76 protein-coding genes and 1 pseudogene are annotated in these 84,200 nt (G+C 70.1%); 40 read left to right on the top strand and 37 right to left on the bottom strand.

The annotated features are described in order from the left end of the window. Positions 1 to 631: 631 nt before the first annotated feature. Positions 632 to 13,234 (top strand): autotransporter outer membrane beta-barrel domain-containing protein, encoded by a 12,603-nt coding sequence (locus tag VEA62_RS10410; protein ID WP_324821343.1) that lies wholly within the window; start codon positions 632 to 634, stop codon positions 13,232 to 13,234. A 334-nt stretch (positions 13,235 to 13,568) separates the two neighbouring features. Continuing rightward, positions 13,569 to 14,714 carry a DNA (cytosine-5-)-methyltransferase gene (locus VEA62_RS10405; protein WP_324821341.1) on the top strand — a complete coding sequence of 382 codons (1,146 nt, stop codon included), beginning with the start codon at positions 13,569 to 13,571 and terminating at the stop codon, positions 14,712 to 14,714. Positions 14,715 to 14,716: 2 nt separating this feature from the next. Here the strand turns inward: VEA62_RS10405 and VEA62_RS10400 are convergent, their stop codons facing one another. Both VEA62_RS10400 and VEA62_RS10395 read right to left on the bottom strand, forming a co-directional pair. After that, complete coding sequence (locus VEA62_RS10400; RefSeq protein ID WP_324821339.1) at positions 14,717 to 14,959, bottom strand: DUF6894 family protein; 243 nt, start codon at positions 14,957 to 14,959, stop codon at positions 14,717 to 14,719. 2 nt (positions 14,960 to 14,961) lie between these two features. After that, positions 14,962 to 15,246 (bottom strand): DUF6894 family protein, encoded by a 285-nt coding sequence (locus VEA62_RS10395; RefSeq protein ID WP_324821337.1) that lies wholly within the window; start codon positions 15,244 to 15,246, stop codon positions 14,962 to 14,964. 155 nt (positions 15,247 to 15,401) lie between these two features. Here VEA62_RS10395 and VEA62_RS10390 point away from each other — a divergent pair, with 155 nt between their 5' ends. Next, the gene (locus VEA62_RS10390) at positions 15,402 to 16,124 is read left to right on the top strand and encodes a Crp/Fnr family transcriptional regulator (RefSeq protein WP_324821335.1); all 723 of its coding nucleotides are present in this window, start codon (positions 15,402 to 15,404) and stop codon (positions 16,122 to 16,124) included. Positions 16,125 to 16,426: 302 nt separating this feature from the next. Continuing rightward, on the top strand, positions 16,427 to 17,179 hold the full coding sequence (locus tag VEA62_RS10385; RefSeq protein WP_324821332.1) for a Crp/Fnr family transcriptional regulator: 753 nt from the start codon (positions 16,427 to 16,429) through the stop codon (positions 17,177 to 17,179). 6 nt (positions 17,180 to 17,185) lie between these two features. Here VEA62_RS10385 and VEA62_RS10380 read toward each other — a convergent pair whose 3' ends face one another. Genes VEA62_RS10380 through VEA62_RS10340 form a run of 9 tightly spaced genes read right to left on the bottom strand, consistent with a single transcriptional unit; the run spans position 17,186 to position 27,311 of the window. Then, positions 17,186 to 18,211 (bottom strand): Gfo/Idh/MocA family oxidoreductase, encoded by a 1,026-nt coding sequence (locus VEA62_RS10380; protein ID WP_324821330.1) that lies wholly within the window; start codon positions 18,209 to 18,211, stop codon positions 17,186 to 17,188. Then, positions 18,208 to 19,194, bottom strand: coding sequence for an MDR/zinc-dependent alcohol dehydrogenase-like family protein (locus VEA62_RS10375; protein WP_324821328.1), 987 nt, complete (start codon positions 19,192 to 19,194; stop codon positions 18,208 to 18,210). The genes VEA62_RS10380 and VEA62_RS10375 overlap by 4 nt, the downstream gene beginning before the upstream one ends. Further along, a complete protein-coding gene (locus VEA62_RS10370) occupies positions 19,187 to 19,729 on the bottom strand; it encodes a DUF1003 domain-containing protein (RefSeq protein WP_324821326.1) in 543 nt (180 codons plus the stop codon). Before VEA62_RS10370 ends, VEA62_RS10375 begins: the two co-directional genes overlap by 8 nt. A 6-nt stretch (positions 19,730 to 19,735) precedes the next feature. Next, the gene (locus VEA62_RS10365) at positions 19,736 to 21,847 is read right to left on the bottom strand and encodes a bifunctional glycosyltransferase/UDP-glucuronate decarboxylase (RefSeq protein ID WP_324821324.1); all 2,112 of its coding nucleotides are present in this window, start codon (positions 21,845 to 21,847) and stop codon (positions 19,736 to 19,738) included. Beyond that, the gene (locus VEA62_RS10360) at positions 21,844 to 22,935 is read right to left on the bottom strand and encodes a CgeB family protein (protein WP_324821322.1); all 1,092 of its coding nucleotides are present in this window, start codon (positions 22,933 to 22,935) and stop codon (positions 21,844 to 21,846) included. The genes VEA62_RS10365 and VEA62_RS10360 overlap by 4 nt, the downstream gene beginning before the upstream one ends. Beyond that, positions 22,935 to 24,050, bottom strand: a complete 1,116-nt coding sequence (locus tag VEA62_RS10355) for a CgeB family protein (RefSeq protein ID WP_324821320.1) — start codon at positions 24,048 to 24,050, stop codon at positions 22,935 to 22,937. Before VEA62_RS10355 ends, VEA62_RS10360 begins: the two co-directional genes overlap by 1 nt. Next, positions 24,047 to 25,138: a glycosyltransferase family 4 protein gene (locus VEA62_RS10350; protein ID WP_324821318.1), complete on the bottom strand. Its 1,092-nt coding sequence runs from the start codon at positions 25,136 to 25,138 to the stop codon at positions 24,047 to 24,049. The genes VEA62_RS10355 and VEA62_RS10350 overlap by 4 nt, the downstream gene beginning before the upstream one ends. A 20-nt stretch (positions 25,139 to 25,158) precedes the next feature. After that, positions 25,159 to 26,202: an SDR family NAD(P)-dependent oxidoreductase gene (locus tag VEA62_RS10345; RefSeq protein WP_324821315.1), complete on the bottom strand. Its 1,044-nt coding sequence runs from the start codon at positions 26,200 to 26,202 to the stop codon at positions 25,159 to 25,161. Continuing rightward, the gene (locus tag VEA62_RS10340) at positions 26,199 to 27,311 is read right to left on the bottom strand and encodes an NAD-dependent epimerase/dehydratase family protein (RefSeq protein WP_324821313.1); all 1,113 of its coding nucleotides are present in this window, start codon (positions 27,309 to 27,311) and stop codon (positions 26,199 to 26,201) included. The genes VEA62_RS10345 and VEA62_RS10340 overlap by 4 nt, the downstream gene beginning before the upstream one ends. A gap of 339 nt (positions 27,312 to 27,650) precedes the next feature. On the opposite strand from VEA62_RS10340, the gene VEA62_RS10335 reads away from it, so the two are divergent. The 4 genes from VEA62_RS10335 to VEA62_RS10320 are packed head-to-tail and all read left to right on the top strand — an operon-like array spanning position 27,651 to position 31,893. Next, entirely contained in the window at positions 27,651 to 28,754 is a 1,104-nt protein-coding gene (locus VEA62_RS10335; protein ID WP_324821311.1) for an inositol-3-phosphate synthase, read from the top strand. A gap of 57 nt (positions 28,755 to 28,811) precedes the next feature. Further along, a complete protein-coding gene (locus VEA62_RS10330) occupies positions 28,812 to 29,597 on the top strand; it encodes a TIGR04290 family methyltransferase (RefSeq protein WP_324821309.1) in 786 nt (261 codons plus the stop codon). Beyond that, positions 29,594 to 30,529 (top strand): beta-xylosidase, encoded by a 936-nt coding sequence (locus VEA62_RS10325; protein WP_324821307.1) that lies wholly within the window; start codon positions 29,594 to 29,596, stop codon positions 30,527 to 30,529. Before VEA62_RS10330 ends, VEA62_RS10325 begins: the two co-directional genes overlap by 4 nt. Then, a complete protein-coding gene (locus VEA62_RS10320) occupies positions 30,526 to 31,893 on the top strand; it encodes a UDP-glucose/GDP-mannose dehydrogenase family protein (RefSeq protein WP_324821305.1) in 1,368 nt (455 codons plus the stop codon). The genes VEA62_RS10325 and VEA62_RS10320 overlap by 4 nt, the downstream gene beginning before the upstream one ends. Here VEA62_RS10320 and VEA62_RS10315 read toward each other — a convergent pair. From VEA62_RS10315 to VEA62_RS10290, 6 genes are all read right to left on the bottom strand, one after another. Further along, positions 31,858 to 33,306, bottom strand: a complete 1,449-nt coding sequence (locus VEA62_RS10315; RefSeq protein WP_324821303.1) for a Coenzyme F420 hydrogenase/dehydrogenase, beta subunit C-terminal domain — start codon at positions 33,304 to 33,306, stop codon at positions 31,858 to 31,860. The genes VEA62_RS10320 and VEA62_RS10315 overlap by 36 nt on opposite strands. Beyond that, the gene (locus VEA62_RS10310) at positions 33,287 to 34,357 is read right to left on the bottom strand and encodes a polysaccharide pyruvyl transferase family protein (protein ID WP_324821301.1); all 1,071 of its coding nucleotides are present in this window, start codon (positions 34,355 to 34,357) and stop codon (positions 33,287 to 33,289) included. Before VEA62_RS10310 ends, VEA62_RS10315 begins: the two co-directional genes overlap by 20 nt. Positions 34,358 to 34,364: 7 nt before the next feature. Beyond that, positions 34,365 to 34,697, bottom strand: coding sequence for a hypothetical protein (locus VEA62_RS10305; protein WP_324821300.1), 333 nt, complete (start codon positions 34,695 to 34,697; stop codon positions 34,365 to 34,367). Positions 34,698 to 34,700: 3 nt separating this feature from the next. Then, positions 34,701 to 34,976, bottom strand: a complete 276-nt coding sequence (locus VEA62_RS10300; protein ID WP_324821298.1) for an SWIB/MDM2 domain-containing protein — start codon at positions 34,974 to 34,976, stop codon at positions 34,701 to 34,703. 30 nt (positions 34,977 to 35,006) lie between these two features. Further along, a complete protein-coding gene (locus VEA62_RS10295) occupies positions 35,007 to 35,429 on the bottom strand; it encodes a four-helix bundle copper-binding protein (RefSeq protein WP_324821296.1) in 423 nt (140 codons plus the stop codon). Positions 35,430 to 35,516: 87 nt separating this feature from the next. After that, complete coding sequence (locus VEA62_RS10290; RefSeq protein WP_324821295.1) at positions 35,517 to 35,723, bottom strand: hypothetical protein; 207 nt, start codon at positions 35,721 to 35,723, stop codon at positions 35,517 to 35,519. Between the two features lie 126 nt (positions 35,724 to 35,849). Between VEA62_RS10290 and VEA62_RS10285 the strand changes: the two genes are divergently transcribed. The 4 genes from VEA62_RS10285 to VEA62_RS10270 all read left to right on the top strand — a co-directional run bounded on the left by VEA62_RS10285 (position 35,850) and on the right by VEA62_RS10270 (position 40,303). Further along, the gene (locus VEA62_RS10285; RefSeq protein ID WP_324821293.1) at positions 35,850 to 36,059 is read left to right on the top strand and encodes a DUF3606 domain-containing protein; all 210 of its coding nucleotides are present in this window, start codon (positions 35,850 to 35,852) and stop codon (positions 36,057 to 36,059) included. Positions 36,060 to 36,333: 274 nt separating this feature from the next. After that, on the top strand, positions 36,334 to 38,841 hold the full coding sequence (locus tag VEA62_RS10280) for a membrane-bound PQQ-dependent dehydrogenase, glucose/quinate/shikimate family (protein ID WP_324821291.1): 2,508 nt from the start codon (positions 36,334 to 36,336) through the stop codon (positions 38,839 to 38,841). Next, positions 38,838 to 39,572 (top strand): cytochrome c oxidase assembly protein, encoded by a 735-nt coding sequence (locus VEA62_RS10275; protein WP_324821289.1) that lies wholly within the window; start codon positions 38,838 to 38,840, stop codon positions 39,570 to 39,572. The genes VEA62_RS10280 and VEA62_RS10275 overlap by 4 nt, the downstream gene beginning before the upstream one ends. Continuing rightward, positions 39,569 to 40,303, top strand: coding sequence for a cytochrome b (locus tag VEA62_RS10270; RefSeq protein WP_324821287.1), 735 nt, complete (start codon positions 39,569 to 39,571; stop codon positions 40,301 to 40,303). Before VEA62_RS10275 ends, VEA62_RS10270 begins: the two co-directional genes overlap by 4 nt. On the opposite strand, the pseudogene VEA62_RS10265 reads toward VEA62_RS10270, so the two are convergent. Continuing rightward, positions 40,299 to 40,751: pseudogene (locus tag VEA62_RS10265) on the bottom strand (c-type cytochrome); the annotation flags it as partial. The gene VEA62_RS10270 and the pseudogene VEA62_RS10265 overlap by 5 nt on opposite strands. A gap of 212 nt (positions 40,752 to 40,963) precedes the next feature. On the opposite strand from VEA62_RS10265, the gene VEA62_RS10260 reads away from it, so the two are divergent. Genes VEA62_RS10260 through VEA62_RS10245 form a run of 4 tightly spaced genes read left to right on the top strand, consistent with a single transcriptional unit; the run spans position 40,964 to position 45,133 of the window. Continuing rightward, positions 40,964 to 41,338: a c-type cytochrome gene (locus VEA62_RS10260; protein WP_324821285.1), complete on the top strand. Its 375-nt coding sequence runs from the start codon at positions 40,964 to 40,966 to the stop codon at positions 41,336 to 41,338. Beyond that, on the top strand, positions 41,328 to 42,287 hold the full coding sequence (locus tag VEA62_RS10255; RefSeq protein ID WP_324821283.1) for a cytochrome c oxidase subunit II: 960 nt from the start codon (positions 41,328 to 41,330) through the stop codon (positions 42,285 to 42,287). The genes VEA62_RS10260 and VEA62_RS10255 overlap by 11 nt, the downstream gene beginning before the upstream one ends. Beyond that, positions 42,284 to 44,821 (top strand): cbb3-type cytochrome c oxidase subunit I, encoded by a 2,538-nt coding sequence (locus VEA62_RS10250; protein ID WP_324821281.1) that lies wholly within the window; start codon positions 42,284 to 42,286, stop codon positions 44,819 to 44,821. Before VEA62_RS10255 ends, VEA62_RS10250 begins: the two co-directional genes overlap by 4 nt. 3 nt (positions 44,822 to 44,824) lie before the next feature. Beyond that, positions 44,825 to 45,133, top strand: a complete 309-nt coding sequence (locus VEA62_RS10245; protein ID WP_324821279.1) for a hypothetical protein — start codon at positions 44,825 to 44,827, stop codon at positions 45,131 to 45,133. Here the strand turns inward: VEA62_RS10245 and VEA62_RS10240 are convergent. Beyond that, entirely contained in the window at positions 45,127 to 45,837 is a 711-nt protein-coding gene (locus tag VEA62_RS10240; protein WP_324821277.1) for a glutathione S-transferase N-terminal domain-containing protein, read from the bottom strand. The genes VEA62_RS10245 and VEA62_RS10240 overlap by 7 nt on opposite strands. A 145-nt stretch (positions 45,838 to 45,982) precedes the next feature. Here VEA62_RS10240 and VEA62_RS10235 point away from each other — a divergent pair, with 145 nt between their 5' ends. Both VEA62_RS10235 and scpA read left to right on the top strand, forming a co-directional pair. Next, positions 45,983 to 47,371: a methylmalonyl-CoA mutase family protein gene (locus tag VEA62_RS10235; RefSeq protein WP_324821275.1), complete on the top strand. Its 1,389-nt coding sequence runs from the start codon at positions 45,983 to 45,985 to the stop codon at positions 47,369 to 47,371. After that, positions 47,368 to 49,509, top strand: a complete 2,142-nt coding sequence (gene scpA, locus VEA62_RS10230) for a methylmalonyl-CoA mutase (RefSeq protein WP_324821273.1) — start codon at positions 47,368 to 47,370, stop codon at positions 49,507 to 49,509. The genes VEA62_RS10235 and scpA overlap by 4 nt, the downstream gene beginning before the upstream one ends. On the opposite strand, the gene VEA62_RS10225 is transcribed toward scpA, so the two are convergent. The 7 genes from VEA62_RS10225 to VEA62_RS10195 form a co-directional block, all read right to left on the bottom strand. After that, positions 49,510 to 49,932, bottom strand: a complete 423-nt coding sequence (locus VEA62_RS10225; RefSeq protein WP_324821270.1) for a DUF6491 family protein — start codon at positions 49,930 to 49,932, stop codon at positions 49,510 to 49,512. A gap of 41 nt (positions 49,933 to 49,973) precedes the next feature. Then, positions 49,974 to 51,782: a tRNA (5-methylaminomethyl-2-thiouridine)(34)-methyltransferase MnmD gene (mnmD, locus tag VEA62_RS10220; protein WP_324821268.1), complete on the bottom strand. Its 1,809-nt coding sequence runs from the start codon at positions 51,780 to 51,782 to the stop codon at positions 49,974 to 49,976. Positions 51,783 to 51,870: 88 nt separating this feature from the next. Beyond that, positions 51,871 to 52,128, bottom strand: a complete 258-nt coding sequence (locus VEA62_RS10215; RefSeq protein WP_324821266.1) for a hypothetical protein — start codon at positions 52,126 to 52,128, stop codon at positions 51,871 to 51,873. A 181-nt stretch (positions 52,129 to 52,309) separates the two neighbouring features. Further along, positions 52,310 to 52,540, bottom strand: a complete 231-nt coding sequence (locus tag VEA62_RS10210; protein WP_324821264.1) for a hypothetical protein — start codon at positions 52,538 to 52,540, stop codon at positions 52,310 to 52,312. Between the two features lie 175 nt (positions 52,541 to 52,715). Continuing rightward, positions 52,716 to 53,018: a hypothetical protein gene (locus VEA62_RS10205; RefSeq protein WP_324821262.1), complete on the bottom strand. Its 303-nt coding sequence runs from the start codon at positions 53,016 to 53,018 to the stop codon at positions 52,716 to 52,718. Positions 53,019 to 53,179: 161 nt separating this feature from the next. Next, positions 53,180 to 54,049, bottom strand: coding sequence for a flagellar motor stator protein MotA (gene motA, locus VEA62_RS10200; RefSeq protein WP_324821260.1), 870 nt, complete (start codon positions 54,047 to 54,049; stop codon positions 53,180 to 53,182). Between the two features lie 72 nt (positions 54,050 to 54,121). Further along, positions 54,122 to 55,921 carry a long-chain-acyl-CoA synthetase gene (locus VEA62_RS10195; protein ID WP_324821258.1) on the bottom strand — a complete coding sequence of 600 codons (1,800 nt, stop codon included), beginning with the start codon at positions 55,919 to 55,921 and terminating at the stop codon, positions 54,122 to 54,124. Positions 55,922 to 56,275: 354 nt separating this feature from the next. Between VEA62_RS10195 and VEA62_RS10190 the strand changes: the two genes are divergently transcribed. After that, positions 56,276 to 56,830, top strand: a complete 555-nt coding sequence (locus VEA62_RS10190) for a hypothetical protein (protein ID WP_324821256.1) — start codon at positions 56,276 to 56,278, stop codon at positions 56,828 to 56,830. A 59-nt stretch (positions 56,831 to 56,889) separates the two neighbouring features. On the opposite strand, the gene VEA62_RS10185 is transcribed toward VEA62_RS10190, so the two are convergent. From VEA62_RS10185 to VEA62_RS10175, 3 genes are read right to left on the bottom strand one after another with little or no spacing between them, the layout of a single operon-like run. Beyond that, entirely contained in the window at positions 56,890 to 58,200 is a 1,311-nt protein-coding gene (locus VEA62_RS10185) for a sorbosone dehydrogenase family protein (RefSeq protein WP_324821254.1), read from the bottom strand. Between the two features lie 29 nt (positions 58,201 to 58,229). Then, positions 58,230 to 58,769 carry a lipocalin family protein gene (locus VEA62_RS10180; protein WP_324821252.1) on the bottom strand — a complete coding sequence of 180 codons (540 nt, stop codon included), beginning with the start codon at positions 58,767 to 58,769 and terminating at the stop codon, positions 58,230 to 58,232. A 56-nt stretch (positions 58,770 to 58,825) separates the two neighbouring features. Next, positions 58,826 to 59,836 carry a DUF1206 domain-containing protein gene (locus VEA62_RS10175; RefSeq protein WP_324821250.1) on the bottom strand — a complete coding sequence of 337 codons (1,011 nt, stop codon included), beginning with the start codon at positions 59,834 to 59,836 and terminating at the stop codon, positions 58,826 to 58,828. On the opposite strand from VEA62_RS10175, the gene VEA62_RS10170 reads away from it, so the two are divergent. The 3 genes from VEA62_RS10170 to VEA62_RS10160 all read left to right on the top strand — a co-directional run bounded on the left by VEA62_RS10170 (position 59,835) and on the right by VEA62_RS10160 (position 62,611). Further along, a complete protein-coding gene (locus tag VEA62_RS10170; RefSeq protein WP_324821248.1) occupies positions 59,835 to 60,773 on the top strand; it encodes an ABC transporter ATP-binding protein in 939 nt (312 codons plus the stop codon). The two genes, VEA62_RS10175 and VEA62_RS10170, sit on opposite strands and share 2 nt — an antisense overlap. Beyond that, positions 60,770 to 61,561 carry an ABC transporter permease gene (locus tag VEA62_RS10165; RefSeq protein WP_324821246.1) on the top strand — a complete coding sequence of 264 codons (792 nt, stop codon included), beginning with the start codon at positions 60,770 to 60,772 and terminating at the stop codon, positions 61,559 to 61,561. The genes VEA62_RS10170 and VEA62_RS10165 overlap by 4 nt, the downstream gene beginning before the upstream one ends. Positions 61,562 to 61,654: 93 nt before the next feature. Continuing rightward, complete coding sequence (locus VEA62_RS10160; RefSeq protein ID WP_324821244.1) at positions 61,655 to 62,611, top strand: hypothetical protein; 957 nt, start codon at positions 61,655 to 61,657, stop codon at positions 62,609 to 62,611. A 7-nt stretch (positions 62,612 to 62,618) separates the two neighbouring features. Here the strand turns inward: VEA62_RS10160 and VEA62_RS10155 are convergent, their stop codons facing one another. Further along, positions 62,619 to 63,008 (bottom strand): hypothetical protein, encoded by a 390-nt coding sequence (locus VEA62_RS10155; protein ID WP_324821242.1) that lies wholly within the window; start codon positions 63,006 to 63,008, stop codon positions 62,619 to 62,621. A gap of 105 nt (positions 63,009 to 63,113) precedes the next feature. Here VEA62_RS10155 and VEA62_RS10150 point away from each other — a divergent pair, with 105 nt between their 5' ends. The 5 genes from VEA62_RS10150 to VEA62_RS10130 are packed head-to-tail and all read left to right on the top strand — an operon-like array spanning position 63,114 to position 65,746. Then, on the top strand, positions 63,114 to 63,461 hold the full coding sequence (locus tag VEA62_RS10150) for a metalloregulator ArsR/SmtB family transcription factor (protein WP_324821240.1): 348 nt from the start codon (positions 63,114 to 63,116) through the stop codon (positions 63,459 to 63,461). Further along, positions 63,458 to 63,952 (top strand): SRPBCC domain-containing protein, encoded by a 495-nt coding sequence (locus tag VEA62_RS10145; RefSeq protein ID WP_324821237.1) that lies wholly within the window; start codon positions 63,458 to 63,460, stop codon positions 63,950 to 63,952. Before VEA62_RS10150 ends, VEA62_RS10145 begins: the two co-directional genes overlap by 4 nt. Beyond that, positions 63,952 to 64,617, top strand: coding sequence for a dihydrofolate reductase family protein (locus VEA62_RS10140; protein WP_324821234.1), 666 nt, complete (start codon positions 63,952 to 63,954; stop codon positions 64,615 to 64,617). The genes VEA62_RS10145 and VEA62_RS10140 overlap by 1 nt, the downstream gene beginning before the upstream one ends. Then, positions 64,614 to 65,084: an SRPBCC family protein gene (locus tag VEA62_RS10135; protein WP_324821232.1), complete on the top strand. Its 471-nt coding sequence runs from the start codon at positions 64,614 to 64,616 to the stop codon at positions 65,082 to 65,084. The genes VEA62_RS10140 and VEA62_RS10135 overlap by 4 nt, the downstream gene beginning before the upstream one ends. Next, positions 65,084 to 65,746 carry a glutathione S-transferase family protein gene (locus tag VEA62_RS10130; RefSeq protein ID WP_324821230.1) on the top strand — a complete coding sequence of 221 codons (663 nt, stop codon included), beginning with the start codon at positions 65,084 to 65,086 and terminating at the stop codon, positions 65,744 to 65,746. The genes VEA62_RS10135 and VEA62_RS10130 overlap by 1 nt, the downstream gene beginning before the upstream one ends. Positions 65,747 to 65,755: 9 nt before the next feature. Here the strand turns inward: VEA62_RS10130 and VEA62_RS10125 are convergent, their stop codons facing one another. Beyond that, on the bottom strand, positions 65,756 to 66,304 hold the full coding sequence (locus VEA62_RS10125) for an FKBP-type peptidyl-prolyl cis-trans isomerase (protein ID WP_324821228.1): 549 nt from the start codon (positions 66,302 to 66,304) through the stop codon (positions 65,756 to 65,758). Continuing rightward, positions 66,285 to 67,487 (bottom strand): threonine ammonia-lyase, encoded by a 1,203-nt coding sequence (locus VEA62_RS10120; RefSeq protein WP_324821226.1) that lies wholly within the window; start codon positions 67,485 to 67,487, stop codon positions 66,285 to 66,287. Before VEA62_RS10120 ends, VEA62_RS10125 begins: the two co-directional genes overlap by 20 nt. A gap of 137 nt (positions 67,488 to 67,624) precedes the next feature. Here VEA62_RS10120 and VEA62_RS10115 point away from each other — a divergent pair, with 137 nt between their 5' ends. The 3 genes from VEA62_RS10115 (at position 67,625) to VEA62_RS10105 (ending at position 69,174) form a co-directional block, all read left to right on the top strand. After that, a complete protein-coding gene (locus tag VEA62_RS10115; RefSeq protein WP_324821224.1) occupies positions 67,625 to 68,158 on the top strand; it encodes a hypothetical protein in 534 nt (177 codons plus the stop codon). Between the two features lie 55 nt (positions 68,159 to 68,213). Then, positions 68,214 to 68,810, top strand: coding sequence for a BA14K family protein (locus VEA62_RS10110; RefSeq protein ID WP_324821222.1), 597 nt, complete (start codon positions 68,214 to 68,216; stop codon positions 68,808 to 68,810). A 166-nt stretch (positions 68,811 to 68,976) separates the two neighbouring features. Beyond that, the gene (locus VEA62_RS10105) at positions 68,977 to 69,174 is read left to right on the top strand and encodes a hypothetical protein (RefSeq protein WP_324821220.1); all 198 of its coding nucleotides are present in this window, start codon (positions 68,977 to 68,979) and stop codon (positions 69,172 to 69,174) included. Between the two features lie 51 nt (positions 69,175 to 69,225). On the opposite strand, the gene VEA62_RS10100 is transcribed toward VEA62_RS10105, so the two are convergent. The 3 genes from VEA62_RS10100 to rplU form a co-directional block, all read right to left on the bottom strand. Continuing rightward, positions 69,226 to 69,759: a GNAT family N-acetyltransferase gene (locus VEA62_RS10100; RefSeq protein WP_414641882.1), complete on the bottom strand. Its 534-nt coding sequence runs from the start codon at positions 69,757 to 69,759 to the stop codon at positions 69,226 to 69,228. Between the two features lie 165 nt (positions 69,760 to 69,924). After that, on the bottom strand, positions 69,925 to 70,203 hold the full coding sequence (gene rpmA / locus VEA62_RS10095; RefSeq protein ID WP_324821216.1) for a 50S ribosomal protein L27: 279 nt from the start codon (positions 70,201 to 70,203) through the stop codon (positions 69,925 to 69,927). 28 nt (positions 70,204 to 70,231) lie between these two features. Continuing rightward, positions 70,232 to 70,795 (bottom strand): 50S ribosomal protein L21, encoded by a 564-nt coding sequence (gene rplU, locus VEA62_RS10090; protein WP_324821214.1) that lies wholly within the window; start codon positions 70,793 to 70,795, stop codon positions 70,232 to 70,234. 290 nt (positions 70,796 to 71,085) lie between these two features. Here rplU and VEA62_RS10085 point away from each other — a divergent pair, with 290 nt between their 5' ends. The 9 genes from VEA62_RS10085 to VEA62_RS10045 all read left to right on the top strand — a co-directional run bounded on the left by VEA62_RS10085 (position 71,086) and on the right by VEA62_RS10045 (position 80,826). Further along, on the top strand, positions 71,086 to 71,745 hold the full coding sequence (locus VEA62_RS10085) for a hypothetical protein (protein WP_324821212.1): 660 nt from the start codon (positions 71,086 to 71,088) through the stop codon (positions 71,743 to 71,745). 10 nt (positions 71,746 to 71,755) lie between these two features. Further along, positions 71,756 to 72,727, top strand: coding sequence for a cation diffusion facilitator family transporter (locus VEA62_RS10080; RefSeq protein ID WP_324821210.1), 972 nt, complete (start codon positions 71,756 to 71,758; stop codon positions 72,725 to 72,727). Positions 72,728 to 72,765: 38 nt separating this feature from the next. Next, positions 72,766 to 73,872 carry a GTP-binding protein gene (locus tag VEA62_RS10075; RefSeq protein WP_324821207.1) on the top strand — a complete coding sequence of 369 codons (1,107 nt, stop codon included), beginning with the start codon at positions 72,766 to 72,768 and terminating at the stop codon, positions 73,870 to 73,872. After that, positions 73,869 to 74,312: a DUF1330 domain-containing protein gene (locus VEA62_RS10070; RefSeq protein ID WP_324821205.1), complete on the top strand. Its 444-nt coding sequence runs from the start codon at positions 73,869 to 73,871 to the stop codon at positions 74,310 to 74,312. The genes VEA62_RS10075 and VEA62_RS10070 overlap by 4 nt, the downstream gene beginning before the upstream one ends. Next, on the top strand, positions 74,309 to 74,536 hold the full coding sequence (locus tag VEA62_RS10065; RefSeq protein WP_324821203.1) for a DUF2093 domain-containing protein: 228 nt from the start codon (positions 74,309 to 74,311) through the stop codon (positions 74,534 to 74,536). The genes VEA62_RS10070 and VEA62_RS10065 overlap by 4 nt, the downstream gene beginning before the upstream one ends. A gap of 48 nt (positions 74,537 to 74,584) precedes the next feature. Next, positions 74,585 to 75,556 (top strand): WD40 repeat domain-containing protein, encoded by a 972-nt coding sequence (locus VEA62_RS10060; RefSeq protein WP_324821201.1) that lies wholly within the window; start codon positions 74,585 to 74,587, stop codon positions 75,554 to 75,556. A gap of 575 nt (positions 75,557 to 76,131) precedes the next feature. Next, positions 76,132 to 76,842, top strand: a complete 711-nt coding sequence (gene mtgA / locus VEA62_RS10055; RefSeq protein ID WP_324821199.1) for a monofunctional biosynthetic peptidoglycan transglycosylase — start codon at positions 76,132 to 76,134, stop codon at positions 76,840 to 76,842. 86 nt (positions 76,843 to 76,928) lie between these two features. Further along, on the top strand, positions 76,929 to 78,809 hold the full coding sequence (locus VEA62_RS10050) for a M2 family metallopeptidase (RefSeq protein ID WP_324821197.1): 1,881 nt from the start codon (positions 76,929 to 76,931) through the stop codon (positions 78,807 to 78,809). 139 nt (positions 78,810 to 78,948) lie between these two features. Continuing rightward, positions 78,949 to 80,826, top strand: coding sequence for a ubiquitin-activating E1 FCCH domain-containing protein (locus tag VEA62_RS10045; protein ID WP_324821195.1), 1,878 nt, complete (start codon positions 78,949 to 78,951; stop codon positions 80,824 to 80,826). Between the two features lie 82 nt (positions 80,827 to 80,908). Here the strand turns inward: VEA62_RS10045 and VEA62_RS10040 are convergent, their stop codons facing one another. After that, complete coding sequence (locus tag VEA62_RS10040; protein ID WP_324821193.1) at positions 80,909 to 81,874, bottom strand: isopenicillin N synthase family dioxygenase; 966 nt, start codon at positions 81,872 to 81,874, stop codon at positions 80,909 to 80,911. Between the two features lie 189 nt (positions 81,875 to 82,063). Here VEA62_RS10040 and VEA62_RS10035 point away from each other — a divergent pair, with 189 nt between their 5' ends. Beyond that, positions 82,064 to 82,732 carry an OmpA family protein gene (locus VEA62_RS10035; protein WP_324821191.1) on the top strand — a complete coding sequence of 223 codons (669 nt, stop codon included), beginning with the start codon at positions 82,064 to 82,066 and terminating at the stop codon, positions 82,730 to 82,732. Between the two features lie 324 nt (positions 82,733 to 83,056). Here VEA62_RS10035 and VEA62_RS10030 read toward each other — a convergent pair. Next, positions 83,057 to 84,200 (bottom strand): UDP-glucose/GDP-mannose dehydrogenase family protein (locus VEA62_RS10030; RefSeq protein ID WP_324821189.1); only part of this gene is annotated, 1,144 nt, incomplete at its 5' end.

Raw genomic sequence — 84,200 nt, 5'->3', positions numbered from 1 at the left:
TCCTTGCCGTCGGCATCTTCCGCCGGTGGTCAAGACTAACGCTGTTCGTTCAGCTTGCTTTGTGCTGGTTGCTTGTAGCCGCGCTTGCTCTGGGGTTGGCCCCCTACGTCCCCGATTGCCCGATCATCGACTGAGGTCCGCTTCCCACCCATAGCGGACGTTGAGCACCACTGCGGGCCAGACCACAGCACCGCGCCAGTAGCGGAAATCGGTTGCCCGCCGAGGAGCCGCCATGGCGAACCAGCTCCGGGGGCGAAGCCAGCCTCCGAAACACCGACCGGGCATCCACGCGAACCTATCGATGCTCGCGGCCGTCGATCGAATTACTGGCGCGCCTCTTCTTCTGACAGGGTCACCTGTCCCGAAGATGGTCAGGGCCCTCGCATTATCGATGGCGTCAGGCCTCCATCGACTGATTGACCGCACCAGCGACGGAGCCAGTCTGGCGCCGCACGTGCGCCAAGTGAACCCTGACTGACGCGGGTGGCTCCCCGACAATTAACCCCGTTCAGGTTCGGATAACAGTGCGCTACAAGGCAATGTGGCGTGGCGTTCTACCGGGGAGGGAAATCTCTTGCCGATCGGGCGTCTTGTCGCTTGCTGTACACCTGTGCCTTGGGGGACTGGACAGATGTCGGATTATTCGCGTGGAACGTCGAGGCTCGTCCGTGTCGCGGGCCTCGTCGGGCAACTGGCCGCGACCCTGGAGGCCAGCCGGCTGCCGCGGGCGCAGGCTGACGCCGTCTGCCGACAGCTGGACGAACTGACCGCGCTGCTTGATTCCCGTCGTGATCCCGAGTCCCGCGTGCTCGCCGAAGCCCTGTCGGGGTTGCGCCGCACGGTGAGCGGCGTCGAAAAGCGCGCCCGCGAGCGCCGCGCAGACGCCGTCGTCAACCGTCGCCTGCAACGCACCCTTCGCCGGATCGCCCTGATCGTCACCGCCGGCGCCGCGATGGCCGCCCCGATGGCCGCGGCGGCGCGCCCCGTAATGGCGCCTGCTCCGGTCGCCGCGGTGGGTGAACCCGATGGTCCTCTTGCCGTCATCACGCCGATTCCGGTCGGAGGGTCAGTGCTCAATCCGCTGACCAACACGAACGAAACCGTGGTGGAGGTCCTCGGCTTCGGCGTGGTCCGGACCAATCTCAACAATGTGATCCTGCTGGCCCAGGCGGTTGGCGACGTGTTCCCCAATCCAGCCGGCGGAAACTACACGGTGACCGGCGTCACGCTGGACGGCGACGGCCATGTGGTCAGCCTCGCCGTCAAGGACGCGGCGAATGTCGCCTCGACGCTGGCGACCGTCTCGTCGATCACCACGGCCCCCGGCGGACCGGCTGGGGGCAATTTCACGCTCCCGGCGGGCGCGGGCGACATCAACGCCTTCTCCGACATCCGGCGCGGCGACGGAGGCGACGGCGGACGCGACGGCGCCCTGTTCGTGTCGGCGAACTCGGGAGAAGCCGGCGACGCCGGCCCCGACTTCACCCTCGACGTGGGCGACGCCTCGACCAGCATCACGACCGTCAGCGCCGGCCTGCCGGGGGTCATCGCCGCCAGCATCGGCGGCAACGGCGGCAACGGCGGCGACGGCTATCTGGGAGCCAGCGGCGCCTCGGGCGGGTCAGGCGGCGCGGGGGGAAATGTCACCCTGACCTCGCACTACGCGAGCATTTCCACGACCGGGGCGGGCGCGCATGGAATCGTCGTCCAGAGCCGGGCCGGGATCGGCGGCGAGGGCGGCTCCGGCTTCGTCTTTTCCAGCGGCGGCTCCGGCGGCTCGGGCAGCACCGGCGGCACGGCGACGGCCATCAACTACAGCACCATCACCACGCGCGGCCTGGCGGCCCATGGCGTGTTCGCCCAGAGCCTCGGCGGCGGCGCCGGCAGCGGCGGCGGCAGCTATGGTCTGTTCGGGGACGGCGGCTCGGGCAACCGGGGCGGTCATGGCGGCCATGCGGAGGCCATCAACTACGGTCTGGTCACCACGCTCGGCGACGGCTCGTTCGGCGTCACCGCCCAGAGCATCGGCGGCATCGGCGGGGACGCCGGAGGCGCGGTCGGCCTGATCACCTTCTCGGACGACGGGGCGCCCGGCGGCAACGGCGGAACGGCCATCGTGCGAGCCCAGACGGGCTCGGAAGTGCGCACCGAGGGTTCGGCGGCCCACGGCCTGTTCTCCCAGTCGATCGGCGGCGGCGGCGGCAACGGCGGCCTGAGCCTCGGCCTGGGGTCGCTCGGATCTGGCGGCGGCACCGGCGGCAATGGCGGAACCGCGCAGGTCTTCGCCCAGTCCGGGTCGTTCGTGACCACGCTGGGCGTGTCCTCTCACGGCGTGTTCGCACAGTCGATCGGCGGGGGCGGCGGCAACGGCGGCATCAGCGGGGGCCTGGTGGCCATCGGGTCGCGGGGCAACAGCGGCGGGCTGGGCGGGAACGTCACCGTCGAGTCGGGGGCGACGATTTCGACGGCCGGGCTCGGCTCGCGCGGCATCTTCGCCCAGTCGATCGGCGGCGGCGGCGGCAATGCGCTGGGGTCCGGCGGGCTGGTGAGCCTCGGCGGCTCCGGAGCCGGAGCCGGCGGCGCGGGCGTGGTCTCGGTCACGACCACCGCCGACAGCTGGATCACGACGCTTGGCCTCGGCGCCGACGGCGTCTTCGCCCAGTCGGTGGGCGGTGGCGGCGGGTCCGGATCGGCCAGCGGCGGCGCGGTGGCGCTGGGCGGAGGCGGCGGCGCCGGCGGCAACGGCAATACGGTCACCGTGGACAACGCCGGCCGCATCACCACGGCGGGCGACTTCGCGCGCGGCATCTTCGCCCAGTCGGTCGGCGGCGGCGGCGGCACGGGCGGCGACAGCGGCGGTCTCGTCACCCTTGGCGGAAACGGATCCGGCCTCAGCACCGGCGGGGCGGTCACGATCACCAATCGGGGCGCGGTGACCACGGCCGGCGACGTCGCCAGCGCCCTGCAGGTCCAGTCGATCGGCGGCGGCGGCGGTGACGGCGGCTCCAGCGGCGGCGTCTTCCTGACCATCGGCGGCGCCGGCGGCGGCGGCGGAAACTCGGGCGTCGTGACGGTCAACAACTATGGGGACCTGACGACCGGGGGCGACGACTCCCACGGCATCTTCGCCCAGTCGGTCGGCGGGGGCGGCGGCAACGGAGGCTCGTCGGGCTCGATCAGCGCCTTCGCGGGCGCGGCGGTCGGCGGCGACGGCGGCGACGGCGGCGACGGCGGCGTGGTCGATGTCAACTTCTTCGACCGGACGATCACTGTCGGCGGCGTCGACCAGATTGTTTCGCCTCTGATCTTCACCTCGGGAGACCGGTCGCGCGGCGTCTTCGCGCAGAGCGTGGGCGGCGGCGGCGGCAACGGCGGCTTCGCCGCGCAGGTTTCCGCCGGCTACGGGGTCGGCGCCAGTATCGCGGTTGGCGGCTCGGGCGGTGGCGGGGGCCTTGGCGGCGCTGTCAGCGTGGATGGCGATGCGACCATCGTCACCGAGGGCGACTATTCCGAAGGTCTGTTCGCGCAGAGCGTGGGCGGCGGCGGCGGCAACGGCGGCTTCGCCGTATCCTTCTCGTTCGCGGCCGGCGAAACGGCGGCGGCGGCCTTCTCGGTCGGCGTCGGCGGCAGCGCCGGCGATGGCGGCGCCGGCGGACTCGTCGAGATCGATTCGGGTGGCGCTATCCTCACCAGCGGCCAGTTCTCGACCGGTCTGCTGGCGCAGTCGGTGGGCGGCGGCGGCGGCAACGGCGGCTTTGCCGTATCGGTCGCCGGATCGGGCGCGGGCGCGGCCTCGGCCTCGGTCAGCGTGGGCGTGGGCGGCAGCGGCGGCAATGGCGGCGTGGGAGGCGTGGTCGACGTCGAGTTCGATGGTGACATCGCCACGACTGGCGATGATTCCCGCGCGGCCCTGATCCAGTCGGTCGGCGGCGGCGGCGGCAATGGCGGTTTCGCGGTGTCGGGCGCGGTTTCAATCTCGGGCGGCGGCGCCATAGGCGCCGCGGCGGGAGTCGGCGGCCAGGGTGGTCTGGGCGGCGCCGGCGGCTCGGCCACCGGCGTGATCGGCGGCGACGTGTCAACCAGTGGCGACCGCTCGACCGCGGTGACGGTGCAGAGCGTCGGCGGCGGCGGCGGCTCGGGCGGCTTCAGCGTGGCGGGCTCGATCGGCGGCGCGGCGGCGGGCGGCGGCGGCGTCTCTATCGGCATCGGCGGCTCGGGCGGCGGCGGCGGCGACGGCGGCGCGGCCGACGGCACTGTGGGCGGCGCGATCCAGACGACCGGCGACCAGTCGGGCGGCCTGCTGGTCCAGTCGGTGGGCGGCGGCGGCGGCAACGGAGGCTTCAACGTCTCCGGCAGCGTGGGCGTCGGCGGCAATGTGGGCGGAGCGATCTCCGTCGGCGTCGGCGGCGCCGGCGGCGGCGGCGGACGCGGCGGAAACGTACGCGGCGCGGCCCAGGGGCTGGTGGTCACCACCGGAGACCAGTCCACCGGCGTGACGGTGCAGAGCATCGGCGGCGGCGGCGGCAATGGCGGCTTCAACATCGCCGGCGGCATCGGCGGCGGCGGCGACGCCGGCGGGGCGATCTCCGTCGGCGTGGGCGGCTCGGGCGGCGGCGGCGGCGACGCCGGGGAGGTCGACGCCTCGGCGGTCGGCATCACCACCTGGGGCGATCAGTCGGGAGGCTTCCTGGCGCAGAGTGTCGGCGGAGGCGGCGGCAACGGCGGCTTCAATGTCGCCGGCTCGATCGGCGGCGGCGGTCAGGCGGCCGCGGGCGTGGCGATCGGGGTCGGGGGCGCCGGCGGCGGGGGCGGCGCGGGCGCGCGCGTCGGCGCTTCGATCGTCGGCGACGTCACCACCCTGGGCGCGGAGTCCGACGCCATCGTGGCCCAGAGCGTCGGCGGCGGCGGCGGTTCGGGCGGCTTCAACATCGCGGGCAGCATCGCCGGCAGTGGTACTGGCGCCGGATCGATCAGCGTCGGCGTCGGAGGCTCGGGCGGCGCGGGCGGCGACGCCGGAACCGTCAACCTGGCGGTCACCGGCACCACCCAGACGGCGGGCGGCGGCAGCGACGCCATCGTGGCCCAGAGCGTCGGCGGCGGCGGCGGCAACGGCGGCTTCAACGTCACCGGCAATATCGCCATCGCTCAGACGGGCGCAGGCACCCTCGGGGTCAGCGTCGGCGGCGCCGGCGGCGGCGGCGGCGATTCCGGCGGCGTGACTCTCAACGTCAACCAGGGCGTGCTGGACCCGACCGATACGCTGGTCGCGGCCCTGACCATGGGCGACGGCGCACGCGCCATCCTGGCCCAGTCGGTCGGCGGCGGCGGCGGCAATGGCGGCTTTTCGGTCGTCGGCGGCATCTCCGCGGCCCAGACCGCGGCCGGCAACATCGGCGTGGGCGTGGGCGGCGGCGGCGGCGACGGCGGAAACGCAGGCGCTGTGGCGGCGACAATCGTCGGCGACGTCCTGACCGCCGGCGACGACGCCTCGGCGGTGCTGGCCCAGTCGGTCGGCGGCGGCGGCGGCAACGGCGGCTTCAACGTCTCGGGCGGCATCTCCGGCTCGCAGGACGTGGCGGGCAATCTGATGGTCGGCGTGGGCGGCTTCGGCGGCTCGGGCGGCGATGCGGGCGCGGTCAGCGGCGGCGTCACCGGCGACGTGACGACCGAGGGAGATCGCTCGTTCGGGGTGGCATATCAAAGCCTCGGTGGCGGCGGCGGCAACGGCGCCTTCAACATCACGGGCGGCGTGGCCCTGTCGATTTCAGGCGGCGCGGGCGCCGGCAATATCGGCGTGGGCGTCGGTGGCTTCGGCGGCGATGGCGGCGACGCCTCGACCGTCAACGCCACCGTGACCGGGGACGTCTCGACCCTCGGGGCTGACGCATACGGCATCCTGATGCAGAGCGTCGGCGGCGGCGGCGGCAACGGCGGCTTCAACATCACCGGCGGGCTGACGGCGTCCAGCGGCGTCAGCGGCACGCTTGGGTTCGGACTCGGCGGCTTCGGCGGCGGCGGCGGCGACGCGGATGCGGTCACCGGGGTGCTCAACGGCAATGTGACCACCGCCGGCGACGGCTCGTTCGGCGCCATGCTGCAGAGCCTCGGCGGCGCAGGCGGAAACGGCGGCCTCAATGTGACTGGCGCGGTGTCGCTGACCACCAGCAACAACGCCTCGGTCGCCATAGGCCTGGGCGTCGGCGGCTTCGGGGGCGGCGGCGGCGACGCGGGCGCGGTCGACGCCACTGTCAACGGCCTGTACCTGACCAGCGGCGCCAACGCGGACGGCGTCGTGGCCCAGAGTCTGGGCGGCGGAGGCGGCAACGGCGGCCTCAACGTCTCGGGCGCCATCGCTCTCGGAACGGGCGCCTCAGGAACCGGCTCGATCGGCATCGGCGGCTTCGGGGGGCTGGGCGGCTCGTCGGGGAATGTCAGCCTGGTCCGCGTCGGCGACACGCAAACGGACGGGGCAAATTCCGACGGCATCATCGTCCAGAGCCTCGCCGGCGGCGGCGGCAATGGCGCGATCAACGTCTCCGGCGGCATTTCGGCCACCACCAGCGGCAACGCCGGGAGCCTTGGCATCGGCGTCGGCGGCTTTGGCGGCGGCGGCGGCGACGCGGGCAATGTGACGGCCACGATCACCGGCAACGTCTATGCCCGCGGCCTGGAGTCCGACATCACCACGGACGAGTTGACGGTGACCTTCCCCATCATCGGCGACATCGTCTTGCCGGCTCACCGCGAGCGGCTGAACGGGTCGCACGGGGTGGTCGCCCAGTCGATCGGCGGCGGCGGCGGCAACGGCGGCCTGAATGTCACCGGCCAGCTGTCGATCACCGCGCCCGGGGCCTCCAGCTCCAGCCGCGTGGTGTCGCTGGGCGTGGGCGGTTTCGGCGGCGCGGGCGGCGACGCCGGCACGGTCGACCTGACCATCCAGGCGCCGGGCACGGACCGGGTGCAGGTCAGCGCGGTCGGCGACGACCGTTCGGCCGTCATCGCCCAGTCCGTTGGCGGCGGCGGAGGCGCCGGCGGCATCAACGTCTCGGGCGGCATAGCGCTCGACGGGCAGCTGACGGCGGGCGTTGGAGGTTTCGGCGGCGCCGGGGGTCTCGGCCGCGACGTGACGGCCAACGTTGACGCCGACCTGTTCGCTTCGGGACACCGTTCGCGGGGCCTGATGGCACAGTCGATCGGCGGCGGCGGCGGTGCGGGCGGCATCAACATCTCGGGCGGCGTCACTGCTGATCCGGCGGCCGAGGAACCCTCGCTCGCCTTCGGCCTTGGCGGGTTCGGCGGCGCCGGCAACAGCAGCGGCGACGTGACGGTCAACCAGAACGGCCAGATCATGGTCGACGGCATCGACTCGATCGGCGTACTGGCCCAAAGCGTGGCCGGCGGCGGCGGATCGGGCGGCCTGAACGTCACGGCCGACGTGACCTTGGGAACCACCTCGTCCGGCCAGCGCACGCGCGGCATAGGTGTGGCCGTCGGGGTCGGGGGCACCGGCGGCGACGGCGCGGACGCCGGCGACGTCCGGCTGACCAGCAACGGCAACATCTTCGTCAATGCCCGGCCGGCGACGGGCGGCGGATTCGAGTCCGTGCAGTTCACCGGCAATTCGAACGGCATCCTCGCCCAGTCGATCGGCGGCGGTGGCGGGGTGGGCGGCATCAGCGGCACCGGCGCGATCGCGCCCATGGGACAGCCGGTGGCGCTGGGCGTCGGCGGTTCGGGCGGTTCCGGCGGTAACGCGGGCACGGTCGAGGTGACCCGCGGCTACACCATGGTCGGGGGCGTCGAGACGAGCACGGCCGGGGTGATCCGCACCTATGGCGACGATTCCGACGGCCTCGTGGCTCAATCGATCGGCGGCGGCGGCGGCCGCGCCGGGATGAATTTCACCTTCGCGGCTACCGTGCGCGCGGGCGGGGACAACCCCCTGGCGGCGATCATCAGCGTCGGTGGAAGCGGAGCCGGCGCGGGAAGCGGCGACGATGTCACGGTCCGGCACAATGGCGACATCGTCACCACCGGCGACAACAGCGACGGCCTGTTCGCCCAGTCCCTGGGCGGCGGCGGCGGCGACGCTGACTTCAACATCGGCTTCGGCGTGCTGCGGAACTCAACCGCTCTCAACCTCGCCGTCGGCGGGGCGGTCGGTGCGGGTGGCACGGGCGCGGACGTCTCGGTCGATCACACCGGAACGATCGTAACCGGCGGCCTCGCATCGGTCGGCATCCGGGCCCAAAGCATCGGCGGCGGCGGCGGCAATACCTCGCTGGACCTGGCATTGGGCATCCTGGCCAACAATTCGCTGAACATCACCATCGGCCGCCAGGGCGGAGCCGGCGGCTCCAGCGGCGACGTCTCGGTCGTGTCAGACGGAACCATCGACACGAGCGGCGACGAGGCCTCGGGCATCCTGGCCCAGAGCGTCGGCGGCGGGGGCGGCGCGAGCAGCGCGACCTCGGTCGGCGCGTCCTACACCTCGGGCGCCAACACGCCCGACGCGGCGTCCTACTCGGCCAACGTCGCCGTGGGGATCGAGGGCGGCGTCGGAGCGACCTCCGGCGACGTGACGGTGGACGCCGCCGGTGCGATCACGACGCGTGGCGACGATGCGCGCGGCATCTTCGCGCAGTCGGTCGGCGGCGGGGGCGGCGTCGGCGGCGCGGCCGGCTCATTCGTGCTGAGGGCCGCAGGCGCGGCGACCGTCAACGTGGGCGGAAACGGGGGAGTCGGCGCCGCGTCGGGCGATGTGACCGTCGACAATGCTTCCACGATCATCACCACCGGCGACCGCTCGGATGGCGTACTGGCGCAATCGATCGGCGGCGGGGGCGGCCTGGCGGGTCACGCCCGCAACATCGCCATTCAGATCGGCGGTCCGCCGGCGGGAACGACGACCCGGACAGCCTCGGTCAGCATCGGCGGCACGGGCGGCACAGGCGCCGTCGCCGGCGACGTTGACGTGGCCAATACAGGGGTGATCGCCACCGCGGGCGACCTGTCGTACGGCATTCGCGCGCAGAGCATCGGCGGCGGCGGCGGCGTCGGCGGCATGGTTCTGAACCTGCGAGCCCAGGGCAATCGCGCCAACGACTCCATCGAGGTCAACGTCGGCGGCTCCGGCGGGGACGGCGGCGCCGGCGGCGCGGTCTCGGTCGCCAACAGCGGCCTGATCTTCACCGAGGGCCGTGACGCGGCCGGCATCAGCGCCAACAGCATCGGCGGCGGCGGCGGCGACGCGGGGATTCTGCTCGACGTGGTCGGCGGCGGAACCGGCTCGTCGATGCAGTCGCACCGGTTCGTGGCCAACTTCGGCGGCTCGGGCGGAACAGGCGGCACGGGCGGCGACGTCACCGTCACCAACCTGGACACCGGCGCGGATCACTCCGGCGAGATCGTCACCCGAGGCGCAGGCGCCTACGGCATCTTCGCCCAGAGTCTGGGCGGCGGCGGCGGCAACGGCACTTCGATCATCTCGGTCACCGGGCTGGTTAGCGGCTCTGACAGCGTGTCGGCCGGGCTCCACGTCGGCGGGGCCGGCGGGGCTGGCAATACCGGCGGCGCTGTGTCCGTGACCAACGGCGGCCTGATCGACACCACCGGCGAGGGGGCGCACGGCATCCTGGCCCAGTCGATCGGCGGCGGCGGCGGCAATGGCGGCATGGTCATCGCGGCGAACGCCGTGATCGGGGCCACCACCAACACACCCCTGATCTCGATCGGCGGGTTGGGCGGCGACGGCGGCGACGGCGGATCGGTGACGGTGACCAACACCGGCGCGATCGTCACCCGTGGGGCCAACGCACACGGCATCGTGGCCCAGAGCATCGGCGGCGGCGGCGGCAACGCGGCCATGGGCTTCAGCCTGACCGGCGAGGCAAACAGCCTGGTCCTGTCCAATGCTGTGGCGGCGGTCGTCGGTGCGGTCGGCGGCGGAACTGGCGGAACCGGCGGAACCGTCACGGTCAACCATTCCGGCGACATCACGGTGCTGGGCGAGGGCTCGGTCGCCATCAAGGCCGAGAGCATCAACGGCGGCGGCGGCACGCTGAGCCTGGACTTCGACGGTATCGTCGGTCTGCCCGGGGCGCCGTTCATCGACATCCATGGCGACACTGTGGTCCCTGACCCGCTGGTCGTCGCCCGCGCCGGGGCCGAAGGCGCCTCTGGCATGAACGCTGGCTCAGTGACCGTGAACTCGACCGGAACCCTGGGCGTCGGCGGCGACAATGGCGTCGGCAGCTTCAGCCAGGCGGTCGGCGGCGGCGGCGGCACCGTGGTGGTGCGCGCGGTCGTGGCCACCCAGCTGGACCCGGCCATTCCCGCGCCGCTGACGGTTCCGTTCCAACCCGGCTCCGACAAGAACCAGGACGCGCCGGAGATCCTCGTCGCCGAACCCGTGGCGGCGCCCGGCGATCCGATCGTCGCGATCGGCTTTGATCTCACGCTTGGCGGCTCGAACGGGGTCGACAACAACGGCGGCGACATCGACAGCAGCCATTCGGGCAACATCCTGACCACGGGCCACAACACGCCCGGAACGCTGATTCAGTCGATCGGCGGCGGCGGCGGCCGTGGCATCATGGACATCACCGCGCCTGCCGGAGCCCTGGTCGGCCCGCTCGAGGTCGCACTGGGCGGCGTGAACGGCCTCAACGAAACCGGCGGCGATGTCCTGAGAACCCAGGCGGGCGTGATCCTGACGACCGGCGACCTCGCCCCTGCCGCGATCCTCCAGAGCATCGGCGGCGGCGGCGGTTCCGCCAGCGTGACCCTGCACGGGGCGGGCGCCGTTGGCGTGGTGCTGAACACCACGCTCGGCTCCGACGCCGGCTCCGGACTGGGCGGCGGCGATGTGGCGGGCGTGTTCAGCGGCGGCTTGCAGACGATGGGCGACAACGCCGTTGGCTTGCTGGCCCAATCAATCGGCGGGGGGGGCGGCGAGATCCGCGCCTCGGGTGTCGATCTGCTGAACGTGGCGCTGGGCGGCACGGGCGGCGCGGCCGGCGACGGCGGCGATATCGACCTGAGCAACGATGGCGGGGTCTTCACCTCGGGCGACCGGTCGCACGGCGTGTTCCTGCAATCGATCGGTGGCGGCGGCGGCGCCGTGTTCAGCGGCGTGGCGGCTCCGGTCGTGACCCTGAACAGCGACAACAGCGGCGACGGCGGCTCCATCCACTTTGACCAGACCGGCGACATCGTCGTGACGGGGGCGGGCGCCTATGGCCTGATCGCCCAGAGCCTCGGCGGCGGTGGCGGCTGGGTCGATGGAGTCTTCGCCGGCACGGCTGGCGGCGCTGGCGCTGGCGGGACCATCGATCTGTCGATCGCCGGAGCCGTTTTCGCGCCCGGCGTCGGTTCCACCGCCATCTTCGCCCAAAGCCTGGGCGCGGGCGGGGGTGGCGACATCACCCTGTCGTCCGATGGCCTGATCCGCGGCGGCTCCGGCTCCGGCGCAGGCGTGCGGTTCGACGGCGGCGCGACCAATCTGATCCAGAGCTCGGGTTCGATCTCGGCGGTCTCGGGCCTGGCGATCGACACCACCAGCGGCGACGATACCGTGCTGAACGATGGCTGGGTGATCGGGAACATCGATCTCGGGTCAGGCGGCAACGCCTTCTTCAACAATGACGACGCGACCTTCTTCGCCTTCAACACCATCGACCTGCGGGACGGCGCCGGAAGCACCGGGACCTTCACCAACGCGGGTCACTTCCTGATGGGGCTAAGCGCTTCGCGCACGCCGATCGATCTGGCGGGCGGCGAGACCTTCGGCGACCTGGACGCCATGGGCGATCCGGCCACGAACCTCATGTACGGGGCGCGGGTCATCAATACGGTTGAACTGGACGGCGACTATGTCCAGACGGCCGACGGCCGGCTGGCCTTCGACGTGGCCTTCGGGCCCTACGCCTCGGACCGCGTCAATGTCAGCGGGGACGCTTTCGTCAACGGCACGGGCGATATCGTGCTGACGTGGCTGGAGAACGCCGAGGAGGTGACGCTGTTCGCCACGGGCGGCGTCGGCGTCGACAACGGACTCGACATCACCGACACCCTGGCGCTCGACTACAGCGTCCGGGGCGACGAGGCGGGTATTCACCTGTCCTTCGTCAGCGATTTCGGCCAGCCCTTCCTGAACCGGAACGGGCGTCACCTGGGCCGGCACATGGACTTCGCCATTCAGGCGGGCGGCTCGGCCGGCATCGGCCAGCTGATGGCCCTGATCGGCAATCTCCAGGTGGGCGAGGAAGATGTCTACGCCCAGATTTTCGAGGAGCTGAACCCCGAACCGCTGATGGCGCCTCTGGCCACGCAGTTGGCCAATGCGGACAACTTTGCCGGCCAGTTGTTCAGCTGCGTATCCCCGGCCTTCCGGACGCGCGAACAGTGCGTCTGGGCGCGTATCGAAGGCGGTTCTTTCGACCGCGAAGGCGACTTCGAACACTTCCGGTTCGCCAGCAACGAGACCCGCTTGAGGGCCGGGTTCGAACGTCCGCTGGACGACAACTGGTCGTTCGCGGGGGCGGTCGGCTTCGACAGGATAAACCGGTTCGACGTGGCGGAGCGGTCGCGCAGCGATGGCAAGGCCATGCACGGGAGTTTCGGTCTTCAGCGGACCAGCCCCGGCGGCTTGCAGTTCGGCACTTCGTTGTCCGGCGGCTGGCAGTGGATGGAGACCCAGCGCTCGGTCAACGTCTTCCAGCCGCTGGTGGGCGCCTCGGAGCCCGAGAGCGGTTACGTCCAGGCCAATGCGCATCTCGCCTATATCGGTCGGGCCGGCGCCCTGTTCGTGCGACCTGCCGTGAATTTCTCGGCCACAGCGCTGCACCAGACGGGTTTCTCGGAGGAGGGGCTGGACGGTCTCGGCGTTGAAGGGCTGGAGGAGACGCAGGTGTTCGGGACCGCCAATCCCGAATTGGGCGTCGGCTTCGTGCTCAGCGACACAGACACGACCCAGGCCACCTTCCAGGTCACGGCTGGGGGCGTCTTCCGCTCCAGCGACGAGATCCGGATGCCTTACCGCCTGCTCGGCTCCAACCCGGAGGCCGTTCCTGCCAACATCACCACGGCGATCGATCAGGACGCATGGCGCATCGGGACCGATCTGAGGATCGCCAGGGCGAACGGCCTGGAGTTCCGGTTCACCTATGAGGCGGAGTTCGGCGACAAGACCGACAACCGCACCGCGGGCCTGAACCTGCGGATGAAGTTCTGATCCTGATCCGCTCCGGCCCACCTGGTGTCCGGAGCGGATCGGGTCTGGCGGTCCAGATCACCGACGTTCCCAAAGACCACTATGAGGCAGCAACGGACCAGGCGTTCTGTCCTCGCTGACCAGAAACTGACCATACACGAACGGACAAGGTGTGCATCAACACGCACCAAACGACAGGCTATGATCGGCGAAACCCATAACATGGGCATTGGGCAACGAGCACTTCGTTGACATCGAAGGGGTCACAGGTTCAATCCCTGTCGCGTCCACCATTTCCTCCCCACGGCGACACACTGTAGGCTCCGGGTCCGCTTCGGTCCGGGGATGACGACGCTTGCCCAGCTTCTATGAGTTCTTCGCCGGCGGCGGGATGGCGCGGGCCGGACTGGGCGAGGGCTGGACCTGCCTGTTCGCCAACGATTTCGACGCCCGCAAGGGTCTCGCCTACCAAGCCAACTGGGGCACGGGCGGAGAGCTGACTGTCGGGGACATCCGCGGGCTCGAGGTCGGCGACATGCCCGGCGAGCCGGATCTGGTCTGGGGCAGTTTCCCCTGTCAGGACCTGTCGCTGGCTGGGAACGGGGCCGGGCTGGGCGGCGAGCGCTCGGGGACCTTCCACGCCTTCATGGGGATCGTGAGCCAGTTGGCCGATCAGGGCCGGGCGCCGGCGCTGGTGGCGGTCGAGAACGTCTGCGGGACCCTGACCTCGCGCGGCGGCAAGGATTTCGAGGCGATCTGCCGGAGCTTCGCGGAGGCGGGCTACCGGTACGGGGCGCTGGTCGTCAACGCCGGGCTGTTCGTGCCGCAGAGCCGGCCGCGCCTGTTCGTGATCGGGGTGCGCGACGGGGTGGGGATCGCGCCGGAGCTGCTGTCGCCGGGGCCGATCGAGCCGTTCCATACGCGCGCCGTCCGCAGGGCTGTTGCGGCGCTTCCCGCCGGCATCGGCGACCGGCTGGTGTGGTTGAACCTGCCGACGCCGGCGCGGCGGCTGACCACCTTCGCCGACCTGATCGAGGACGCGCCCGACAGCGTGGCCTGGCATGATCAGGCCGAGACGAAGCGGCTGCTGGACCTGATGTCGCCGGTCAACGCGGCCAAGGTGGAGGCGGCGCGGCGCGCGGGCCGGCGCATGGTCGGGGGGGTCTATCGCCGCACGCGTGTCGACGCGGCCGGCGACAAGGCCCAGCGCGCCGAGGTGCGGTTCGACGATGTGGCGGGCTGTCTGCGAACACCCGCTGGAGGGTCGAGCCGCCAGATCATCCTTGTCGTCGACGGTCCCCGGGTCCGGTCGCGGCTGATCTCGGCGCGGGAGACGGCGCGGTTGATGGGCCTGCCCGACAGCTACGTGCTGCCGCGGAATTACAGCGACGCCTACCACCTGACGGGCGACGGGGTGGCCGCCCCGGTGGTTCGCCATCTGGCCCGGCATCTGTTCGAGCCGCTGGTCGATGCATCCGGTGCGGCGCGCCGGGCCGCCTGAACTCAGCGGGCGGCCGGCGACCGGCTGGTCAGGCGGCATTCCAATTCATGGACGATGACGCCGCGCTCGTCGCGGACACTGACGGCGACCCGGCCGGTCTGGACCAACTGACGAGAATGGACCGGCAGCACTTCGGCGGCGATGCGGATGGCGACATCGCGGGCGCTTTCGCTGCTGGCGAGTTCCTCGCCGTCCTCGTCCTGCACGGCGTGCTCCGAGGTAATGTCGAAGAAATAGCGCGGCATGGTCAGCGGCCTCTGCCGGTGATCTCGACCGCCTCATCAAACGAGAGGCGGTGCACCACGCGCCCCCCGGAGTCCTCGACCTCGATGCGCTGATCGAGACGGATGCGGCCCAAGCGGGCTTCTTCGCTGATCAGGGCGCGCGCCTCAGCCAGTGCGGCCTGCGCGATCGCATCGGGTCCGGTCAGATCGCGCCCGTCCGGATCGAGAAGGGTGTCGTGGCCGTCGCGGAGGTGGAAATAATAAAGCGGCATGAAGACCTTCGCACTGGGCGAAAGCCTGCTCAGCAAAATGAAACATAACACAAGTTAAGTCGTCGGACACGATTTATGTTATTGTAGAGTATCACCGAACGGTTATCCGGGCTTCGGCGACAGAGAGTTTCCATGTGCTCCCGCCCCGCAATGCTGGAGCCATGATGCCTCTCGACGACACTCCCCTTCAGATGTTTTTGCGAAGGCTGGAGCTCATCATTGACCTGCCGGAGGAGGATCGGCACGCCGTGCTGGCCCTGCCGCACCGCACCCGGGTCGTGGAGGCGTCGACCTATCTGACGCGTGAAGGCGATGTGCCTACCGTTTGCGGCGTGCTGGGCTCGGGGTTCGCATACCGGCAGAAGCTGACAGGCGACGGTGTCCGCCAGATCGTCGCCCTGCATATCCCGGGCGACGCGCTGGATCTGCAGCATCTGTTCCTCGACATGGCTGATCACAGCGTCCAGATGCTGACCCGGGGCGAAGTCGCCTTCATTCCGCGCAAGGATCTGCAGGACCTCGTCAACGCACGCCCGCTGATCCGGCAGGCCGTGCTGAGCAGCATCCTGGTCGAGGGCTCGATCTTCCGGGAGTGGGTGCTGAATGTCGGCCGCCGGGATGCGCGGACGCGACTGGCGCATCTGCTGTGCGAGTTCGCCAGCCGGATGGAGGCCCAGGGGCTGGTCGACGGCGAGGGCTTCGAGCTGCCGATCACCCAGGAACAGCTCGCCGACGCCGTCGGTCTGACGCCCGTCCATGTGAACCGGACGCTGAAGTCGCTGGAAGCCGATGGGCTGATCACGCGCAACAAGCGCAACATCATCTTCCCCTCGTGGGAACGGATGCGCGACGTCGGCGACTTCAACCCCCGCTACCTCCACCTCGACCGGCAGCTGTCCGCCCAGGTCGCCTGAGGTCCTGGCGACTCTCCAATCGAGCGGCCAACCTGATCCAGGTTAGGGCCGGGCTCACGAACATCCGTATTCTTCAGACCATCCAGGGCGCACCGGTGTCGGCTCTCGTCCCGTGTGGTCGCGGCGGATACCCGGATCGAACGACCTCAGGTTGCGGGATGTCTTCCACTCTCAAAAAAGTTGGTGAAGTTGATGCAGGTTAGAAACCGGGCGCTGCACTAATGATATGCAGCACGGATACTACACTAGAGCGTCGCTGGAACCTCTAGTGAGGCTCCCGCTTATTATATCATTGGCTCGATATGATTCTTGAGACACTTCCGTCTGCTGAAAACGCGCCGGTTATGGCGTCGCAGAACCAGCTCCTGCTGGCGTTGCTTCGCGCGCAGCCCGGTGCGATCTCGACCTACATCCGGGATGTGCGACTTACGGCCGGCCATACGGTCGGCGAGGAAGGTGTCGTTTCCCGCACGGTAATCTTCCCCGAAGGAGCGCTGCTGTCGAGCGTGGTCACGATGTCCGATGGCCGGACGGTCGAGGTCGCGACGCTGGGGCAGGGTGACGCGGTCGGCGTTCTGTCGTGCCTGACATCCGAGCCTGAGGTCTGCAGGACCGTTGTCAGGATCGGGGGTCCCGCCAAGGCCATTGCTGCGCCGGTGCTGAAGGCCGCGGCGGATCAGGACGAGGGCATCAGGCGTGCGTTGCTGCGGACCATCCGGGTCGCGGCCATCCGGGCCGAGCACGAACATGCCTGTAGCGTCCTGCACGATGTGACCGCGCGACTGGCGAAATGGCTGTTGCTGAGTTGCGTCCGCACCGGCGATAGCCGCCTGCCGTTGACCCAGGAGGACATGGCGATGGTCCTCGGCGTGCAGCGGACCACGCTCAACGCCAGCGCCCTGCACCTGAAGGCGGAGGGGTGTATCCGTTACAGCCGGGGCGTCCTGCAGGTGCTGGACATGGCGCGGCTCGAGAGGCATGCCTGCGAATGCTACGCCCATGGTGTCCGCGGCCTTGAGCCGGATGACCTGACCGGGCCGCGACGTGTCGCCTGAGGCCGCTTATCGGCGATAGATGCGATCCAGAGTCCGGGCGACGGGGACGAGGCTTTCCACGTCCGGACTGAATCCCTCGCCGGCGGCGAGCCGGCGGGCCCAGTCGGCCGCCGCGCGTCCGCCCCAGGCGTCCGGCGGGGAGGTCAGAAGCCGACGGGCGGTGCCCTCGAAATGCTCGGCCGTGAAGTCGTAGAATGAGCCGCCGACGTTGCGCAGCTCGGCTCCGCCGCTCTCGCCATACAGGCTGGCGGAAATCACCGCGTCCTGGCCGGCCGGAAGTCGCCACGAGCAGGCGAGGCGGACGACGGCGCCGGTGTCCAGGGTCAGGGTGGCGACGGCGTAGTCCTCGGCCTGGCCGGCGTCCTCGAGCAGACGGCCGCCGGCGAACAGGTGCGACGAGACATCGGCCACCTCCGCATCCCCGAGCAGCCACAGGGCGAGATCGACCAGATGCACGCCGAGATCCATGACGCAGCCGCCGCCCGACAGGGCCGTGTCGTAGAACCACGGCTTGTCCGGTCCGTAGGCGTTGTGGAAGGTCAGTTCGACGGCATGGATCCGGCCGAGTTCGCCGCCGCGGACCAGGTCGCGGATGCGGACGGCGGCCTCGGTGAAGCGGTAGCTGAGATCCACAGCCAGCAGCCGGTCGGCGCGGCGGGCGGCGTCGATGACCTCGCGCACCTCGGCGGCGGTGCGGCCGAGCGGCTTCTGGCAGAAGACGGCCATGCCCCGCCAGAGCGCGAGTCGCGCCTGTTCGGCGTGCAGGGCGCTGGGGGTGGCGATGACGACGCCGTCGAGATCGTGCTCCAGCAGGGCGTCGAAGCCGCCGACCCGGGCCGCCTCCGGAGCCAGTCCCGCCGCATCGGCGCGCATCGCGTCCGAGGGGTCGGCGATGACGGCGGCCTCGATCGCGCCGGTCGCCAGCATGGCCTCCATCCTGTGACGGCCGATCCAGCCGACGCCGAGAAAGCCGATCCGGGGCCTGCGCATCGAAGCGGAGACGGGGTGGCGGTCCAGAAGAGCGTCGGTCATCGCATCATCACCAGGGCCTTGAGGAAGCCGTCGGGACGGTCGCGCGTGGCGTCGAGCGCCTCGTCCAGCCGGTCCAGAGGAAAGGCGTGGCTGTAGAGCGGCGTGGGGTCGAGGCGGCCGGAGACCACGGCCTCGACCGCCTCCCTGACGCCGCGGACATAGACGGCGGGGTCGCGCTCGTGGGCGTTGATCACGTCGAGGCCGCGCCAGTTCCACAACTGCATGTTGACCTGCCGGGGGCCGTCCTGGTGGTAGCCGGCGATGACCAGCCGGCCCCGCTCCCGGGTCAGTTCGGCGGCGAGGTCGAGCGGCCACTGCTTGCCGACCGCCTCGATGACGACGTCGCAGAAGGCGCCGCCGGTCAGCTCGCCGACGCGCGAGATGATGGCGTAGTGGTCCTCCATCGGCAGGGTCTCGGCCGCGCCCATGCGGACGGCGAGATCGAGCGAGAAGGGGCGGCGGGAGATGGCGATCACCCGGGCGCCTGCGTCGGTCGCCAGCCGCGTCAGTATGGCGCCGAGGAAGCCCACCCCCACGACGGCCACCGTGTCCCCCGCCTTGACGCCGCTGCGCCGGAAGATGTTGAAGGCGCAGCCCAGCGGCTCGCCGGGGAAGGGCTGTCCGTCGAGCGCGGGCGGCAGGGCCACCACCGCCGCCTCGTCGGCAATGTCGTATTCGGCGTAGCTGTGGTGCGACAGGGCCGCGACGCGATCGCCTGCCCTGACCGAGGTCACGCCCTCGCCGACCGCGTCGACCACGCCCCAGCCCTCGTGGCCCATGCCGCCCGGTTCGGTCGGGAAGGTCATCCACTCCGGCCCGGCCCAGGGGGTCAGGTTCGAGGCGCAGACGCCGCAGCCCTCCAGCCTGATCCGCACCTGGCCGGGGCCGGGCTCAGGCAGCGGCGCGTCGCGCACCTCCATGCGGCCGGGGCCGGTCACGACGGCGGCGCGCATGGTGCGGGTCTGGTCCAGAACGTCAGTCATCCTTCTCCCCGGGTTCATCGTCTTCCTGAAGGCTGTCGAGCACGGCTCCGGGCGCGACATCCCGGCGCAGCTCGTCCAGATCGGCGTCGCGGGCCGGCACCTCGAGCCGGTCGGCGATACGGGTGACCAGGTCGATCAGCCGCGTCACCTCGTGTTCCGCCAGCAGGTTGATCTGCAGATCGAGTTCCGCGCGGCGGCGTTCGGCGGCCGAAATCCGGTTCTGGCTGATCAGGATGAAGGTCGACAGGAAGATGGCCTCGACCGACGCCGCCATGGCCAGGACCACCAGGCTCGGATCGAACCGCCACGCCGACGGCCCGAGCGAGTTGATCAGGATCCAGCCGCCGAACAGGATGAGGTGCAGGAGGACGAACCGCATGCTGCCCGCGAAGTCGGTGATCCGCTGGGCGATCCGTTCGCTGGCCGGCGCCGCCCGCTCGACGCCTGCGCGCCGTTCGCGCATTTCGGCGATGTTGCGCCTGAGGACCGACGCCAGGCCCCCGGCGGACTCCGTGGTCGGGCCCGGGATGACCATCCGTCCTCACGCGCCGATCGCCGCGGCGGCCTCCCGCGCCATCCGCAGGCGCTCGCCGTCGAACCAGTCGATGGTGCGGCGCAGCCCCTCCTCGAGCGGGGTCGTCGGGCGCCAGTCGAGCACCTCGGCGGCGCGGGCGATGTCGGGACGCCGGCGGCGCGGGTCGTCGGCCGGCAAGGGCTGGTAGGTGACCTCCGACGACGAGCCGGTCAGATCGAGCACCACCTCCACGAGGTTCGAAACGGTCATCTCCACCGGATTGCCGAGATTGATCGGGCCGGGCTGGGGGCCATCGTGCTCCATCAGGGCGATGAGGCCCCCGATCATGTCGTCGACGTAGCAGAACGAGCGGGTCTGGCTGCCGTCGCCGAAGACGGTGATCGGCTGGTCAGTCAGGGCCTGGCTGACGACGTTGGAGACGACCCGCCCGTCGGCGGCAGACAGGCGCGGGCCGTAGGTGTTGAAGATGCGGGCGACCCGCACCTCGCCGCGGCCGGAGCGGTCGTAGTCGAAGGTCAGGGTCTCGGCGGCGCGCTTGCCTTCGTCGTAGCAGGCGCGGGGGCCGATCGGATTGACGTTGCCGCGGTAGGTCTCGGGCTGGGGGTGCACCTCCGGGTCGCCGTAGATTTCGCTCGTCGAGGTCAGGAGGAAGCGGGCCCCGGACCTCTGGGCCAGCTGAAGCAGGTGGGTGACGCCGAGGACGCAGGTCAGCATCGTGTGCTCGGGATCGGCCTGGTACTGCGGCGGCGAGGCGGCGCAGGCGAGGTCGTAGACGCGGTCGAAGCGGCGCTCGGCCAGCCGCGCGGGCAGGGGCTCGACCACGTCGTGGCGGACGAACTCGAAATTGCGCCTCTTCATCGCCTGGTCGAGGTTCGACAGGTCGCCGGTCTGGAGATTGTCGAGGCAGACGACGTGATGGCCCTCGGCCAGCAGGCGGTCGCAGAGGTGGGAGCCGAGGAAGCCGGCGCCGCCGGCGACGAGAACCGACTTGCGATCCGCGATGGTCTTCATGGGAGTCTCCGTTGATCGGGAGGGGAGGACGCCGCCGCGGCGCGATCGGGCGGCGAGCAGTTCGTGCTCGACCGTTTCGGCGCGGTGCGCGGGGGTGTGGGCGGCGAGAATGCGCTCGCGGGCGGCCAGGCCCATGCGCCGGCCGTCCCGGGCGGGCGACTGGAGGGCGGCGACGACGTCGTCGGCCGACCGGGCGAGTACGATCTCGTCGCCGGGGGTGAACAACTGGTCCAGCCCGGGCCAGACATCGGAGATCACCGGTGCGGCGCAGGCGGCGGCCTCGAACAGGCGGATCGACGGGCTGAACCCGGCCTCGACCATGTCGGCCCGGGTGGCGTTCAGGGTGAAGCGGCTGGCGGCGTAGAAGGCCGGGTGGTCAGCCGGCGGCACATGGTCGATGCGGTGGACATTGGCGGGCCAGTCGATGTCGTCTGGATACTGGGGGCCGGCGACGACGAAGCTCATCCGCGGCAGGCGGCGAGCCGGCTCGATCAGCAGACGGTCGATCACCGGCTGGCGGTCGGCGCTCCAGGTGCCGAGGTACGACAGGTCCCAGCGGCGCGGCGCGTCGATCGGCCGGTACACCTCCGGGTCGGCGGAGCAGTACAGGGCGCGGGCGGCGGGCGAGCCGTACTCCCGCTCGATCCGCTCCAGCGTCGGGCCGCCGGTGAAGGAGAAGTAGATGTCGTAGGCGGGGATCTGCCGGGGGGCGAGATAGTCGCAGTCGTCGCGCTCCAGCCGCGCCAGGGTCACCGGGGTGTCGATGTCGTAGAAGGCGACGACGCCCCGGGCCGTGCGACGCACCCAGTCGCCGACGGCGATCCCTTCTGGCACGTAGGAGCCCACCACCACAGCATCGGCGCCGGCGACCTCGGCGGCGAACGCTTCGAGCCCGCCCGGTCCGTCGTAGAATCTGAGGTCGCACCAGTCGGGCGTCTCGAGATCGCGGTGCGCGGCGTACCAGGGCGTCTCCCGTTCGAGGAACAGGATGTGGTGACCGCGAGCCGCCAGGGCCCCGAGCAGGGCGCGGAAAGTGACGGCATGGCCATTGCCCCAGGATGACGACAGGCTGAGACCCAGCACCACGATGTTCAGCGGCCGGCTCATGCGGCGCTCCTTTCGCGGCGGGCGGCGAGCGCCTGCCGGAACAGGCCGTCGGCCTCCCCGGCGCGGCGGGCGTAGGTGTGTTCGGCCAGCACCCGTCGGCGGGCCGCCTCGCCGATGGCGCGGGCGCGGTCGGGGGTGAGGGCCGCGAGCTGATCGGCGACCTCCCGGCCGTCGCGGGCGACCAGCACCTCCTCGTCCGGCTCGAGAAACTGGTCGATGCCCTCCCAATGGTCGGTGATCAGGCAGGCGCCGGCTCCGGCCGCCTCGAACACCCGGGTGGCCGGCGAGAAGCCGTTCCCGGCCATGCTGTCGCGCGACACGTTGAGCACGGCCAGCGACGAGCAGTTGAAGGCGTTGTGATCCGCGGTGCCGACATGGCCGAGGGCGCGCACATTGTCCGGCAGCGGCTTGTCATGCCAGCCGTTGCCGCCGAGCAGGAAGTGGCGATCCGGCAGGGAGGCGGCCGGCTCGATGAAGAAGCGCTCGATGCGCGTCTCGCGGTCGGGCAGGCGGTTGGCGAGCAGCGACAGGTCGGCGGCGAACCGGGCCTGCGGTGCGACGGGGTGATGCGTCGTCGGATCGAGCGCATTGTAGATCGGTCGGCACAGCCGGGCGCCGAGCGCCTCGAACGCCGCCACGACCGGCGGGCCGCCGCCGTAGGTCAGGACCATGTCGATGCCCGGCAGGACGCGGCGCAGCGGATGCTCCGGCTGATCGCATATCTCCGCCAGCGTCGCGGGCGCGTCGACGTCCCAGTAGACGGTCAGGGCGTCGGGCCTGGCGTGGTCGAAGACCGCCAGCAGCGCTTCGTCGAAAACGCCCACGCCCGAGGCCTTGACCACCACATCCGCGTCGGCGGCGCGGGCGATCACCTCGCGGCAGGCCTCAGGCGAGTTCTCCCAGACGACCACCTCGGCCCAGTCGGGCGGATCGATGTCGCGATGCGACTGGCGGTCGAAGGCGTCGGGTTCGTAGAAGGTCACCCGCCAGCCGCGCGCCGCCAGTTCGCGCAGCATGCCGCGGTAGTAGGTGGCGGCGCCGTTCCAGTAGGCCGACAGCAGGCTGGACCCGTAGAAGGCGATCTTCATCAGGCGGTCTCCATTTCGGGGGCGGCGGGCGTGGCCTGCAGGCGGGCGGCGATGGCGAGCAGTTCGTCGACGCGGTGCGTACAGGTGTGGCGGGCGCGGATGGCGGCGAGGCCTCGCTCGGCCAGCCCGCGGCGCAGGTCGGGGTCGGCCCGGAGCGAGCGCAGGGCCCGGGCCATCTCGTCGCCCGAGCGGACCATCAGAAAGTCCTCGCCGACGCTGAACAGCCCTTCGCTGTCCTGCCATGGCGCACTGACCAGCGGGATGCCGCAGGCCAGCGCCTCGAACACACGGATGGTCGGGATGCCCGGCAACTGGCGGACGTAGAAGCGGCGCGGCACGTGCACCGTCGCCATGTGGCGCGCGAAGGCGGCGGGTGCGGCGGCGTTGGCCAGCCAGCCGTGGTAGCGGACGCCGTACCGCCTCAGCATCGCCTGCGCTTCCGGCGGATAGCGGACGCCGTGGATGTCGAGAGTCAGGCCGGCGTCGCGGGCGGGGGTGAAGAGGAAGCTCTCGAGCTCCTTCGTTCGCTCGCCGTCGCCCCAGTTGCCAATCCAGATCAGGCCCTCGCGGGGGCCCTCCTGCGCCGGCGGATGAAACAGCCGGATGTCAGCGGCCTCGTGCCAGACGAAGACGCGGTCGCCCCAGCCCCACCGGCGATAGACCTCGGCCAGGGTCTCGCCAAAGGCCAGCACGCCGTCATAGCCGGACAGGTCGAAGGTCCTGATGCCCTCGGGCTCGCTGACCGCCCGGTGATGGGTATCGTGGAACAGCAGGGTGAACCGTCCGCCGCGCTTGCGGGCGCGGCCGACGGCGGCGACCAGGGCCGGCTCGCTCCACTCATGGACGATGACCAGATCGGCGCCGTCCAGCGCCTGCTCCAGATCCGGCTCGTCGAAGCGCCGGCTGGTCAGTTCCGGATAGGCGCGGCGATACGGCTCCAGCCCGGCCTCGCCATGATCGGCGACGAGGTTGGCGCGGCTCCACGCGTCTCGCGGCTCGTAGGCCGCCACCTGGTGGCCACGGGCGATCAGGTCGCGCAGCACGCCCCTCAGGAAGTGGGCGTTGCCGTGGTTCCAGCACGACTCCAGCGAGTGGGTGAAATACACGATCTTCACGCCGCCACCTCCGGGAAGGGAGCGCGGGCGGCGAGCGTTTCGGCGTAGACGGCCAGAGTTCCCTCGACCATGGCGTCGACCGTGAACCGGGTGCTGCGCTCCGCCGCGCAACGGCCCAGTTCGGCGGCGCGTCCGGGGTCGTCCAGCAGACTGTCGAGCGCCTCTGCCACGGCGAGATCGTCCTCGGCGGGGACGAACACCGCGGCGCCCTGCCACAACTCGCGGAAGGTCGGGATGTCGGACAGGACGAGGGCGCAGCCGGCCTGGGCCGCCTCCAGCACGCCCAGGCCGAAGGGCTCGTAGAGCGACAGGGAGGCGAACACCGCCGAGCGCTCCAGATGCCCGGCGAGCACCGGCGCATCCAGCTGGTTCAGGCAGAGAATATGCTCGAAGGCGACGGCTTGTCCGTCGGGGCCCTTCAACGGACCGGCGGCGTGCACCTGTCCCCGCATGCGCCCGGCCGCCCGGTCGAGAGCGCGGACATTCTTTCCGTCGTCCCACAGCCGGCCGGAGGTCATGACCACCGGGTTGCGGCGCGTGGCCGGAGCGGCGCGCGCGGGCGTGCGGCCGTTACGAACCGCCTGCGGCAGTACGCCGTAGAGGGCGGCCGTCTCCTGCATGAAGGAATAGCTGGGGGCGATCAGCCGGTCGCAGGCGGCGTACCCGCGCGCCAGCAGGTCGGTGCGCCAGCGGAAGGCCTCCGGCATCGGCTGCTCGCCCTTCACCGTGCTCCACCAGCTGGCGAGGCAGGAATGGCAGGCGCCCACGACCGGCATGGCGAAGCGTCCGTCCGCTGCCAGCGCCGGGGTGTTCAGATGCACCAGATCGGCGTCGCATGCGGCCGCGAGCCGGGCGATCTCCTGCGCCGCCGAGGCGATCCCTCCGGCGTCGGCGGCGGTCCAGTCGAGCGGCAGGCCGGTTTCGACCAGCCCGAGTCCTTCGATCCGCTCGGCGGCCCGGCGCTGGCCCGGCCCCGGTGGGGGACCGAGGACGGCGAGCGTCACCCCGATGCCGCGCGCCAGCAGACCGGCGGAGAGATCGAGCGCATAGGCCCAGACGCCGCCGACCGCGTCCGTGGTCATGAGCATGCGTCGCGGCTGCAGCGACGTCATGCCGCGACCGTCTGCGGCGGATTGAGGAGACCGCCCTCGGAGCGCAGCCAGCGGGCCAGATCGGCCACGCCCTCCCGCCAGGCGATCGGGGCCGGCAGGTCCAGCGCCGTGCGCGCGGCCGAGGTATCGGCGACGAAGTAGCGCTGGTCCCCCGCCCGCCAGTCCTCGAACACCACATCGGCGCGGCGACCGATCAGGCCTTCGATGTGGGCGATCAGCTGGCGCAGGCTGACGGCGTTGGCAGGACCGCCCCCGAGGTTGAAGGCGCGGCCGCTGACCCCTTCGATCCGCTCCAGCGCCGCGACATAGGCGCGGACGGCGTCGCTGACATGCAGGATGTCGCGCACCTGCCGGCCATCTCCGAACAGGGTGATCCGCTCGTCGTTGAGGGCCCGGATCAGGAAGTGGGCGACCCAGCCCTGATCCTCGGTGCCCATCTGGCGGGGGCCGTAGATGCAGCTCATGCGCACGACGCAGGCCGGCACACCGAAGCTGCGGGCGTAGTCGAGGACGTACTGGTCCGCCCCACCCTTGGAGCAGCCGTAAGGGGTGTGGAAGTCGAGTGGCCGGCGCTCGTCCACGCCGGCCCGGCGCAGGCCGGAATCGACCGGCGCCCAGGCGTCGTCGACCAGTTCAAGGCCAACGTCGGCGAGGTCGCCATAGACCTTGTTGGTGCTGGCGAAGATGACCGGCGTGCGCCGTTCGCGCGCCGCCTCCAGCACGTTCAGCGTGCCGCCCAGATTGATGTCGAAATCCTCGCGGGGGTCGGACAGGCTGGTGGTGACGGCGACCTGGGCGGCGAGGTGGAAGACGGCGTCGACGTCGGCCACGGCGGTCGCCACGCCGGCTGCGTCGCGCACATCGGTCTGCAGATTGCGGATGCGGTTGCGGTGGCGCAGCAGCAGCCACTTCAGGTTCCGCTCGACCCCTGGCCGGGCGAGCGTGTCCATCAGCACGACGTCGTGTCCGGTCCCGGCCAGCCGGTCCGCCAGGTTGCTGCCGATGAAGCCGGCCCCGCCGGTGATCAGGATGCGGCTCATGCGACCAGGCCCCGCATTTCCAGTTCGCGGCGGGCCTCGACGACGCGGTCCTCGGCTTCCTGCCGCGCGACCCATTCAGCCAGTTCTTCCAGTCCTTCGGAGAAGTCCGCCTGCGCTTGGTAGCCGAGCACCTCACGCGCCCTCGTCAGGTCGGGGATGTTGTGGCGGATGTCGCCGGCGCGGGCCTGCTGGGTGATCTGCGGTTCGAGGTCGGCGCGGCCCATGGAGGCGGCCTGGAGCCGCGCCACCTCCTCCACCGTCCGGTCTTCGCCCGAGCCGATGTTGAAGACCTCGCCGTCCGCCTCGGGCTTCTCGAGCGCCAGCAGGAAGGCGCGCGCGACATCGGAGACGTGCACGAAATCCCGGCGCTGCTGGCCGTCTTCGAACACCATCGGCGCCTGGCCGTTGGCGATCCGCGAGGCGAAGATGGCCAGCACGCCGGTGTAGGGATTGGAGAGCGCCTGGCCCGGGCCGTAGATGTTCCAGAGCCGCAGGGCGCAGCTCTCCATGCCATACTGGGCGGTGAGGGTGAGGGTCAGCCGCTCCTGGACATACTTGTTGATGGCGTAGACGCTCTTCAGCGCCGGCTGTTTGGTTTCGGGCGTGGGAACCGGGATCAGCGGGCGGCCGCCGGGGTCGAGGGGGTCCCAGCCGCCGTCCGGATTGCGCGGCCCGCGCACGACCTCCTGCATCAGCTCGCCGCCGGCGGTGCGGTAGAGGCCCTCGCCGTAGATGCTCATTGACGAGGCGACGACGACCCGCTGCACGGGCTTGTCGATCAGCTGCTGGAACAGCACCGCGGTGCCGTAGTCATTGACCGAGGTGTAGCGGTCGATGGCGTACATGCTCTGGCCGACGCCCACCTCCGCCGCCAGGTGGATGACCTTGTCGACGCCGGACAGGGCCGCGAGCACCGCCGTCTCGTCGCGGATGTCCCCGACCATCAGTTCGACGTCGGGATCGAGTTCGTCAGGCCGCGTGCAGGTCGGGTGAACCTGTTCGATCAGGGCGTCGAGCGCCCGCACCCGGTGGCCCTGTTCGAGCAGGGCCCGCGCCACATGCCGTCCGACGAAACCGGCCCCGCCGGTGATCAGGATGGTGTCTCCCATGAGCTGCTCCCGATCAGCCCGCGACCGCGCCGGGGGCGCTGAAAATTCTCGGGCGGCGGGTGAGGGGGCGGGGCTTCGGCATCGCGGCTCTCCGGTTCAGGTTCGGTCGAGCAACATCTTCTTCTACTGGTTAGTTCCCCGAACCTCTATGTCGGACACACGACATATCTCGATATGTGCTTGGTTGAGTTCCTGAAAATTGCCGTCAGCAAGTAGCGTAACAATAACCTTGGCTTATTGTTGCTGTTGTGAAGCTTCGGGTTTAGCGGAACCATAAGCTTTATAGATGCTTTCCAAACTGTTCGGCTTGCATGGAGCAGCCGGAGCCTGGAGGCGCCCATGGGCCGGAAAAAAGTTCGCATAGCAGTGGCCGGCGTGGGCAACTGCGCCTCGTCCTTCGTGCAGGGACTGACCCATTACGCCGAGGCGGCGGGCAACGAGCCGCCGCCGGGACTGATGAACGTCGAACTGGGCGGCTATCATATCGGCGACATGGAGATCGCCTCGGCGTTCGACGTCCACGCCGGCAAGGTCGGCCGCGACGTCGCCCACGCGATCTTCAGCGACCCCAACAACACCATCCGCTTTGCGACGCCAGCGCCTACGGGCGTGCCGGTCATGCGCGGGCCGACCCTCGACGGCATCGGCCAGTATATGACCGGCGACATCGAGGAGTCCGGCGAGCCTCCCGTCGACGTGGCCCGGGTGCTGCGCGACAGCGGGGCCGACGTGCTGGTCTCCTACCTGCCGGTCGGGTCGCAGCGGGCGACGGAATACTACGCCGAGGCCGCGTTGAAGGCGGGGTGCGCCTTCGTGAACTGCATTCCGGTCTTTATCGCCTCGGACCCGGCGTGGGCCGCCCGCTTCCGGCAGCGGGGCCTGCCCATTGTCGGCGACGACATCAAGAGTCAGGTCGGGGCGACCATCGTGCACCGCGTGCTGGCCAATCTGATGCGCGAGCGCGGCGTCCGCATCGACCGCATGTACCAGCTCAATTTCGGCGGCAACTCCGACTTCAAGAACATGCTGGAGCGCGAGCGGCTGACGTCGAAGAAGATCTCCAAGACCCAGGCGGTGACCAGCCAGCTGGACGTGCCGCTGGGCGCCGACGACGTCCATGTCGGGCCGAGCGACTTCGTGCCCTGGCTGACCGACCGCAAGTGGGCGCACATCCGGCTGGAGGGCACGACCTTCGGCGACGTGCCCCTTAACATCGAACTGAAGCTGGAGGTCTGGGACAGCCCCAACAGCGCCGGCGTCGTCATCGACGCGGTGCGCTGCGCCAAGCTGGCCCTGGACCGGGGCGTGTCGGGGCCGCTGATCGGCCCCTCAAGCTGGTTCATGAAGTCGCCGCCCGAACAGTTCACGGACGAGGAGGCGCGGTTGCGCACGCTCGATTTCATCGAGGGCCGGGACCAGTCCGCGGCGCGCCTCGCCTCGTGATCACCGTCGCCGCCGTTTTCGAACGGCCGAACCCGCACGCGCTGAACGAGGTCTCTCATGGCTGACCTGACACCTGACCAGATCCGCGACCGCGTGGCCGCGCTGGGCGACTGGTTTCACAACATGGATCTGAAGGGGGTGCGGACCGCGCCCGACCACTTCCTGCACGATTATCCGGCCAACAAATTCGCCCGTTTCCAACAGGCCATACCGGCCGACATGACCGGCAGGAGCGTTCTGGATATCGGCTGCAACGCCGGCTTCTACAGCCTGGAAATGAAGCGCCGCGGGGCGGATCGCGTGCTCGGGATCGACTTCGACGACCGCTATCTGGAACAGGCTCGCTTCGCCGCCGAGGTCGAGGACGCCGACATCGAGTTCCGCAAGCTGTCGGTCTACGACCTGGCGGCCCTGAACGAGCGGTTCGACCTCGTGATCTTCATGGGGGTGCTCTATCACCTGCGTCACCCGCTGCTCGCGCTGGATCTGATCCACGAGCACGTCGCCGACGACCTGCTGCTGTTCCAGTCCATGCAGCGCGGCTCCGACGAGGTGTTTCCCGTCGCGGCCGACTACGACTTCAACGAGCAGGGCCATTTCGACGAGCCGGGCTATCCGAAGCTGCACTTCATCGAGCACCGCTACGCCCACGATCCGACCAACTGGTGGGCGCCGAACGCGGCGTGCAGCGCGGCCATGCTGCGCAGCGCCGGATTCGAGATCGTCGACCATCCCGAGAGCGAGGTGTTCCTGTGCCGGCGCGGCCCGCCCCCGGCGCTGGGCGCCGCCTATCCGGCGCGGGCGACCACCAATGGCCATGACAGGAGCGGAGACAGGGCGTGATCGAAGCCGTCAAGATCTGGAACGAACCCAACAACAAGTCGCACTGGGACCCGCTGCTGGACCCCGAATGGGATCTGTTCGCGGAGATGACCAAACTGGCCGGGCAGGCGATCCGGGCGGAGAACCCGGAGCTGACCCGCGTGCTCGGCGGGATGTCGCCGATCGATCCGTTCTTCTTGCAGAGGCTTGAGGCCAAGGGCGTGCTCGAGCATGTCGATGCGGTCGCCGTGCACGGCTTTCCGCTCGACTGGAACCTGTGGCCGATCGACGCCTGGCCGGACAAGGTCGCCGAGATTCGCGCCGTCACCGACAAGCCTGTCTGGGTCACCGAGGTCGGCGTGTCCTCGTTCGGCTCGGAGGAGGTGCAGGCCTGGGGGGTGAAGAAGACCGCCGACCTGCTGATCGGGCAGGCGCCGCGCATCCACTGGTACAGCCTGTACGACCTGCCGCGCACATGGGAGGCGACGACCCGGCACAAGGAGGCCGAGGGCTCGTCCTACTACCGGCATTTCCACATGGGTCTGCTGCGCGAGGACGGCTCGCCCAAGCCGGCGGTGGAGGCCTATGCGCCCTACGCCGGCCGGATGGGGCTCTGTCAGTGGTTCCATTTCCAGGACCATCGGCTCGAGGAGGCCGTGGCCTGGTTCCGTCGGCTTGGCGTGCGCCACGTACGCACCGGCCTGTCGTGGGCGGACCGATATCGCGAGGGGGCGCTGGACTGGTTCGACCGCCAGATGGAGGCGCTGGCTGAATTCGAGACGACCGTCACCTTCTGTTTCACACCCGAGCACCGGGGCGTCGAACCGCACCACACCAGCCCGCCGCAGGCCGCGGAGGAATTCGCGGACTTCTGCGCCGAGATGACGGCCCGCTACGCGCCGCGCCGTGCGCCGGCCGCGCAGGACCGGATCGTCTCGAAGGAGCTGGCATGAAGATCGGCGTCATCGGCACCGGCTATGTCGGCCTGGTCACGGGAACCTGTCTGGCGGCGCTGGGCCACGAGGTGGTCTGCGTCGACGCCCTGCCGCAGAAGATCGGCCTGCTCAACGACGGCGGCTGCCCGATCTATGAGCCGGGGCTGGTCGAACTCATCCGGACACAGCGGCAGGCGGGGCGGCTCACCTTCTCGACGGAGATCGCTGAGTCGGTCTCCGACCGCGACGCTCTGTTCATCGCCGTCGGCACGCCGCCGGGCCCCGATGGCGAGGCCGACCTGAGCTACATTCGCGCGGCGGCGGCCGATCTCGCGCCGCACCTCGCCGGCTTCACCGCCGTGATCACCAAATCGACGGTGCCGGTCGGGACCGGGGACCAGATCGAGGCCTTGCTGGCCGACCTGCGGCCGGACGCCGACCTCGCCGTGGTGTCGAATCCGGAGTTCCTGCGAGAGGGATCCGCGATCGGCGACTTCATGAAGCCGGACCGGATCGTGGTCGGAACCGACGACCTTCGCGCCCGCGAGCTGATGCGGGCGATCTATGCGCCGCTGACGGACGCTGGCGCGCCGCTGGTGCTGACCGACCGGCGCACGTCCGAGCTGATCAAATACGCCGCCAACGCTTTCCTCGCGGTCAAGATCAGCTACATCAACGAGATCGCCGACCTGTGCGAGGAGCTCGGCGCCGACGCCGTGCGCGTGGCCGAGGGCATGGGCCTGGACGCCCGCATCGGGGCGCGCTTCCTCGATCCGGGCCCGGGCTTCGGCGGATCGTGCTTCCCCAAGGACACCGACGCCCTGCTCAGCACGGGCCGCGCCGCCGCCGTGCCTCTGCGCGTGGTGACCGCGGCATCCGAGGCCAATCGCGAACGCAAGCGGCTGCTGGCGGCGCGGGTGGCTGCCGTGGCGGGCGACCTGAAAGGCCGGACGGTCGCCGTGCTGGGCCTCACCTTCAAGGCCGGCACCGACGACATGCGTGAGGCGGCCTCTCTCGAACTGATCCCCGAACTGCAGCGCCGCGGCGCCCACGTGCGGACCTTCGACCCCAAGGGCATGGAGGCCGCGCGGGGCCTCCTGCCTGGCGTGCGCTTCTGCCGCGACGCCTATGACGCGGCCCGGGGCGCTTCGGCGGTGGTCATCCTGACGGAGTGGGGCGCCTTCCGCAGCCTCGACCTGAAGCGCCTGGCGAAGGTGGCCGAGACGCCGCTGCTGATCGACCTGCGCAACCTGTTCGATCCGGACGAGGTGACGCGGGCGGGTCTCGACTATGTCTCGATCGGCCGCCCCGCGGCCGCTGCCAGGGACGTGGGCGAGGAGCGGACTCTAGGCGCCGCGCGCTCGGCCCGCGCCGCGGCATGAGACCGCCTCCAGCCGGTCGAGCCACGTCCCCAGGCGTCCGCGCGACCACGCCAGCGCCTGGTACAGGGCGAGCACGGTCCGCGCCCAGCGCAGATAGAGGCCGGGCCGACGTGCCCGGCGCGCGAGGCGGAACACGGGGCGGCTCCAACGGCTGATCTGGCGGCGCATCCAGTAGACGGCGCGGCGGCGCGGCGGGAGGCCTGTCCGGCGTGGCGCCACCCGTTTGCGGGGGCGCAGGTGTCCGAAACGCCGCCGGGCGAGTCGCCACGCCAGCCCCTCGCGTCGATGGCGGAAGCCCGCGGCCTGCGTCTGATGAATGAAGTCGGCATCGACGGGACCGAGCCGCAGCCGCCCCGCTCCGACCGCGTCCCGGATCATCCGGTCGAGGGCGGCCGCGCGGATGACCACGACGTTCGTGCCCCGCCCGTCCGAAGCATACGGCTCGACCCATGCGTCGCCGAACGAGATGTCGGCCGTCTCGGCCACCACATCGTCGCACCAGTCGCAGGCGGGGTTCTGGAAGAAGCCGGCGCCCCAGTCGCCGTCCGCGAAATTCCACCAGTCGCGGCGGCGCTCCCCGCCGTCCCTGAGCAGGAATTGCGCCGTGTAGATATTGGCGGGCCGGAAGGGGTCCTTGAGCCGGTAGTCCATCCCCGCCACGTCTTCCATCTGCACGCCGGTCTGCCAGGCGAAGCTCTCGGCCATACGCAGACTCTTCATGTGGCCGCAGAACAGTCCAAGCGTGAAGACGATCCGCTCACGGAGGATCGGGTCGCGCGCGCGCAGCAGATTCACCGCCTTGATGAAGCAGGGCACGCCGAGCACGGCGTAACGGCCCGGCGTGGCGCGGATGGTCGCGATCACGCCGGACAGCTCCACCGGGTGGTAGCGCGACTTGGCGGCGGCGGTGAGCTCGTCGAGCGACCGCGAGATGCGGTAGCCGAACAGCGGATCGTCGGCGCCGTCACGGGGCAGGCCGCCGACATGGGCCACGGCGTCGACCCGGCCGGTGCGCAGCAGCTCCGCCGCTGTCCAGTTCGCCATTCCGCCCGAACTGCCCGAGGTGCGGAATTCACCTTCCTCAGCGTGACCAACCCAGGCCGAGACGAAGCGCCCGATGCGGGGATCGTCCATTGGCGCGGCCGGGTAGCGCTCAAGAGCGATGTCGTCCTCGTCGGCCGCCGCCGGGGAGAAGGGGCACAGGGCCGAGAACTCCGGCGAGCGGGCTTTGCGCCACGCCGCCGGACCGTCAGGCTTCAGATGTCCGTCCGCGTCCATGGCCATGACCGAGCGGCCGGAGCGGTCCGCGCCGACACAGGCGCCGCAGCCGATGCACAGTCCGGAGCGCACGACGTCATCCGGGCTGTAGGGGCCTGGCCGGGGCGGCGGCGTCTCAGGCGAGCGCAAGGTCAAGCCAGGCCTCCGACCGCCGCCGCAATCCGTCCAGCCGGGATGCGATCTCGGGTTCGACCGCCTCGTCCAGAGCCGCCGCATAATCCGCGGGCGTCGAGTCCGCGCTCATCAGGCGCCGCCCCGCCCCGACCCGACTGGTCAGGTCCCGGATCTTGTTGACGCGATAGTCGGTCAGGGCGGTGACGAACGGACGGGCGTTGACCAGGGCGAAGACGCAGCCGTGGAAGAAGTTGGTGATCACGGCCCGGGCCGAGGCCATGGCCCGGGCGAACTCCTCGGGCCCGGCGGCGATCCACTGCTCGTCGGCCCAGTCGTTGCGGTAGCCGACGCTGACCAGCCGCACGCCATGCGCGTCCGCCCAGCGGCGGACCGCCGCCTTGAACCATCCGGCGAAGGAGTGGCCGTAGACGACGGCCCGGTCCGGCCACGGCTCCTCGGCGGGCCGCCGCGGCAGGTCATGGAACTGCAGGCAGGGGTCGAGCACGATCTCCGGCTCGGTTCCCAGGCTGGACCGGATCAGCCGGCGCGAGTTGTCGTCACGCACCGCAATGGCCGAGAAGCCGCCCAGCCGCTCGGCCCAGCAGGGATCGACCCCGTCGTCCGCATCGTGATTGCCGAAGCTGGCGGCATAGGCGACGAGGCGGCCGGTCTGGAGGCCATCGCCGAAGAACAGCGGCCGGCTGGCGTACCAAGGATGGCGGAAATTCCACACCTCGTCGCTGCCTACCACCACGGCGTCGAACGCCTCACGCAGCTGCGGCGCCTCGAGGCTGAAGGGCTCGGTCAGGGGCAGGGATTCGAAGGCGTCGAAAAATTTCCGCGCTTTCGCCGCATAGAGGGGGAAGTCCGCGCGTGGCGTCGGCGCGGGCAGCATTGGCTGGAGGGCGCAGCGCCACTCGGCCCGGTTCACCCGGGCCGAGCGGTGATCGAGCAGCACCGTCTCGACGCCGCGCCGGCGCAACCCCTCGGCCAGGCAGCGCGCCTGCCAATAGGAGCCGTAGTTGATGCAGCGGTGGAAGGTCAGGACGCCGATGCGGCGGGGCCTCGCCACCGCGGCCTCAGTGCCGGCCGGTTTCGTCGGAACCGGTCGTCTGGCGCAGCATGGCGGCGGCGTCGACGTCAGGGTTGGACGTCTTGTCGCCGCCGGGCGCGAAGCTCGAATCCTCAGGATCATGCGTGCCTGGCCGCGCCACCGCTCCGCGCAGGGATGGATCGGTGCGGCCGCCGGGGTCAGCGGGAGCCGGCGCGTCCGGATCGAAGTCGTCGGTCACGCCCTCGCCGCCGGTGCTGGTGGTCTCGGCCCCTGAAGCGTTGACGGCGCCCTCGCCCTCGATCTTGTTGCGCTCGTGATGGCCGGTCTTGCCGGTCTCGTTGAAGCCTGCCTGCGCCATGGCTCAGCGCGCCTCGCGCAGGTGGTCAGACAGGATCTCGTTCATCTCGAACATCGACACCCGATCCTTGTGGAAGACGGCCTTCAGCTTGTCGTCGGCCTTGATATCCTGCCCGTCCTGCAGGTCGTTCTTCCTGATGTAGTCCCACAGGCCGCTGACGACGTCGGCGCGGCCCATCGGCCCGTCGCCGACGACCTCCGACAGCTCCTCTGACAGCGTGAGCGGGCGGTGCAGGCCGTCGTTCTCCTCGCCGGCCCCGGGTCCTTCCTTCTGTGCCATTTCAGATCTCCGATCGGTGTTGAAACAGGGTCAGTGGCGCGACGTGTCGGCGCCCGGCAGGCTGGACACCGCCTCGCGGCAGGCGCGCTCGCAGTCCCGGCAGGCTTCGGCGCAGATGCGGCAGTGCTCGTGCATTTCCGCGTGCCGTTCGCATTCCTCGGCGCATCGGGCGCAGGCCAATTCGCAGGCCCGCAGCTGGGCGGCGATCACGGGCACGTCGCCGCCGGAGCGGCGGGTGGCGATCAGGCCGCTGGTCAGGCAGACGTCGGCGCAGTCCATGTTCAGCCTGATGCACTGGACCAGCTCGGCGACCGTCTCCTCGCCCAGGCAGGCGTCGGCGCATGAGGCGCAGACCTGGGCGCAGTCGAAACAGGCCTCGACGCAGCGGGCGAGGGCGGTGTTGACCTCCCCCCGGACATGGGGGTGGGCGGCGATCATCTGTTGGGCGTGCATGGCTTGGCTCCCGTTCCGGTTTCGGCAGACCAACCGGTGCGGGGCCCGGAAGTTCGAAGCGGCGCCGCAAAATATCCGCGCCGCGGCTCAGGCGCGGCGCTTGCGGTTCCGGCCCCCGTCGCCGCCGGTTGAGCCGCCGGCCTCGACATGGTGCTCGATCCGGCCGCTCTCGACCTCGGTCCGCGAGAAGACCTCTTCCTGCCCGGACTCGAGCAGTTCCTCCTCGGGCCCGCCCAGGCCGCCGACCACCAGGCCGGAGCCTTTCGACGGAGGATTCTTGTCGGCCCTGTCCATCATTCGCCAACGGCGAGGGGTGGTGCGGAGTTCCCTTTCTGTACGCCCGGAGGACGTCGGCTTTCCGACACAGGAGCCTTCTGCGGGCGGACCGCGTTTCCGGCGCGTGGCCGTGTGGAGGACGAGATGAGCGCGATTTCGGAAACAGGGACTCCGCCGGGGCTCGACTGGTCGCCGGTGCTCGGATCCGGTCTCCCCCCGGACGCCCTGGGCGAGGCCGACGTCCTGCGTCTCGCCGAGACCTTCGCCGTGACTCCCGAGGCGGTTCGGCTGGCGGTGGCGCGGGTCGGGACAAGCTTCCGCGACGTGCAACGCGAACTGGGAGGGCGGCGCTGATGGCCACGCGAAACCCAACGGACAAGGGCCGGGCAGTTCACGAGAACCAGGGGCTGGGGCAGCAGAGGGTCGGCGAGGCCGGGGCCGGGCCTGACCAGAAGCGGAATCGCCCGCCGTCGGCGGGAGGACCCGGTTCCGGCTCGGGAGACGACGCCCGGACCAACGCCGAGAGCGAGAGGCGGGGCTGAGCCGCGCAGTCGCCTGTCGCGGAGTCGGAACTCCGTCGCATCCCGCCGGTTTGCCCTTGCAGCGAAGCTGAAAGGCAGGCCGCGACATGACCAGAATCGAGAGGGGTGCGGGCTTTGGCGGCCTGCTGGTGCGTATTCTGGCGGTGCTGCTGATCCTGATCGGATTGGTGCTGGCGATCGGGGGCGGCTGGCTGATCTCGCTGGGCGGCTCGTTCTACTACCTGCTGGCCGGGCTCGGCCTGATCGCCTCGGGCGCCATGCTGTGGCGGCTGAACGTCCTCGGGGCGTGGATCTACGTCGGGGTCTTCGTCCTCACCGTCCTGTGGGCGCTCTGGGAGGTCGGGCTGAACGGCTGGGCCCTGGTGCCGCGCGTGGTCGCGCCGGCCGTGTTGCTGGCCCTTGTGATCGCCAGCCTGGCGGTGGTGGGCGGCCGGCGCGGGGGGCGTATGGCCCTGGCCGGGGCCGCGGTCTTCGTGCTCGGCGCCGTGGTCGCCGGCGTGGTGGTGGCGCAGGCCAACCGGCCGATGCGGCCGGCCGCCATGCAGACCATCGCCGTCGCGGCCATGTCGGAGCCGTCCCTGCGGGACGTGGGGGCCGACTGGCCCGCCTGGGGCGGGACCTACAGCGCCCGTCGCTTTTCACCGCTCACCCAGATCAACCGGGACAATGTCGGCCGGTTGCAGCGGGCGTGGACCTTCCGCACGGGCGACATCCCCGAGAAGAAATGGGGTGCTGAAACCACGCCGCTGAAGATCGGCGACACCGTCTACCTGTGCACGGCCATGAGCAAGCTGATCGCGCTCGACGCCCGCACCGGCCGCGAGCGCTGGCGCTACGATCCGGGGGTGTCCGAGGAGTGGATTCCCTACACCGCCGCCTGCCGGGGCGTGGCCTATTACGACACGAGCGCCGCCGCTGTGCAGTCAGCCGCTCCGTCGGCGGTCCCCGGCGCCGCCGCCGCGGCCGCACAACCTCGACCGGCGCCGATCCCCGTGGCCCCCCCGGCCGCCTGCGCCACCCGGATCATCGCGGGCACGCTCGACGGCCGGCTGATCGCGGTCGACGCCCGCACCGGCCGGCCCTGCGCCGATTTCGGGGTCGGCGGCGCTGTCGACATCAAGGTCGGCATGGGCCCGGTCATACCCGGCATGGTCTCGATCACCTCGGCCCCGACCATCGTGCGCGGCGTGGTGGTCACGGGCCACCAGGTGCTGGACGGCCAGTACAACGAGGCCCCCTCGGGCGTAATCCAGGGCTACGACGCCGTCACCGGCGAACTGCGCTGGGCCTGGGACATGGCTCGGCCTGACCTGACCGGCCGGCCAGGGGAAGGGGACGCCTACACGCGCGGCACGCCGAATATGTGGACCACGGCCTCGGGGGACGAGCAGCTGGGGCTGGTCTATCTGCCGATGGGCAACTCGGCGGCCGACTACTACAGCGCCGATCGCTCCGAGGCCGAGAACCGCTACGCCACCTCGCTGGTTGCGCTGGACGTGACCACGGGCCGCCCGGTCTGGTCGTTCCAGACGGTGCACAAGGACGTCTGGGACTACGACCTCGGCTCGCAGGCGACGCTGATGGACTATCCGGCCGGCGGCGGGGTTGTCCCGGCCCTGGTCCTGCCCAGCAAGCAGGGCGACCTCTACATCCTCGACCGGCGCACCGGCCGTCCGCTGACTCCGGTGGAGGAGCGGCGCGTGCCCCAGGGCGGGGTCGAACCCCGCGAGCGCGCGGCGACGCAGCCGCATTCCCTGTTCCACACGCTTCGCCCGGACGCCGACCTCACCGAGCGCGACATGTGGGGCATGTCCCCGATCGACCAGCTGGCGTGTCGCATAGGCTTCCGCCAGGCGGCATACGACGGCTTCTACACGCCGCCGACCAGCGACCGCCGCTGGATCCAGTATCCGGGCTACAACGGCGGCTCCGACTGGGGCGGGGTGGCGGTCGATCCGCGGCGCGGCTGGATCATCGCCAACTACAACGACATGCCCAACTACAACCGGCTGGTGCCGCGCGAGGAGGCCAACGAGAAGGGCTGGTTCCCGCGCGGCGACCCGCGGCTGACGAAGCAGACGCCGGAGTCGCGCGGCGGCGCTCCGGAGGGGGCCGAGGGCGCCGGCGATCCTCAATGGGGCGTACCCTACGCCATCGACGTCAACGCCGGCTGGCGGATGAAGTCGACCGGCATGCTGTGCAAGCAGCCCCCCTACGGCGGCATCCGCGCCATCGACATCCGCACCGGCCGCACCGTCTGGGACCGGCCGCTGGGCACGGCGCGGAAGAACGGCCCGTTCGGCATTCCGTCGATGCTGCCGCTCGACATCGGCACGCCCAACAACGGCGGCTCGGTGGTCACCGCCGGCGGCCTGATCTTCATCGCCGCCGCCACCGACGACCTGATCCGGGCCATCGACATCGAGACCGGCGAGACGGTGTGGTCCGACGTCCTGCCGGCCGGCGGCCAGGCCGCGCCGATGGTCTATGAGCAGGACGGGCGGCAGTATCTGGTCATCGTGGCGGGCGGGCACCACTTCATGGAAACGCCCGCTGGAGACTATGTGATCGCCTACGCCCTGCCGGAGCGATGAGCCCCGGCGCCCCGGCGATCTGGGCGCCGTACTGCGGCCCCGGTCCGGGGCCGGCCGAGTGGCTGGCCCGCTGGAACCTCGACCCCGTGCTGGGCGCCGCGCTGGCCGTGGGCGTCGCGCTCGTCCTGTGGCGGCGGTCGGGCGGAGAGCGGGCGGCCGGCGTCGCCGCGGCCGGTGTGCTGGCGGTGATCTTCGTGTCGCCACTGTGCGCGCTCAGCTCGGCCCTGTTCACAGCGCGGACCGTGCATCACGTCCTGCTGGTGGCGGCGGCGGCGCCCCTGCTAGCCGCGACCCTGCCCCGTCTGCGGACCGGACCGCTGGCGCTGGCGACCTTCGCCCAGGCGGCGGTGTTCTGGGCCTGGCACGCGCCGGCGGCCTACGGCTGGGCCCTGTCGAACGGCGCGGCCTACTGGTCGATGCAGCTCAGCCTGCTCGGGACCGCCGTGTGGTTCTGGGCCGGCGTCCGGAGGGCTTCGGCCCCCGGCGCGGTCGCCGCCCTGCTGCTGGCCATGGTGGCCATGGGTCTGCTGGGCGCCTTGCTGACCTTCACCGGCCAGCCCGTATACGCCCCGCATTACCTGACTACGGCCGCCTGGGGGTTGAGCCCGCTCGAGGACCAGCAGGCCGCCGGGCTGATCATGTGGGCCCCGGCGGCGGCGGTCTATCTGGCCGCCGCCCTGCTGGTGCTCGGACGCTGGATCGGTCCCGACGCCCGCCCGAGCCCCGCATGATCGACCGGCTGATCGTCAGCGTCCTCGAATGGGCCGCGGGCCACCACGACGAGGGCCGCTACTCGCCCGTGGCCATCGTCTTCCACTGGACCATGGCCGTGCTGGTGATCTTCCAGCTGATCTGGGGTTGGTGGATGGGGCGGCTGCCGGTGGGCGGCGACAAGGTGGCGGCGCACGACCTCCACTACCTCATCGGCGTGTTGATGCTGGTGCTGGCCATGGGCCGGGGCCTGTGGCGCACCCTGGCGCCCGGACCGATCAACGACGCCGACAAGCCCGGCTGGGAAAGCATGGCGGCGCACGTGACCCACTATGTCTTCTACACCTGCCTCTTCGGCCTGCCGCTGACCGGCTGGGCGATGATCTCGGCGACGGCGCGGGAGCAGCAGCTGTCGCTGGTCGGCTTCATACCGTGGCCGCTGATGCCTTTCGGCGACCTGGGTCTCGTTCAGCGCTGGCAGGTCGAGGCGCTCGCCGAATGGATGCACTGGGGCCTCGTGGCGACCCTGCTCGCCCTGATCCCGATCCACGTCGGGGCGGCGCTGAAGCACCATTTCATCGATCGGGACGACGTATTCCACGGTATGCTGCCGGTCGTGCCGCAGCTGCCGCGGCGGCGGACGCGCTGGCAGCGTCGCTGGCTGGCGGCGGAGCAGTGGGTGCGCGCTCGAGCCAGGCGGCTATGGCCCGCATCTCGGCGTCGGTCAGTCCCGCGACCGCATCGGCCATGACTCCGCGCGGATCGTTGCGCCGCCCGGCCCGCTTCCAGCGGCGCAGTTGGTCGAGGGTGTAGGCGGCGGGCTGGCCGGCGATGGCGGGGCCGCCGGCGCCGCGACCCCGCCCGTCAGGACCGTGGCAGGCGACGCAGGCGGTCACGCCTCGACCGGGTGCGCCGGTCCCATAGATGCCCGGCGGCGCGAGCGGCGGGCCCTTCGCCGGCGGCGCCGGCAGGGCGGCGTACCAGGCCGCCACCGCGCGCCGGTCGCCGTCGTCCAGCCATCGGGCGATCGGCCCCATGACCTCGTCGGCCCGGGTTCCGTCGGCATAGTCCCCGAGCTGCTTCTGCAGATAGCCTGCGTCCATCCCCGCCAGGCGCGGCGTGCTGACCCCGTCTCCGGCGCCGTCGAGGCCATGGCAGCTGAAACAGGCGTTGGCCGGTCCGCCCTCGCCGCCGCTCATCGCGATGATCCGGCCGTCGGCCGTGAAGGCCTCGACCGACCGCTCGTCGACCTTCGAGCAGGCCGCGAGGGCGGTCGCGAGCACGAGGAGGGCGGGAAGCGGGCGCACGCCGGACCAACACCAGCCGACCTTTGCGGTTCCGGCAGGAACCGTGACGCTGAGCACGGGTTTGATCCCCGAAAGGGGCAGGATGGCTGACCGGTTCAAGCGCCATGACGACGATGCTGCGATGGGCGCCGCTGGCGGCCGCCTTTCTGTCCGCCTGTGGGGATCAGAGCCCGCCGCCGCGCCCTGTCGCGGGGGCGGACCCCGCCCGCGGCCTGGAGGTGGTCGAGCGGGTCGGCTGCGCGGCCTGCCACGCCATCCCCGGGGTCGAATGGCCCGAAGGGCGGGCGGGGCCTTCGCTCAAGGGCTTCGGGGCCAGTCCGATGATCGCCGGCCGGTTTCCGAACCAGCCGGATGTCCTGACGGCCTGGCTGGTCGACGCCCCGGCGCTGTCGCCGGAGACCGGCATGCCGCCCATGCCGATCAGCGAGGCCGAAGCGCGCGACGTCGCGGCCTGGCTCTATACGCTCGATGACCGCTGACCGTACGGTGGAGGGGACCGCGGGTTGGCCGCCGCCGGCGCTGGACCCGGCCGGACCCTTCGCGGGGCCGCTTGAGGTGCTGGCCTGGGTGCTGTTCGCCATGGGCGCCGTGGTGCTGCTGGTGGTGCTGGTGGCGCTGGGACTGGCGCTGTTCGGGCCCCGCCGCTGGCGGACCAGTCTTGGCGGCGAGCGGCTGGTGTGGATCGGCGGACTGGCGTTTCCGGTGGTCGTTCTCAGCGCCCTGCTCGTCTACGGCCTTGGCCTGACCTCTCACCTGACGCAGGAGCCGGCGGCCGGCGAGATGCGGGTGCGGGTCACCGGCGAGATGTGGTGGTGGCGGGTCGCCTACCTGGACGCCGCCGGACGCGAGGTGCTGCAGGACGCCAACGAGATCCACATCCCGGCGGGCCGGCCGGTGGTGCTGGAACTCGACTCGGCCGACGTGATCCACAGCCTCTGGATCCCCCGGCTGGGCGGCAAGGTCGACATGATCCCCGGCCGCCGCAACCTGATGCGGGTGCAGGCCGACGCCCCCGGCGCCTATGGCGGCCAGTGCGCCGAATACTGCGGCGGTCCGCACGCCCTGATGGGGCTTGTCGTCGTGGCGCATGAGCCGTCGGAGTTCGAGGGGTGGCGGGCGCGGCGGGCGGCCCCTGCCGCCGCCGCCACCTCGACCCATCCGGGCATGGCGGTGTTCGACCGCGCCGGCTGCGGGGCCTGCCATGCCGTCTCGGGGACCGCCTTCAACGGCCTGGCCGGGCCGGACCTCAGCCATGTCGGTTCGCGCCGCACCCTGGGGGCAGGCATCCTGCCCAACAACCAGGGAACCATCGCCGGCTGGATTTCCGACAGCCAGGCGATCAAGCCGGGCAACCGCATGCCGGCCTATCCGGTGCTGACCGGCCAGGAGCTGCGCGACGTCTCGGCCTGGCTCGAGAGCCTGAAGTGAAGAGCGAGACCGGCTTCGACCCGGCGCTCTACGACCGGTTCCCGACCGCCGGCGAGCGGCCGGAGGGGGAGCTGGAGGCGCTTGAGGAGGTCTGGTGCGGTCCGAAGGGCTGGCAGTGGATCACCGCCATCAACAACAATTTCGTCGGCGTCTACTACGTCGGCGCGGCCATGCTGTTCTTCGTGCTCGCGGGCGTCCTGGCCGTGCTGATGCGCACCCAGCTGGCCGTGCCGATGAGCGGATTCCTTCCACAGGAGACCTACAACCAGTTCTTCACCGTCCACGGCACGACGATGATGTTCCTGTTCGCCGTGCCGGCCGTCGAGGCCTTGGGGGTGCTGCTGCTGCCGCAGATGCTGGGGGCGCGCGACCTGCCGTTCCCGAGGCTCAGCGCCTACGCCTTCTGGGCCTATCTGATCGGGGGCCTGGCCTTCTTCGCCTCCCTGTTCTTCGGTCTCGCGCCGAACGGCGGCTGGTTCATGTACCCGCCGCTGACGTCGACGGCGTGGTCGCCGGGGATCAACGCCGACTTCTGGCTGCTCGGCATCGGCTTCATAGAGATTTCGGCGATCGCCGGGGCCATCGAGATCATCGTCGGCGTGCTGCGCACCCGCGCCCCCGGCATGACCCTGGACAAGCTGCCGATCTTCGCCTGGGCCATGCTGATCTTCGCCGGGATGATCATCATCGCCTTCCCGTCGATCATCCTCTCGACGCTGCTGCTGGAACTGGAGCGGGCGCTGGGCTGGCCGTTCTTCGATCCGCTCAAGGGTGGCGATCCGCTGCTGTGGCAACATCTGTTCTGGTTCTTCGGCCACCCCGAGGTCTACATCATCTTCCTGCCGGCGGCGGGCGCCATGTCGACCATCATCCCGGCCATGGCGAGGACGCCGCTGGTCGGCTATCGGCTCGTAGTGCTGGCCATGCTGGCGACGGGGTTCATCAGCTTCGGCGTGTGGGCCCACCACATGTTCACCACCGGCATGCCGACCATCTCGACCAGCTTCTTCTCGGCGGCCTCGATGGCGGTGTCGTTGCCGGCGGGCGTGCAGGTCTTCGCCTGGATCGCCACCATCGCGGCCGGCCGGATGCGGTTCAGCACGCCCGGCCTGTTCGTCGTCGGCGGGCTGGTGATCTTCGTCATGGGCGGCCTGACCGGGGTGATGGTGGCCATGGTCCCGTTCGACTGGCAGGCCCACGACAGCTACTTCATCGTCGCCCACCTGCACTATGTGCTGATCGGCGGCATGGTCTTCCCGATGTTCGCGGCCATCTACTACTGGCTGCCGATGACCTCGAGCCGGCCGCTGTCCGAGCGGCTCGGCAAATGGGTGTTCTGGCTGATGTTCGCCGGCATGCATCTGACCTTCCTGCCCATGCACCTGACCGGGCTGATGGGCATGCCGCGCAGGGTCTACACCTACCTGCCGGATCGCGGCTGGGAGTGGCCCAACCTCATCTCGACCCTCGGGTCCTTCCTGTTCGCGGCGGCGGTGCTGATCTGGATCATCGACATGATCCGCAACTTCCGCCCGTTCGGCGGGCGCGACGCCGGCAATGTCTTCGACGGCCCCGGGCTGGAGTGGCTGCCCACCGGTCTCTACTCCGTACGCTCGATTCCCGTGGTGAAGAGCCTGTACCCGCTGTGGGACCAGAAGGGGCTGGCGCGCGACGTGGAGGCCGGCCGCTACTTCCTGCCCAACACCGCGACCGGCGAGCGCGAGACCATCGTCACCTCGACCCTCAACGCCGAGCCGCAGTATCTGCAGCGCATGCCGCGGCCCTCGGCCTGGCACGTCTGGGCGGCGGTGTTCACGGCGGCCTTCTTCCTGCTGCTGACGGTCAAGGCCTACTGGCCGGCGGCGATCAGCGGCGTGCTGGGCGTCTATTGCATCCTGCAATGGTGCTGGTTCCTCGACCGGCCGCTCGAGCAAGTCGCGGTGGATATCGGCGCCGGCGTCACCGTGCCGACCTACGCCGCCGGACCGTCCAGCCACGGCTGGTGGGCCATGATCGTCACCCTGGTGGTGGCGGGCATGGTCCTGCTGCTGACGGGCTTCAGCTACGTCTTCCTGTGGAGCCGGAATCCGGCTGACTGGGCCCCGCCGCCCGGGATATTGTCGATGGCCTGGGCGGTGGCGGGGAACGCCGCGGCCGCCCTGCTGGCGTGGCTGGCGTGCCGGTCGCTGAGGCTGGCCCGCCCGCGCGCGGCCGTCCTCGCAGCCGTGATGATGGTCGCCGCGGCGGGCCTCGTCGTCGGCGCCTGGTGGATTGATCTCGACGCCTGGCGGGCCACCGGCCTGCGCCCCGAGGCCAATGCGCAGGGGGCGACCGTCTACGCCTTTCTGTCCTGGCAGGGACTGTTCGCCGCCGTGGTCGCCCTGATGGGCCCTTACGCGCTGCTGCGCTGGCTGGCCGGGCACGCGCGCGCCGACCGGCCTGCGACCTATGACCTGATCGCCCTGTTCATCGTCTTCTCGGCCGGGCAGGGGGTGTTCGCCACCCTGCTGACCCGGTTGTTCCCCGGGGGCTGAGCCATGCTGCGCTGGGTCTGGATGCTGGGCGGGCTGATCGTCTGGGCCCTGCACTTCATGGGCGTCTACGGCATCGCCAGCCTCGCCGATGTGGTCAGCCGCGCCGACGATCCGCCGTGGCGGATGGCGGGGCTGGCGTTCAGCGCCGCCTGCGTTCTGGCGGCGCTGGTCCTCGCCGGGTCTGCGGCGCGCAGTCTCCGTCGGAGGCGCGATCCGTCGGCCCGTTTCGGCGATCAGCTTGCCGTGCTCGGGGCGGGCGTAGCGACGCTGGCCATTGTCTGGCAGGCCCTGCCCACCGTCATCGGCTACTGACGGTCGGGCCGGGCCGGAATCTCCAGCCCGCGCTGCACCGCCGGACGGGCGAGGCCGCGTTCCAGCCAGGCCGGGACGTTCTTCAGCCTGTCGAACCCGACCAGCTCCCGCGCCTCGTAGAAGCCGATCAGGTTGCGCACCCATCCCAGCATCGAGATGTCGGCGATGGAGTAGTCGTCCATCACCCAGTCACGGCCCTCCAGCCGGCCGTCGAGTACGCCGAGAACCCGACTGGATTCCGTCGCGTAGCGCTCCAGCGGCCGCTTGTCCTCGATGGCCTTGCCGGCGAATTTGTGGAAATAGCCGACCTGTCCGAAGATCGGCCCCATGCCGCCCATCTGGAACATGACCCACTGCAGGGTCTCATAGCGCCTCGCCGGATCGGCGGGCAGGAACTGGCCGGTCTTCTCGGCCAGATAGAACAGGATGGCGCCGGACTCGAACAGGGCCAGCGGCTTTCCGTCCGGCCCCTCCGGATCGATGATGGCGGGTATCTTGCCGTTCGGGTTCAGCGACAGGAATTCCGGCTCCCAGGTCTCGTTCTTGCCGATGTCGACGAAGTGCGGCTCATAGGGCAGGCCGGTCTCCTCCAGCATGATCGAGACCTTCACCCCGTTCGGCGTGTTCAGCGAATACAGCTGCAGCCGGTCCGGATGCCGCGCCGGCCAGCGCCCGGTGATCGGGAAGGCGGAGAGGTCGGTCATGGAGAAGCTCCTGCTGCGGTCCGGACGGATGTAGGCAGGGCGGGCTCAACCGCAACCGTGATGGTGGCGCATTCGTGCATCGTTTTTGGGGCCGGCGGCCGGTCCCTGTCTGGACCCGGCCCGCCCGTCCGGGCAATGGAGGCGCATGACTTTTCCGACCCCGTCCCCCGCCGACTGGAAGGCGCTCGCCGAAAAGGCGCTGAAAGACCGGCCCCTCGAAAGCCTGCTGCATCTCGACGCCGACCAACTTCTGGTTCGGCCGCTCTACGCCGCCGCCACGGGGGTCGAGCCCCTGTTCGCGCCGCGGCCCACCGAGGCCGAGGGCCGGCCCTGGGACCTGCGCACCCTCGTCGAGGGCGACGATCCGTCGACGGTCAATGCGGCGGTGCTGGCCGATCTCGAGGGCGGGGCTGCGTCGGTGGTGCTGAAGGGCGCCGTGCTGCAGGATTCGGCGCCCCTGACGGCGGCGCTCGATGGCGTGGCGCTGGAGCTGGCGGCGGTCGCCCTCGACGCGGGGCTGGCCGGGCCAGAGGCGGCCAACGCACTGGCCGTCGCCGCCAAGGGCTCGCCCCGCGCCAGGCTGATGTTCCACATGGACCCCGTCTCGGCCTGCGCGGAGGCCGGCGCCGCGCCGCGGTCGATCGAAGAGCATCTGACCCTCGCCGCCAACACCGCCGCGCGGCACGCCGGGGCCTATCCCGAGGCGAGCTTCTTCCTCGCCTCCGGCCGGGTCGTGCATGAGGCGGGCGGCTCCATCGGCCAGGAGCTGGCCTTCGCCGCCGCCAACGCCGTCGCCCTGGTCAGGGCGGCCGTCGACGCCGGCATGACGGCGGAGCAGGCGCTTCGCGGGACGGTTCTCGGCCTCGCCGTCGACCAGGAGTATTTCGACAGCCTCGCCAAGGTCCGCGCCCTGCGCCTGATCTGGCGTTCGCTCAGCCGCGCCTTCGGGGCGGAGACGCCCGCGATCATCGAGGCGCGGTCCTCGCGGCGGATGCTGTCGGCGCGCGACCCGTGGCCCAATCTGCTGCGGCTGACGGCGGCGGGCTTCGCCGGGGCGGTCGGCGGCGCCGACGCCGTGGTGCTGGACGGCTTCTCGCGCGCGAGCGGCCGCCCCGACGCCTTCGCCCGGCGGCAGGCGCGCAACACCCAGCTGGTCCTGATGGAGGAGGCCCACCTCGGCCGCGTCGACGATCCGGGGGCGGGCTCATGGTTCCTCGACCAGCGCACCCGGGATCTGGCCGAGGCCGGATGGGCCGAGTTCCGGAAGATCGAGGCCGAGGGCGGCGTGGTCGAGGCCCTGCGCGGCCATGTCATCCAGCCGCGCGTGGCCCGCGCCCGCCAGGCGCTGGAGGCCGTGCTGGCGAACGGCGCGGTGCAGATGGTCGGCGTGACCAAATTCGTCGACGCCGATCCCCGCCCGGCTCCCGTCGAACCGGACCGCCCCGACGCTCCCCAGACCGGCGGCGACGCCTGCGAGCCCCTGACCCCGATCCGCCTCGCCGCGCCCTTCGAAGCGAAGGAGGCCGGCCAATGAGCGCCCCGGACTTCAGCAAGGTCGACCTGGACCTGACGCCGACCGGCGTCGGACCGGGCCGGGAGCCGTGGAAGACGCCGGAGGGGCTGACGGTCGCCCCCGCCTACGGCGCCTCGGCGCTGGACGGTCTCGACTTCATCCACGGCCTGCCCGGGATCGCGCCCTATCACCGCGGCCCCTATCCGACGATGTATGCGTCGAACCCGTGGACCATCCGCCAGTACGCCGGCTTCTCCACGGCCGAGGCCTCCAACGCCTTCTACCGCCGCAACCTCGCGGCGGGGCAGAAGGGGCTGTCGATCGCCTTCGATCTCGCCACCCACCGCGGCTACGACAGCGACCATCCGCGGGTGAAGGGCGACGTCGGCATGGCCGGGGTGGCGATCGATTCCATCTACGACATGCGCACCCTGTTCGACGGCATCCCGCTCGACCAGATGAGCGTGTCGATGACCATGAACGGCGCCGTCCTGCCTGTGCTGGCCCTCTACATCGTCGCGGCGGAAGAACAGGGCGTGGCCCACAGCGCCCTGACCGGGACCATCCAGAACGACATCCTCAAGGAGTTCATGGTCCGCAACACCTACATCTACCCCCCGGCGCCGAGCATGCGGATCATCTCGGACATCTTCGCCTGGACGGCCGAGCACGCGCCGAAATTCAACTCCATCTCGATCAGCGGCTACCACATGCAGGAGGCCGGGGCCTCGGCCGATCTGGAGCTGGCCTACACCCTCGCCGACGGCGTCGAATATATGAAGGCCGGGGTCGAGGCCGGCATGCCGATCGACCGGTTCGCCCCGCGCCTGAGCTTCTTCTGGGCCATCGGCATGAACTATTTCATGGAGGTGGCCAAGCTGCGCGCCGGCCGTCTGCTGTGGGCCGAGGCGGTGTCGAAATTCGGCGCGAAGGACCCGCGCTCCCTCTCCCTTCGGGCCCACTGCCAGACCTCCGGCTGGTCGCTGGCGGCGCAGGACGTCTTCAACAACGTCAGTCGAACCATGGTCGAGGCCATGGCGGCGGCGGGCGGCCAGACCCAGAGCCTGCACACCAACAGCCTCGACGAGGCCCTCGCCCTGCCGACCGACTTCTCCGCCCGTATCGCCCGCAACACCCAGCTGCTTCTGCAGATGGAGACCGGCCTCACCAAGGTCATCGACCCGTGGGGCGGCAGCTTCTACGTCGAACGCCTGACCCACGAACTGGCCGAAAAGGCCCGCGCCCACATGGCCGAGGTCGAGGCCCTGGGCGGCATGGCCAAGGCCATCGAGGCCGGGGTGCCCAAGCTGCGGATCGAGGAATCGGCGGCCAGGACCCAGGCCCGCATCGACACCGGCCAGCAGACGGTGGTGGGGGTGAACAAATACCTTGCCGACCACGTCGACGACATCCCGGTGCTCAAGGTCGACAACGCCGCCGTCCTGGCCTCCCAGCTCGACAAGCTGAAGCGCCTCCGCGCCGAACGCGACGAGGCGAAGACGCAGGCTGCGCTGGAGGCGTTGACCAACGGTGCGCGCGGCAACGCCAACCTGCTGCAGCTGTCGGTCGAGGCGGCCCGGGCCTGCGCCACCGTCGGTGAGATCTCCGATGCGCTGGAGGCCGCCTTCGGCCGCCACGTGGCCACGGTCAAGACCGTCTCCGGCGTCTATGCGAAGGAGGCCGGCGACGATCCGAAGATCGCCCGCGCCCGCGGCATGGTCGCCGCCTTCGTCGAGAACGACGGCGGGCCGCCGCGCATCCTGATCGCCAAGCTGGGTCAGGACGGCCACGACCGGGGCCAGAAGGTCATCGCCACCGCCTATGGAGACCTCGGCTTCGAGGCGACCGCCGGCTCGCTGTTCCAGACCCCGGCCGAGGCGGCGAAGGAGGCGGTCGAGCGCGGCGTCCATGCCGTGGGGGCGTCATCGCTGGCCGCCGGACACCTGACCCTCGTGCCCGAGCTGAAGGCCGAGCTGGAGAAGCTGGGCCGACCGGACATCATGATCGTGGTCGGCGGCGTCATCCCGCCATCGGACGTCCAGACGCTCATCGACATGGGCGCCGCCGCCGTCTACCCGCCCGGCTCGGTCATCGCCGACACCGCCATCGACCTGATCGAGAAGCTGAACCAGCGCCTCGGCTACGCCCAGAAGGCCTGATCAGGGCCTCTGGGCGCTTGGCAGGGCCGCGACCTCGTCGTCCGTCAGGACGCGATCGATCCGCGCGCGGCAGGTGCTGACCGGCGACGTCGACCCCGGCAGGGTGATCCGCGCCCAGTCGCCGGTGCAGACGCGGCCGCCCGCGAGCCCGGGTCCGTCCGCCGTGATCGCCAGCCGCTGGGCGAAGTCGAGGTCGGTGCAGCCCCCGGCCGTGTTCAGCTCGAAGACGTCGTTGCTGTTGGCGCGAACGTAGAGCTTGCCGGGGCCGCCCTGGCGGAAGTTCCGCACGTTCTGGGGCGTGAAGCACTGGCGCTCCAGCCGGGAGTCGGCGCGGTCTTCGGGTCCGCCCATGCCGTCGACGGGGGCGCAGGACGCGGTCAGAACGGCCAGGGCCGCGGCGGCGGACGAAATCAGACGGGTCATGATCGATCTCCGGGCCGGCCATGGTGAAGACCGGCTCAGCGTTAACCGTCCATCTCCGGTGAAGGTTGCGCAAGGGGGGCGGCCTTCACGAATCGCTTCGGCTCCACGCGGGCCGAGAGCGCCGCGGGCAGGGGTGACGGCGTCCCCACGGCGAGGGCCGCGACATGCTCGGCCAGCAATGGTGCGACGCAGAAGCCGCGCGAGCCGAGGCCGGTCAGCACGAACAGGCCCGGCGCCGCCTCCCCCGAAAGGGGCAGCCGGTCCGGCGTCGTGGCGCGGATGGCCGTACGGCTGCCCAGGTTGCCGGCCTTCGCGATCCTTTCCGCGAGGCGCGGCAGGCGGGCGGCGAGGGTTTCCAGGTTGCGGGCGGTGCAGGCCGCGTCCGAGCGGACCGCCGTTTCATCCCGTTCGTGGGTGGCCCCGAACAGCAGGCCGTCTGGCGTCGGCGTCGCATAGCCGCCCCACGCGGTCGCGGGACCGGTGATCCCCTCCACCCAGTCCGCCTGTCCGCGCACGGCGGACAGCGGCAGGTCGGGCCGTAGCGCCGCCGCGCCCCAACCGGCCGCGATCACCACCACGCCGGCCTCCAGGATCGTCGCGCCGGCCTGATCGAGCAGCCGCCAGCCGGCTGCACAGGGTTCGAGGCCGGCCACGCTCGCGGTCACGGGATGGGCTTGGGCCAGCCAAGCCTCGAGAACCGGGGCGGCGTGGAGGACGAGGGCGTCGCGCATGAACAGGCCGCCCGTGTCCACCGGTTCATCCAGTCGTTCGGCGCAGGCCGACGCGGGCAGCGGAGTCATCGCCCCCTCCGGCCAGATGTCCTGAGCGGCCACCTTGGCGAAGCGGCCGGCGTCGCGCGCCGTCTGTTCCAGTTGCAGCACGCCGTCCGCCAGGATCGCGCCGGGAACCGCCGCGTAGAGGGCCCGTGCGCGGGAGAGAGCCTGGGCGTGCAGGGCCGCGATGGCGGCGTCGCCCGCGTCCAGCCGGGGCGTGACCAGGGATGAGGGAAAGCCGGAGGCGCCGGCTCCCCGCGCCTCCGCCTCGACGACCGTGCATTCGAGACCGAGGGCGGCGAAGGCGCGCGCCACGGCGGCGCCCGCTATGCCGGCGCCGATGACCGCGACCGGCCGCGCCGGTTCATCCGCACCGGAAGCCGGCAGGCGCGCTTCCAGCCGCTCGCGCTTGCGACCGTGGCCGGGGCGTTTCTCGACGGTGAAGCCCCGCTCCGCCAAGCCCCGCCGGACCGACCCGGCCACTGTGAAGGTCCCGACCCGCGCGCCCGGGGCGGACCGGGCCGCGACGCCGTCCAGCACGGCCTCCGACCACATGCCGGGGTTGGTCGAGGGCGCGAAGCCATCGAGGAACCACGCATCGGCGCGACCCGACCATTGCGACAATGCCCAGGCGGCCTCACCGACCGCGAGATCCAGCGTGGCTCTGAAGCCCGGCAGGTCCACACGGTGAAAGCCCGGCGTCGGGGCCGGCCAGGCTTCGAGCAGGGCGCAGGCGGCATTCCCGATCTCCGGCCAGACGCCGAGGGCGCGGGCCGCCTCGTCACGGCTGAGTGGATAACCCTCGACGGAGAAGATGTGCAGCCGCCCGTCCGGCGGCCCCTCCCGCCGCCACAGGTCCAGCAGGGCGGCGATGTTCAATCCGGTGCCGAAGCCGAGCTCGCCCACGGTGAACCGGCGCCGGCCGCGCCAGGCTTCCGGCAGGCCGCAACCGGCGAGGAAGACCGCGCGGCTCTCGGCCAGCCCGTCCTCGCGCGAGAAATAGACGTCATCGAACCGGCCCGAACGCGGCGCGCCCTCCTCGGTCCAGAGCAGTCGGGGTGAACGGTCGTCGGTCATGGCCGAGGCCGTAGCCGTGGAACAGGGCAACGAAAAGGGGCCGCCCATGCGGACGGCCCCTGATCGGCGTTCCGGTCGCTGGACCGGATCAGTGAGCCTCGACGGGCGCGGCCTGCGGCGCGGCGGCCGGCTCGGCCTGGGCCGTCTCCGAAGCGGCGGCGGCGTCGGCGGCGGCCTTGGCGTCGGCGGCGGCCTGGTCCTGGGTCACCGTTACGGCGGCCTCGTCGGCGATGCCCGAGGCTTCGACGGCTTCGGTCGAGGCTTCCGGGGCCTTCTCTTCGGCCTTGTTGCAGGCGGCCAGCGTCAGGGCGGCGGCCGAGGCGGCGATCAGGGCGACGATGCGCATGGGGAGATCCTTCGTGCGAGCGGACGACAGCGTCCCGAACATTGAGATACCGACGGCCACGGTCGGGCCGCAAGTGAATTTGGCGCAAGCTGTGCGGCCCGCCTTCCGCGCAACGAAAAAGGGTCGCCCGCGAGGGCGACCCTTTCCCGAACGGACCCGGAGGTCCGCTACGTCTCAGATATTACTGAGCCGGGGCAGCCGGGGTCTCGGCGGCCGGAGCTTCGGCGGCCGGGGTCGCGGCGGCGTCGGCGGCCGGAGCGGTCGCGTCGGCGGCCGGGGCCATCGCAGCGTCAGCAGCCGGGGCTTCGACGGTGGCTTCGGCGGCCGGAGCTTCTTCGGTCTTCTCGGCGGGTTGGCAGGCGGCCAGGGCCAGAGCGGCGGCCGAAGCGGCGATCAGAGCAACGATGCGCATGTGATTTCTTCCTTCAGAAGGGTCATACGAGGTCATGAATCCTCGCAGGTCCGAGATAACGGCTTCGTGACCGGATACGCAAGCGAAATTCTCACGCATTCGTGAACTGCTGTCATCCGACAGCAAAAAGGGGACCGCGAACGGTCCCCTTTCCGGATACGTCGGGGCTCGTGGCCTACATCGCCGGCGGCGAGGAAGTGGCCGGCGAGGTCGAGCCATTGGGCTCCGGCGGCAGGGTCGGCGGCGTCTGGCCGGGTTGGGTGGTCGTGCCGTCGGGATTGGTCGTTCCGGTCGTGTCCGGGGTTCCCATCGTCCCGGTCGATCCATCCGGAGCCATCGCTCCATCCGTCGCCGGCGCGGTGGTCGAGGCGTCCGTTCCGGTGGCCGCGGCGTCTTCGGCCGTCTTGTCCTCGGCGGGCGTACAGGCGGCCAGCGCCAGCGCTCCCACGGCGGCGGCGGTGATGATCATCAGCTTCATGCGTGTTCCTCCGAACGATCGTCCGGGCGAAACAGCCGCCCGCTCCCACGATCGGTCCTGCCGGTAACCGGCCACGCAGGCGCCTGTTCCCGCGACCGTGATCCTTGGTGAGAGCTCGTGATGGCGCCGTTATCCGGTGGGGCCGGCGAGCGATCTGGCGGTCAGGCGTCGGCGGGCGCGCCCTGCAGCGACTCTTCCATCTCGAGGAAGGACGGCTGGGCCGACGAGGGGATGTCGCCACGGCCGATCTCGACTGAAATCTGCGCCGCGTTGCCGTGCAGGTGGGCGACCAGCACCGACTGGATGATCTTGTAGAAGGCCGACTCCTCGTCGACGATCGCCTTCAGCCGCGAAGCGATCGGACCGACCAGACCATAGGCCAGGAAGACGCCGAGGAAGGTCCCGACCAGCGCCCCGCCGATCATGCCGCCGAGGATTTCCGGCGGCTCGGTGATCGAGCCCATGGTCTTGATGACGCCCAGCACCGCGGCGACGATGCCGAGGGCAGGCAGGGCGTCGGCCAGGGCGGTCAGGGCGTGGGGCGCGTTCAGCGCCTCGTGGTGGTGCTTCTCCAGCTGCTTCTCCATGGCGTCCTCGATCTGGTGCGGATCCTCGAGGTTCATGGTCATCATGCGCAGGGTGTCGCAGATGAAGTCGGTGGCGAAATGGTCCTTCAGCACCTTGGGATACTTCTGGAAGATGGTGCTCTCGGCGGGCTTCTCGATGTGGCTTTCGAGGGCGATGACGCCCTTGGACTTCATCGTCTTGGTCAGCTGGAACAGCAGCGACAGCAGGTCCTTGTAGTCCTGCTTCTTCCACTTGGGCCCGGCGAAGGCCCTGGCCAGGCCGCCAAGCGTGGCCTTCATGGTGGTCGTGCTGTTGGAGATCAGGAAGGCCGCAAGGCCGGCGCCGCCGATCGCCATCATCTCGTGAGGGAGGGCGTGGAGGATCACCTCGAACTTGCCGCCTGAAATGATGTAGCTGCCGAACACGAGGCCGAACAGCAGCACGATGCCGATAATCTGGAACATGGAGGGGCGGTCGGTCCTGCGCGCGAGAGACGCCGACCATGGCCGTTAATCATTAAGGGGCGGTTGCGAGCCCTACAGCCGGGTCTCGCCGCTCAGGATCGCCTGCCGGGCCGCTTCGCTCAGCTTGGTGTAGCCGCTCTTGCCGCCGCGCACATAGATCGGCCCGTCGACCTTGTCGGGGTCGAAGCCGTCGGCGACCAGGTCCATCTTGCGATACTTGAAGGTGCCGGTGGTGTCGGCGGACTTGATGATGCGCAGGAAGGCCGGGCGGGCGTAGACCGGCAGTTCCTGATCGACCCAGTCGGCGAAGGCGCGGGCGCTGAAGCGGCCGTCGATCACCAGGGCGACCATGCCCGCCTTGCCCTCGTGCCCCGGCACCGGCACGCCGTAGGCGATGACCTCCTTGACGCCGGGCCCGTCCGCCAGCCGCTGCTCGACCTCCGCCGTGGAGACGTTCTCGCCCTTCCAGCGGTAGGTGTCGCCGATCCGGTCGATGAAATAGACGTAGCCCTCCGAGTCCTGCTTCATCAGGTCGCCCGTGCGGAACCAGCGGTCCCCGCGCACGAAGACGTCGCGCAGGATCTTGCGGTCCGAGGCGGCCTTGTCGGCATAGCCGGAGAAGGCGTGGCGGGTGTCGTCCCCGATTCGGCCGATGGCCTCCCCGACTTCGCCCGCCCTGGCCAGCTGGCACAGGCCGTCCGGCCCCCGCACCGGCTCCTCGGTGTCGATGTCGAAGCGCACGAGCCTGAAATTGATCTGCTTCTTCAGGAAGCCCGGGGCGCGGCCGATGGCTCCCGGCTTGCCGTCGAAATTGAACAGCGAGACGTTGCCCTCGGTCGAGCCGTAGAACTCAAGAATCTCCGGCACGGCGAAGCGCTTCTGGAAGTCGCTCCAGACATCGGGCCGCAGGCCGTTGCCGAAGGCGAGCCGCAGCTTGTGCGCCCGCTCGTCGGGGCTCTCCGGGCAGTTGACCAGATAGCGGCACAGCTCGCCGATATAGACGAACAGGGTCGCGCCCGAGGCCTTCGCGTCCGGCCAGAAGTTGGACGCCGAGAAGCGCTTGCGCAGCACCAGCCGGCCGCCGTTCAGCAGGGCGGGGCCGATGCCCACGAGGCCGCCTGTGGAATGGTAGAGCGGCAGGACATTCAAAGTGACGTCCCTGTCCGTCGCCGCCGTCGCCCCGGCGAAGGCGCGCATATAGGTGCGGGCGCGGGCGTGGGTGACCTTTGCCGCCTTGGGCAGGCCCGTGGTGCCCGAGGTGTAGATGTACAGGGCGGTGTCGCGGTTGGTCAGGCCCGAGCGCACGGACCGGGCCGGACGTACGGACGATCCGCCGCGGACCGGCTTGTCGAGGCCGCGGCGTTCGTCGGCCTCGTCCTCATCGGCGAGTCCCAGGACCCACAGCATCAGGTTACGGCCGGCGAGGGGGCGGGCGTCCTCGACCTTGCGCCAGGAGTCGACGTCGGTGACCACCTGGGAGGCGTTGGAGATCGACAGGCAGTGGGCCAGGGCGTGGCCGGTCAGATTGGTGTTGATCAGGGCCGTCGCGACCCCGACCTTGGAGAACCCGAGCCAGGCCGCGATATATTCCGCCCGGTTCAGCATCAGCAGGGCGATGGTGTCGCCGCGCTTCAGCCGCCGGCTCTGGGCCCAGTGGCCGAACCGGTTGGCCATGGCGTCCAGCTCGCGATAGGTCAGCGTCAGCCGGTCATCCTGGATGGCCACGTGGTCGGGGAACCGGTCGACCGCCTGTTCCCAGTCGTCACAGACCAGGTCGGGGCTGTCGAGTTCGATCGGCTTGATGCGCTTGAGCAGTCGGCGCAGGCCCTTCGCGAACCGCATGTCGCGCCGGATGTTCGCCACCAACCCCATAGTCCCATCCACTCCGTCGCAAGACGCCGCTGCTGACGGTGATGAACAAGCCGCGTGTCCCGGTCAACCGGCGGGGGAATCCTCAGCGGCTTTGGGCGGCGCTGAACGCCGGTTTGCCGCCGGGCGTGGCGCCGAAGCGCCGGTTCCGCTGCGTCAAGCCGGGTCGGGCGGTGACCGGGGTAGGGGGCGCATCTCAAGAATCCCGTCGTCAATCGAAGAGTAATTCTGCGCCACAAAACTGAACGTGAGCAGGCGAAACTGTGGCCGCAACAGTGTTTCTTCGAGGCGTGGCCGTTTCGGCGGAACCGTGGTCTCTCGTAATGGTTCCTTGATCCTCGATTTGGAGGAACACAGATGTCTGTAACCTATCCCCATGATCGGCCTGCCTTGCAGGGCGACGCTCTGGAGCGCCCGCGCGAGGAACCGTTCGTTCCCGTCTATGCCCGTAACCGCCGGACCACTCGGAGCCGCAAGGGCGGGGTCAAGACCTGGATGATCCTGGCCCCGGTCGGCGTACTGGTTCTGGGCGCCGGCGCGGCGGCGATGATGATGGGCGGCGGCGATGAGGTCGCGCCCGCTCCGCTGGCCGAGCCCGCCGCCACCGCCCCCGTGCTTCCGGCCCAGCCGCTCGCCTCAACGGCCGCGCCTGTCGAATCCGCCCCCGCCGCCCCGGTCATCGAGGCCGCTCCCGCTCCCGCCCCGGCGGTTCGCCGGGCGGCGCCGGCCGCCGTCCGCCGTTCGACCGCTCCGGCCCGGGCCGCCACGGCCACGCCGGCTCCGGCTCCGGCGCCCCGCGTCGCGGTCCCGGCCGAACCGGCGGCGCCGCAGCCCTACACGGCGAACCTGAACACGGCCCCGACTTCGGCGCCGGCGCAGCCGCCCGTGATCGTGATCCAGCCGGCCGACTGAGTCGGGCGCCCGGACATGGAGCCCCGGCGGAGCGATCCGCCGGGGCTTTTCGTCGGGGATCAGACGGGCGAAACCCGCCAGATGACGTTGCCCACGTCGTCGGCCACCAGCAGGCCCCCCCGCGCGTCGAACTGGACGCCGACCGGCCGGCCCATGGCCTGGTCGTTCTCGTTGATGAAGCCGGTCAGGATGTCTTCGGGAGGGCCCGCCGGCGCGCCGCCTGTGAAGGGCACGAAGATGACGCGGTAGCCGTTGCGCGGCCGGCGGTTCCAGGAGCCGTGCTGTCCCACAAAAGCGCCGCCGCGATACCGGACCGGGAACAGACTTCCTTCCCCGAACGTCAATCCGAGCGAGGCGGTGTGGGCCCCCAGGGCGTAATCCGGCCTGAGCGCGCGGCCCACCATCGCCGGATTGGGCGGCTCGACCCGCGCGTCGACGATCTGGCCATAATAGCTCCAGGGCCAGCCGTAGAAGCCGCCCGGCGTGACCGACGTCATATAGTCGGGCACGAGGTCGTGGCCGAGTTCGTCGCGCTCGTTGACCGCGACCCAGAGCCGCCCGCTGTCCGGCTGCCAGGCCAGGCCGACCGGATTGCGCAGCCCCGAGGCGAAGACGCGGCGCGTTCCCGTGGCCGGATCGATCTCGAGAATGGCCGCCCGGTCGACCTCCTCGTCCAGCCCGTTCTCGCCGACGTTGGAGTTGGAGCCGACGCCGACATACAGCCTCGATCCGTCCGGGCTGGCGACGAGGCTCTTGGTCCAGTGATGGTTCCGGCCGGCCGGCAGGTCGGCGATCTTTCGGCCGGCGGCGGCGATGCGCGTCTGGCCGGCCTGGTAGGGGAAGGCGACGATGGCGTCCGCATTGGCGACGTAGAGGGTGTCGCCGACCAGAGCCATGCCGAACGGCGACACCAGGTTCTGCAGGAAGGCGGTCCTGGTTTCCGCGACTCCGTCTCCGTCGGCGTCCCTGAGCAGGGTGATCCGGTTGGCGCTGGGAACCCGGGCGCCGGCCTTCTTCATGAACAGGCCCTGGAAGAACCCGCGCAGCCCGCCCTTCTTGTCCTCCGGCTTGGGCGGGGCATTGGTCTCGGCCACCAGGACGTCGCCGTTGGGCAGTCGATACAGCCAGCGGGGATGGTCCAGGCCGGCCGCGAAGGCCTGCACCCGAAAGCCGGGCGCCGGGACGGGCGTCCGGCCGTCAGGCCAGCCCACCGCTTCGGCCACATTGACGACCGGGATCAACGATCGTTGCGGGTCGGGAAGGGTCGGATCGGGCCCGAAGCCCGCCGCGGGGTCGAGCGCGGCTCCGCCGTCGCAGGCGGAAACGCCGAGGAGCAGGGCGGCGGCGATGAGGGGGACGAGGCGAGGCATGACGATCTCCAGGGCGACAGGCGCCAGGATCAGAACGCGGGAAACTCGAGCCGGGTGACATCGTACCCCAATGCCTCCGCACGGGCGACGAGCGCCCGACGTTCCGCCTCGTCCGGAACCTCGCGAGTGAAGATCCATAGCTTGTCGAACGTCGGATCGGCCGAGATGTACCAGCTGTAGTCCTCGGCGTGGTCGAGAATCCAGTAGTCCCACGTCACGAGCCCGCTGAGGTACCGTACCCTCAGCTTCGCATTGAAGCCTGGGTCCAGAATGTCGGCCCGGGCGCTGAGCGACTTCTCCGGCCCCTGTGGCGTGCCCGACTGGCAGGTATCCCGGACGTTCACGCGGGTGGCGCCCACCACCGTGTAGTTCGTAGCCCCGGCGACGCAGCCGTCCGTGATCCGGAGCGGCAGGCGTGCGATCTCGAGCCAGCGGCCGGTGTAGAACCGTTCCAGGTCGACCGCCCGCGCCGGCGCCGGTGCGCGGTGCTCACTGGGTCGCGGGGCGGTGACGCAGGCCGTCAGGCTCAATCCAAGGGCGACGATCAGGGCCTTGCTCAGGGTCGGCATGGTTCAGCTCCCGCGTGATAAACAGGCGATACGACGGCAAGGCGTCGCCGGATCAATCACGGCAGGGGCTTGAGCTCTTTCGGCGGGCGGATGCGCCGGAAGCGCGCCTCGATGAAGGAGAAGGCGCCGAAGGCGACAAAGCCGAGTGCGGTCACCGCCAGAACCCAGGGGCCGGCGGGCTGACGTTCGACCGCGTCGAGGGCCGCGCCGAAGCTCGTCACCTCCGACGCCTCGGCATGGAATCCCGCGATCACGACCAGACCGGCGAGCGGCAGATAGGCCAGGCCGCGCGCGACATGTCCCACCCGGGCCAGGGGCGCCACGCGCCGGCACAGGCGTGCGGAGCAGGCGAGATATTCCGTGAAGTCTTCCCGCGCCGCCTTGACGATATTGCTCACTCCGATTGCGAAGATGGTGAGGCCGCCGCCGATCAGCAGCCACTTCCCGAGCGGCAGGTGCAGCACGGTCGAGGCGACGTCCCGGCTTCGCGCCACCCCGTCGGCCGCGACGTCGTCCGGCGCGCCGGCCAGCAGGCCGAAGGCGGCAATGGCCAGGGCGGCGTAGCTGAACGCGCTGAACAGCTGGCTCATCCGCGTGCCAAGGCCGGTCCAGGAGCGGCCTTCGTGGTCGGCGTCGAACACGGACTGCAATATGCGCCACATCACGAAGGCGGCGAGGCCGAGACCGATGAGCAGCGACCACAACCTTCCGAGGGGCCGGGACGCCATCCACGCCAGCGCGCCCTTGGTCCCCACCGCGTCGCCGATCACGTCCATCGCCGCCAGCAGGACCAGGATCCCGACAGACAGATAGACGAAGCCCCGCGCCCCGTAACCGATGCGTGCGGCCCATTCGATCAGCACCTGCAGGCGGGGAACCTTGCGAAGGATGGGAGAGCGCTTTCGTCCGAGGTCGCCCAATCGGGCGAGGCGGGTGCGGACGGAGGCGAGGATGTTGGGCACGGCGACCATAACCCGCTTGGCGAAATATGGCTCCGCTACGAAGGGCGCGGCCTTGAGGTGCGACGGACGGACGCATATCTGCACCCGCTCAGGGAGGGTGTGCATGCAGCCTGTGATCACCATCGAGGGTCTGACCAAGACCTACAAGTCGGGCCTTCAGGCCCTCAAACCCATCAACCTGACCATCCGCAGGGGCGAGATCTTCGCCCTGCTGGGCCCCAACGGCGCGGGCAAGACGACGCTGATCTCGGTGGTCTGCGGCATCGTCACGCCCACCACCGGCAAGATCGTCGCCGACGGCCACGATATCCAGACCGAGTATCGCCAGGCGCGCAGCAAGATCGGCCTGGTGCCGCAGGAGTTGACCACCGACGCCTTCGAGACCGTGATGGCCACGGTCAGCTTCAGCCGCGGCCTGTTCGGCAGGGCGCCCAATCCCGCCCATATCGAGAGCGTGCTGCGCGAGCTGTCGCTCTGGGAGAAGCGCAACGACAAGATCATGACCCTGTCGGGCGGCATGAAGCGCCGGGTGATGATCGCCAAGGCCCTCAGCCACGAGCCCGACATCCTGTTCCTCGACGAGCCGACGGCCGGGGTCGACGTCGAGCTGCGGCGCGACATGTGGAACCTGGTCCGCCGCCTGCGCGAGCAGGGCGTCACCATCATCCTGACCACCCACTACATCGAGGAGGCCGAGGAGATGGCCGACCGGGTGGGCGTGATCCTCAAGGGCGAGCTGATCCTGGTCGAGGAGAAGACCGCCCTGATGAAGAAGCTGGGCAAGAAGACCCTGACCCTGCACCTGCAGGACCCGCTGGAGGCCGTCCCCGCCGGCCTGGCGGAATGGAACGTGACGCTGAAGAACGAGGGCCACGAGCTGGAATACGTCTTCGATTCCAATCTGGAGAAGACGGGCGTGCCGTCCCTGCTGCGCAAGCTCAGCGACTTGGGCATCGCTTTCAAGGACCTGAACACCAGCCAGAGCTCGCTCGAGGACATCTTCGTCAGCCTGGTCCATCGCGACACCGGAGCGGCCGCATGAACAGCCAGTCTTCAATGGCCCTGACCTTCAACGGCTACGGCGTCTGGGCCATCTACAAGTTCGAGATGGCGCGCGCCCTGCGCACCATCTGGCAGAGCATCGTCACGCCGGTGATTACGACGGCGCTGTATTTCGTCGTCTTCGGCTCGGCCATGGGCGGCCAGATGCGCGAGGTCGACGGGGTGCCCTACGGCGCCTTCATCGTGCCGGGCCTGATCATGCTGAGCCTGTTCACCCAGTCGATCTTCAACGCCTCCTTCGGCATCTATTTTCCCAAATTCACCGGGACGATCTACGAACTGCTGTCCGCGCCCGTTTCACCGCTGGAGATCGTCATCGCCTACGTCGGGGCGGCGGCGACCAAGTCGGCGGTTCTCGGGCTGATCATCCTGGCGACAGCGGCCCTGTTCGTGCCCCTGCGGATCCTCCATCCCGTCGAGATGCTCGCCTTCCTGATCCTGGTGTCGACGACGTTCAGCCTGTTCGGCTTCATCATCGGCATCTGGGCCAACGGCTTCGAGCAGTTGCAGATGATCCCCATGCTGGTGGTCACGCCGCTGACCTTCCTCGGCGGCTCCTTCTACCCGATCGACGTGCTGCCGCCGGTCTGGCAGACCGTGTCCCTGTTCAACCCGGTGGTCTATCTGATCTCCGGCTTCCGCTGGACCTTCTACGGCAGCGGCGACGTGGGCATCGGGGTCAGCCTCGCGGCGACCTTCGGCTTCCTGCTGATCTGCCTGACGATCGTCGGCTGGATGTTCCGGACCGGGTATCGCCTCAAGAACTAGCGGCGCGGATCGTCACGAAACGGGCCAGATCGATGCGCACCCTTGTCCAGCCTTCGCGTTTCTGAAGCGCGCCTCTCCGGCGCGGGAGCAGCCATGTCCACCGACGATCACCAGCCCCTCAACGGTACACCCACGCCCTTCCGCCGCCCGATCACCTGGGGCCGTCCCCCCGCGACCGTGTTCCGTGCCGGGCCGTTGCCCAAGGGCGAGCGTCTGCCGCCCCTGCCCGAGCCGCCGAAGCCGGCGCCGGCCCGCCCCGCCCGCGGCGCCATCCTGAGCGGTTCGATGATCCCGCAGGCGGCGCCCACCCCCGCCCCGGCGCCGACTCCCGCTCCGGAACGGCCGACCTTCGCCGAACCACAGGCCAGGGCCGCATCCACCCCCGCCCCGGCCGTCGAGCCCGACCTCACCGTCCGGCCCTTGCCGCCGGCAGAGCCCCGCCTCGAACCGGCGCCCGAGGTTCGTCGCGAGCCGGCGCCCATGTCGCGGCCTGCCGCGGAGTCGCCGGCGACGATCAGTCCGGCCCTGGCCTCCGCCTCTGGCCGCCGCCCCTCCGGACGCGCACCGCTCTACGCCGGCGTTGCCGCTGTGGTCATCGCCGGACTCGCCGTCGGGGGCTGGATGCTGACCCGCTCGCCCGCCTCGCCTGAAACCGCTCCGGTCGCCACCGCACCGGCCGGGACGGCCGCGCCTTCGCCGGCCGTGACCGGGGTCGTCCCGCCCGTCGAGGCCGTTCCCGCTGTGGAAACATCGTCCGCGGCGGCTCCGGCTGCAGAGTCGCCCCCGGCCCCGGCTTCCGCCCGACCCACGCCCGTGACGCCGGAGCGGCCCGCCGCGACCCCGCCTGCCGCGGCCCGGACGCCGGCCCCCTCGACCGTGCCGCAGCCGGCGCCGCCGGCCGCCCCGGTCGTCGCTCCGGCGGAACCCCGCATCGAGATCGTCCCGGCCGCACCGGCTGGTCCGCCGCCGACCTCGGCCGAGCCGCCGCCGTCGGATCCGGACGCGCCGATCGCGACCCGGCCCCAGCCGCTGGACGCCGCCGCCGACTAGCGGCCGGTCAGGCCTGGGCGGCCCTGATGATCAGATAGCCGCGCTCGACCATGCGGCGCAGGCCCTCATAGGCCTCGGCCAACTCCTCGTAGGCCGTGCGGGCCGAGGTCAGCCGGGCGATCTGGTCTGGCGTCGAAGGCGCGCCGGACTCGCACTGGCGCAGGGCCTCGCCGACCCATTTGGCGCGGGCCGTCGCCGTCTGCACCGCCAGCCGCTGAAACACCGCCGCGTCGAGGGCGGGCAGGGCGGCGGCGATCACCTCGCGATTGGCCACGAAGGCGGAATAGTCGATCTGCTCGAGCAGGCCGCGCAGCCGCCGCTGCTCCTGGGGATCGGCGTCCTGCGGCTCGAAATGATCCCGCTGGCGCCGATAGGTGGAGGTCTGGATGGTCGACATCGCGTCGCTCCGGGGATGGACCGGTCGAGCCTGCGCCGCGTCGATTAACGATGGGTTGCGCCCGCCCGGCTTGCGGACCCGGCGTTTCTCGTGATACTTAAGTGAATGCTTCAGTATCAGCCGCCGCTCGATCTCGCCTTCCAGGCCCTGTCCGATCCGACCCGGCGGCGCATGGTCGAGCGGCTCTCCGCGGGTCCGGCCACGGTCAGCGAGCTGGCTGAACCGCTGCCGATGTCGATGTCGGCGGTGGTGCAGCACCTGAAGATCCTGGAGGCCTCCGGGCTGGTGGTCACCGAAAAGATCGGGCGCGTCCGCACCTGCCGGGTCGAGCCGCAGGCGCTCGGCGCCGCCGAACGCTGGATCAACGACCGCCGCCGGTCGGTCGAGCGCAGCCTCGACCGCCTCGGCGCCTTCCTGAACGAAACCAGGCCGAACGAGGAGCCGAAATCATGACCACCCCCGCGCCCGAACTCGCTCACGGGACCTTCACCATCGAGCGCCGCTACGACGCCTCGCCCGAGCGGGTGTTCCGCGCATACTCGGATCCCGCCGCCTTTCGCCGCTGGTTCGTCGAGGGCGAGAACTGGACCATCCACGACTGGACCTACGATTTCCGCGTCGGCGGCTATGCCGGCGGCAGTTTCCGGTTCGGCGGCGAAACCAACGAGACCTGGTTCAATGACACCGAGCACCTCGACATCGTCGAGAACCGCCGCATCATCGTCAGCTATGTGATGGGGCGCGTGACCGCGGCGGGCAAGGAGCGGGCCTCGGCCTCGCTGGCCACCACCGAACTGCTCGCCGACGGCCCGGGCACGCGGCTGATCTATACCGAACAGGGCGCCTATTTCGGCGGCGACCCGCGCCGGGAAATCGCCGGGCGCGAGCACGGCTGCGGCGAGATGCTCGACAAGCTCGGCCGCGAACTGAAGGCGCATTCGTGATGGCCGGCAAGGTTCGCGTCAGCAGCTATGCGGTCTCCGTCGACGGCTTCGGCGCCGGTCCCGACCAGAGCCTGTCGAACCCGCTGGGCGTGGGCGGCGAGAGCCTGCACGAATGGTTCTTCCCGACCGACACCTTTCAGAAGTTGTACGGCAAGGGCCACGGCCAGAGCGGCGTGGACGAAGGGTTCGCCAGACGCGGCATGGACGGCATCGGCGCCTGGATCCTGGGGCGCAACATGTTCGCCCACTCCCGCGGCCCCTGGCCCGACGATGGATGGAAGGGCTGGTGGGGCGAGGAACCGCCGTACCGCTGCCCCGTCTTCGTCCTGACCCACTACCCGCGCGCCTCGTTCGAGATGAAGGGCGGCACGGTCTTCCATTTCGAGACGGGCGGCATCGAGGCGGCGCTCAAGCGGGCGCGCGCCGCGGCCGGCGACCGCGACATCCGCATCGGCGGCGGGGCGGAGACGATCCGCCAGTATCTGCGGGCCGGTCTGATCGACGAGATGCACATCGCCGTCTCGCCCGTCCTGCTGGGCCGGGGCGAGCCGTTCTGGGAGGGGCTCGACCTGCCGGCCCTTGGCTACGGGATGCTTGAGAGCTCGGCCGGCGAACGGGCGACCCACCTGCGGATCGGGCGTACTTCAACGGGAGCCGCGCAATGACGGATCAGCGCCTGTACTTCGGCGCCTTCACGATCGAGCGCCGCTACGACGCCGCGCCCGGCCGGGTGTTCCGCGCCTTCTCCGACCGGGAGCTCAAGCAGCGCTGGATGGGCTGCGAGGAGGTCACGGCGCCAATCATCGAGACCCTGGACTTCCGCGTCGGCGGGCGGGAGGTCAGCCGGGGCGGCGGCGGGGACGGCGCCGTGCACCTGTTCGAGGGGACCTACCTCGACATCGTGCCGGACAGCCGCTTCGTCTTCGCCTTCGTCATGCATGTCGGCGGGCGCAAGCTGTCGGCCTCGATCGCCTCGGTCGAAGTCCTGCCGGACGGAAGGGGCGCGCGGCTGATCTTCAACGAGCAGGGCGTCTATCTTGGCGAGGACGGATGGGCCGAGCGCGAGGAAGGCACGGCCTTCGGCATGGACCAACTCGCCGCCTGGCTGGATACGCAGAAGGAAGCCGCCTGATGACCCTGATCCTGTGGTCCCATCCCTATTCCGCCTATGGCCAGAAGGGCCTCGTCGCCCTCTACGAACTGGGGCTGCCGTTCGAGCCGAAGCTGGTCGACTTCGCGGACGAGGCGGTCATGACGGCCTTCAGGGCGCTGTCGCCCTTCGCCAGGATGCCGGTGCTGGTCGATACGGAGGCGGGCCGGACCGTCCACGAGTCCAGCATCGTCATCGAATACCTCGACCGTCTGGCCGGCGGCGGACGGCTGATCCCGACCGACCCGGAGACGGCGCTGGAGGCGCGCTGGGTGGACCGCATCATCGACACCTATGTCGGCGGCCCGATGAACCGGATCATCTTTCACCGGCTCGGCCGCGCCGGCCCGCCCCCGCCCGAGGCGGTGATGGCGCTGGACGAACGCGAGATCGCCACCGCCTGGGATCTGCTGGAGGAAAGGCTGTCGGACGGCCGGACCTGGGGCGCGGGCGAGCGGTTCACCCTCGCCGACTGCGCCGCCGCCCCGATCCTGACCTACGCCCGGCGGCTGGTCCCGTTCGGCGACCGGCCGCGGCTGAAAGCCTGGCACGGCCGGCTGATGGCGCGGCCGTCGTTCCGCCGCGCGCTCGAGGACGCCGCCCCCTTCGGCGACCTGATGCCCGCCCCGCCGGCGGTCGACTAGGGCGTCGCCTCAGCCGTTCGCCGTCGCGATGACGGTCGAGCCGCCGGGCGCCGCCGCCACGTCGAGCAGCTTGAGGCGGAAGACCAGCACGCTGTTGGGCGGGATCGGGCCCGAGGCCTGCTCGCCGTAACCCAGCTGCGGGGGGATGTAGACCAGCCACTCGTCGCCGACGCTCATATGCTGGAGCGCCTCGCGCATGCCCGGGATGATCGAGCCGGAAATGCCTTCCTCCAGGGTGAACACGGCCGGCTGCCCGCGCTGGAAGGAACTGTCGAACACCGTGCCGTCGGTCAGCGCGCCTTCGTAGTCGACGCTCACCAGGTCATTGCTGTCGGGGCTTTCGCCACCGGGCGGCCCGGCTTGGGTCACCTTGTACTGGACCCCTGACGGCAGGGTTTGCACGCCGGCCGCGCGGGCATTCGAGGCCATGAAGAACTCGGCCGCGCGCAGATTTTCGGCGGCCTCCCGGCCGACCGCCGGAGCCTCGCCCCGGCCACACGCGGCCAGGGCCGCCGCCATGGCCAACACCGCCGCCGTCCTAGCCCATCCGTAGCGCATAGCCTGCCTCTTCCAGTCCGTGTCTGATCTCGTCCGCATGCGTCTCGCCGCGCGTCTCGACCATGATGTCGAACTCCGCCCCCTTTGCGGGGACGTCCAGCGCCAGCCGGTTATGCACGACGTCGATGATGTTGCCGCCGAGGCCGCCGATCACCGCGCTCATTTTCGAGAGCATCCCCGGCCGGTCGTCGCCCAGGATGCGATAGACCACCAGCCGTTTCTCGCGCACCAGCTCCCGGTTCAGCACCACGGCCAGCATCCGCGAATCGATATTGCCGCCGGTCAGCTCGAGGCCGACCTTCAGCCCCCGGAACTTGTCCGGATGGGCGAGCAGCGCCGCCAGCCCGCCGGCTCCGGCGCCTTCCGCGACCGTCTTCTCCAGCGTGGCGAGGAAGGCGACGCCCTTCTCGAAGTCGGCCTCGTCGACGACCAGCATCTCCTCGACCAGCGGATCGGCCAGGGCGAACGGAATGTCGCCGACGGCCTTGATCGCGATACCCTCGGCTATAGTCTGGCCGCCGCATTTCGGGATCTCTCCCCGGCGCTTCGCCGAGAACGAAGGATACATGGCGGCCTCGACCCCGAAGATGCGGATCGAGGGCTTGAGTCCCTTGGCCGCTATGGCCGTGCCGGCGATCAGCCCGCCGCCGCCGACGGGAACGATCAGCACGTCCAGATCCGGCGCGTCCTCCATGAATTCGAGGCCGCACACGCCCTGGCCCGCGACGATGCCCGCGTCGTCGAAGGCCGAGATGAAGACCATGCCCTCCTCGTCGCGGAACCGGTGCGCCTCCTCGGTCGAACCTGAGAAGTCGGCCCCCTTGATCACCACGGTCGCGCCATGGGCCCGGGTGCCGTCGGCCTTCACGAAAGGCGTGCCCTCCGGCATGACGATGGTGACCGGCACGCCCAGCCGGGCCCCGTGATAGGCGAGCGCCTGGGCGTGGTTGCCGGCGCTGGCGGCCACGACGCCCCGCTTCCGTTCTTCCGGCGACAGCTGCAGCAGCCGGTTCAGGGCTCCCCGCTCCTTGAAGCTGCCGGTGAAATGCAGGTTGTCGAACTTGATCCAGACCTCGGCCCCGGTCAGCTGCGACAGCTTGCGGGAGTAGCGCACCGGCGTGCGGTCGACCTGGCCGGCGATCCGCTCCCGCGCCGCCAGAATATCGTCAAACGTGACTGTCATGGGGTTTCCCTATACCCGGTCTGCGCCGGGTTGCCCGAGCTTTTGGACCAGCGTCCGGAGGCTCGCAACCTTGACCTTGCAGCGGCGTTGAGCGTCTCATCCGCACGTTCTGCCCGCACCCGTGACGGAGAGAGCCCATGGCCGCCCAGAAGACATTCCGAAAGCCCCTCGCGCCCGCGATCGCCGTTCTGGCGCTCGGCGGCCTGCTGGCGGCTTGCGAGACCGTGCCGATGGACGGCGGTTTCGGCCCCGGGCCGGCGCCGGGCGTGTTCCGCGCCGATGACTTCGCCTGGTCGACCCGGTCGGGCAGCGCGTCGATCGACGGACGGGTCGACTATCGCCGCAACGGCCAGGTCTACAACTGCACCGGCTCGGTGGCCCTGACCCCCGACACCCCCTACACGCGCGCCCGCTTCCGCACGCTGTACGGCTCCACCGACCGGGCCGCCGTGCCGGAAGCGATCGTGCGGGCCCGCACCGTGCCGGATCCCAACGCCGACTATCGTTCCTACGTCCGCTCCACGACCTGCGAGAACGGGTGCTTCAGCTTCTCCGGCCTGCCTGACGGCGGCTGGTTCGTCATCGCTCCGGTCAGCGCCGGCGGCGAGGAGCGCGTGGTGCTGATGCGCCACGTCGACACCCGCGGCGGGCGCGTTTCCGTCACCCTGTAAGCGTTCGTCAGCCGTCTTTTCAGGCCGCGTACCGGGCCGCTCTGGAGGATTAACCATGCGCCGCCCGCTCCTGATTTCGCTGATCGTCGCCTCCGCCCTTGCGCTCGCGGCGGGTCCGGCGGCGGCCCAGTCCTGGGGCAACAGCGGGCACGGGCATGGCCGGGGCGGCTCGAACTGGGCTCCCTCGGCCTTCGACTGGCGCAGCCAGCTCGACCGGCCGGGCGACTACCGCTGCGACGCCTTCTGGGACGCCAGCCGCACCGACTGCCACGCCCGTTGGCGCGACCAGCGGCGCCGGGTCAGTCCGCAGGCGCGACGCGACTACCGGGCCCTCGCCGGCTATGGCGGCAATCACGGCCGTTACGGTCGCGCCCACGATTACGGCTATGACGGGCGGTACTCGACCCGTCGCCGGGGCTATGGCTACGGCTATGGTCAGGGTTACGGCCATGGCTACGGGCAGGGCGCCGCCTACCACGGCGCCTATGGTCGGCCGGATCTCGTCTATGGCGGCGGCGGGGATGGCCGTCGGGACCACGGCGGCGGCCGCGATCCGGGCCGCATCGACTGGTGCCTCGCCAACTACCGTTCATACGACCCGGGCAGCGGCTACTACCGCGCCTATAGCGGACGGCTGATCTTCTGCGGCTGAGCAGCGCGCTCTAGCAGCGAGCGACCGCGTCGCGCGCGACGGCGCCCCAAACATTGTTCATCCGATCACGGAACGGTGGGTGAGCGGCGTTCGCCATTGTTTCGCCTTGTGCGCACCGCTTGGCTCCTCCTGACCCGCAAGGGGCGGTGGATCAGGGAGCGCGTTCATGTCCCAGCACAATATCTCTGGCTCGGAAGTCTTCGGGCCCAAGCCCGGCGTCATGCTGAGGTCGGTCAAGACCAGCGGTCTGCGCCGCCAGCGCGCGGCGCGGACCTGGATGGCGTTCATCGCCGGCGCGGTCGTGGCCGTCGGAGCCGGCGCGGTCGCCCTGGCCGCGGTGTTCGGCCCCACCCTGTTCGGATAATCCCGCTCCGCTCATCCCGGCCTTCGCCGGGACGAGCGGACAGAATGTCCATCAGGCCAGCCAGACCATCCGGCGGGTCCGCGCTTCGCCCGCCCGCGCCTTGCTGAAGCCGCGGCGCACCTCGCCCGTGTAGAGGAAGCCTGCCTTCTCCAGCACGCGGCCCGAGGCCGGGTTGTCCGTGAAATGACCGGCGACCAGCGCCCGCCGGCGCCAGCGCTTCGACGCCCATGCCAGCGCGCCCTCCAGCGCCTCGGTCGCATAGCCGCGGCCCCAGAACGGACGTCCGATCCAGTAGCCGACCTCGGGAGCGGGATCGCTGTCCTCGAACAGGCCGATCACGCCGACGGGTCCGTGATCCTCGTGCTCGATCAGGAAGGTCGCGGCCCGGGCGGGGTCCTGCCCGGCCACCGCCAGCACGAAGGCCTCGGCGTCCTCGACCGAATACGGGTGCGGCATGCGCAGGGTCATCCGGGCGATATCCGGGTCGTTGGCCAGCGTGGCCAGCCGGCTGACGTCCTGCGCGGCCGGTGCGCGCAACGACAGGCGCCGTGTCTCGACGACAGGGGAGGGTTCAATCACGCACATGAGGCGGCCTCGGTGTTCTCGCCGCCTCCTTGGAGGGCTCGGACGGCTTCGAGGCGGGGAACGGAAACGGGGAGCCTGGTGATCCAGACTCCCCGCGGAAATATTCCCTGGTCCGGATCGCGGCTCTCGAGCCTTGCGCGATCCGGGTGTCAGTCGGTGTTCGCGCTACTCGGCGGCCATGGCCTGTTCGGTGGCCGGAAGAATCGACACGTAGCAGCGGCCGCCACGCTTGGTGGTGAATTTGACCGAGCCGTGGGTGGTGGCGAACAGGGTGTGGTCGCGGCCGAGGCCGACGTTCTCACCCGGGTGGAAGGTGGTGCCGCGCTGACGCACGAGGATGTTGCCGGCCAGCACGCGCTCGCCGCCGAACTTCTTCACGCCGAGGCGCTTCGACTCGGAGTCGCGACCGTTGCGCGACGAACCACCGGATTTCTTGTGAGCCATAGGTCTGCTCCCTCGTCTCTAACTGTTCTTACGCTTCGTCGGTGGCGGCGGGCTTCGCCTTGGGCGCGGCCTTCTTGGCCGGAGCCTTCTTGGCGGCCGGCTTTTCAGCGGCGGCTTCGGTCGCCGGAGCGGCTTCGGCCTTGGCGGCCTTCGGAGCCGCGGCCTTCTTCGCCGGTTTGGCTTCGGTCTCCTCGACGCGCGGGGCGAGGCCGCGGGCGCGCAGGTTCATCTCGGCCTTGGTCATCAGCGAGGTTTCGCCGTCCCACTTCGCCTTCTCGCCGGCGCCCTCGATGCCGGTGATGCGCAGGACCGATTCCATCTGGCGGTGGCCGTTGGTGCGGCGGTAGCCTTGGCGACGGATCTTCTTGAAGATCTTGATCTTCTCGCCCTTGCGGGTTTCCACCAGGGTCGCGGCGACGGTCGCGCCGGCGATGGTCGGGGCGCCGAGGGTGATGCCCTTGTCGCCGCCCAGCATCAGCACGTCGCCGAACGACACGTTCGAGCCGGCATCGCCGTCGAGCTTCTCGACCACGATGACGTCGCCCGGTTGAACCCGGTACTGCTTGCCGCCGGTCTTGATCACCGCGTACATGTTGAAGCCTCAGCGAAACGCAAAAAGAATAAGCCCGACGGGGGTCCCCCTCGGGCGAAGAGCGGCGACATATACGGAAGGGGGTCGCCGAGTCAACGCGAAACCCGGCCTTCAGGGCATTTCCGGAGCGTCTGGCCCTCCGGGGGGCCGGACCCGGGCGGCGGACAAAGTTCGCGCCACGTGCTGCATCGATTGCGCGGCGATCCCCGGCTGCGCGGCGGATCCCGGCGACGGCCGGCCGCCTCCCGGCGCTCTGGACTGTTATAAAGTAACACGCTAGAGAGGCGGCGATGACGCCGCCCGCCTTCGAACAGACCGTTCTGCTGTCCCTGCTGGGAGGCGGGTTCGCGACCGCCTTCCTGCATGCGGCCCTGCCGACCCATTGGCTGCCGTTCGTTCTCGTCGGCCGGGCCCAGCGCTGGAGCCTTCCGCGGGTGCTCGCCGCCGTGGCCACAGCCGGGCTCGCGCACATCGCCACGACGGCCTTCGTGGGCGGCCTGATCGTGCTGGCGGGCCTGGCCCTCGATCAGTGGATCGCCGGGCTGCTGCCGTATCTGTCGGCGACCCTTCTGCTGGCCTTCGGCGGCTTCTATCTGCTCCGCGCGGCGATCCGGGGGCCGCAGACGGCGATCGGCCCGCAACTGGAGATGACCGAACCGGCGGTGTCCCACACGGCCGCCTTCCTCGGACTGGTGGTGGTGATGGCGATCTCGCCCGGCGAGGTGCTGCTGCCCTTCTACCTGAACCAGGCGCAGCAGGGGCTTGCCGTCCTCGGAGCGCTGACCGCCGTGTTCGCGGCGGGCACCGTGGCCGGCATGGCGCTCTTCACCCTTCTGGCGCGCGCCGGCTGGTCGGTGCTGCGGCTGGAGCGCTGGGCGCGCTACGAGGGCGCGGTGCTGGGGCTGGCGCTGATCGCAATCGGCCTTCTCGTCGTCCTCTATCAGCCCTAAAGCTCTGAGGATGGCGCATACCCACGGCCACACCCACAACCACCGGGACCACGGAGCCCACGGTCACGGCTCCCACGGTCATGGCTCCCATGGCCACGACCACGGCCACCACCACCACGGCCCCGTCGACACCGGCGACTGGCGCTACGCCGTCGGCCTGATCGTCAACCTGGCCTTCGTCGGCATCGAGTTCGGCGCCGGAGTCTACAGCGGCTCGACCGCGCTGCTGGCTGACGCCGGGCACAACCTGTCGGACGTGCTGGGGCTGGCCATGGCCGGCGGCGCGGCCTGGCTGGCCCGTCGGGCCGCCGGGCCCGGAAAGACCTATGGCTACGGCAAGGCGACGGTTCTGGCCGCCCTGGCCAACGCCCTGCTGCTGATCTTCGCCTGCGGGGGCATCGCGATCGAGGCGGTGCGTCGCCTGGCCGAGCCCGCGCCGGTGATGTCGGGCCTGATCATGGGCGTCGCCGCCGTCGGCTTCGTCATCAACCTCGGCACCGCCCTGCTGTTCATGCGCGACCGGCACACCGATCTCAACGCAAGGGGCGCCTGGCTGCACATGATGGCCGACGCGGCCGTCTCGATCGGGGTGGTGATCGCCGGGGCGGCCATCCTGTTCACCGGCTGGTCGATCATCGATCCCCTGGTCAGTCTGGTGATCGTGGCGGTGATCCTGTGGGGCACCTGGGGCCTGCTCAGGGACTCGGTCAATCTCGCCCTCGACGCGGCCCCGCGCGGCGTCGACGTGGAGGCGATCCGCGCCGCCTTCCTCGCCCTGCCGGGGGTCGGCGCCGTGCACGACCTGCACGTCTGGGGCCTGTCGACGACCGAAACGGCCCTGACCGCCCACCTGGTCCACGACCGGCCAGACCCGGAAGCCCTGCTGGCCGAGGCGCACCGGATGGCCCGGGCCCGCTTCTCCATCCGCCACACCACCCTGCAGCTGGAAGCCGGCCCCCTGCCCGATTGTCCCGACTGCTGACCTTCACAAGCGGCCTCGCAGCCGCCATCTAGCGGCCCATGACCGACACCGCCTCCGGCCAAACCTCTGGCAAGATCCCCGTCACCGTCCTCACCGGCTATCTCGGCGCCGGCAAGACCACCCTGCTCAATCGCATCCTCACCGGGGACCACGGCAAGCGCTACGCCGTGATCGTCAACGAGTTTGGCGAGATCGGCATCGACAACGATCTGGTGGTCGGCGCCGACGAGGACGTGTTCGAGATGAACAACGGCTGCGTCTGCTGCACCGTGCGCGGCGACCTGATCCGGGTCGTGGCCGGCCTGATGAAGCGCCAGCGCCCCGGCAAGCCCGCCTTCGACGCCATCATCGTCGAGACCACCGGCCTCGCCGACCCCGGCCCGGTGGCCCAGACCTTCTTCGTCGACGAGGACGTCAAGGCGAAGACGCAGCTGGACAGCGTCACCGCCCTGGTCGACGCGAAACACGTCATGGCCCGGCTGGACGACTCGAAGGAGGCGCGCGAGCAGGTCGCCTTCGCCGACCGCATCATCCTCAACAAGGTCGACCTCGCCTCGGAAGAGGAACTGGCCGAGGTCGAGCGTCGTCTGCGCAAGCTCAATCCGCTGGCCCCGATCACCCGCGCCGAGCGCGCCGACGTGCCGCTGGACCAGGTGCTGGGCCTCGGCGGCTTCGACCTGGAGCGAATCCTCGACATCAATCCGCAGTTCGCCAATCCCGCCCATGGCGAGGAAGGCCACGTCCACGACGAGCACTGCGGCCACGACCACCACGATCACGATCACGACCATCACCACCACGCGGACGGGCACGAGCACGCCCACGGCGCGCGCGGCCATGCCCACGAGGACGACATCAAGGGCATCTCCCTGTCGCTCGACCGGCCAATGGACGGGACCAAATTCACCGCCTGGCTCGATCGTCTGCTGGGCGAGCAGGGCCAGAACATCCTGCGCGCCAAGGGCATCATCGACGTGGCCGGCGAGGATCGCAGGCTGGTCTTCCAGGCCGTACACATGATCCTCGAGGGCGAGCTGCAGAAGCCGTGGGGCCCGACCGAGCGCCGATGGTCCCGCGCGGTGTTCATCGGCCGCGACCTCGACGAGGCGGCGCTGAAGGCCGGCTTCGAGGCCTGCGCCGCATGACCGGGGCGGTCGATCCGACCCGCGAGGCCATGGCGGCCTTCCGCGGCCTGCCGCTCGACCAGCCGATCGCCATGCTGAACCTGCTGCGCTTCCGCGAGCGCGCCGGTTACGCCCCGGACGTCGACGCCGCCATTTCCCGCGACGTCAGCGGCGCCGACGCCTACGCCGCTTACGGCCGCGCCGCCGCGTCGCCGTTCGCCCGGGCCGGCGGTCGCCAGATCTGGCTGGGAACGCCGCGGCTGACGGTGATCGGGCCGGCGGACGAAGTCTGGGATCTCGCCTTCATCGCCGAATATCCGTCGGGCGAGGCCTTCCTCGGCATGCTGCGCGACCCCGAATATCAGGCGGCCGTGGTCCACCGTCAGGCGGCGGTCGCCGACTCGCGGCTGATCCGGTGCGATCCGCGGCGGCCGGGCGCTCAATTCGGAGCCGACCGGTGAACCCGCCGCCCAAGCCGCTGCCGACGGCATCACGGCAGGCCACCCTGCGCTACGGCACGCCGGATTTCGACGTGGTGCGGCCCGGCGACCACGTGGTCTGCGCCGTCTCCGGAAAGCCCATTCCGCTGGAGCGCCTCACCTACTGGAGCGTCGAACTGCAGGAGGCCTACGCCAATGCGGCGCTGATGACGGGCCGCTGGGTCGAGACGCACGGCCGCGCCTGACTCCGGGCCGACGTTGACGCACGCCCCGCGGCCTCTAAACGAAATCTGATGAAAACCCGCACCTTCGACGCCCAGGTCACCGCCGCCCTGTTTGACCGGAGCAGCGCCGTCTTCGCCCTCGGCGACGGCTCGGTGCGCTTCGAGGGCGGCGAGTTCAGCGCCGCCCACGACGGCGCCATCCTGTGCGCCGCCGTCCACCCCTCCGGCGACGGCGTGGTGACCGGCGGCGACGACGGCCGGGTGATCTGGCACCGGCGCGGCGAGGCCGGTGTGCTGGCGACCGCGAAAGGCCAGTGGATCGACGCGATAGACGCCTCGGCCGAGAGCGGCCTGATCGCCTTCTCCGCCGGCAAGACCCTGTCGGTGATCGATGCGAAGGACGCGGGCTTCCGTCGCGACTTCATCCATGAACGCACCGTCTCGGGGGTGGCCTTCGAGCCCAAGGGCCGGCGCGTCGCCACCTCGACCTACGGCGGCGCGGCCCTGTGGTTCGCCCGCATCGCCGACCAGAAGCCGACCATGCTCAAATGGGCAGGGTCCCACACCGGCGTCGCCTGGTCCCCTGACGGCGCCTTCGTCATCACCGCGATGCAGGACAACCAGCTGCACGGCTGGCGCATCAAGGACCAGAAGAACCTGCGCATGGGCGGCTATCCGTCCAAGGTCCGATCGATGAGCTTCCTCGGCAACGGTCAGTTGCTGGCCACGTCGGGCGCGCAGGGCGTCGTGCTCTGGCCCTTCATCGGCTCGAACGGCCCGATGGGCCGCGAGGCCACCGAGATCGGCTTTGACGAGGGCAGCCTCGTCGCCCTGGTGGCGTCGCAGCCGAAGCACTCCGTGGTCGCCGCCGGTCTCAACGACGGCCGCGTCTGGCTGGCCCATCCCGCGGGACAGGGCCTGAACTTCCTCAAGGCGGAAAAGGGCGCGGCTGTCACCGCCCTCGCCATGAGCGCGGACGCGAGCCGCGTCGCCTGGGCCGACGAGGACGGGCAGGCCGGGGTTGGGGAGGCCGAGGGCTGATCGCTGCGGGGAGGATGCAGTGCCTCCTTTCGGCATCCTCCGGGCCGCGCGAAGCGCGGAACCGGGGGACCCAGCGGCGCGCGAGCGCGACACTGCCGAGAGCATCGCTGTCGCAACAGCCTGCCCGGACCGGTCGCCTTCGGCGCCGCTGGGTTCCCCGGTCTCGGCTGCGCCTCGCCGGAGAATGACGAAAGCGACGTCTGACGCTGTGCTGGCAATCCGCGAAATTATAGTCGGATAGTGCGGAGAATGTGCTGCATTATCAGATACATGGCATTTTCTCGATCCATTCTTCCCGCCTGACAAGGAAACGGCCCCATACTGGTCGCCATGTCCCTCGCCGGACGCTGGTCTTTGACAAGTGGATCCCCATCCCTCCCGCTGCAGGAGCCGCGCAGCCGACAGCGCGAACCGGCAAGTCGTTGAACCTCTTCGGACCCGATGCCGACTCTGCCGACTCCGCCCCCCCAAATTTCCGCCACCCTTTGCCGACCCTGCCGAGTCTGCCCCCCCCCCGCTTTTTCCTGACCTCTCGCCCCTTGCCTCCGGCCACGCTTCCGCTCCACCCTCGTGTCATGGCGAAACAGGCCTTGATCAAGAAACGCGGCCGCCCGGTCCTGACGGTCGTGCTGGTCCTCATCGGCCTGGTCGTGACCTCCGTCGCCGTCCTCCGCCTGGTCCCGCCGCCGATGACCTTCCTGATGGTCAGCCGCGCGATCGAGGGGGAGGGGCTGTCCTACCGCTGGCGCTCGCTGGACGACATCTCGCCGCGCCTGGTGGAGGCCGTGATCGCCTCGGAGGACTCGACCTTCTGCGCCCATCACGGCTTCGACATGAAGGCCATCGAGAAGGCGCTTAAAGCCAACGCCCGGGCCGAGAAGCGCGGCGGCAAGCGTATCCGCGGCGGATCGACGATCAGCCAGCAGACCGCCAAGAACGTCTTCCTCTGGCCCGGCCGCGACTGGATCCGGAAAGGCCTGGAGGCGGGCTACACCGTCCTGATCGAGACGCTGTGGGGCAAGCGCCGGGTCATGGAGGTCTATCTCAACGTCGCGGAATGGGCCCCGGGCGTCTACGGCGCCGAGGCGGCGGCGCGGCACTGGTTCGGCAAGTCCGCCGCCGACCTCAGCCCGCGCGAGGCGGCCCGGCTGGCGGCCATCCTGCCGTCGCCCCGACGCTACAATGCGTCCTCGCCCGGGCCCTATGTCCGCCGCCGGGCCTCCCGCGTGCTGGCGGCCATGGGCACGGTGCGCAACGACGGCCTCGCCGCCTGCGTCCTCGGCTAAAGCCACGCTTGACGGCACGGCTCCGCTCGCCTCACCTGCGGGCCGAAAAGGCGGAGCAACCGTCTGAACGCCCCCCGGGAGAAGACATGAAACGCATCCTTATGACGGCCGCCGCCGCCTCGGTCCTCGGCCTGGCCGCCGGCTGCGCCAGCTACGAGGACGCCGCCATCGACATGGCCGTCGCCGATGCGCGTGCGGACGCGGACGCCGCGGCCGGCCCCGACATGGCTCCGGCCACCGCCGAAGCGGCCGTCGCCTTCGTCGCCGAGGCCGAGAAGCGTCTGGCCGACCTGTCGGAAGAGGCCGCCCGCATCCAGTGGACCCGCGCCACCAACATCACCCACGACACCATGTGGCTCGAGAGCCGGATCAACGCCGAATACACCGAGCTCCAGGTCGAACTGGCCAACGGCGCCGCCCGCTTCAACGACGTCGAGGTCCCGGCCGACGTCCGCCGCAAGCTGAACCTGCTGCGCCTCGGCATCGTCCTGCCGGCCCCGAACCGGCCCGGCGCCGCCGGGGAACTGGCGGAGATCACCACCCGCCTGGATTCGACCTATGCGACGGGCAAGTTCGAGTTCAAGGGCCGCCAGATCACCCTCGATGACGCCACCATCCTGATGGCCGAGTCGCGCGACCCGGCGGAGCTGAAGGCGCTCTACGAGGGCTGGCGCACCGTCTCCCCTGTGATGGCCGACGATTACGCCCGCATGGTCGAGATCGCCAACGAGGGCTCGCGCGAGCTCGGCTTCGCCGACACCGGGGCCATGTGGCGCGCCGGCTACGACATGGACCCCGACGCCTTCGCCGCCGAGACCGACCGCCTGTGGGAACAGGTGAAGCCGTTCTATGAGAACCTGCACTGCTATGTTCGCGACCGGCTCAATGCGAAATACGGCGACGAGGTCCAGCCCGACACGGGCCCGATCCGCGCCGACCTGCTCGGCAATATGTGGTCGCAGCAGTGGGGCAACATCTACGACGTCGTGGCCCCCACCACCGGCGGCGAGTCCAGCTACGACCTGACCCAACTGCTGGTCAGCAAGGGCTATGACGCGGAGAAGATGGTCCGCACCGGCGAGAATTTCTACGTCTCGATGGGTCTGGACCCGCTGCCGGAGACCTTCTGGGAGCGGTCGATGATCACCCGGCCCGAGGGTCGCGAGGTCGTCTGCCACGCCTCCGCCTGGGACCTCGACAACCTCGAGGACATCCGCATCAAGATGTGCACCCAGGTCAACGGCGACGACTTCTACACCGTCCACCACGAACTCGGGCACAACTACTACCAGCGCGCCTACAAGGATCAGCCCTTCCTGTTCAAGAACGGGGCGAACGACGGCTTCCACGAGGCGATCGGCGACTTTGTGGGCCTGTCCGCCCTGACGCCGACCTATCTGAACCAGATCGGCCTGCTCGACACCGTGCCGGGCGAAGAGGAAGACATCCCCTTCCTTCTCAAGATGGCGCTCGACAAGATCGCCTTCCTGCCGTTCGGCCTGATGGTCGACCGCTGGCGCTGGGACGTGTTCAACGGCGAGACCTCACCGGCCGAATACAACGAGGCCTGGACTGCCAACATGCTCCGCTACCAGGGCCTTGTGCCGCCCGGGCCGCGTCCGGAGAACGCCTTCGATCCGGGCGCCAAATACCACATCCCCGGCAACACGCCCTACACCCGCTACTTCCTGGCCCACATCTACCAGTTCCAGTTCCACCGCGCCGCCTGCCAGCAGGCCGGCTGGACCGGCCCGCTGCACCGCTGCTCGATCTACGGCAACAAGGAGGTCGGCGAGCGCTTCAACGCCATGATGGAGATGGGCCAGTCGCGTCCGTGGCCCGAGGCGATGCAGGCCTTCACCGGTGAAACCGGCAACGACGCCTCGGCCATCGCGGACTATTTCGCGCCGCTGAACGTCTGGCTGACCGAGCAGAACCGCGGCAAGAACTGCGGCTGGAACGCCTGAGCCGCGAGCCGTCCGGCGGCTCGAAGAACGCGGGTCGTTAACTTTCGCTGTTGACGCTTCTCTTAACCGGCTTGCGCCAAACTCGCCGGGAAGATCGTGGGCGGCATGCGCTCCCGGCGGGATGACGGCTGGAACGGCGATGGGGCTGAAGACCTGGATTGACGGAGTGTTCGGTGGCGCGAGAGGCCTCGCGCGGGCCCTGGCCGCAGACATGCGCGGCAATGTCGCCATGCTGTTCGGCCTCAGCCTGCCGGTGCTGATCCTGATGACCTTCGGCGGCGTCGACATCCACCGGATGTCGACCGTCAAGGTGAACCTGCAGGACGCGCTCGACGCCGCCGCCCTGGCCGCGGCCCGGTCGCCCTACACGGCCGACGCCGACCTTCAGCGGGTCGGCCTTGCGGCGCTGAAGGCCAATCTGCAGGCCTATCCGAACGTCACCCTCGAGGAGGACCAGACCAGCTTCACCCTGAATGACGACGACGTGGTCATCGCCGACGCCCGGGTGCAGGTGAAGACCCTTGTCGCCAACATCTTCCTGCCGCCCTACGGCCAGTTGATGGACGACTACCTGCCCGTCGGCAGTCACTCCGAGGTCGACCGCTCATCGCGCAACATCGAGGTGGCGCTGGTGCTCGACGTCACCGGCTCGATGGGCGGCCAGCGGATCCTCGACCTGAAGGCGGCGGCGAAGGACCTGGTCGACATCATCGTCCAGCCGGTCCAGACGCCCTATTATTCCAAGCTCGCGCTGGTGCCGTATTCCATGGGCGTCAACCTGGGCTCCAACGCCAATGCGGTGCGCGGCACGCCGATCGGGTCCACCGCGATCACCGGCGCGGTCATCAACCTCACCGGCACGGAGATGAGCATCACGGCCGCGACCAAGGACCGGCCGATCGTCGTCACTTCGGCCGGTCACGGCTTCAGCAATGACGACATCGTCTGGATCACCGGCGCCACCGGCATGACGCAGCTGAACAACAAGGCCTACCGGGTCAGGAACAAGACCACCAACACCTTCGAACTCTACACCGTCGGCGGCACGCGCGTGAACGGCAGCTCCTACGGCTCCTACACCGGCAACGCCAAGGTGCGGCGCTGCCAGAACAACGACTGCTCGATCACGATCACGTCGAACGGACACGGCATGATCAACAATCAGTACGTTCACATCACCGGCGTGAACGGCATGACGCAGATCAACGACCAGACCTTCCTGGTCGGCAATGCGACGACCAACACCTTCACCATCGATCCCGACCTGTCGGCCCTGACCCCCTACACCTCGGGCGGGTCGGCCTGGTGCGCCCAGCAGGGCTGCACCTATTTCGCCTTCGAGAACATGTACGGCGACCTGCAGACGAACCGGATCAGCAACTGCGTGACCGAACGCACCGGCGCGCAAGCCTATACCGACGCCTCGCCCTACGGCTCGCGCGTGGGCCGCAACTACCCGGGCTCCTCCAACCCTTGCCTGGACGCGACCGTCCAGCCGCTGTCCAGCAACAAGAACGCCCTCAAGACCATGATCGACAGCTATGATGTCGAGGGATCGACGGCCGGCCAGATCGGCATCGGCTGGGGCTGGTACATGGTCTCGCCGAATTTCAACTCGCTGTGGCCCTCCAACGCGGCCAGCGCCTACAACACCGCCGAGACGCTTAAGGCCGTGATCATCATGACCGACGGCGAGTTCAACACCCCCTACTGCTCGGGCGTGATCTCGCGCCAGGCGGGGACGGGCTCCGGCAACAATTCCGAGAAGATCGACTGCGACGCGGACAACGGCAATCCGTTCGACCAGGGCCGGGCTCTGTGTACGGCGATGAAGGCGCAGGGCATCCTGGTCTACACCGTCGGCTTCCAGATCACCGCCGGGGGCAACGCCGCCAATATGCTGCAGTCCTGCGCCTCGACCCCGAGCAACTTCTACCTCGCGGGTAGCGGTGGCGACCTGTCCGAAGCCTTCGCCGCGATCGGCCGGGACATCACCCAGCTGCGCATCTCCAAATAGGCCGGGGGCGCGACGTCCTCCGGCGCCCGGGGAAAATCCGGGGTCAGGCGGCGAGCGGCCGTGCCGCTCGCGAAAGCGCCACTCAGATCAGACGGATTTCCTTCAGCCTTTCGGTCAGGAAGTCCTCGGCCATGATCGCCTTGCCGGCGTAGCGGTCGGGGTTCTCGTCCGAGATCATGGTCGGCAGGGTTTCGATCACGAAGTCCGGATTGAAGTGCAGGAAGAACGGCGTCGAATAGCGGGCGAAGCCGCGCCGCTCCGGGGCCGGATTGACCACCCGGTGCGTCGTCGACGGCAGCACGTGGTTGGTCAGCCGCTGCAGCATGTCGCCGATATTGACCACAAGGGCATTCGGCGGCGGCGCGATGTCCAGCCATTCGCCATCGGCGTCCTTCAACTGCAGGCCGGCCTCCTCGGCGCCGAGCAGCAGGGTGATCACATTGATGTCCTCATGGGCTCCGGCGCGGACCCCCGGCGCGTCCGCCGGCACCGGCGGATAGTGCAGCATCCGCAGGATGCTGTTGCCCAGCTCGACCTTGTCCTCGAAGAAGTCATCGCCGAGCTGCAGATAGCGGGCGATGGCGCGCAGTATCTTCCGGCCCAGCTGATCCATCGCCGTGAACATGCCGTACAGGTGCTCGCGGAATCCAGCGACCTCGGTCGGCCAGACGTTGTCGCGCATGTATTTCCGGTAGGGGTGCCCCTCCGGAAGTTCACGCCCGACGTGCCAGAATTCCTTCAGGTCGACCGTCGCCGCGCCCTTGGCCGCCTCGACGCCGAACGGGGTCAGGCCGCGCGCGCCGCCCGTGCCGGGCTGGTGGTACTGGCGCTTGACGTCTTCGGGCAGGGCGAAGAAGGCCTTGGCGTCGTCCAGGGCGGCGCCGATCACCGTTTCGTCCAGGCCGTGGTCGGCGATGACCGCAAAGCCGTAGCGCTTGAAGGACGTGCCCAGCTTGTCGGCGAAGGCCTGGAAGTCGGTGTCGTAGAGCGTCATCGACACGGGCTCGATCGCCTTGCGGGCGGCGGTGGTGCTCAGGCTGTCGGCCATGGCGGGACCTCAAAACTACATTCGGGCGTTTCCATACGCCCTGCGAGCTGATCTTGGCAAAGCAAGGGCGCCGACGGCTTGCCCGAGATCAAACCGCGCCCGCCGATCGTTCTCCAGAGTGGCGGACGGGAACCTTGACCGTAAGGCCGCGTTCCGCCGTCAACCAGAAACTGGAAGGATCATTCCACCATGCACGCCAAAATTCTCGTCGCCGGCGTCAGCGTCGTGGCCCTGCTCGGCGCTTGCACGACGACCGACCCGTACAGCTCGACCCCGCGTCGCAACAACACCGGGACGGGCGCCATCGCGGGCGCCCTCGGCGGCGCCGTGCTGGGCTATCTGACCAATACCTCAAACTCCGAGGAAGGCCGCAAGAACGCCCTGATCGGGGCCGGCATCGGCGCGCTCGGCGGCGCGGCCGTCGGTGCCTATATGGACCGCCAGCAGCGCGATCTGGAGGCCGAATTGTCCGGCTCCGGCGTCGGCGTGGCGAGGCAGGGCGACAACCTGGTCCTGCGCATGCCGTCGGACGTGACCTTCGCCTCCAACCAGTCGTCGATCAGCCCCGGCTTCTACGCCACGCTCGATGACGTCGCCGCGGTCCTCAACCGCTACGACCAGTCGATCGTGGACATCATCGGACATGCCGACTCCGACGGCGCCGAGGATTACAATCTGAACCTTTCGCGCCAGAGGGCCTCGTCGGTCGCCCAGTATCTGGTCAGCCGCAACGTCCTCGCCGACCGTCTCTACGTCGACGGCCGCGGCGAAACCCAGCCGGTGGCCACCAACGCCACCGCCCAGGGCAAGGCGCAGAACCGGCGCGTGGAGATCCTCATCCGCCCGTTCCGCGGCTGATGCCCTGCGCCGGGCCGCCGCGCGGGCAGCGGCGGCGCAGCAGCAATGAAGGGCGGAGCTTTGGCTCCGCCCTTTATTTTTCGGGCGGACACCGTTCCGTGACTTGCGGCCGACCGGCGCAGGTGCTGGATAGCGAACACAGTTTCGACGGGGGAAACGCGTGCGTCCGGACCATGAAATCGCCGACGGGATAAGGCTGGGTGCGATCGCGGTCGTATCGGCGGTGGTGACGGCGATGCTCGTGATCGGCGCCGGGAGGGCCCTTCTCCCGCAGGCCGAAGCCCGGGCCGCGGAACCGCCGCCCCTGGTCCGGGCGTCGCTTCCCTAGCGCCTGCCGATCGATACGTAGCGGAAGCCGCGGGCCCGCATGTCCTCTGGCCGGTAGACGTTGCGCAGATCCACCATCACCGGCTGGCGCAGCAGCAGTTTGACCCTGTCCAGATCGAGGGCCCGGAACTGGTCCCATTCGGTCAGGATGACGACGACGTCCGCCCCCTCAACGGCGTCATAGGGGCCGTCCTTGAAGACCACGCCTGGCAACAGGTGCGCGGCCTCGGCCATGCCTTCGGGGTCGAAGGCCTGCACCGTCGCCCCCATGGCCATCAGCGCCGGCGCAACCTCCAGCGACGGGGCGTCGCGCATGTCGTCGGTGTTGGGCTTGAAGGTCAGCCCCAGCAGGGCGACCGTCTTGCCCGCCAGGTCGCCGTCCAGCGCCGCCGCCACCTTGCCGGCCATGGCCTTCTTGCGCGCGTCATTGACCTCGACCGTGGTCTCGATCAGCCGCACCGGCGACCCCGCGTCGACGGCGGTGCGCACCAGGGCGAGGGTGTCCTTGGGGAAACAGGAGCCGCCGTAGCCGGGGCCTGCGTGCAGGAATTTCGACCCGATCCGGTTGTCCAGGCCAATGCCCCGCGCGACCTGCTGCACATCCGCCCCGACCTTCTCGCACAGGTCAGCCATCTCGTTGATGAAGGTGATCTTCATCGCCAGGAAGGCGTTGGCCGCGTATTTGATCAGTTCGGACGTGCGCCGGCCCGTGAACAGGATCGGAGTCTCGTTCAGGTTCAGCGGGCGGTAGAGCTCGCGCATCACCGCCTGGGCGCGCTTGTCCTCGGCTCCCACGACGATCCGGTCCGGCCGCTTGAAGTCCTCGATGGCCGCGCCCTCGCGCAGGAACTCGGGATTGGAGACGACCGCGAAATCGGCGTCCGGCCGGCGGGCGCGGATGATGGCCTCGATCTCGTCGCCGGTGCCGACGGGGACGGTCGATTTGGTGACGATGACGGTGAAGCCCTCGATCAGGCCGGCGATCTCCTCGGCGGCGGCGTGGACGTAGGACAGGTCGGCATGGCCGTCGCCGCGACGCGACGGGGTGCCGACGGCGATGAACACCGCGTCGGCCGAGCGGATGGCCTCGGCGCCGTCCAGGGCGAAGGACAGCCGCCCGTCGCGCACATTGGCGGCGACC

Source organism: Brevundimonas sp., assembly GCF_035627475.1.
Classification (GTDB): domain Bacteria; phylum Pseudomonadota; class Alphaproteobacteria; order Caulobacterales; family Caulobacteraceae; genus Brevundimonas.
The sequence above is the reverse complement of the archived record's forward strand: the minus strand, read 5'-3'. Positions and strand labels throughout refer to the sequence as shown.

What these genes read in the sequence shown, in the direction of transcription:
- VEA62_RS10410 (WP_324821343.1), top strand. Translation starts at nt 632, where the DNA reads ATGTCGGATTATTCGCGTGGAACGTCGAGGCTCGTCCGTGTCGCGGGC.
- VEA62_RS10400 (WP_324821339.1), bottom strand. Translation starts at nt 14,959, where the DNA reads ATGCCGCGCTATTTCTTCGACATTACCTCGGAGCACGCCGTGCAGGAC.
- VEA62_RS10390 (WP_324821335.1), top strand. Translation starts at nt 15,402, where the DNA reads ATGTTTTTGCGAAGGCTGGAGCTCATCATTGACCTGCCGGAGGAGGAT.
- VEA62_RS10385 (WP_324821332.1), top strand. Translation starts at nt 16,427, where the DNA reads ATGATTCTTGAGACACTTCCGTCTGCTGAAAACGCGCCGGTTATGGCG.
- VEA62_RS10380 (WP_324821330.1), bottom strand. Translation starts at nt 18,211, where the DNA reads ATGACCGACGCTCTTCTGGACCGCCACCCCGTCTCCGCTTCGATGCGC.
- VEA62_RS10375 (WP_324821328.1), bottom strand. Translation starts at nt 19,194, where the DNA reads ATGACTGACGTTCTGGACCAGACCCGCACCATGCGCGCCGCCGTCGTG.
- VEA62_RS10370 (WP_324821326.1), bottom strand. Translation starts at nt 19,729, where the DNA reads ATGGTCATCCCGGGCCCGACCACGGAGTCCGCCGGGGGCCTGGCGTCG.
- VEA62_RS10365 (WP_324821324.1), bottom strand. Translation starts at nt 21,847, where the DNA reads ATGAGCCGGCCGCTGAACATCGTGGTGCTGGGTCTCAGCCTGTCGTCA.
- VEA62_RS10360 (WP_324821322.1), bottom strand. Translation starts at nt 22,935, where the DNA reads ATGAAGATCGCCTTCTACGGGTCCAGCCTGCTGTCGGCCTACTGGAAC.
- VEA62_RS10350 (WP_324821318.1), bottom strand. Translation starts at nt 25,138, where the DNA reads ATGCTCATGACCACGGACGCGGTCGGCGGCGTCTGGGCCTATGCGCTC.
- VEA62_RS10345 (WP_324821315.1), bottom strand. Translation starts at nt 26,202, where the DNA reads ATGAGCCGCATCCTGATCACCGGCGGGGCCGGCTTCATCGGCAGCAAC.
- VEA62_RS10340 (WP_324821313.1), bottom strand. Translation starts at nt 27,311, where the DNA reads ATGGGAGACACCATCCTGATCACCGGCGGGGCCGGTTTCGTCGGACGG.
- VEA62_RS10335 (WP_324821311.1), top strand. Translation starts at nt 27,651, where the DNA reads ATGGGCCGGAAAAAAGTTCGCATAGCAGTGGCCGGCGTGGGCAACTGC.
- VEA62_RS10330 (WP_324821309.1), top strand. Translation starts at nt 28,812, where the DNA reads ATGGCTGACCTGACACCTGACCAGATCCGCGACCGCGTGGCCGCGCTG.
- VEA62_RS10320 (WP_324821305.1), top strand. Translation starts at nt 30,526, where the DNA reads ATGAAGATCGGCGTCATCGGCACCGGCTATGTCGGCCTGGTCACGGGA.
- VEA62_RS10305 (WP_324821300.1), bottom strand. Translation starts at nt 34,697, where the DNA reads ATGGCGCAGGCAGGCTTCAACGAGACCGGCAAGACCGGCCATCACGAG.
- VEA62_RS10300 (WP_324821298.1), bottom strand. Translation starts at nt 34,976, where the DNA reads ATGGCACAGAAGGAAGGACCCGGGGCCGGCGAGGAGAACGACGGCCTG.
- VEA62_RS10295 (WP_324821296.1), bottom strand. Translation starts at nt 35,429, where the DNA reads ATGCACGCCCAACAGATGATCGCCGCCCACCCCCATGTCCGGGGGGAG.
- VEA62_RS10290 (WP_324821295.1), bottom strand. Translation starts at nt 35,723, where the DNA reads ATGGACAGGGCCGACAAGAATCCTCCGTCGAAAGGCTCCGGCCTGGTG.
- VEA62_RS10285 (WP_324821293.1), top strand. Translation starts at nt 35,850, where the DNA reads ATGAGCGCGATTTCGGAAACAGGGACTCCGCCGGGGCTCGACTGGTCG.
- VEA62_RS10280 (WP_324821291.1), top strand. Translation starts at nt 36,334, where the DNA reads ATGACCAGAATCGAGAGGGGTGCGGGCTTTGGCGGCCTGCTGGTGCGT.
- VEA62_RS10275 (WP_324821289.1), top strand. Translation starts at nt 38,838, where the DNA reads ATGAGCCCCGGCGCCCCGGCGATCTGGGCGCCGTACTGCGGCCCCGGT.
- VEA62_RS10270 (WP_324821287.1), top strand. Translation starts at nt 39,569, where the DNA reads ATGATCGACCGGCTGATCGTCAGCGTCCTCGAATGGGCCGCGGGCCAC.
- VEA62_RS10260 (WP_324821285.1), top strand. Translation starts at nt 40,964, where the DNA reads ATGACGACGATGCTGCGATGGGCGCCGCTGGCGGCCGCCTTTCTGTCC.
- VEA62_RS10255 (WP_324821283.1), top strand. Translation starts at nt 41,328, where the DNA reads ATGACCGCTGACCGTACGGTGGAGGGGACCGCGGGTTGGCCGCCGCCG.
- VEA62_RS10245 (WP_324821279.1), top strand. Translation starts at nt 44,825, where the DNA reads ATGCTGCGCTGGGTCTGGATGCTGGGCGGGCTGATCGTCTGGGCCCTG.
- VEA62_RS10240 (WP_324821277.1), bottom strand. Translation starts at nt 45,837, where the DNA reads ATGACCGACCTCTCCGCCTTCCCGATCACCGGGCGCTGGCCGGCGCGG.
- VEA62_RS10235 (WP_324821275.1), top strand. Translation starts at nt 45,983, where the DNA reads ATGACTTTTCCGACCCCGTCCCCCGCCGACTGGAAGGCGCTCGCCGAA.
- scpA (WP_324821273.1), top strand. Translation starts at nt 47,368, where the DNA reads ATGAGCGCCCCGGACTTCAGCAAGGTCGACCTGGACCTGACGCCGACC.
- VEA62_RS10225 (WP_324821270.1), bottom strand. Translation starts at nt 49,932, where the DNA reads ATGACCCGTCTGATTTCGTCCGCCGCCGCGGCCCTGGCCGTTCTGACC.
- mnmD (WP_324821268.1), bottom strand. Translation starts at nt 51,782, where the DNA reads ATGACCGACGACCGTTCACCCCGACTGCTCTGGACCGAGGAGGGCGCG.
- VEA62_RS10215 (WP_324821266.1), bottom strand. Translation starts at nt 52,128, where the DNA reads ATGCGCATCGTCGCCCTGATCGCCGCCTCGGCCGCCGCCCTGACGCTG.
- VEA62_RS10210 (WP_324821264.1), bottom strand. Translation starts at nt 52,540, where the DNA reads ATGCGCATCGTTGCTCTGATCGCCGCTTCGGCCGCCGCTCTGGCCCTG.
- VEA62_RS10205 (WP_324821262.1), bottom strand. Translation starts at nt 53,018, where the DNA reads ATGAAGCTGATGATCATCACCGCCGCCGCCGTGGGAGCGCTGGCGCTG.
- motA (WP_324821260.1), bottom strand. Translation starts at nt 54,049, where the DNA reads ATGTTCCAGATTATCGGCATCGTGCTGCTGTTCGGCCTCGTGTTCGGC.
- VEA62_RS10195 (WP_324821258.1), bottom strand. Translation starts at nt 55,921, where the DNA reads ATGGGGTTGGTGGCGAACATCCGGCGCGACATGCGGTTCGCGAAGGGC.
- VEA62_RS10190 (WP_324821256.1), top strand. Translation starts at nt 56,276, where the DNA reads ATGTCTGTAACCTATCCCCATGATCGGCCTGCCTTGCAGGGCGACGCT.
- VEA62_RS10185 (WP_324821254.1), bottom strand. Translation starts at nt 58,200, where the DNA reads ATGCCTCGCCTCGTCCCCCTCATCGCCGCCGCCCTGCTCCTCGGCGTT.
- VEA62_RS10180 (WP_324821252.1), bottom strand. Translation starts at nt 58,769, where the DNA reads ATGCCGACCCTGAGCAAGGCCCTGATCGTCGCCCTTGGATTGAGCCTG.
- VEA62_RS10170 (WP_324821248.1), top strand. Translation starts at nt 59,835, where the DNA reads ATGCAGCCTGTGATCACCATCGAGGGTCTGACCAAGACCTACAAGTCG.
- VEA62_RS10175 (WP_324821250.1), bottom strand. Translation starts at nt 59,836, where the DNA reads ATGCACACCCTCCCTGAGCGGGTGCAGATATGCGTCCGTCCGTCGCAC.
- VEA62_RS10165 (WP_324821246.1), top strand. Translation starts at nt 60,770, where the DNA reads ATGAACAGCCAGTCTTCAATGGCCCTGACCTTCAACGGCTACGGCGTC.
- VEA62_RS10160 (WP_324821244.1), top strand. Translation starts at nt 61,655, where the DNA reads ATGTCCACCGACGATCACCAGCCCCTCAACGGTACACCCACGCCCTTC.
- VEA62_RS10155 (WP_324821242.1), bottom strand. Translation starts at nt 63,008, where the DNA reads ATGTCGACCATCCAGACCTCCACCTATCGGCGCCAGCGGGATCATTTC.
- VEA62_RS10150 (WP_324821240.1), top strand. Translation starts at nt 63,114, where the DNA reads ATGCTTCAGTATCAGCCGCCGCTCGATCTCGCCTTCCAGGCCCTGTCC.
- VEA62_RS10145 (WP_324821237.1), top strand. Translation starts at nt 63,458, where the DNA reads ATGACCACCCCCGCGCCCGAACTCGCTCACGGGACCTTCACCATCGAG.
- VEA62_RS10140 (WP_324821234.1), top strand. Translation starts at nt 63,952, where the DNA reads ATGGCCGGCAAGGTTCGCGTCAGCAGCTATGCGGTCTCCGTCGACGGC.
- VEA62_RS10135 (WP_324821232.1), top strand. Translation starts at nt 64,614, where the DNA reads ATGACGGATCAGCGCCTGTACTTCGGCGCCTTCACGATCGAGCGCCGC.
- VEA62_RS10130 (WP_324821230.1), top strand. Translation starts at nt 65,084, where the DNA reads ATGACCCTGATCCTGTGGTCCCATCCCTATTCCGCCTATGGCCAGAAG.
- VEA62_RS10125 (WP_324821228.1), bottom strand. Translation starts at nt 66,304, where the DNA reads ATGCGCTACGGATGGGCTAGGACGGCGGCGGTGTTGGCCATGGCGGCG.
- VEA62_RS10120 (WP_324821226.1), bottom strand. Translation starts at nt 67,487, where the DNA reads ATGACAGTCACGTTTGACGATATTCTGGCGGCGCGGGAGCGGATCGCC.
- VEA62_RS10115 (WP_324821224.1), top strand. Translation starts at nt 67,625, where the DNA reads ATGGCCGCCCAGAAGACATTCCGAAAGCCCCTCGCGCCCGCGATCGCC.
- VEA62_RS10110 (WP_324821222.1), top strand. Translation starts at nt 68,214, where the DNA reads ATGCGCCGCCCGCTCCTGATTTCGCTGATCGTCGCCTCCGCCCTTGCG.
- VEA62_RS10105 (WP_324821220.1), top strand. Translation starts at nt 68,977, where the DNA reads ATGTCCCAGCACAATATCTCTGGCTCGGAAGTCTTCGGGCCCAAGCCC.
- VEA62_RS10100 (WP_414641882.1), bottom strand. Translation starts at nt 69,759, where the DNA reads ATGTGCGTGATTGAACCCTCCCCTGTCGTCGAGACACGGCGCCTGTCG.
- rpmA (WP_324821216.1), bottom strand. Translation starts at nt 70,203, where the DNA reads ATGGCTCACAAGAAATCCGGTGGTTCGTCGCGCAACGGTCGCGACTCC.
- rplU (WP_324821214.1), bottom strand. Translation starts at nt 70,795, where the DNA reads ATGTACGCGGTGATCAAGACCGGCGGCAAGCAGTACCGGGTTCAACCG.
- VEA62_RS10085 (WP_324821212.1), top strand. Translation starts at nt 71,086, where the DNA reads ATGACGCCGCCCGCCTTCGAACAGACCGTTCTGCTGTCCCTGCTGGGA.
- VEA62_RS10080 (WP_324821210.1), top strand. Translation starts at nt 71,756, where the DNA reads ATGGCGCATACCCACGGCCACACCCACAACCACCGGGACCACGGAGCC.
- VEA62_RS10075 (WP_324821207.1), top strand. Translation starts at nt 72,766, where the DNA reads ATGACCGACACCGCCTCCGGCCAAACCTCTGGCAAGATCCCCGTCACC.
- VEA62_RS10070 (WP_324821205.1), top strand. Translation starts at nt 73,869, where the DNA reads ATGACCGGGGCGGTCGATCCGACCCGCGAGGCCATGGCGGCCTTCCGC.
- VEA62_RS10060 (WP_324821201.1), top strand. Translation starts at nt 74,585, where the DNA reads ATGAAAACCCGCACCTTCGACGCCCAGGTCACCGCCGCCCTGTTTGAC.
- mtgA (WP_324821199.1), top strand. Translation starts at nt 76,132, where the DNA reads ATGGCGAAACAGGCCTTGATCAAGAAACGCGGCCGCCCGGTCCTGACG.
- VEA62_RS10050 (WP_324821197.1), top strand. Translation starts at nt 76,929, where the DNA reads ATGAAACGCATCCTTATGACGGCCGCCGCCGCCTCGGTCCTCGGCCTG.
- VEA62_RS10045 (WP_324821195.1), top strand. Translation starts at nt 78,949, where the DNA reads ATGGGGCTGAAGACCTGGATTGACGGAGTGTTCGGTGGCGCGAGAGGC.
- VEA62_RS10040 (WP_324821193.1), bottom strand. Translation starts at nt 81,874, where the DNA reads ATGGCCGACAGCCTGAGCACCACCGCCGCCCGCAAGGCGATCGAGCCC.
- VEA62_RS10035 (WP_324821191.1), top strand. Translation starts at nt 82,064, where the DNA reads ATGCACGCCAAAATTCTCGTCGCCGGCGTCAGCGTCGTGGCCCTGCTC.